The following is a 115,343-nucleotide window of genomic DNA, read 5'->3' on the forward strand; positions in this document are numbered from 1 at the left end:
GTTGTTGCTGTACGTGACAGCGGTGCCGGCCGTCGCGTGCAGCGCCGACAGTTGGCTCGACAGGCCGGTCATCACCGCGCCGAAATTGGTCGAGGTTGAAGCCGCCAGCGTGCTGTTCATCACGCCGGTCGGCGCGGCCAGTACGTTGTTGTGATTGGTGTTGACGTAGCTGCCCGCATGCGCGCCGCCGTTGAAGTTGACGCTGCTGGCGGTGCCCGCCACCCAGGCGTCGCCGTTAAAGCTGGAGCCGCTCGCGGAGCCGCCCACGTACGAGGAGCCAGTGTTGACGTTGATACCGTTGGCGTCGCCGCCGGTCACCAGGCCCAGGCCGTTCACATGGACGTTGCCACTGAGCGTGCCGCCCACGGTCAGGCCAGCATAGGCCGAAGCCGGCGTATCGCTGGCGTGCTGCACGTAATCGCCACCGTTGGCATTCAGGTCCACATAGGCGCGGCCGTCCACGTGCGAAGTCGAGGTCAGGTTGCCACTGACGACAAGGTTAAACTGCTGCAGCATCTGATTGGCGGTCAGCGGCGCCGCGCAAGCAGTTCCAGACAAAAGGGTTGCGGCGGCAATGGCGATGCAAGTGCGAGCGATCATGGAGCGGTCCTTGGGGGAGATATTAGAAGAATAATATATATTGTTTTTAGCATATCATTATTTCCTGTTGTCAGTGTTATGAAAATCACCAACGGCCGTATGAAATCCGCTAAGCTGGCAGGCCGTCTATCAACAGAAGAACCAGCATGCCCAGCTTTGAACCCTTCCAGTTGCAAACCACCCGCCTGACCCTGCGCTTCGTCGACCGTGGCGATGCCGACGCCATGTTCCGCCTGTTCTCCGATCCCGTCGCGTTGCGCTACTGGAGCAGCGGCCCGTGGCTGCACGCCGCCCAGGCCGTCGACAACATCGAACAAACCCTCAAGGGCTACCAGGACGGCAGCTCGCTGCGCCTGGCGGTGGTGCTGCCGGACGGCAAACTGATCGGCACCGCAACCCTGTATGCCTTCGACCGCCGCAACCATCGCTGCGACATCGGCTACATGCTGGCGCAGCCGCACTGGGGCAAGCGCTACATGCAGGAAGCGCTGGCCGCCCTGATCGCCCATGGCTTCGGCGCGTTGGAGCTGCACCGCATCGAAGCCGATATCCACCCCGACAACATTGCCTCCGGCCGCATCCTGGAAGGCCTGCACTTCCAGCGTGAAGGCTTGCTGCGCGAGCGCTGGTTCGTCAGCGGCGAGATCTCCGACAGCGTGATCTACGGCCTGCTGCGCAGCGACTGGGACGCTGCAACGGTCATTACACAGAAGCACTGATTTAGCCGCCGCTTATCCTCTGGAATAACCGGCCATCCCGCTCAAACCGCAGTTGATCGGAATCCGCCACAGCGCGCCTGAGGGCTTTGCTACAGTGATTCCATCGCAACGATTTTGATGGAGTACCAAATGAGTAAATTGAACAGCCAGGCCGTGATGGATCTGATGGAAGAAATCTTCCGCGCCTTCGCGCAGACCGTGCGCTACGGCGTGCGTCTGGTGCAGCGCATGTCGCCGCCGGCGCTGCTGGGCGCCGCGCTGATCCTGGCCTTCATCCTGACCATCCTGCCGCTGGCGATGGTGCTGTTCGCCTTCTTCCTGGTGCTGAAGATCGCCGTCGGCGCCTGCGTGGTCGGCGGCCGCCGCCAGCGTCGCCGCCAGGAGAACCAGCAATGAAAAAGCGCGGGCTGGCCAAGGCCGGCTACGACAACGCCAAAAGCCTGCTCGACATCATCCGCGAGATCGGCGAAACGGCCACCAGCATGTGGTGGCGTTTCTTCGACTGGCTGGCGCAGGTGGAATGGCGCAAGCTGATGATGGTGTGGCTGCTGTTGCTGCTGTTCGGCCTGACGCCGTTCGGCCTGCCCAAGCAGACCGTCGCCTTCATCGGACTGTCACTGGGCCTGAAGGTGCTGGCCGGCGGCAAGCGTAAGGCCGAGATCGAAGCGCGCGACGCCACCAGCCACGCCGACGAGGAAGGCATGGAGCGGCGCCTGGTCGAGGCGCGCATGGCGGCCTTGCAGGCGCAGGTCGAACCGCACTTCCTGTTCAACACCCTCGCGCTGATCGGCCAACTGATCGAGACCGATCCGCCGCAGGCCGCGCGCATCCACCAGAATCTGATCGACTACCTGCGCGCCACCTTGCCGCAGATGCGCGCCAAGGGCAGCGGCACGCTGGGCCGGCAGATCGAGATGTCGCGCGCCTACCTGGCCATCATGCAGGCCCGCATGGGGGCGCGGCTGGCGGTGTCGGTCGACGTGCCGCCGGAAATGCTGAGCGCCACCTTCCCCGTGATGATGCTGCAGATCCTGATCGAGAACGCCATCAAGCACGGCCTGGAGCCGAAGATCGAGGGCGGCCGCATCGACATCCGCGCCAGCGTCGACGGCGCCATGCTGCAGGTGGACGTGCTGGACGACGGCATCGGCTTCAACATCCACGCCGGCGACGGCATCGGCCTGGCCAATGTGCGCGAACGCTTGCGCATCCTGTACGGCAACCGCGCACAGCTGGTGATCGAAGCACCACTGACCGGCGGCACCCGCGCCAGCGTCCGCATACCGTATGCGCCGGATATTTTTGCCCGAGGTTCGAAATGAATATCGCCACACCGGGCGGCCAGCGCCGCGCCACCGCGCTGATCGCCGACGACGAGGAACCGATGCGCCGCCAGCTGCGCGCGCGCCTGCTGGAAGCGTGGCCGGGACTGGAGATCGTCGCCGAGGCGGCCAACGGCATCGAGGCCGTGGCGCTGGCCGGCCAGTACCAGCCGGACATCGTGTTCCTCGACATCCGCATGCCCGGCCTGTCCGGCATCGAGGCGGCGCGCATGCTGTTCAACCGCTGCCACCTGGTGTTCGTGACGGCCTACGATCAATACGCGATCGAAGCCTTCGAACAGGGCGCGCTCGATTATCTGTTGAAGCCGGCCGGCGGCGAACGCCTGAAGACCACCTGCGCGCGCCTGCAATCGCTGATCGGCCAGCAGCCGTCCAACATCGAGCGTCAGCTGAGCCAGTTGTTGTCCAGCCAGAGCAAGCCGAGCGCCAAACCGGACTACCTGCGCTGGATCCAGGCGGTGGTCGGCAGCAACCTGCGCATGATCAGCACGCGCGAAGTGCTGTTCTTCCGCGCCGACGAAAAATACACACGGGTGCAGACCGCGCAAGCGGAAGTGTTGATACGCAAGACACTGAAGGAGCTGGCCGACGAACTGGACCCGGACGAATTCTGGCGCATCCACCGCTCGACCTTGGTGCGGGTCGATGCCATCGAAGAAGTCACGCGCGACTTGCGCGGACGGCAGATGGTGAAGATCCGCAACTTCAACGAACAGCTGGAAGTCAGCCGCGGCAACGCGCATTTATTTCAGCAAATGTAATCTCCCTCTGATCGTTATCAATATATACTTTCCCGCATCGTTCGGCCACACCAGGCCGCCGAACGGATGGGGGCAAATATTGATCGAATCTGTTCCATACCACGACAGGGAGAAAACAATGTCCAGCATACCCAAGCAGACGCGCAGCAACGTCATTCCATGCCTGCGCTACCGCGACGCGCCAGCCGCCATCGACTGGCTGTGCACCACGTTCGGCTTTGAAGCGACGCTGGTGGTGCCGAACGAGGACGGCAGCATCGCCCACGCGCAGCTCAGTTTCGGCAACGGCATGATCATGCTCGGTTCGGTGTTCGACACCGAGTTCGGGCGTCTGATGAAACAGCCCGCCGAGATCGGCCAGTTCAACACGCAGAGTTCCTACCTGGTCGTCAACGACGCCGACAAGGTGTACGACAACGTCAGGCAGGCCGGCGGCGACATCCTGCTCGATATCAAGGACGAGGACTACGGCGGACGCGGCTTCACCTGCCGCGACCCCGAGGGCCACATCTGGAGCATCGGCACTTACGATCCGGCGGATTAAGGGGAACATCATGGGACGTCCAGTACATTTTGAAATCCAGGCCAGCCAACCGCAGGTGCTGATCGAGTTCTACAGCGAGCTGTTCGGCTGGAGTTTCAACAAGTGGGAAGGCGGCGAATACTGGCTGATCGACACTGGCGACAGCAGCAAGCCCGGCATCAACGGCGGCCTGCTGCCGCGCCGGGGGCCTGCGCCCGAGGCGATGCAGGGCGTGAACGCCTTCGTCTGCACCATCGATGCCGAACAGCTCGACAGCATGCTGGCGCGCGTGGGCTCGTTGAAGGCGGAGGTGGTGGTGCCAAAGATGGCCATCCCCGGCGTCGGCTGGCTGGCCTACGCCAAAGACCACGACGGCAACATCTTCGGCATGATGCAAGCCGATACGCAAGCTATCTGATCAGTAAAAGCAATAGTGCGCCTCCCCCAAAGGATGATGATGAGGGTCTATAATGCACATCAGATTGCCGACGTGAAAGCAGAATTACCGTGAAGTTGCATGACCAACTAGATATTGAAAACTCCCCAGCCCCGTCCCCATTTGGGGCGATGGGGGGAATACATCCCATACTAGAAACCCCATTGGGCAGACTCTACGAGACGGATTGTCTCAACATGTTAAAAGCGATGCCTGCGGAATGCGTAGATCTTGCATTTGCTGACCCTCCATTTAATCTAAATAAAGAATATTCCTCGAAAATTAACGATAAAATATCTGAAGTAGACTACTTGGAATGGTGTAAAAATTGGCTCGATGAGATGGTTCGGGTTTTGAAACCCGGTGGTGCACTATTCCTATGGAATTTACCAAAATGGAATATTCATTTAGGCGCTCACCTTAACCAACAATTGAATTTTCGGCACTGGATCTCGGTCGACATTAAATATTCGCTGCCGATCACAAACCGACTATATCCTTCGCATTACTCGCTGCTTTACTATATTAAAGGTGAAAAGCCAGCCATTTTCCATCCTGACCGCACCCCTATTAGCTGCTGCCGGCATTGTGGTGGCGAGATTCGCGACTATGGCGGCTATAAAAACAAGATGAACCCGAAAGGTGTGAACTTGGCCGACGTATGGACGGACATTCCACCAGTACGACACGCAAAATACAAGAAACGCTCAGCAAATGCACTGCCCTTAAAATTAATGGATCGCATAATCGCAATGTCAAGCGATGCCGGCTCTGTAGTCCTTGACCCATTCGGAGGTTCTGGGACGACTTTTGTGGCTGCCGAATTGACCGGGAGACATTGGATAGGTAGCGAACTAGATTGTTCCGCAATTGCCGAACGCTTTGCATCACTTCAAGGTGATAAGGAGCATCTGCTCGACATTCAAACCAACAAAAATATTTTGTTTAAGCAGGACGATCTCGCGCGACAAAAAAAATCTGGACGGAAGCTATCCAAGGACTATCGCCTTCAAATCAACGGTGATGATTGTCAATGCGATACCGACGAAATCGTACAGAGCTCACTCTTCGTTAACTCTTAGTTCTCCCCCTTGATTTTAGACTTGACCTTTGTCAAGGTTTTCGTTTTGCTCTTGGCGGCCTTGCGCTTTGCATGACCTGACATACCGTCACTTGCCGTCGGCAAATAAGGCAACGACGGATCGTTCGACAAAGCATCATGTTCAACTACAGAGATGGCGAGCAATCCTCGTCCATCTTTGGGACGTAGGCTTTCCCACATTTCCAGATATCCAGAAAGCTCGGCGATATTCCCAATACGGTCCGTCAATTGGGCGTACAAATCGCGGCTAGGCACAATTAATACCCCTATTTGGATAATCCCCGTTTTTAAGGCAATGGCTAATTTATTCATTGACCGATGAGACGAAGAGATATTTCCTGTCTCCCACTCAATTGCTACCTTGTGCCCATCCAGTGTCGATGTAAGAAAATCAAATCCACCAAAATTCGATACTATTGGCTCCTGATAAGCCTCGCCGGAGGGGTACAAAAAAATCACTGGCTGTTGGCGATTTTTCCCAAGATTAACATCCGCTTCTGACTTCCACCCCTCGATTTCCATCATATTGCGCAGAAAATGGCTACGCAAATAGCCGACGCCATTACGATCATAAACTTTACTATCGGGACGACGCGCCTTGTTTCGGATGGTCAGCGCACCACTTCCAATCGGATGAAAAATCTTCTCAATTGCGTCCTTATAACTTTGATGAACAGCTTTCCATCCTTCAGACGACATAATGTCACCCTCATTGAACAACACCAGCGTACGAAGCCATTTCATTGGACGTTTCCTATAATTCGATGAATCGACTATAGGGCATTATTTTCCCACTGACAAGTTAACGCAGAGACTAGATGTACCGCCCACAATCTGAGCAGGCCGAATACGAGTGATGTCGAGGTAGAGCGGCGGCACATGGCGCTGCCAATTCACTTGCCAGCATGCCCGGCAACACTAGCTGGCTCAGTTGGCAAAATTGAACACAGAGATAGTAGTGCCGAAGATGCCGCCCCTCCGGCATCGGCCGGCTAGCCCACGCCAAAGACCACGACGGCAACATCTTCGGCATGATGCAGGGCGACGCCGACGCGGCGTCGCTGGCAGCACAAGGCAAATGAGGCCGCTGTGCCGTTGTAGATGAACCTCCAACGGTTCAGCAGCTCTCTACAATCAATCACCGGGCCATCGCGGCTAATAGAAAAATTTAGGTTGGGGATTGGGAAAGCACATCGCTATTGATATAAACAACTTCCTCAACAGGCAGTATCTGCTACACCAAAAACGGTATCAACGCGAAGGCGTCATAGCCGGCCTTGATGGCTTCCTCGAAACTGCCATAGGTGCCAAGTATGTGTCTCCAGAAATAACAGCATACTTGCCTTCATCCGCCAGCATTGCGTCGAGGTTCTGAGCGAATACCTCGAATTCCTTTTGCAATGTAGACATTTCCAGTTCCTCCAACGGCTATCGATGGGAATGGATTTAACCTAGCACTATCTCCGTGCCAGGCCAAGCGTGCAAGACAAGCTTAGGCCAGCGCGGCGATCAGGTCCTGGTCAGCCACCTGGGTAGGCCGGATGCGGATGATATTGCGGTACAGCGGCGGCATAGTGGCGCACAGCGCTGCCAGTTCGGCTTCCGGCATGCCCGGCAGGACGTACTGGAACTGCGTCGGATTTTTCAGCGGCAGCGGGCCTTCCATCGTCGAGCCATAGGCGCCCAGGTTCATGAAGCTGATGGCGCCACTATCCGGCCCTTGGGCAAAGACGAAGGTGCCGTCCTTGGGATGTCCAAGATACTGGCGCACTTCGTCCTGTTGCGCCGGCGTGGCCCCGGCCATCAACTTGAAACGCAGCTGCGCGTAGGCGCGCGTGGTTTCCATGAAGGCGCTGCGGATGCCCGAGTACGACATCCGGCCCGGCATGCACAGCAGCAGATTGCCGAACGAATCCAGCAAGGCCACCGCATCCCCTGCCCCGCCATGTTCGCGGTCGCGCGCCATCGCTTGCAGCAGGAACGGCGCCAGGCCTGCGTCTGGATGCTGCGGCGTGCAGCGGTAGGCCAAGGCGTCCGGATACAGCTGTCGCAGCGCGCGCACGATGGCGTGGTGGGACGCCAGCGTCATCGGGCATTTCAATTGTTGTTGCGGCAGATCTGTGTTGAACAGTTCCGTCACTTCGCCGGCTGTGGCCTCGAACACCAATGAGCACAAGGCCTGCGTCGGTTCGGAGATGGTTTTGCCGATGAAGAAGGACTTCGGCGCGGCGCCAGAGCTGGCGCGCGTGTACAGCGACGAGCCGAGGATGGCCGGGTAGCTGAACGTCGCTTCGGCCTGTGGCCTCAATGCTTCCGGCAGCGCGCTGAAGGTGGCGCTGGCGTCGTAGTTGACGCCCGCGCTTTTGTCCGGCGCGGCCACCACCACATTGAAACCGCCAGCCAGGATCGCGCCACTGCACATGCAGCAGGGATCGAGCGAGGTGACGATGGTGATGTCTTGCGGTTCCGGCAGCTCGCGGCCCCTGGCGCGTTCAGCGTAGTACCAGTCAATCAACTGGCGCTCGCCGTGAGCGGTCGGATCGAAGATCAGCCCCTGCTTGATAACGTTGTTGTGCAGCGACTGCAGCACGTTGCCATGCTGGTCGAGCATCAAGCCGCCGACGCCAAAGGTGCCCTGCGTTTTGGCGGCAATAGCCTCCGCCGCCGCTATCGCGACGGCTGCCTGCACATCGATTGTCTTCTTGAAGGCCAAGTTTTACTTCTTCTTCAGGTCAGCGCCACCGAAGGCGTTCGGCAGCTGCTCGGCTGCCGTGGTTTCGTAGATGTCGCCTTTGAGGTTGGTCAGCAGAACCGGCAGTTCGTTGCCGCCCAACTCCAAGATCACCTGGCGGCAAGCGCCGCACGGTGCGATAGGTCCATCGGTCTCGCCGATGACGACCAGTTGCGAGAAGTCGCCCGGCTTGTAGCCTTGCGCGAAAGCGCTGAAGAAGGCGGTACGCTCGGCGCAGTTGCACAAGCCGTAGGATGCGTTTTCCACGTTACAGCCGTGGAAGACCTTGCCGTCGTTGGTCAGCAGCGCAGCGCCGACCTTGAAGTTGGAATACGGCGTGTAAGCCTTCAGGCGCGCGGCGGCGGCTTCGACGATCAGTTCTTGTTTGTTCATGTGCGGCTCTCTTAAGGACGGATCGTGCGGTAGATAACCGGGTTCGCTGTCGGCGCGGTACCGGCGATCTGGTAGGCCGCCTGGATTTCACGGATCGCCTGCTCGGCAGCTTCCTGCGTGCGCGCGTGCACCATCGCCAGCGGCTGGCCGGCTTCGATCTTGTCGCCCAGGCCAACCAGTTCGGTCAAACCGACAGCGTAGTCGATCGGATCGGCAGCACGGCGACGGCCACCGCCCAGGCTCACCACGGCCAGGCCGATGTCGCGGCAGTTGGCGGTAGCAGCATAGCCGGATACCAGCGCAGGCGCCGGCACGATGATCGGCGAACGCTCCAGGTACTTGTCCGGATTGTCCATCAAGTCGGCCGGTCCGCCCAGCGCCACCACCATGCGCGAGAAGCGCTCGGCGGCTTCGCCGCTGTCCAGCGACGCCTGCAGCTTGGCGCGCGCTTCCTCTTCGGTGGCGGCCAGTTTGCCCAGCACCAGCATCTCGGCGCACAGCGCCATCGTCACTTCGTGCAGGCGCGCAGGGCGCGATTTGCCGGTCAGGTAATCCATCGCGCCGCGTACTTCCAGCGCGTTGCCGGCGTATGGCGCCAGTGATTCGTTCATGTCGGTCAGGATGGCCGACGTCATCATGCCGGCGCCGTTGCCGACCTTGACGATGCTGTCCGCCAGTTCGACAGATTTGTCGTAAGTCGGCATGAAGGCGCCGCTGCCCACTTTGACGTCCATCGCCAGCGCGTCCAGGCCCGCCGACAGCTTCTTCGACAGGATGGAGCCGGTGATCATGGCGACCGATTCCACGGTGGCTGTCACGTCGCGCACGCCGTAGAAGATCTTGTCCGAAGGCGCCAGCGACGAAGTCTGGCCGATGATGGCGACGCCGACTTCCTTGACCACTTTGCGGAACAGCTCATTGGTCGGCACGGTGCTGTAGCCGGGGATGGAATCGAACTTGTCCAGCGTACCGCCGGTGTGGCCCAGGCCTCGGCCGGAGATCATCGGCACGAAGCCGCCGCAGGCCGCGACCATAGGGCCGAGCAGCAGCGAGACCACGTCGCCGACGCCGCCGGTCGAGTGCTTGTCGACCACCGGGCCTGGCAGGTCCAGCGAGCGCCAGTCCAGCACTTCGCCGGAATCGCGCATCGCCAGCGTGAAGGCGACGCGTTCGTCCATGGTCATGTCGTTGAAGTAGACCGCCATCGCCAGCGCGGCGATCTGGCCTTCGGTGACGCGGTTCGAGGTGATGCCGCCAACGAAGAACTGGATCTCTTCAGCGGACAGGACGCCGCCGTCACGCTTCTTGCGAATGATCTCTTGAGGTAAGAACATGGAATTCTCCGCTTAGGTAAATTGATAACGCCGCAGCGAAGTTCGCGGCACCCGCGAACCCCGCACTGCGGCGACGCTCGGGGTCGGACCCCGCACGGGGTCCGACCCCTTCTGTTTTGGGGTTAAACGCCGTATGGAATCCAGACGTTCTTGACTTGCGAGGCGTGCGCCAGTACCGCGCGGCCGCCGCTTTGAGCGGTGCTGTACCAGTCACGCCCTTTCGCGCCGCCGACCCAGGTGCGCTTGAGCGAAGCAGCCGACAGGCGCTCCACCTCAGCACAGCCTTCAGCCGAACCGTCATGACGCCATACTGCGTCGATGTCCGAGTGCGTCGCCAGCGTGCGCGCCAGTTCGTCGGCCGAACCGGTGACGATGTTGACCACGCCGTCCGGCAGGTCCGACGTATCGAACACCTGATACAGGTCGGTGGCCGACAGCGGATGCGCTTCCGACGGCACCACCACCACGCGGTTGCCCAGCGCGATAGCCGGCGCCACCAGCGAGATGAAGCCCAGCAGCGGCGACTCATTCGGGCAAACGATGCCGATCACGCCAACCGGCTCATTCAGCGCCACGGTGATGCCGTGCATCGGCGGCTGGTGCGCCAGGCCGTCGTACTTGTCGGCCCATGCGGCGTAGTAGAACAGGCGCTCGATCGAAGCCTGCACTTCTTTTTCCGCGTTCCTGGAACCGGTCATCGCGGCGATGCGGGCTGCGAATTCCTCGCCGCGCGCGGCCAGGTTCTCTGCGATGTAGTACAGCACCTGCGCACGGTTGTGCGACGTGGCTTTCGCCCAGCCGCCGGCCTTGTGCGCAGCTTCCACCGCGTTGCGGATGTCCTTGCGATTGCCTTCGCCGACTTCGCCGATGAAGGCGCCGTCTGCGCCGTGGATCGCACGGCTGTAGGCGCCGTCAGGGCGGGCCTGCTTGCCGCCGATGTACAGCTTGGCGGTGCGGTCGATGGCGAATGCGCCACCTGCCGCCGGTGCGGATGCCTTAGCTTTGGCCTTGGCTTCCACCACTGGCGTCGCTGGACGCGCATCTTCCGATTTGGCGGTCAGGTATTCGTACATGCCTTCGCGACCGCCTTCACGACCGAAGCCGGATTCGCGGTAGCCGCCGAAGCCGCAAGCGGCGTCGAACTGATTGGCGGTGTTAATCCACACCACGCCAGCCTTGATCTGCGGCGCGACGTCCAGCGCCAGCGAGATATTCTCGGTCCAGACGCAGGCCGCCAGGCCGTAGACGGTGTTGTTCGCCAGTTGCACGGCTTCCGGCGGAGTGCGGAAGCTCATCGCCACCAGCACAGGTCCGAAGATCTCGGCCTGCGCCACGGCGGCGGACGTCGATGCGCCGGTGATCAGCGTCGGCGGGAACCACGAGCCGTTGGCCGGGATTTCGCACTTGGGCTGATAAACCTCGCAACCTTCGGCGCGGGCCGATTCCACCAGGCCGGCGATGCGCTGCTGCTGCACCGGATCGACCAGGGCACCGATGTCCATCGACTTGTCCAGCGGCGAACCGAGGGTCAGCTTGTCCATGCGGGCGCGCAGCTTGGCCAGGAACTTGTCCTGCACCGATTCCTGCACCAGCAGGCGCGAACCTGCGCAGCATACCTGGCCCTGATTGAACCAGATCGAATCGACCAGGCCTTCAACGGCGGCATCCAGATCGGCATCGTCGAACACGATGAACGGCGACTTGCCGCCCAACTCCAGCGACAGCTTCTTGCCGCTGCCTGCGGTGGCGATGCGGATCAAGCGGCCTACTTCGGTCGAGCCGGTGAAGGCCAGCTTGTCGATGCCCGGATGGTTGACGATGGCTTCGCCCACGCGGCCATCGCCGGTGACGATGTTCACAACACCGGCAGGCACGCCGGCCTGCACGCAGATCTCGGCGAACAGCATCGCGGTCAGCGACGTGAATTCGGCCGGCTTGAAGACGATGGTGTTACCAGCGGCCATGGCCGGTGCGATTTTCCACGACAGCATCAGCAGCGGGAAATTCCACGGCACGATCTGGCCGACCACGCCGACGGCGCGGTAGTCCGCGAATTCTTCGGCTTGCAGTTGCGCCCAACCGGCGTGGTAGTAGAAGTGTCGCGCCACCAGCGGCAGGTCGACGTCGCGGGTTTCGCGGATGGTCTTGCCGTTGTCCAGCGTTTCCAGCACGGCGAACAGGCGCGCGTGCTTCTGCATCAGGCGGGCCAGCGAGTACATGACCTTGGCGCGGCCATGGCCGCCCAGTGCCTGCCAGCCCGGCTGCGCGGCGCGCGCGGCTGCCACGGCGCGATCGACGTCGCTGCCGGTGGCCTGGGTCAGGTCGGCCAGCTTGGCCGCATCGGCCGGATTGGTCGAGGCGAACAACTCGCCCGGCTCGCTCCACTGGTTGTCGATGAACAGGCCGAAGGCGCGGCCGTGCTGCTCCAGCCACGCTTGCGCTTCTTTCGTGCTTTCCGGTGCTGGGCCGTATTCCATGGTGTTCAAGATCTCTTTGATGGTTGGCATGACGTGTCCGTATTCTTTATGGTTGCGCGTGACGATGTGCGGCGGAGTAGTTGCCGGTCACATAGTGCTCAAGCTGGCGTTCGATGTCGGTCAGCAGGCTCGATGCGCCGATGCGGAACAGGTGTGGCTCCAGCCACTCGTTGCCCAGTTCTTCCTTCATCAGCGACAGGTACTGCAGCGCGGCCTTGGCCGTGCCCACGCCGCCGGCTGGCTTGTAGCCGATCTTGAAGCCGGTCTGCTCGTGGTAGTCGCGGATCGCGCGCACCATCGTCAGCGATACCGGGATCGTCGCGTTGACCGGTTCTTTGCCGGTCGAGGTCTTGATGAAGTCCGCACCAGCCATCATGCAGACCCACGAAGCCTTGGCCACGTTTTCCAGCGTGACCAGTTCACCGGTCGCCAGAATCGCCTTGACGTGCGCTTCGCCGCAAGCCTTGCGGTAAGCCAGCATCTCGTCGTACAGCGCTTGCCAGTTGCCCGTCAAAACGTGCTGGCGGGTGATGACGATATCGATCTCGGTCGCGCCTGCGGCCACCGACAGTTCGATCTCGCGCACCTTGGTTTCCATGCTGGTCAAGCCAGCCGGGAAACCGGTCGATACCGCGGCGATCGGCAGGCGGCCTTGCAGGACCTGGGTCGCCGGCTTGATCATCTCGTGGTACACGCAGACGGCGCCGGTGGTCAGCTTGTAGTCCTGCAGGCCCAGCGCCTCGACCAGGTCCGAACGCAGCGGACGCATGGCCTTCATGCACAGGCGCTCGACGCGGCCCGGCGTATCGTCGCCGGACAGCGTGGTCAGGTCGATCAGGCCGATGGCCTTGACCAGCCAGGCGGCCTGGTATTCCTTCTTCACCGTGCGGCGGTTCGCCAGACTGGCGGCGCGGCGGTCGGCAGCGCTCTTGTTGATGTGGATGTGGTTAATCCAGCCCAGGTCCAGTGGGACCGCTTCGTTACGTTTGAAGGTCATAACAGGTTGCTTCCGTGGGAAAGTGGTTTGACGCCAAGATGGTGGGCCAGCGTCTGGCCGATATCGGAGAAGGATTCGGAGATAGGCAGCTTCTGCGCCTTCACGCCCGGACCGAAGAAGATCATCGGGATATGTTCGCGGGTGTGGTCGGAGCCAGGCCAGGTCGGATCGCAGCCATGGTCGGCGGTGATCACCACCAGGTCGCCCTCTTTCAGCTTGGCGATGAACTCGGGCAGGCGCGCATCCATCTCGTGCAGCGCGTTCGAGTAGCCGGTCACGTCACGGCGATGACCGAAAGCCTGGTCGAAGTCGACGAAGTTCACGAAAGTCAGCGACTTGTCGCCGGCTTCTTCTTCCACCTTCATCAGCGCGTCGAACAACGCCATGTTGTCCTTGCCCTTGACCATGCGCGATACGCCCTGGGTCGCGAAGATGTCGCTGATCTTGCCGAGGGCGATGACTTCGCCGCCGTCGTTCTTCACGTGGTCCAGCAGCGTAGGCGCCGGCGGTGCGACCGCGTAGTCGTGGCGGTTGGTGGTGCGGGTGTAGTTGCCATCCGCGCCGGTGAACGGGCGCGCGATCACGCGGCCGATGTTGTACGGCTCGACCAGTTTGAAAGCGATCTCGCAGATTTCATACAGGCGCTCCAGGCCAAACGATTCTTCGTGCGCGGCGATTTGCAGCACCGAGTCGGCGGAGGTGTAGATGATAGGTTTGCCGCTGGCGACATGCTCGTCGCCGTGCTTGTTGATGATTTCCGTGCCCGATGCATGGCAGTCGCCCAGGAAGCCAGGTACGCCGGCCAGCTGTTGCAGCTTGGCGGTCAGCTCGGCCGGGAACGACGGCACGGTTTTCGGGAAGTAGCCCCAGTCGAATTCCACCGGCACGCCGGCGATTTCCCAGTGGCCGGACTGCGTGTCCTTGCCGGTCGAGCGTTCGCGCGCGGCGCCATAGGCGGCGGTGAAGCCTTCACGCTGTTCGAAGCCGGCGGCCCACTGGCCGCTGGCGGTATGGGCGGCCGCGGCCAGGCCCAGTTTTTCCATGGTCGGCAGCGACATCGGCTTGCCGCTCTTGGCGGCCCACTCGGCGATGTGGCCGAAGGTGTTGGCGCCGACGTCGTTGTACTTCGCGGCATCGGGCGTGGCGCCCAAACCAAACGAATCGAGCAAAAGGATAAATGCGCGTTTCATAATTTCGAACTCCTTAAAAGCAAAGGGGCGGACCAGCCGCCCCTCGGGGATCTTACGCCTGCGGCGTTTTGGCCACGTTGGCCAGGAAGCCCAGGATCACTTCAATCAGCGAGGTCGCCGCGACGGCCGCGTATTTCAGCGTCTGCTCGTGCGACAGCGGGAACGGCGACAGGCCTTCGGCCAGGTTGGTGATGGCCGATACACCGACCACTTTCAAACCGCAGTGACGAGCCGACACCACTTCCGGCACCACCGACATGCCGACCATGTCCGCACCCAGCGTCTTGAAGGCGCGGATTTCGGCAGGGGTCTCGAAGTTAGGACCAGCGTAGGCGATGTACACGCCGTCGTGCAGGGTGACGTTCTTCTCTTTGGCCGAGGTGTGCAGCAGCGCGCGCAGGTCGGCGTCGTAGGCGTTGGCCATGCTGAAGAAGCGCGGACCGAAACGCTCGTCGTTCGGGCCCATCATCGGCGTGCCTGGCAGGTAGTTGATATGGTCGGTCAGCGCCACCAGCGAGCCGGCGTCGACTTCGGTGCGCAGCGAACCTGCGGCGTTGGTCACGAACAGCATCTCGCAGCCCAGCAGCTTCATGGTGCGCACGGCGCTGGTCATCACGCCCAGGCCGTAGCCTTCGTAGACGTGGCCGCGGCCCTTCATGCACACCACCGACACGCCCGACAGGGTGCCGATCACCAGTTCGCCGGCGTGGCCGTGCACGGTGCTGATCGGGAAGCCTGGCAGTTCATTGAAACTGATGGTGACCGCGTCGGTCATTTGTTCCGCCAGCACGCCCAGGCCGGAACCCAGAATCATTGCGATGCGCGGCTTGAAGCCCGCAGGGACACGGGCGCGAATGATGTCAGCTGCCTGGAATGGGGAATTATTAGACATGGTTATCCTCTGTTTTTCTGTTGTGGCTGGGGAAGCTGACACTATGCATCATCGTCCATATGTATGGCAAATACCATTTTTCTTAAGCATTTATACTAAAGCGATATAAATCGGGGGTATTATAAATGAAGGCAAACTTAGCCGCAGTGCGTGATTGACTTGATTTGAACAAATGTTTACCATGATGGACAAATGTTTTAGCGAGTAAGCCGTGACCGATTCTTCCAAGAAGGACCAGCTCTACCAGCTGATCCGCGCCAATCCCTTCATTTCCCAGCAGGACCTGGCCGTGGAACTGCGCCTGTCGCGCTCCGCCGTGGCCGGTCATATTGCCGGTTTGATACGCGAACGGCGCCTGCTGGGCCGTGCCTACGTGCTGCCGGACAAGCGTCCGGTGATGTGCATAGGCGCCGCCAACCTGGACCGCAAGCTGCGCACCATCGCCGCCATGCAGCTGGGCACCTCCAATCCCGCCACCGCCGAGGAAGTCTATGGCGGCGTGGCCCGCAACATCGCCGAAAACCTGTCACGCCTGAACCTGCCGACCGCATTGCTGACCGCCCTGGGCGACGACGTGGCCGGCCGCAGCCTGCAAGACCACGCGGAAAACGCCGGCATCGACACGCGCGGCAGCCTGAAACTGCCGGACACGCCAACCGGCACCTACACCGCCATCCTCGACGATGCCGGCGAACTGGTGGTGGCGCTGGCCGACATGGCGCTGTACGACCGCATCACTCCTGAATATCTGGCCAGCCGCCAGCCGCAGCGTTCCGCCGCCGCGATGACGGTGGTCGACCTGAACCTGCCAGCCGACAGCATCGCCCTGCTGCTCGACAGCGCCCGGGCCGACAACGTGCCGCTGGTGATCGTGGCCGTATCGCAGCCGAAGATGGCGCGTCTGCCGGCCGACCTGAAAGGCCTGCGCCTGCTGATCCTCAACCGCGGCGAACTGGAAACCCGAGCCGGCCGCGCGCTGCCGACCGAAGCCGAGGTGCGCGCCGCCTGCCGCGACGTGCAGGCCCAGGGCGCGCAGGACGTCATCGTCACCTGCGGCAGCCAGGGCGTGTTCCACACCCGCGACGGCGAGCTGGTTTGGCTGGCCGCGCACCAGGTGGACGTGGTCGACGTCACCGGCGCCGGCGACGCCTTTTCGGCCGCCGTCTGCTGGTCGCTGTACCAGGGCAGCGCCGACCTGACGCTGGCCTGCCGCCGCGGCCTGAAGGTCGCCGCGATGACGCTCGAATCCCAGGAGACGGTGTCGCCGATGCTGGCCGCCGATGTCCTCGACGAGATCCACGACTTCGACCTGTCGGCGGAATACAACCCGCCGCTCTTCCCCAACAAGGCATAAGGAATCACACCATGCACCAATACCTTCTGTTTTCGCCCGAAGTGGCGGCAGCCCGTGCCGCCGGCAAGCCGATCGTCGCACTGGAATCGACCATCATCTCGCACGGCATGCCCTACCCGCAGAACGTGCAGATGGCGCGTGAAGTGGAGCAGATCATCCGCGACGGCGGCGCCGTGCCGGCCACCATCGCCATCATCGGCGGCAAGATCTGCATCGGCCTGTCGGAAGAACAGCTGGAACTGCTGGGCACCTCGCCCGACGCCATGAAGGTCAGCCGCCGCGACCTGCCCTACGTGCTGGCGCAATCGAAACTGGGCGCCACCACCGTGGCGGCGACGATGATCTGCGCCGAACTGGCCGGCATCCCGGTGTTCGTCACCGGCGGCATCGGCGGCGTGCATCGCGGCGCCGAGACCAGCTTCGACATCTCGGCCGATTTGCAGGAACTGGCGCAGACGTCGGTGGCGGTGGTGTGCGCCGGCGTCAAGTCCATCCTCGACATCGGCCTGACGCTGGAATACCTGGAGACCCACGGCGTGCCGGTGGTCAGCGTGGGCCAGCGCGGCTTCCCCGCCTTCTTCACGCGCGAGAGCGGCTTCAACGCCGACTTCCAGCTCGATACGCCGGCCGAACAGGCGGCCTTCATCCACTCCAAGTGGCAGCTGGGCCTCAAGGGCGGCGTGGTGGTCAGCAATCCGGTGCCGGCCGCCGATGCGATGCCGAAGGCGGAGATCGACGCCATCACCGCACAGGCCTTGCAGGAAGCCGATGCGCAAGGCGTGACCGGCAAGAACGTCACGCCCTTCCTGCTCAACCGCATCAAGCAGCTGACCGAGGGCCGCAGCCTGGCGACCAATATCGCGCTGGTGAAGAACAACGCCCGTTGCGGCGCGGCCCTCGCGGTGGCCATGCTGGCCCACTGATATCGAATCACATCGCCAAAAGAACGCCATGTCCATCGATCTGAAACAACTAAGATACTTCCTCGCCGTCGCAGAAGAAAAGAGTTTCAGCCGCGCCGCCGAGCGCCTGCACATTTCGCAGCCGCCTTTGAGCCAGCAGATCATGAAGCTGGAAAGTGAATTGGGCGTGAAGTTGTTCGCCCGCACCACCCGCACCTTCGAGCTGACGGTGGCGGGCAAGGCGCTGATGGGCGAGGCGTCCGACCTGCTGGGCAAGATGCGCATGACCATCGACACCATCCGCCAGATCGACCGTGGTGAAGTGGGCCGGCTGCGGGTGGGCATCGTCGGTTCGGCGATGTGGGGGCCGATACCGAGTTTGCTGGAAGAGTTCCAGACCAAGTTCCCGCGCGTGAGCTGGACCCTGCATGAACTGGGGCCTACGCTGCAGTACGAAGCGCTGCGCGCCAAGCAGATCGACGTCGGCTTCTGGCGCGAGCCCAAGCTGGACGAGGATGACCTGAAAAACGACAACCTGCGCCAGGAGCTGTGCTTCCGCGAAGACGTGTGCGTGGCCATCAACGAGCACCACCCGCTGGCCAAGCAGGAAGCGATCGAGCTGACCGACATCGCCGACGAGCCGATGCTGACGCTGGCGTTGGACAAGTCGTCCTTCCCGCGCTACCTGATTCAATGCTGTGTGAAGGCCGGCTTCCAGCCGACCATATTCCAGGAGGCGTCCGAGCCGCAGACGCTGCTGGCGATGGTGGGCGCGGGCCTGGGTGTGGCGCTGCTGCCGGAGACCACCAGCCGCATCGGCTGGCCGGGTGTGGTGTTCCTGCCGATTCGCACCAATCCGCCGTCGGCGAACCTGTACATCACCTACACCACGCTGGACGATGCGCCGGTGGTGCGGGCTTTCCTCAACATCCTGAACCCCGTAAAGCCGGGGGTCTGACCCCGTGCGGGGTCAGACCCCTTTCCGGTTGCGGGGTTAGTGCGTGACGCCGCCCGCCTCGCGCATGTCCACATCGTGGGCCATCGTGGTGCGGATGGCGATGCGCAGGCCTTCGACCATGTCTTCCAGCTTCATGCTGGCCGAACCCGGATGCGCGGCCGCCTGCTGCGGCAAATACGGAATGTGAATGAAACCGGCGCGCATGGTCGTGCCCCACTCGTGCGCCTGATGCATCAGGCTATAGAACACGTGGTTGCACACATACGTACCCGCCGTCTGCGATACCGACGACGGCAAGCCCGCCTCGCGCAGCGCATGCACGATCGCCTTGATCGGCAACGTGGCAAAGTAGGCCGCCGGGCCGTTGGTGACGATAGGCTGGTCGACGATCTGCCGCTTCTGGTTGTCGGCGATCGGCGCGTCGTCGATGTTGATGGCGATGCGCTCCACCGACAGGTCTACCCGGCCGCCCGCCTGCCCCACCGCGATCACGATGCTGGGCTGGAGCTCTTCCACCGCCTGGTGCAGCATCTTGCTGGCCTGCCCGAACACGCACGGCAGCTGGCGCGAATGAACCACGAAGTCGCCTTCGTGCCAGCCCTGAAGGGTGCGCACCGCTTCCCACGAGGGGTTGATGGTCTCCTTGTTAAACGGTTCGAACCCGGTCAACAATATTATCTTTTTCATCTACATGGACTCCGTTTGCCGCGCTGTTTGTGCGCTACTCTACTCCAACTCACGTGCACGTCACATGTTCATTAGAAAATAAAGAAGTGCAATATTAGCAAGCAATAGCGGCAACGCGGTGCCCACCTGGATCTTCACCACGGCGTTCTTGTCGGGCAGCTCCAGCAGCGCGGCGGGTACGATATTGAAGTTGGCGGCCATGGGTGTCATCAGCGTGCCACAGTAGGCGCTGAACATGCCGATCGCCGCCATCACCGCCGGATTGGCGTGGTACACGCCGACCAGCACCGGTATGCCGACGCCGCCCGCGATCACCGGAAACGCCGCGAAGCCGTTGCCCATGATGACGGTGAACAGCGCCATGCCGATGCAGTACACCGCCACCGCCACCAGCCGCACATCGAGGTTGATGTAGGATGTGACCACGTGCGCCACCGCCTTGCCCATGCCGGCCTCGGTGAACAGCAGGCCTAGCACCGCCAGCATGTGCGGCAGCACCACCGCCCAACCCAGGTGATCGATCAGGCGACGCGATTCGCGCATCGCCTGCATCGGCGTGGCGCGCGTCAGCCAGCACGCGGTGGCCACAGCGAACAGCGAACCGCAACCCAGGCTGACCAGGGTGGCGTTCTTCGGATCGAGCAGCAGCAGGCCGCCCAGGTGCACATCCTTGAGCAGGGTCGAACCGATCACCGTGGTCGCCGGGATGATCAGCGCCGGTATCAGCAAGCGATGGCCGAGCCGCTGCGCGCTGCTCTTGCGTTCCTCCTGCGTGCGCTCGCCGTAGCGGCCCAGCGCCACGCCGCCGAAGCCGGCGATCAGCGCCATCACCACCATCAGCACGCCCGCAGCCACCGGCGGCAACAGTTCGCCAGCCAGGTAGACCACGGCGTACAAGGCCCAGAACAAGGCGCTCGAATAGCGCTTGGGATTATGTTTGTCGGTGAGCGACATGTACGCGACCAGCAGTAGCATCGCGCCCAGCACATAGTAGAAGTAATCGAGCTTGAGTATCATGCCGGCTCCTTCACCGCCAGCATGGCGCGGGCGATGTGCGCGTCCAGCCGGTGCAGGCGATACGAGTGGATGAGGAAGGCAGTCACCGCGGTCGGTATGCCCCACAGCGCCATATGCAGCGGATCGACTTCCAGCCCCTCTGCGCGCAGGATGGTCTGCATCAGCAGGATGGCGCCGAAGGCCACGAACACGTCTTCGCCGAAGAACAGGCCGACGTTGTCGGTGGCGGCGGACATGGCGCGGATGCGGTGCCGCAGCTCCTCGGTCAGCGCCGGGTAGCGCACCTCGGCGGCGCCTTCCGCCATCGGCGCGATCAGCGGGCGCACCATGTTCGGATGGCCGCCGATGCTGGTCAGGCCGAAGGCGGCGCTGATCTCGCGGATCGCCAGGTAGACGATCAGCAGACGGCCGGTGGTGGCGGACTTGATGCGGGCAATCGACGCCTGCGCATGCTCCTTCAGCCCGAAGCGCTCCAGCAGGCCGATGGCGGCCAGCGGCAGCAGCAGGATCAGCGGCAGGTTGCGGGTCTTGATGAAGGCCGTGCCCAAGGTGGCGAGCAGGTGCTCGACCGGCATGGCGGCGGCGACGCCGGTGACGGCGCAGGCGGCGATCACCACCAGCACAGGATGGGCGCGCAGGGCGAAGCCCAGGATGATGACGGCCACGCCGAGCAGCGGCCACAGATTGACGACGGTATGATTCACGAATCAGGCTCCATCCATAAAAAAAATCCCCGCACATCTTACGATGCGCGGGGATTTTCAGATAGCGGTCAATTTAGAAGTTGACCTTGAAGGTGCCGCCCCAGGTGCGCGGCTCGTTCAACATACCGGTCAGGTTGTCGAAGTCGATGGCGCCGAGGATCACGCGCTTGTCGGTGATGTTGCGGCCGAACAGCGCCACTTCATACTTGCCGTTGCCCCACTTGTAACCGGTGCGCACGCCGCCTTCAACCAGCGACTTGGCCTTGTATTCAGGCGCTTCGTACAGGAAGAAGTTGTAGCTGCTGCGGTAGGTCCAGTCGGTGTAGGCATAGAACTCGCCGTTGCCGATGTCCTTGCTGTACTTCAGCGTGAAGTTCAGCTGGGTCTTCGGCGCGCGCGGCAGCGGGTTGCCATCGATCTTGGACGTGCCGGCGAACGGGCCCGCCGCATTGGTCGGGGTGCAACCGTAAGGGTTAGGCGCGGTGTTCGGCAGGTTGCCGCAGTATTGCACGAACAGGTTCTTGTCCTTGATCTCGGTATCGTTGTAGCTGCCGCCCAGGGTCATGCTGAACTCGTCGCTCAGATTGGCCTGGAAGTCCACTTCAACGCCCTGGCCGGTCACTTTTTCAGCGTTGATCAGCTGGTTCATGTTGATCGTGCCGCTACCGGCGGTCAGCTGCTTGTCCTTGACGCGGTACTGGAACACCGAGGCGCTCAAACGCGCGCGCTTGTCGAACAGGTCCTGCTTGATACCGGCCTCATACGACAACGCTTTTTCAGCGCCGGCGAACGATGGCTTGTCGCCCAGGCCGTTCAGGCGACCCTGCATCGACGGCGCGCGGTAGCCGGTGGCCACGCGGGCGAACAAGTTGGTGGTCTTGTTCAGCTCATAGGTGCCGCTCATGTCCCAGCTCATATTGTGCGAGGTGTTGTCGATCTCGAACGGGCCGGACATCTTCGGCGGTTCGTAGCGCACAGCCGAGAATTCCTTCTTGTCGGTGGTGTAGCGCAGGCCGCCGCGCAGCTTCAGCTTGTCGCTGACGGTGTAGTTCAGCGAGCCGAAGGCAGCCCACGACTTGGCATGCTGGAACTGCTGCGCGTAGGCGGCGTTCTGTGGATTGCCAGGAGCGAAGGTGTTAAAGCTGATCGAGTCGATCTGGATGTCTTCGTTGAAGAAGAACAGGCCGCCAATCCACTGCAACGGGCCCTTGTAGTTAGACTCGGCGCGGAACTCTTGCGAGAACTGCTTGTGGTTAGGCAGCAGGTCGGCCGTTTCAACCGCGAACGGGATGTAGCCGGGACCGTACGGCGGTGCGTACGACGCGCCGTAGCCGCCATCGACGTCGGCACGGCTGTTGAACTTCAGCGTTTCGTAGCCGGTGATCGAGTGCAGCGTGATGTCGTCCAGGTTGTACTTCAGGCGGACATTGCCGCCCTTGGTGGTCAGCTTCTGGTAGTTGATGCCGTCGCTCGGGTAGGAGCTGTAGTCGAAGCCGTCGACCAGGTCGTTGGTGCCCTTCTTGATGATGTTGGCGCGGAACAGCGTGGCGCTGCCGTGGTAGTCGCGCTCGTGGTAGTTGAACAGCGCGCTGAAGTCCTTGTTGGGCTTGACCAGCGCCTGCAGGCGGAAGGCGTTGTCGCCGTAGCCTTCGAAGTCCTGGGTGCCCTTGTTCGGGGTTGGATTGGTGTTGTGCACGCGGTCGCCGCGGTGCTGGCTGGTGCCCGAGAAGCGCAGCGCAACGGTATCGCTGACCGGGATGTTGAACATGCCTTCGGCGGTCTTGGACGAGTAGTTGCCCAGGCCCAGGGTCAGGTAACCCTCTTGCTTGAAGACCGGCTTGGCCGAGTCGAACTTGATCACGCCGGCCGGCGAGTTGCGGCCGAACAGCGTGCCTTGCGGGCCGCGCAGCACTTCAACCTGGTCCACGTCGAACACAGGGAAGCCCTTCAGCATGGCGTTTTCCTGCACGATGTCATCCATCACCAGGCCCACCGGCTGGGAAGCGTTCAGGTCGAAGTCGGTGTTGCCCAGGCCGCGAATGTAGAAACGCGGGAAGGTGCGGCCATAGTCCGATTCCACGTTGACCGACGGCGAACGGCCGGCCAGGAAACGGATGTCGGCGGCGCCCGAGGTCAGCACGTCGAGCTTGTCGCCCTTGAGCGTGGCGATCGACATCGGCACATCCTTGATGTTCTCCGCGCGGCGCTGCGCCGTCACGATCACGGTTTCCAGCTGGCCTTTGGTGGCCGCTTCCGGGGCATCGGCGGCTGCATCGGCGGCCATGGCCGCGTGCAGGGGGAATGCGCTTGCAACTGCCAACGCGATCAGCGATCGCGCTGCGTAACCACTACTTTTTTTGCTCATGAGTCCTGCTCCCTATTGTGTAGGCAAGGTTGAAATATCAATCCAGAATCTCGCCTTCGCCGTTGATGACAGCGGGCGATGTCTTTGTTTATATTGGTAAAAATGTATCGGAACTACGACGTTTCGCATAAAAATATGCAAACTACCAACCATGCTAGCATGGAAAAAAATGACAGAAACTCACTTTCTGAGTGATTCGATTCATATCAATTTTATATAAATAGCTAAATAAAATCGAATTTGTCGTACATATCGACGCTGATGCATAGTAGTGGACGGCCTCCAACCCAGGCCGCTCAGCACGGGAAAACCACCCTGCTTGCAGGTAAATAGTTGATTTGCAAGGCAAGACCGGATGCCCTGAAAGCCCCGGCCCATGCGGAATATTATTTATCCAACAAGCAGGAAATTTTTCCAATCGGACAAAAAAGCAACAGCACAAAAATATTAAATTCGGCACTAACTGTTGCGGCAGTGCGACATGATTCCCAGCACTGCGCACCAGGACACAATCTTGGACGGAAGATCTAGATGAATAACATGCTCGAACATAGCCGCCTGCGCGCGGTCGGCGATCTGGGACAACAAATCTGGCTCGACAACCTGAGCCGCAACCTGCTCGCCTCCGGCCAGCTGGCGGACCTGATCGCCGCCGACGGCATCCAGGGCCTGACGTCCAACCCGGCGATCTTCTACCACGCCATCCAGCACGACAGCGCCTATCAGGCCGCCCTGCCGCAGCTGCGCAGCGCGCTGGCGACGCCGGAAGCGCGCTTCGAGGCGCTGGTGCTGCCGGACGTGCAGCGCGCCTGCGACCTGTTCGCGCCGCTGTACCGCGAGTCCGATGGCCGCGCCGGCTTCGTCAGCTTCGAAGTGTCGCCGCGCCTGAGCCACGACGTTGAAGGCACCATCGCCGCCGCCAAGCGCCTGTGGGCCGCCATCGCCCGGCCCAATGTGATGATCAAGATCCCGGCCACGCCGGCCGGCATCGCCGCGCTGGAGGAAGTGATCTACGCCGGCATCAACGTCAACATGACGCTGATCTTCACCGCCAGCCAGATCCACGCAGTGCGCGCCGCCCACCGCCGCGGCCTGGCGCGCCGCCTGCAGGACACCGCCTCGGTGCAGCGCATCGCCAGCGTCGCCAGCGTCTTCATCAGCCGCATCGACGTCGCCGTCGACGCCCTGCTGGAAAACTCCGCCGACAGCGGCGCCGTCGCCCTGCGCGGCCGCGCCGCCATGACCGCCGCCCGCATCGCCTATCACGACTGGAAGAACGACGGCGGCTTCTCGGTGTTTGCCGCCTTCGGCGCCACGCCGCAATGGCTGCTGTGGGCCAGCACCGGCACCAAGCACCCGGAGCAGCGCGACGTGCGCTACGTCGAAGGCCTGATCGGCCCGCACACCATCAACACCGTGCCCGACGCCACCCTGGCCGCCTTCCGCGACCACGGCGAGGCGGCGGCCACGCTGCTGGACGCCGACATCGACGCCGACCGCGCCGTCATGGCGCAACTGGCGCGCCATGGCATCGACCTGGAAACGGTGGGCCAGCAGTTGCTGGCCGCCGGCTTGCTGCAATTTGAACAAGCTTTTGACAAACTACTGGCGCTGACGGCGTAAATCGCCGGCAAACCCCGAGGCAAACCTCTAAAAATCAGGGGTTTGCAGCGATAAACCGCCGCCAGATTACATGTTTCATCCAATAAAAATATACAATATCGATCTTCCAGGAGCCTATTCATGAAACTTTCACAACTTAGTTTGACGGTTGCAGCACTGTTTATCGCTGCCAGCGCGTCCGCGGCTGACCCAAAACTGGGCATCGTGTATGACGCAGGCGGCAAGTTCGACAAGTCGTTCAACCAGTCCGCTTTTGAAGGCGCCTCGCGCTTCAAGAAGGAAACCAACATCAATTTCATCGAGGTGCAAGCCTCCAGCGACACCCAGGCCGAACAGGTGCTGCGCGGCCTGGCCCGCAAGAACCTGGACCTGATCGCCTCGATCGGCTTCGCCCAGCAGGCAGCCGTGCAGAAGGTCGCCAAGGAATTCCCGAAAGTCCGCTTCGTGCTGATCGACGGCGTGGCGCAAGGCGCCAACGTCAACTCCATCACCTTCAAGGAAGAAGAAGGCTCCTACCTGGTGGGCGTGGCCGCAGCCATGGCGTCCAAGTCCAAGAAGCTGGGCTTCATCGGCGGCGTCGACATCCCGCTGATCCGCACCTTCGCCTGCGGCTACGCCCAGGGCGCCAAGTCGGTCAATCCGAAAATCGAAGTCAGCAACAACATGGTCGGCACCACCTCCGATTCGTGGAACAACCCGGCCAAGGGCGGCGAACTGGCGCGCTCGCAGTTCGACCGCGGCGTCGACGTGGTGTTCGCCGTGGCCGGCGGTTCGGGCCTGGGAACGCTGCAAACCGCCAAGGAAAAAGGCAAGCTGGCCATCGGCGTCGACTCCAACCAGAACAGCCTGTACCCGGGCACCATTCTGACCTCCATGGTCAAGCGCGTGGACAACGCCGTGTACGAATCCTTCATGCTGATGAAAAACGGCACCTGGAAGGCCGGCGTCACCGCCAAGGGCCTGAAGGAAAACGGCGTCGATTGGGCGCTGGACGAGAACAACCGCAAGCTGATCACGCCGGAAATCGAAAAGCGCGTCATTGGTGCCCGCAAGGACATCATCGACGGCAAAGTAAAAGTCATCGACATCCGTTCGGGCGCTGCCTGCCCGGCCTGACACCTGTTTGAACATTGAGCGCGCCGCCGGGGTTCTTTCCCCCGTGCGGCGCGTTTAATTTTCACTTAACTCCGCACCGAAAACGATCCTATGCAGCCAGCAGTAGAATTTCGCGGCATCTCCAAGCATTTTGGGGCCGTCAAAGCGAACACGGACGTCAACTTTACCATCGCCAAGGGTTCGATCCACGGCCTGGTGGGCGAGAACGGCGCCGGCAAATCGACCCTGATGAGCATCCTGTACGGATACTACCGCGCCGACGGCGGGGAGATCCTGCTCGATGGCCAGGCGCGCAACATCCGCAACAGCCAGGAAGCGATCACGCTGGGCATCGGCATGGTGCACCAGCACTTCATGCTGGTCGAGAACATGACCGTGCTCGATAACGTGATGCTGGGCAGCGAAGGCGGCTTCCAGCTCAAGTCCAAGCGCGCCGCCGTCGAGGCCCAGCTGCGCGAGATCTGCACCCGCTACCGCCTCGACGTCGATCCGCTGGCCACCATCCACGACCTGTCGGTGGGCGCGCAGCAGCGCGTGGAGATCCTCAAGCAGATCTACCGCAGCGCCAACATCCTGATCCTGGACGAGCCGACCGCCGTGCTGACCGCGCAGGAGACCGAGTCGCTGTTCGAGATCCTGCGTCTGTTCAAGGAACAGGGCAAGACCATCATCCTGATCACGCACAAGCTGCAGGAGATCCTCGACATCACCGACACCGTCACCGTGATGCGCGGCGGCCGCGTGATCGGCGCCGTGGCGACCGCCGGCACCACCAAGGAAGACCTGGCCAACATGATGGTCGGCCGCCCGATCGAGAACAACCTGCCGCGCAAACCGTACAATCCGGGCGCGCCGGTGCTGCACGTCGAGAACCTGCAGCTGCAGGACGAGCAGCAGGTCAAGCTGCTGGCCGATATCGGCCTCACGCTGCGCGCCGGCGAGATCGTCGCGATCGCCGGCGTGTCCGGCAACGGCCAGAGCGAATTGATGGAGATCCTGTCGGGCATGCGCCTGCCGACTTCCGGCAAGCTGGACTTCCTGGGCAAGGCGCTGCCGTTCGCCGGCCGCTCGGATGCCGACGGCCTGCCGCGCACCTTCCGCGACCTGGGCATCGCCCACATTCCGGAAGACCGTTTGCGCGACGGCGTGGTGAAGGCCTTCTCGGTCATGCACAACACCATCCTCGGCTACCAGGACAAATTGAAAAACCGCTGGGGCCTGTTCGACTTCAAGGCCATCGCCGCGCGCTGCGCGGAGCTGATGAAGAACTTCGACGTCCGCCCCAACAACCACGACCTGCGTATCGGCCTGCTCTCCGGCGGCAACCAGCAGAAGGTGGTGATCGCCCGCGAAGTGCTGGCGCAGCCGAAGCTGATGCTGGTCGGCCAGCCGACGCGCGGCGTCGACATCGGCACCATCGAAAGCATCCATACGCAGCTGCTCGCCTTGCGCGACTCCGGCGTGGCGATCCTGCTGGTGTCCGTGGAGCTGGAAGAAGTGCGCGCGCTGGCGGACCGTATTTTGGTCATGTGCGGCGGCCGCATCACCGGCGAACTGAAAATTGAGGAATTCGACACGACCCGTATCGGCTTGCTGATGGGCGGAATGCACAAGACATGAATAACCACGACCTGCCACGCTGGGCTACCGCGTTTGTAATGCCCGTCCTGAACCTGTTGTCGGCCCTGCTGGTGGCCGCGCTGGTGATCTACCTGCTGGGCGAAAGCCCGGTCGAATCGATGGGCATCCTGATCAACAGCGCCGTCATCAATCCCGAGGGCTTGAGCTACACGCTGTTCTACGCCTCGACCTTCATCTTCACCGGCCTGGCGGTTTCGATCGCCATGCAGGCCGGCCTGTTCAACATCGGCGCAGAAGGCCAGATGTACTTCGCTGGCTTGGGCCTGACGCTGGCCATGCTGACCTTCGACAGCTCGCTGCCGATCTGGGTGCTGATCCCGATCGGCATGCTGGGCGCGGCGCTGTTTGGCGCGCTGTGGGCCTTCCTGCCCGGCTACCTGCAAGCGAAGCGCGGCAGCCATGTGGTGGTGACCACCATCATGTTCAACTACATCGCCGGCGCGCTGATGAACACCGTCATCGTCAAATACCTGGTGCCGGTGGGCGAGCAGAATCCGGCCAGCCGTGCCTTCAGCGCCGCCGCCGAAATGCCGCGGCTGAACCAGTGGTTCCCGGTGCTGGGCGAGACGCCGCTCAACATCAGCTTCTTCCTGGCGATCATCGCGCTGGTGATCTACGGCGTGATGGTGTCGCGTTCCTCGTGGGGCTTCAAGCTGCGCGCCACTGGCCTGAACAAGCATGCGGCGCACTATGCGGGCGTCCGCATCAGCAAGATGATCATCACCGTGATGCTGATCTCGGGCGCGCTGGCCGGCCTGGGTTCGGTCAACTCCATCATGGGTTCGACCCACTACCTGTCGCTGAACTTTGTCGGCGGCGCGGGCTTCGTCGGCATCGCGATCGCGCTGATGGGACGGCAGCATCCGGTCGGCATCTTCCTGTCGGCCGTGCTGTTCGGCGCGCTGATCCAGGGCGGCTTCGACCTGTCGCTGGAAAAGCAGAACATTCCGCCTGAGACCTTCATCTTCATCCAGGGCCTGATCATCCTGTTCTGCGGCGCGATGGAGAACTTCTACGCCCCCGCCATCGCCGCCCTGATCAAACGGAAAAAGTGAGACTGTCATGACTTTTGAAGACCTCCAAATCGGCAGCATCCTGGTGTCCACCGTGCGCAATGCGCCGGTGCTGATTTTCGCCGGCATGGCCGGCCTGTTCGCCGAACGCTCGGGCGTGATCGACATCGGCCTCGAAGGCAAGATCCTGGCCTCGGCGTTTGTCTCGGCGGCCGTGGCCTTCGCCACGCAGAACCCGTGGTACGGCGTGGCCGCCGGCATGCTGGTGTCGATCCTGCTGGCGACGCTGCAAGCCTACGTCGCGATCACCCAAAAGGGCAACCAGCTGGTGGCCGGCATCGCGATCAACATCGCCATGAGCGGCCTGACCTTCGTGGTCGCGCAGTTCTTCTTCCAGCAGGGCGGACGCACGCCGGACCTGGGCCAGGCGCGTTTGTTCGACGTGGTGCTGCCCGGCAGCGCCGCCGTTGAAGGCATCCCGTTCATCGGCTGGCTGTACGCGTACCTGATCGGCGGCCATTCGGTGCTGGTGTACCTGGCGTTCGCGCTGGTGCCGCTGGTGCACTGGGTGCTGTACCACACGCGCTTCGGCCTACGCCTGCGCGCCTGCGGCGAGAACCCGCACGCGGCCGATGCGGCCGGCGTCAGCGTCGAGCGCCAGCGCTACATGGCGATGCTGATCGCTGGTGTCCTGTGCTCGTTCTCGGGTGCTTACCTGGCGATCGTGCAGAGCGGCTTCTTCCTGCGCGACATGTCGGCCGGTGCGGGCTACCTGGCGTTGACGGCGATGGTATTCGGTAACTGGCGTCCGGTGTACACCTTCCTCGGCTGCCTGATGTTCGGTTTCTTCGGCGCGGTGCAGATCCAGATCGAAGGCGTGGACCTGCCGCTGGTCGGCCGCCTGCCAGGCTCGCTGATCCAGATGGTGCCTTACGTGGTCACGGTAATCGTGCTGGCCGGTCTGATGGCCAAGTCGGTGGCGCCGAAAGCGCTGGGTACGCCGTTCGTCAAGTCTCGCTAACGCAGCGAGCGCATATAGGACAGCAGGTCGGCGACCTGCTGTTCATCCTTGATTCCCCAAAAACGCATGCTGGTCCCCGGCACCACGTCGTGCGGCGCACACAGGTATGCGGCCAGCGTTTTCTCATCCCACACCAGTCCCGACTTCTTCATCGCTTCCGAGTACTTGTAGTCCTTGGTCGACGCCGCGCGCCGGCCGATGATGCCGTTCAGCTGCGGCCCGAAACCGCCCTGCGCATACGGCCCGACCTGATGGCAGGAGGCGCAGCGCTTGAACAGCGCCTCGCCGACCCTGGCATCGCCCGCCGCCGAGACCTGCCCTGCCACCAGTAGAACCGCTAAAAAATATGCTCTCATGCGGAGATCTTATCGATTTTTAAAAACAGCGTAGCGGGCACGCCGAACAAGGCCGCCAGCTTCCCCGCCAACTCCACGTCGATCTTGCACTGCCCGGCTAGCACCGCATCCAGCTCCACCGGGTCCAGTATTCCCTGAAAATCATCCGCCGTCCGCTCGCCCTGCTCTATTAAAAACGCCAGCATTTCATGAGGCTCACTGTCTGTCATCGGGTAGCGCTTTTTTTCATATTCACTGATCATTTGCGCCAGCAGGTCAAAGAAACTTGATAGTGGATGCGAGGGTTTTTCGTAAACTGCATCCCAAATCGCATCCAATAATTTCAGCGCATCCCGATGATCCGCATCGGTGCGCAATGGCCGCAAGCCCGTTATCCGCTCAAAAGATATCCATGCAGCCTGCAGTTCAGCGACGTCGGGCGCGATAGAGCCTGGATCAGTCGGATTATTCATGATTTAATTTGTCCCTTGAGAAACTGGCGAGTCCATTTATCGTATTCGGAATGCGTCAACACCCAGCGGATCTGCACAGTGTCCGTACTATATTCAATTCTCGAAATGATTCGATATTTATTGCCACCGACATTGAATATCGTGAACGGCGCGGCGTAGTCCGCGTGACGAAACATTTGCCGAAGATGGACATAGTCTGGAAACGAGGTTCCTGACATTGCCTGCCGCCAATGAGCGACGGGCGCTCGCGCGTTCGGGTGAAGCGAGCAAAACTCATCGATCAGATTGGTGGCAATCAGGCGCATACGCCACTATATGACTGTAGTCCATTTGCCGATTGAGCGCACACAAAGAGTGCGGTTGGGACTGCGGATTTTTGCAGCCCAGCTCGGTTCAGGAAACGGGCAGCAGGTGCAGCGCGGCGTATTGGAGCAGCATGATGGTCTTGCCGTCGGCGATGCGGCCGTCGGCCATCATTTGCATCGCTTGCTCCATCGTTAGCTCCAGCACTTCGATGTCCTCGCCCTCCTCCTCGATGCCGCCGCCATCGCCGATGCGCGAGGCGGGATCGTATTCGGCGACGAAGAAGTACAACCGTTCCGTCACCGAACCGGGACTCATGAAGGCTTCGAACACCTTGCGCACCTCGCCCACGCGGTAGCCGGTTTCCTCCTCCACCTCGGCCTTGATGCGGTCCTCCGGGCTGGCCTGGTCCAGCAGTCCGGCGGCGGCTTCGATCAGGAAGCCGTCATGGCCGTTGCCGTAGGTCGGAAAGCGGAACTGCCGCACCAGCACCACCGTGCGACGTTCGCGGTTGTACAGCAGGATGGTGGCGCCATGGCCACGATCATAGGTCTCGCGCGTCTGGCGCTGCCAGCTGCCGTCGTTGCGACGGTAGTCGAAGGTGGTCTTTTGCAGCAGGAACCAGTCGTCGGACAAGGTTTCCACTTGGTGGATGCGGATGCGGTCTTCAGGCATGTCGATCTCCTTGATCAAGGTTGCGTTTTTTTACGATATCATGCAATATCGTGCAACATCAAGAAAATTCATGCATATGCTAACACGTCAAAGAAAAGAACTGCTGATCGCCCGCCTGAAACGGGACGGCCAGATCGTCGCCAAATCGCTCAGCGAGGAGCTGGGGCTATCCGAGGACACCATCCGCCGCGACCTGCGCGAGCTGGCGGCGGAAGGCTTGCTGCAACGGGTGCACGGCGGCGCGCTGCCGCTGGAGCTGCCCGCCTCGCCGGCGATGGCCAACTTCGCCCAGCGCCAGCAACTCTCCAGCGACGCCAAGCCCGCCATCGCGCGCGCTGCGGCGGCCATGATCGCGCCGGGACAAGTGGTGTTCATCGACGGCGGCACCACCGCCGTCCAGCTGGCGCGCGCGCTGCCGCCGACGCTGCGCTGCACCGTCGTCACGCACAGCCCCAGCATCGCGGTGGAGCTGGCCGAGCATCCCTTGATCGAAGTGATTTTGATCGGCGGCCGCCTGTTCAAGCACTCCATCGTGGCGATGGGGCCGTCGGCGCTGGAAGCCATTGCACAGATCCGCACCGACATCTTCTTCATGGGCGTGTGCAGCCTGCATCCGCTGCAAGGCATCAGCACCGGCGACTACGAGGAAGCCGGCATCAAGCGCGCCATCGCGGCGGCGTCGACGAAGACGGTGGTGCTGGCGTCGCCGGAAAAGCTCGACACCGCATCGCCGTTCCAGATCGCGCCGCTGGAGCGCATCGGCGCGATCGTGGTCAATGCCGGCGTGCCGGCGTCGCTGCTGGCGCCCTACCGCGCGCTGGGGATCGAAGTGGCGCTGGCGCCTTGATGCGCCTGCTGTTTCTCGATGCAGGCTGACAGCACTGAAAAACTTGGCGGCGCGCCATCGGCCATGGCACACTAACTGTTTTGCGGGGTGCAAGCGGTATGAAGCGGAACAAGAGCGATCGATTGCGCAGGCGATGGAGCACGCTGCTGCTGGCGGCCTGCGTGCTGGCGGCTCCGGCATGGGGCGCGACCCACCTCACCTATCCGCTCACCAGCGACGGCATCGACAGCCGCTACGACTACGACTGGGCGGTACTGCGGGCGGCGCTGGAAAAGACCACGCCGCGCTACGGCGTCTTCGAACAGCACCAATCGCGGGTGGCGATGTCGCCGCCGCGCGTGGTGCAGGAAATGTCGTCGCCGTCGGGACGCATCAACATCTTCGTGCGCGCCACCTCGCCCGACCTGGAGCGCCAGTTCCTGCCGGTGCGCCTGCCAGTCGACCGCGGCCTGCTGGGCTACCGGCTGCTGCTGATACGCGAGGCCGACCAGCAGCGCTTCGCCGGCATCAAGACCGTCGCCGAACTGCGCCAGCTGCGCGCTGGCCTGGGCCAGGGCTGGGCCGACATTCCCGTCTTCGAAAAAGCCGGCGTGCCGGTGGTGGAAGGCAGCAGCTACGACGGCTTGTTCGCCATGCTCGACGCCGACCGTTTCGATTTCTACCCGCGTTCCGTCGACGAGGCGATGCGCGAATTCCAGGAGCGCCGCGCGCAGCATCCCAATATGGCGGTGGAACAAACGCTGCTGCTGCACTACCCGCTGCCACGCTACTTCTTCCTGCGGCGCGACGCCGAGGGCCGGCTGCTGGCCAAACGCATCGAAACCGGCATGGAGTTGATGATCAAGGATGGATCGCTGAACGCCTTGTTCCAGCGTTACAAGGGCGACTTGATCAAGAACACGGCCATGCACAAGCGCCGCGTGATCAATCTCGCCAATCCCAAACTCACGCCGCAGACGCCACTAGCGCGCGGCGAGCTGTGGTTCAATCCCCTCACCGGCAAGTAACAGCCTTTACGGCCAGATCGCCTTGAGCACGGCGGCCAGGTTGTAGCCGCCCTGGATCAGCTGGGTCTTGGCGGCCGCGGAGCTGGGCACGGGATAATCGTCCGGCACCGTCAGCGCCCAGACGTTGAACACTTCCCCATTCTTGCCGGTCTGCTGGCCGACGGCGCCGGCCGACACGCCGCTGTGCGCCAGCTTGGCGACCGCCAGCGACTGGTCGGCCCAGGCATACGGCCAGGCGATCGGATCGCCGTCGTAGCTAATCACCGCAGGCTTGCCGGCGATGGCCAGCTGCGCAAACTCCTGCGGCGAGCGCGCGGCGACGCGGCGGAAGACATAACTCACCACCGTGGTGTCCCAATACGAATGGAACGGCCGCGTGGTCTGCGGTGCGCTCGGCGGCGCGGCCGGCGCAGCCGGAATCAGCCGCGCGCTGACGGCGCTTAACTTGACATCGTCCAGCAGCAGGTCGTTGCCGCCGCGCGCGTCGAACATATTGACCGCGTCGACTTGGGCCTGCGTCTGCGGCACCACGAAGGCGCCGTTCCTGTCCACGAACGCAGCGCCCACATGCAGCGGCTGCACCACGTCGCCGGCCAAATGGGTCAGGATCAGCAGCGCCTGGCGCGGCGTGAAGCCGTGCGGGTTGCTGACTTTGTCGCCCTTGCCCTGCAAGGTGGCGATGCACTGCTTCAGCGTCTGCACGATATCGTTGTTGGCGGTGCCGGCGTCGTGGTCGTGGTAGTGCTGGTTCTGGAACGGCACGTCGGTGTAGTGGTATTCGGCGTGCCGCGGATTGGCGGCCACGTAGGCCAGCATCTCCTCGTTCTGCGGGCCGCAATACGTGCCTTTGACGCAGTCAGCCCAGATGGCGACCTTCTCCAGGCTCTCGCCCGGCAGCAGCAAGGCCTTCACGCGCTGCTCGGCGTTGCTGCCCTGGATCAGCTGGTCGGCGATGGCGCCGACGGCGCGGTGGCCGTCATTGCCCCATGCGTGGGCGTTGAACGAGACGAAGGCGCCGCTCAGCGCCACGGTCAAAACAAGCTTCTTCATTCAGGGCTGCCCTTGGCCGGTTTAGGGTATTTTTTGTTGATGTCCAGCGCCTGCGCATACTGCGAGCTCCAGGTCTGCTCGTGCAGCGCGGCCAGGCGCTGCGCCATCTTCTCGTTGCGCATCACCACTTCCAGGTTGCGCGACAAATCGAAGTAGCCGCCGCTCCAGTTGCTGGTGCCGACCCAGGCCACCTGGTTGTCGATCACCATGGTCTTGCTGTGGATGACGCGCGCGAACGGAATGAAGCCGCTGCTGGCGGTCGGCAGCGTGACCACGCGGATCTCGACGTTGGGCAGCACCGCCAGGCTTTTCAGGTAGACCAGCGGCAGTTCTTCCAGGTTCCAGTTCGACACCATCAGCTTGATCTTGACGCCGCGGTTGGCGGCGGCGCGCACCGCGTTATCGATCACGGCGTAATAAGGACGCGTGCCTTTCGGGCCGTAGCTCAGCGGCGCGTAGTCCAGCAGCTGCACCCGCACCTCGCTCTTGGCTTCGGCCAGCAGCGCCGGCAGGCCCGCCTCGGAATCGCCGACGCCGGCCGGATTGAACTGGTTAGGGCTGGACAGCAGGAAGGCGCTTTGATGAATGTCCGGCGTGGTCGCCTTGACGTTCAGCGCCGGCGTCACCAGGCCCTGCGCGGCGATCGCCTGCGCGCGCCAGTCCTGGTTGAACACCGCCTGCACCTGGCCGACGATCTTCGCATCGGTGATGCGCAGGCCGGTCTCGTGGATATGCTCGAACGAGCGCCAGTCGAAGTTCTGGCTGCCGATGTAGGCGATGGCGCCATCGACCACCATGTACTTGGCGTGCAGGATGCCGTTGCCGGTCAGCTTGTTGAAGTCGATGATGCGCAGTTCCAGGTTGGGGATCGCCTTGAGCTGCTCGATGGTGGCCTTGTCCGACAGGCCCACGCCCTTCTGGTCCAGCAGGAAGCGGATCTTGACACCGCGCTTGCCGGCCGCCGCCAGGCGCTCCACCACTTTATTGAAGACGCTGCCCTCATGGCCGACCACGTAGAACTGGCCCAACACGATCTCGCTTTTGGCCCCGTCGAACAACTCGCTCCAGACGGTGGCAGGGTCGCGCAGGTCGCTGCTGTGGAGCGGCGTCTCCACCGGCGCGGTCTGCACCAGTTCAAAACCGGGGATGGAAAACTCGGCGCGCGCAGGGGCGGCCGACGCCAGCAGGGCTGGCAGTAAAACGGAAAGTAAAACGCGACGCATGGTGACTCCTAAGGTTGTTGCAGGCGCTTGATGCGGCCCTGTGTTTCGCTGCGGCCGGCCGGCTTGCCAAATTGCTCGCGCTGGGTCAGATAATCGGTCAGGGCGTCGATGTCGCGGATGTTGGTCTCGGCGCGGTTGCTGCCCAGGGTGAAGGCCGGGAAGGCGTCGCCGCCCTCGGCCAGGAAGTTGTTGACCACCACGCGGTAGGAGGTGCCGTTCTCGATCGGCACGCCGTGCAGCGTCAGGCTGTCGGGCAGCACTTTGCCGCCCTCGCCACGGCGCCGGTCCCAGACGTAGCTGAAGCCGTCGGACACTTGCAGCAGGCCGCGCGTGATATCGCGGCCGCCGTGCCATTGCTGCTCCAGCAGGTCGCGGATCTGCGCGCCGCGCAGGTTCATCACCACCAGCGAATTCGTGTACGGCAGCGCCGCCAGCAGCTGGCTGACGTTGACGCGGTTGCCGGCGCTGGTGTCGAGGTCATGTCGCAACGAGCCGTTGTTGACGAAGGCGATCTGCGCGCCGTAGGGACGGCCCGCCGCCAGCGTGGCGTCGGTGACCAGGTCGCCCAGCGCGGATTCGCCGTCGTCCTGCTTTTCGCGCGGCACGCTGGGCACCGCCAGCGCCGCCACCGGGCGCGCCAGCGCACTGGCGCTCAGGTCGCGGACTTTTTTCAGGTAGGCGTCCAGCGCCGGATTGGCCGGCCAGCTACCGGGGATCATCACTTCCTGCCTGGCGCTGACGTCGCGCAGCGTGTTGCTGGCGGTATCGACGGTAAGACGGATGCGCGACAGCACGTGGCCGCCCATGTCGGACTGCGTCACCAGGCGGCCATCCACGCGGCACAGGTAGCCGCGATGCGAATGGCCGCTGACCACCAGCCGGATCGCCGGATCGAGGCGCTTGACCACGTCGACGATCGGGCCGGTCAGATGGCTGCATTCCTGCTGGTCGAATTTGTCGATGGTGCGGCCGCCCTGGTGGATCAGCACCACGAACACGCCCACGCCCTGCTTGCGCAGTTCCGGCAGCTGACGGTTGATGGCGTCCGCCTCGTCGACGAAGTCCAGGCCGGCGATGCCGGAGGCAGGCGCCTTCTCGGTGGCTTCGCGCAGCACCGCGCCGATGAAGCCGATCTTGACGCCGTGCGCCTGCTCGATCTTGTAGGCCGGCAGCAGCGGCTTTTTGGTCACCATGTCGATGACGTTGGCGGCCAGGTACTGGAACTGCGCGCCGCCGTAGGGATTCTCGAATTTGCAGGCCTTGTCGGCGCGCGGCGACTTGCAGCCGCCGCGCTGCTGACGCAGCAGCTCGACGCGGCCGGCGTCGAACTCATGGTTGCCGACCGAGCTGGCGCGCAGCCCCAGCAAGTCCATCGCGCCGATGGTGGGCTCGTCGGCCCACATCGACGAGATCGCGGGACTGGCGCCAATCAGGTCGCCGGCGCCGACCAACAGCAGCTCGGGGTCCTGCTTGCGCCACGCCTGCAGCGCCGCGCCCAGCGTGTCGATGCCGCCGGCGACGATGGTGCGTTCGCCGGAAGCATGGGCGCTGTCGAGCACATATTTGCTTGCCTCGATATTGCCGTGGAAATCGTTCAGCGTGACCAGTTCGATCTCGGCCGTTCCAGGCTGCGGGCGGAGCCACGCACAGCCGGCCAGCGCGGCAGCCAGCACGACGCCAGCCGCGGGACTCAGGTATTTTTTCATTGCATGCTGCTCGGAAGGAAGTGGGTATCTTACAGGGCAAACGGCCGGTCGACGCCGCTCTCGGCTGGATGAAATAGTATGTTACACGTTCAAGAAAAAAAGACGGCTGATGTCGCCATCAGCCGTCTTTTTTTTAGCACTGTCGGCTATGTCGCGACGAGCTTAGAACTCGTACTTGACGGTAGCCTGGATGGCCCACTGGGACTCGCCTTTAACCTGGCGAACGTCCAGGGTTTCCACGGCGTCGCGGACTTTGTAGACGTACTTGCCGCTGGCGTCCAGGCCGACGTAGTCGACGAAGCTGCGAGCCTGTGCGCCCGAAGGCTGGAAGCCCACTTCATTGATACGGCCCCATTTCTTGTTCAGCAGATTGCCGAAGTTGAAGATGTCCAGGGTGAACGATGCCTTGTTGTTCTTGAACAGGCCTGGGATTTCCTGCGACAGACGGACGTCGAAGGTGTTGGTCCATGGCGAGAAGTCGGTGTTGCGACCGACAACGCCGCCAGCGGCTTGCTTCAGAATCTTGTTGCTGTTGACCACGGACCAGAACTTGTCTTCGTTGGCATGGTTGGTCGCGGTGTCGCCCGAGAACACCACCTGGCCCGAACCTGGCGCCGAAGGGATGAACATCAGGTCGTTGCCGGCCAGGCCGTCGCCGTTCAAGTCGTTGTTGATGGTCCAGCTGTATGGCTTACCGGCGCGGCCTTCATAGAACATGCCGACGGTGGTCTTGTACGAACCGAAGAAACGCTTCTGGAAGTTGATCAGCGCGTTAATACGGTCCTTCACCAGGTAGCTCGAGTTGGCGTTGACGTCTTCGTTCGGATTGAACACCGAACGGCCGCTGTAGTTCGAGCTCGAGGTCGACGAGGTCAGGCCCGACACTTCTTTTGCATCGGTGTAGGTGTAAGCCACCGACCACGACAGGCCGTTGGTCATCGGACGGCTCAGCGACAGGGTGGCCAGGCTGCTGCCGCCCTTGCCGGTGCCGGTCGCTACCAGCACGTTGGTGTAGGACGCGTTGCTCAGCGCTTTGGCGCGGTTGCCGGTACAGGTGCCACCGGTGGTCACCGCAGTGCCAGTAGCGGACCAGCAGGCAGCGTTGTAACCCTGGGACGTGTAGTACAGCTCACGACCATCGGTACCGATCTTGGTGGCTGCGCCCAAATTCTCGTTGCGGTAGTAAATCGCATCCTTGGCCGTGGTCCGCAGGTACTCCACGCCCATCACCAGGCCATACCATGGCAGTTCGGTATCGAAGGCGATGTTGCTCTTCCAGACCGATGGCTGCTTCAGGCCAGGCGCCAACACGTCAACCGCCGCAGCAGGCGCTGCGCCGGAGAAGTTGACCGGTTGCTTGTTGATGTCGGTGCTGAAGGTGCCGCCGGTGGTCGGGCACGCGCCAAACGACGAAGTGCCGCAACCGACGCTGCGGGTCAGCACGCCAGGATTGGAGAACGGGTTGGACAGCCACACGGTCGCTGCCGCGCCCTGGAACAGGCCCATGCCGCCGCGTACCTGCATCTGGCGCGGGCTGTCGAAGGTGTAGTTGAAGCCAACGCGCGGCTGCCATACATTCTGGCCGTCGAAGGTGTTGGTGTTGTCCAGACCGAAGCCGCCGGTCTGGCGTGCGCCGGTTACAGGGTTGCCTGCAACCATAGGCGCGGCCACCGCATCGTTGCGGGCAGGACGGTCGCTGACGCGGGTCGCGTCCATGCGCACGCCGTAGCTCACGGTCAGGCGAGGGTTCACGGTCCAGGTGTCCTGGACGAAGGCGCCGTAGTCTTTCATGCTGAACTGCGACACGGCTTGATCCAGCGTGTGGCCATCAAGCGCGACCTGGGTCGTGTACGACGACGGACGGCCGGTCTTGAAGTTTTCCAGCACGGCTTGTTCGATCTGGCCGGCGTTGGCCTTGCCGCAATCGAGGGACTTGCCGCCCAGGAAGGCATACGTCCAGTTGTTCTGGCACGAGAAGGTGTAGTTGCCCCAGACGTTTTGCAGGAAGGCGTTGTACACGTCGTTCTTGGTGTAGTCGCCGCCGAATTTGACTTCGTGGTCGCCCAGCGACCAGTTGGCGCCCAGGTAGGCGTCCTTGGTCTTGGTGCCCAGAATGTTGCGCTGGCGGCTGTTGTCGGTGCCGAAGTTCAGCGTGCGCGAGGTGGTCGGTACATTGGCCGGGGTGCCGTCCGGGGTCGGACCAGTGATGCTCAGGCCGATCAGCGGCAGTTGCGAATTGAGCTTGGGAATACTGTCGTAGTCGCGCGAGGAGACCTTGAACTCGGTCGAGAAGTTCGGGGTCCAGTCGGCGGTCCACTGGCCGACCAGGGTTTCGATGGTCTTGCCCTGCGAGAACCACTCGGAGTTGAGCGACAGGCCGGTAGCGCTCATGCCGGTGAATTGCGGCTCAGCTTGCTTGGTCTTGGAGTAGCGGAACATCGCGCGATGGTTGTCGTTGATGTTCCAATCGACCTTGACCAGGCTGTCGTCGACGGTCAGCTGCGAACCGGTGGCCTGGCTGAAGTCGCCGGTGTCGAAACCGTAGGTGTTCTTGGCGATGGCGGTGGCCGAAGCGATGGTCGACGGCGCGATGCCGACGTTGGTCGCAGGGCTGCCGATCGGACCGAACGCCGGCGCGGTACGGGTCGATTCCAGCTTCTCGTAGGCGGCGAAGATGAACAGCTTGTCTTTGATCAGCGGGCCACCGACGGTGGCGCCCTTGGTGGTTTCCTTGAACGGCGCCGGCGCGAAATAGGTGTCGGTGGCGTTGTTGTAGCGGTCGCCAACCAGGCGGTCGTTACGGAACACGTAGTAGACGCTGCCCTTGACGGTGTTGGTACCGGACTTGGTCACGGCGTTGATGTTGCCGCCGGTGTAGCCCTTCTGGGTGACGTCGTAGTTGGCGACGTTGACCTGCACCGACTGGATCGCTTCGATCGAGATCGGCTGCTTGGCGGTCGGGGAACCGTTCGATTCCAGGCCGAAAGTGTCGTTGACGGCCACGCCGTCGATGGTCAGCGAGTTGTAGCGCGAGTTCTGGCCGGCCACGGACATTTCGCCGCGTTCCTTGTCGGTCTGCGAAACGCGCGGATCGGAACGGGCGTAGTCTTGCAGGTTGCGGTTGATCGAACCCTGGATCGCCAGTTCGGTCGCGGTGATGCTGGTGCCGGCGCCCATGGTGGTCTTCGAGAATTTATCCGAACGGCCGCCGGCGGTGCCGGCGATGGTCACGGTTTGCATCTGCGCGCCCAGGGTGGCGTCCACGCTGGCGGTCTCGGCCAGCTGGATGTACACGCCTTCGCGTTTCTCGACGATGCCGTCTTTGGTGATGGTGATCGTGTACGGACCGCCGGTGCGCAGGCCGCGCTGAACATAACGGCCTTCCGCATCGGTGACTACGCTGCTCACGGTGCCCGACTCGACGTGCACGATGGACACGGTGGCGCCAGCGGCTGGCTTGCCGTCCGCTACCGAAATCCGGCCGCCGATGGCCGAAGTGGTGTTCTGTGCAAAGGCCGGTGCCGCCGCTAGCGCGATAGACAGGCTGAGCGCGATTTGCGTCAGCTTGAGCCGTTTATGATTGATCATTGTATAACCCCAAATTAGACTAATAGTTATTCGGAACCCTTGCTGGTGGCAGGTATTCCCTCTTTACGATTGCTGCAAACCGATTTATCCCCCAAAGCTCAGCGCGCCAAGGGCAGCGGGTGAGTGTAAGGGCGAAATATGTCAGGGCCATGACGTGCTTATGACAACTTGATGACATCCGCACGGGCGCGGTGAGCGCCCCGTCCGCCGGCTTTGCTACCTGATGGTTGAACTTTGAGAAAAGCAATAATCTTGCTTTTTTGGATCATTTCATCCAACTATGCATTAAGGAAAATTGTCTGACAAATACGATTTAATTTATGAATTTAGACGTTATATATATAAATAGGTGGAATCGTGTTTGACGTCAACGTTGCAGACGGTCAATAAAAGCGATAGGGCGGAATTATAAGTCAGCCCCCGTTGAATGAAATCTTTTCATTGCCAAAATGGCAGAAAGCCCGAGGACGCCCACTAATTTCTGTAGCTTGGTCGCCACATAATTGAGCGTCCGTGGAATTTATGACAAGGGACGAACGCCGCTGCCGGGGGAGGTTTTTTTTGTAACAAAGCCGGGCGCCTGTGGGCTCAACGCCACAAGCGCCCGGCGCGGGCACCGCTTAGCGCGCTGCGCCCGCCTGCGAGGCGGCGATGGCCGCTTCGAATTTAGCGAACTTGCCGTCCAATGCCTTCAATAAGCGTTGTTTATCGGCATCAGCCAGGAAGGAATAGCGGATGCTGTCGTAGGACAGTTTCTTGATCTCGGCATAACCCGGCTTGTAGCGGGCGGCGTACAGCACGTACTCGCCGGACAGGTTGTTGCGCGACACGCCGGCATCGTCGGTCGACAGCACGAACGGCACGCCGTATTTGCGGTACAGGGTGACCGGGTGGGCCTCGCCCTTGACGCCCAGGATGAACTGGTTGCTGGTCAGGTTGACCTCGACGGCGATCTGCTTGTCGTGCATTTTTTTCATGATCGCCAGCGAGTCGGTCTCGTGGGCGATGTCGATGCCGTGGCCGATGCGGCTGGCTCCGGCAACGTCAATGGCGTCCTTGATGTGGAAGGTCAGGCCTTCCGGCGGCACCACGCCCAGCGCCAATTCACCCGCATGCAGCGCCAGTTTTACGCCCGGATGTTTGGATTTCAGGAATTTATACATCTGCATGTGCAGCGCGTAGTCGTGCATCGAAACGTAGACGCTCTCCTGGCCGACGATGTTGACGCCGACGATCTTCGGATTCGACAAGGCCAGCTTGAAGCTCGACACCATTTGCGAAAACACCTGCGACGGCGTCAGGAAGCGCAGCGCGAACGGCTGGTAGCGCAGCGTGAAGTTGGCGTCGTCGATGCCGGCGCCGGCGGTGTCGATGTTTTTCAGGTAAGCGCTGATCCAGCCCTGGAACGCGCCGTTGGTGTCCAGCGTGGCGGCGTAGGCTGCCAGGTCGGCGTCGGTGATGGCGCCGGCGGCGGCTTTCTGGTCGAACGCGGCGTCCTGCGCCATCGGCGCGATTTCATAAATGGTCTCGATGTAGCCCAGGTTTTCCTGGATGGCGCGCTGTTTCAGGCGCAGCAGGCCGTCGGCCGCGTTGGTCGAGGCCACCGCGTTGAAGTAGCCGAAGGTGTCGAAGAACTGACGGTCCGGCGGCGACTGCAGCGCGCCGTGGTTATAGAAATCCTTGTCGGACCAGCGCTGCAACAGGTTGGCCAGCACGGTGTTATTGTTCATCACGTCCTGGCCGGACAGGCAGACGCGGTCGGCCAGCGGCTTGGCCTGTTCGGTGGTGGTGTCGGCCTTGTTGGTGTCGATCTGGTAGGTGACCTTGTTGACGCAGTAGCCTTCCTTGTCCACCCACTCCAGGTACTGCTCGGCGTAGATCGCGCCCGAGTAGTGATGGTGCAGGTCGCCCCCCTTGGGCATCATGGTCAGGAACATCGTCAGCTCGGCCGTCTTTGGCTCCGGGCCCGAGACCAGCGCGGCGAACTGGCGCTTGGTGATCTCTTCGTTGCTGGCCGCTTGCGCGCCGTGCGGCAAGGCGCAGAACAGGGCGGCGGCAAGGGCGGCGGCCTTCAGGCTGGCGATTTTATTTTGCATGTATCTTCCAATGTGAATTAAGTCATTACGCGGGCATGCACCTGACGGCCGGCCGCATAGGTCGCGGCCACCGCACGGTCGTCGCCCAGCAGGGCCAGCGCGAACAGCAGTTCTTCCAGGCTCTCGCCACGCGCGGTGCGCCGTTGCAGCAGCGGCGTGGCCTGCGGATCGAGCACGATGAAATCCGCCTCGGCGCCGGCGGCGAAATTGCCGATCGTGCCTTCGAGCTGCATGCTGCGGGCGGCGCCCAGGGTGGCCAGGTAGAACATCCGCAGGGCCGGCAGGTAACTGCCCTTCAGTCGCGCTACTTTATAGGCTTCATTCATCGTTTGCAACATCGAGAACGAAGTGCCGCCGCCCACATCGGTCGCCAGCGACAGCAGCACGCCCGCCTGGTCCGCGCGTTCGAAGTCGAACAGGCCGCTGCCGAGGAACAGGTTGGAGCTCGGGCAGATGGCGGCGGCCGACTGCGTTTGCGCCATGCGGACGCGGTCCTGTTCATTGAGCCAGATGCAGTGGCCGTACATGGCGCGCGGGCGCAGCATGCCGTAGCTGTCGTAGACGTCGATGTAGCTGCGCGAGGCCGGGAACAGCTCGCGCACCCACGCGCATTCGGCCTCGTTCTCGGAGACGTGGGTCTGGATATAGGTGTCGGGATAGGCGCGCGCCAGTTCGCCAGCCAGTCGCAGCTGTTCCCCGGTGGAGGTGGGCGCGAAGCGCGGCGTGATCGCGTACAGCGCGCGGCCGCGCTTGTGCCAGCGCCGGATCAGCGCCTCGGTGTCGCGGGCGCTCGATTCGGCGGTATCGCGCAGGAACTCGGGGCAGTTCCGGTCCATCATCACTTTCCCCGCCACCATGCGCAGGCCGCGCTGCTCGCTGGCGGCGAAGAAGGCGTCCACCGATTGCGGATGCACGGTGCAGTAGACCATGGCGGTGGTGGTGCCGCAACGTAGCAGCTCGTCGAGGAAAAAGTCGGCCACGCCGGCGGCGTGGGCCGGGTCTTCGAACTGGCGCTCGGTCGGGAAGGTGTAGGTTTCCAGCCAGGGCAGCAGGCCTTCCGACGGCGAGGCGATCATGTCGGTCTGCGGGTAGTGGACGTGGGTGTCGATAAAGCCGGGCAGCAGCAGCTTGCCGCTGTAGTCGTGCAGCTCGGCGCCGGGCGGCAGCGTGGCGCGCAGCGCGGCGTAGTCGCCGGCCGCCTGCACCTTGCCGCCGGCGACGATCAGCAGGCCGTCCTCATGCCACACGTGCGACTGCGCGCTGAACGCCGGATCGGCGACAAAGTGCAGCAAGCTGCCGCGGTAGGCTTGCAAGTTGTTAGGCATGGCGATGTCCCGAAGAGGAATGCTGATTCTAGCGCGAAGCGACCAGGCGCACCGGCGCGTTTGTGGTGACAGCCGCGGCGGCGTTTTCGAGGACGGCGATTTGCTGCGCCTCCCACACCATCAGCAATTGCGCGCAGACGGAGGCGGCGATCGCGGCGGGCAGCTTGTTGGTGATGCCGGCGATGCCGATCGGGCAGACCATGGCGGCGATGCGCTCTTCCGGCAGGCCGCGCGCGGCCATGCGGCGCTCGAACTGCACGCGCTTGGTCTTGGAGCCGATCAGGCCGAACCAGCCGACGTCGGCGCGGGCCAGGATCGCCTCGCTGAGGCGCTGGTCCAGCGCGTGGCTGTGGGTCATCACCAGATAGCTTGCGCCGGCGGGTGCGGCGGCCACCAGCGCTTCCGGCGCGTCGGTGGCTTCGACGGTGACGTTGGCCGGTATCGTTGACGGAAACATGTCCTCGCGCTCGTCGATCCAGCTGACGGTGCACGGCAGCTCGCCCAGCATGCGGACGATGGCCGCGCCGACGTGGCCGGCGCCGAACAGCAGCAGATGCGCGCGCGGAGCGAGGCAGGGATCTGCCAGCCAGCGGCGGCCTGCGGTGTCGCGCAGGATGTGGGTGCCGCGCTGGCGGTCGATGGCGGGGAACGCCGGACCGAAGGCGGCGGCGGAAACATCGCCCGCGCCGGCGACCACCGCGCCGTCCGCATCCAGCAGCAGCGAGACCGGCGTGCCGTCGATGGCGCTGAGGCGCCAACTGTCTTCGCGCCAGCGCTTGCGCAGGCTGGCCATGACGTCGGCCAGCGCGGTATCGATCAGTTCAAATGCGAGGTGCACGACGCCGCCGCAGCACTGGCCCAGTGTCGGGCCGAGCGCGTACCGCTCCAGCCGCGCGTGCACGCCCTCGCCTGTCGCGGCGGCGTTTTTCAACATGCTGCGGCCGACATCGACCGCGCACATCTCCAGGTGACCGCCGCCAATGGTGTCGACCTGGCCGCCAGCCGTGACCAGCATGCGGGCGCCGGGTTCGCGCGGGCCGGAGCCCTCGACGATCGCCACCGTCACCAGCACCGCCGGTTCCGCCATCACAGTTGCCAGCCACTCGTTCATGTCAATATCCTCAGGCCGCGAATTCGACCGCGGCCACGGCGCGCAGGATCTCCTCGCTGGTTGCCGGAGCGTTCAGCGGAGGATTGACGCGGTGTCCGCCGACTGCGGAAATCGCATCGCGGATCGCGAAGAACACCGAGAACGGCAGCAGCAACGGCGGCTCGCCGACAGCCTTGGAGCGGTGGATGCTGTCCTCGACGTTGCCGTTGTCGAACAGCCGCACGCGGAAGTCCTCCGGGCAGTCGGACACGCCGGGAATCTTGTACGTTGAAGGCGCGTGCGTCATCAGCTTGCCCGCCGGGTTCCACCACAGCTGCTCGGTGGTCAGCCAGCCCATGCCCTGGATGAAGGCGCCTTCCACCTGACCGAGGTCAATGGCGGGATTGAGCGAACGGCCGGCGTCGTACAAGGCGTCCGCGCGCAGCAGCTTCCATTCGCCGGTGAGCGTATCGACCACCACTTCGGAAACGGCGGCGCCGTAGGCGTAGTACGAGAACGGATGGCCGTTCATGGTCTTCGGGTCCCAGTGCAGGCCAGGCGTGGCGTAGAAGCCGTCGGACCACAGCTGGACCCGTGCCAGATAAGCCTTCTGCACCAGTTCAGCGAACGGCACCGCGTGGCCGTTCACATGCACCGCGTTGTTGAAGAACTGCACCGGCACGCCATCATCGTCGCCATACAGCTTGATGGCGAAGGCGGCAAGGCGCTCGCGGATCTGGCGCGCGGCGTCCTGCGCCGCCTTGCCGTTCAAGTCGGCACCGGTAGAGGCGGCCGTCGCCGAGGTGTTGGCGACCTTGCTGGTGTCGGTGGCGGTGGCGCGCACGTGATCCAGGTCGAGGCCCAGTTCATGCGCCACCACCTGCATCACCTTGGTGTTGATGCCCTGCCCCATCTCCGTGCCGCCATGATTGACCAGCACGGAGCCGTCCACATACACGTGCACCAGCGCGCCGGCCTGATTCAGGTGCGTGACATTGAAGGCGATGCCGAACTTCAGCGGCGTCAGCGCCAGCCCTTTCTTCAGCACCGGGCTGGTGGCGTTGTAGGCTTCGACAGCGGTGCGACGGGCGCGGTATTCGCTGGTTTGTTCCAGCTCCGCCGTCAGCGCCTCGATGACGTTGTCGACAACCTCCTGGCCGTAGGGCGTGACGTTGCGCTCGGTCTTGCCGTAGAAATTCAGGCGGCGGATATCCAGCGCGTCGCGTCCCAGGTTGCGGGCGATTTCGTCGACGATGTATTCGATGGCGATCGCGCCCTGCGGGCCGCCGAAGCCACGGAAGGCGGTGTTCGACTGCGTGTTGGTCTTGCCGCAGCCGGCGCGGATATCCACGTCCGACAGGTAGTAGGTGTTATCGAAGTGGCAGACCGCGCGCGTGGCCACGGGGCCGGACAAGTCCGCCGAGAAGCCGGAGCGCAAGGTCATGTCAACCTTGGCGGCGAGGATCTTGCCGCTGTCGTCGTAGCCGACTTCGTATTCGTAGAAGAAGCAATGGCGCTTGCCGGTGACGAGCATGTCGTCGTCACGGTCGGCGCGCAGCTTGACCGGGCGGCGCAGTTTGGCCGCCGCGATGCTGGCCGAAGCCGCCCACAAGGCCGATTGCGATTCCTTGCCGCCGAAACCGCCGCCCATGCGGCGGCACTCGACCAACACCTTGTGCGCATGCACGCCCAGCGCATGCGCCACCACGTGCTGCATCTCGCTCGGGTGCTGCGTGGAGCACTGCACCAGCATGCCGTGATCTTCCTTCGGGATCGCATAGGCGATCTGCCCTTCCAGGTAGAACTGCTCCTGGCCGCCGACAAACAGCTGGCCCTTGACGACATTGGGCGCCTGCTCGAACGCGGCCTGGTAATCGCCGCGCTTGAGCTGCATCGGCGGCAGCACATACGATTGCGCGGCCTTGGCTTGCTGCGGCGTGAAGATGGCCGGCAGTTCGTCGTAGCCGATCACGGCGCGGCGCGCGGCGCGGCGGGCGTTGTCGTGGGTATCGGCGACGACGATGAAGATCGGCTGGCCGACATACATCACCTCGCCCGCACTCAGGATAGGGTCGTCATGGATGATCGGACCACAATCGTTGGTGCCGACGATATCTTCAGCGGTGTAGACCGCCACCACGCCGGGCGAATTGCGCACCGGCGCCAGGTCCATCGCGTTGATGCGCGCATGGGCCTTGGACGACAGGCCCAGCGCCGCGTGCAGCGTGCCTTGCAGCTCGGGGATGTCGTCGGTGTAGGTGGCCTGGCCGAGCACATGCAGCTCGGCCGATTCGTGCGGACGGGCGACGCCGACCGCCTTCCACGCTTGCGCGGCGAGCAGCGAGGGAGCGACTGGTTGATTCATGATGGCTCCTTTCAGGCGCGGCAGGCGAAGGCGTTGACGGCATCGGCCGCCAAGGGCGCGTCGGCGCGGGTTTCGAACCAGAAGCGGCGCAACAGGTTTTGCGCCGTCTGCATGCGGTAGGTGCTGGAGGCGCGCATGTCCGACAGCGGCGCAAAGTCCTGCGCCAGCATGTCCATCGCCACGCGCAGGTTGGCTTCGCTCCAGCTCAGGCCCGTCAACGCAGCTTCGGCGCGGGCGGCGCGGCGCGGCGTGGCGGCCATGCCGCCGAAGGCGATGCGGGCCTCGACGATAAGGTCGCCATCGAGCTTGAACGCGAACGCGGCGCAGACGGCCGAGATATCCTGGTCGAAGCGCTTGGCCAGTTTGTAGGTGCGGAACTGCACGCCCGCGCGCGGCACGGGCACGCGCACGGCGGCCACGAATTCGTCGGGCCGCATGTCTTTTTTCTGATAGTCGAGATAGAACGCTTCCAGCGGCATCACGCGCTCGCCGGCCGGTCCGCGCAGCACCACGTCGCTGCCGACGGCTATCATCCACGGCATCGAATCGCCGATCGGCGAACCGTTGGCGACGTTGCCGCCGAGGGTGCCGGCGTTACGGATCGGCAGCGACGCGAAGCGCTGCCACATCTCGCCCAATTGTGACGGATACAGGCGGCACAAGGCCTCGTACGCGTCGTTGAGCGATACGCCGGCACCGATGTGCAGCATGCCGTCCGCCTCGCTGACGGTTTGCAGCGCGCTGACATGGCCGAGATAAATGATGTCGCCAAGTTCGCGCATCTGTTTGGTGACCCACAGGCCGACGTCGGTGGAACCCGACAGCAGCGTGGCTTTCGGATGCGCGGCGCGCAGAGCCACCAGTTCATCCAAAGTACGCGGCGCGTGGAAGGTCTGGCCGTGCGCACTGTAGCTGGCGCCGGCGTCGCGCTGCAGGGCGCGCAGCTGTTCGGTCAACGCCGCGCGGTCGAAGCCGACTTTCGGCAGTTCGGTCATGCGGTGCGCGGCTTCGATAATCGGACGGTAGCCGGTGCAACGGCACAGGTTACCGGACAGGCAATCGTCGATCTCCTTGCGCTGCGCGGGCTGGCCGTCCGGGTTGCTATCACGGCGGAGGTACATGCCCCACAGCGACATGACGAAGCCCGGCGTGCAGAAACCGCACTGCGAACCGTGGCATTCCACCATCGCCAGCTGCACCGGGTGCAGCGCGCCGTCCGGCTGCTGCAGGTCTTCCACGGTGAACAGCGCCTTGCCGTCGAGCGTGGGCGCGAACTGGATGCAGGAGTTCACGGCTTTCATTTCCAGCTGGCCTTCGGCATTCAGGCTGCCGACCACCACGGTGCAGGCGCCGCAATCGCCTTCGGCGCAGCCTTCCTTGGTGCCGGTGCAATGCAAGTCCTCGCGCAGATGCTGGAGCACGGTGCGCGTGGGTGCGGCGCCGGAGATTTCCTGGACTGCGCCGCGGTAGTAAAAACGTATCGGTTCTGACATCCTGGCCTCAAGCTGCGAATGGATGGGTTTTGCGCCAATGTTCGGCGATATCGATGCGACGGGTGATCCACACATTATCGTGCTTTTGCACGTAGTCGAGGAAGCGCGCCAACGCCGCGGCGCGCGCCGGGCGGCCGACGATGCGGCAGTGCAGGCCGATCGACAGCATCTTCGGCTGATTCAGGCCGTCCGGGTCGCCCTCGGCATACAGAACGTCGAAGGCGTCCTTCAGGTAGTCGAAGAACTGCGTGCCCGAGTTGAAGCCTTGCGCGGCGGCGAAGCGCATGTCGTTGGTGTCGAGCGTGTACGGCACGATCAGCTGCGGCGCGACGGCGGCCTTGCCCTCTGCATCAGTGTAGTCGACCTTTTGCCAGAATGGCAGGTCGTCGCTGTAGTTGTCGGCGTCGTAGCGGAAGCCGCCGTGCTCCACCACCAGGCGCTTGGTCTGCGGCGAATCGCGGCCGGTGTACCAGCCCTGCGGCGCGCTGCCGGTCAACTCGCGAATGATCTGCACCGCTTCCTTCATGTGGGCGCGCTCGGTGGCTTCGTCCATGTTTTGATAGGAGATCCAGCGCAGGCCGTGGCAGGCGATTTCGTGGCCCAGTTCCTGGAAGGCGGACACCGCTTCCGGGTGCCGCTTGAGCGCCATCGCCACGCCGAAGATCGTCAACGGCAGCTTGCGTTCCTCGAACATGCGCAGCAGGCGCCACAAGCCGGCGCGCGAGCCGTACTCGTAGATCGATTCCATGCTCAGGTGGCGGTTGCTGAAGGAGGCGGCGCCGATGATCTCGGACAGGAAGGTCTCCGATCCGGCATCGCCGTGCAGCACGTTGTTCTCGCCGCCCTCTTCGTAGTTGAGGACGAATTGCAGGGCGACGCGGGCCCGGTTGGGCCACTGGGCGTGAGGCGGTTTCGGGCCGTAGCCGATCAGGTCGCGCGGGTAGTTGTCGTAGGTGGTCATGGGCGCAGGCTAGTTAGTCTATGAGGAATATATCTGCAATCATATATGCGTAGAACGGCATCGGTATATGATTTGTCCAATAGATACTTATTACCTACCGATATAGGACTTACCATGGGCAAGCTTAGTACACACGTTCTCGATATCACCGTCGGCAAACCGGGCGTCGGCGTCAAGGTGGCCTTGTACGCCGTCACGGCGCAGGGCCGCGAGTTGCTGAAATCCGACGTCACCAACGCCGACGGCCGCTGCGCCGCGCCGCTGCTGGAAGGCGCCACCATGAAGCCGGGGAAGTATGAGCTGGTGTTCGGCGCCGGCGCCTACTTCGCGGCGCAGGGCGTGGACCTGCCGGAGCCGCGTTTTATCGACGAAGTGACGCTGGCCTTCGGCATCGCCAGCGCCGACCAGAACTACCACGTGCCGCTGGTCGTTTCGCCGTGGGCGTATTCGACTTATCGCGGCAGCTGATTACCTGGGTTTGCCGAGGTACTTGGCGAAGAAGGTTTCCATGCGCTGATAGACCTCGGCCTGGTTGGCGGTGTCGTAGAAGCCGTGGCCTTCGTAGTCCACGTAATACCATTCCGGCGGATGACCGACCTTCTCCAGCGCCTCCTTCATCATGAAGGCATGCTCCTTGGGTGCGGTCTTGTCCTTGCCGCCGTGGATCAGCAACACGCCGGCCTTGATGGCGGCGGCCTGGCGCGTGGGTGAAAACCTGGCCAGCTCCGCCGCCTCTTCGCCGACGTAACGCTTGTAGGTATTGGCGACCCGCTCAAGGAGTTTCGCGCGGTCCTCCTTGTGTATCAGCGGCAGCTCGTAAATGCCGGCGTAGCCTACGGCGCACTTGAACAGGTCGGGTTCGCGCGCGGCCAGCATCAGCGCCGCGTAGCCGCCGAAGCTGACGCCGTACGCGCACATGCGCGTCGCATCGACCTTGCCCTGGCCTACCGCCCACTGCACGCCATCCACCAGGTCATCCATGATCTTGCCTCCCCATTGGCGATAGCCGGCGATCCTGAACTTGTCGCCGCGTCCACCGGAGCCGCGATAGTTCACTTGCAGTACCGCATAGCCACGGCTAGCCAGGAACTGCGCATCGGTGTCGAAATACCAGCTATCGAATTCACCATGCGGGCCGCCATGCGGAAGCAGGATCAGTGGCGGCTTTTGGTCGCCTTGGGCTACCGGCATCGTCAGATAACCGTCAATCCGCAGGCCGTCGCGCGCCGTAAAGCTGATCGGCTGGCGCGCCGCCATGGCATCCGGATCGATCGCGGCTTTATAGGTCAGTAGCAGGTCGGCTTTATTTGTTTTGCGGTCATACAGATAGACCACGCCGGGATCGCGGTCGCTGCGCACCGTCGCCAGCAGCGTGTTGCCGTCGTCGGTGGCGCCGGCCAGCGTGACGGTCGCGTCCGGGAACTGGGCGCTCAGGTCCCGGTGCAGAACCGCATCCGGATGGGATGGATCGAGATAGATCATGCGCGGCCGGCCGGAACTGGTGAATACGCCTATCGGCAGCGCGCGGCTGGAACCATACATCAAGCCGCCCAGGCTACCTCGCGCATCCTCCGCGATAACCGTACGCTGGCCGGTGGCCACGTTCTGGCGCACCAGCTTCTCCTCCCCGCCATTCTCCGAATACCTTCCGATGAATTCTTTGTCGTCGGCGCTGAATGCCTTCGGGAATAGCTGCGTGCCTTTGGGCTGCGTCACGACAGTCCATTTTTGCGCGACATCGTCAAAGTGCCAGAGCTGCTGGTAGTCCTCCTTGTCCGTCCCGCGAGCGTAGGCTGGCTTTCCATCATTTCGTATGACAAAGCCTGCATTCTGCGATGGCAACTCGGTCACCAGCTTGCGGATCGCATTGCGGCTATCGAAATCGTAAAGCGCGCTGTATTCACGGTCCCACGGATAGCTGCCGATCTGCACATGACTATTGCGCACCGTCGGTAACTTGACCACCGTGGCATACGCCCAGTCGTTGCCATAACGCGCGTTCTGCTTGGACAGCGTCAGCATCTGGTAGCCGTGCATATAGATCTGGTGCGTGCCGTCATAATCCATCGCCACGATTTCGCCGGTCGCCTGTGGGCGCTCGCGGGTACCGACCTCCTCCCCCTCCTCCACGACCAGACGGCTGTTGCTGGACCAGTGATAGGCGAGCGGCACGATGAACAGCGGCATGCGCACCGTGCTTTCCGGCTGCATGCCCGGCAAGCTGTAGAACGACAGCATCGGCACCGTGCGCGCGCCGACCGGCACCCGCACGGTCACCGCCAGATGCTTGCCGTCGGGCGAGATTTGCGGGTTGTAGTACTGCTCTTCCTGCACGAAAGCCTGGATCGGGATCGGCGCGGGCCCAGCACCGTGCGCTAACAGCGGCAATACGGCGCATGTCGCGCTGGCCAGCATTGTTTTCATTTATTGCCCCGGTATCTTTTGATTTCCAAAAATACTACCATGCTTGACAAGCTTGTAAAAAAATAACAATTGGAGAGAATTCAGCCGCGCCAGTCGCGCATCGGCTAAGATGCCCGCACTATGACTGGAACTCATTCGGCGCTGACTGCGTCCTTTCTACAACAAGCCGTGGAACTGCATCAACAGGGCCAACTGCAGCCGGCGCAGGCGCTGTACCGCCAGGTGCTGGAACTCGACCCGCGCCAATTCGACGCGCTGCACCTGCTGGGCGTGATCGCCCGCCAGCAGGGCGACGCTCAGGCGGCCATCACGCTGATCTCGCACGCGATCGCGGTCGACGGCGCCCAGGCCAAGGCCCACTGCAATCTGGGCGTGGCGCTGCTCGATGCCGGCCGCGCCGACGAGGCGCTGGCCAGCCACGAGCGCGCCATCGCCCTGCAAGCCGACTACGCCATGGCCTGGAGCAATCGCGGCAACGCGCTGCGGCGGCTGGGGCGGCTCGATGATGCACTGCTGAGCTACCAGCGCGCGCTGGCGATCCAGCCCTCCTACGCCGAAGCCCATTGCAACCGCGCCATCGTGTTGCAGGACCAGGGCCGCTACCTCGACGCGCTGGGCGCGGCGGAAGACGCGCTGCATCTTAAAGACCGCAACGCCGACGCCTGGTTCGCGCGCGGCAACGCACTGCACTGCCTGCGCCTGCTGCCGGAGGCGGTGGAGAGCTTCGACCGCGCCATCCATCTGCGGCCGCAATGGGCCGAGGCCTACAACGGCCAAGGCGCGGCGCTGCAGCGGCTGGGCATCTTCGACGCCGCGCTGGACAGCTACGACCAGGCGCTGGCGCTCAAGCCGGACTACGCGCTGGCCCACTACGCGCGCGGCAACACGCTGCGCTCGATGCAGCGCAAGGACGAGGCCATCGCCGCCTACCGCGCCGCGCTGGCGCATGGCGACAATCCCGAAACCATCGCCTTCGCGCTGGCCTCGCTCGGCGTGGGCGACACGCCCGCCGTGCTGCCGGCCGACTACGTACGCTCGCTGTTCGACCAGTACGCCAACCACTTCGACCAGCATCTGGTGGAAGTGCTGGATTACCAGACGCCATCGTATCTGGATCGGCTGATCCGCCGCACCGTCGCTGCCGATCAATTGGACACGCTGGACCTGGGCTGCGGCACCGGCCTGTGCGGACCGTACCTGAAAGCCTACTCGCGCAGCCTGGCGGGCGTCGACCTGTCGCAGCAGATGCTGGACAAGGCCGCCGAGCGCCAGCTGTACGACAGCCTCGCGCGCGACGACCTGGTGAGCTATCTGGACGGCCAGCACGACGCCTGGGACCTGGCTGTGGCGGCCGACGTCTTCGTCTACATCGGCGACCTGGCGCCAGTCTTCACGGGCGTACACCGTGCCTTGCGCGCAGGCGGCCACTTCTGCTTCACGGTCGAAGCGGGCGACGGCGCCGACTTCGTGCTGCGCCCATCGAACCGCTACGCCCACACGCAGGCCTACATCGAACGCCTGGCCGCCGCGACCGGCTTCCAGCTCAAGGCCGCCGAAGCGCTGACGGCCCGCCAGGAAAACGGCGCCCCCACCGCCGCCCTGGCCATCATGTTGCAAAAACCCGGGGGTCAAGTCTGACATTCGGACACGCGCTCAGCCGTATGCGGCCGCAACGGTTGGGTTCGTGTCCGAATGTCAGACTTGACCCCCAGCTAAGATAGGCAAACTTGCATGCAAGCCGGGCTTGCCTTAGAATCCGAAGCTCTGTGGCCGCGTGTTGGGCCATGCCGTCTGGGCCGGTGCAGTGATCAGGCCGACCAGTTTCCCATGCATGATTCTTTACGGTGACCCTTGGATACCGTGCCGTTTTGGGCGCAACTGCTTGCGCTCGCCCTCCTGATACTGTGCTCGGCCTTCTTCGCCATGGCCGAAACCGCCCTGATGGCGGCCAACCGCTATCGCCTGCGCCATATGGCCAAGCGCGGCAGCCGCAGCGCCATCACCACCCTGTGGCTGCTCGACCGCACCGATAAGCTGCTGTCGCTGGTGCTGATCGCCAATACGCTGATCAACGCCATGGCCACCGCGCTGGTCACCGCCATCGCCATCCAGTCCTTCGGCCATGACGACAACGTCATCACCATCTCCACCGGCGTGGTGGCCTTCCTGCTGATCGTGTTCGCCGAGATTTCCCCCAAGGTCATCGGCGCCACCTTCCCGGAACGCATCGCCCTGCCCACCAGCATGGTGCTGAAACCGCTGATGACCCTGGCCAAGCCGGTGATCTGGTTCGTCAACCTGTTCGTCACGCTGGTGCTCAAGCTGTTCCGCATCAAGGCCGGCGCCCACGCGCACGAGGCGCGCCTGTCGCCGGAAGAGCTGCGCTCGATCGTGCTCGAAGGCGGCAACTTCATCCCGCAAAAGCACAAGAGCATCCTGCTCAACCTGTTCGACCTGGAGACCATCTCGGTCGAGGACATCATGACGCCGCGCTCGCAGATCGAGGCGCTGAACCTGGAATTGACGGTCGACGAGATCAAGCGCGAGCTGACCACCTGCTACCACAACAAGCTGCCCGTCTACGAAGGCGAGATCAACCGCATCATCGGCATCCTGCACGTGCGCAAGGCGGTGGCGCTGCTGAACCAGGAAGACGAGCTGACGGTCGAGCATTTCCGCGAGCTGCTGAGCACGCCCTACTTCATCCCGCAGGACACCGGCGTGTTCACCCAGCTGCAGTACTTCCAGGAGAACAAAGAACGGCTGGGCATCATCGTCGACGAGTACGGCGAGGTGCAGGGCCTGGTCACGCTGGACGATATCATCGAGGAAATGATCGGTGAATTTACGACATCGATGCCGGGCGCGGCCCGCGCCGACAGCTTCGGCTGGACCGAGCAGGGCGAGTGCCTGCTGGAGGGCGCGACCGCGCTGCGCGACATCAACAAGCGCCTCGGCCTGAACTTCCCGCTGGACGGCCCCAAGACCCTGAACGGCCTGATGCTGGAACTGTTGCAAGAAATTCCAGACGCGCCGATCAGCATCAAAGTGGCCAACTGCATCATCGAAGTGGTGCAGGTGCACGACCAGGCGATCAAAGTCGTCAAATTGATACGGCCCGCCGCCAAGCGGGCGCACTAATCCGCGCGCTCCTGCGGCAAACGCAACACTGCGGAGTACAATCGTTTCCTCGGGGCGACAAACGGCTTTACAAATATGATGCCTGAGAGCATCATTCCGTGATCCAGCCTCCTCCCTCTAGCAGACGCATCTATGGCAGCAGTCCTACCCAACGCCGCGCCAGGCGCCCCGATGCCGGGGCTGGCGCGGGCATTGATGCAAGCCGGGCGCCTCTCCGCGGCCCAGGCCGACATGCTGCAAAAAAAAGCCGTCGCCGACAAGCACGCCTTCATCGACGTGCTGCTGGCCAGCGGCGCCATCGACGCCCGCGCGCTGGCCATGTTCTGCTCCGAAACCTTCGCCTATCCGCTGATGGATGTGCAGGCGCTCAACCTCGACGCGCTGCCGGGCAAGATCATCGACAACAAGCTGATGCAGGCGCAGCGCGTGATCGCGCTGGCCAAGCGCGGCAACAAGATGTCGGTGGCGATCTCCGATCCGACCAATATCCAGGCGCTGGACCAGATCAAGTTCCAGACCGAGTCCACGGTCGAACCCATCATCGTGGCCCACGACGCGCTGCTGCAACTGCTGGCGCGCCTGAACAAGGACAGCGAACAGGCCATCAGCGACCTCGGCGGCGACGAGTCCGACATCCAGTTCGCCGAGGAAGAGGCGGCGGCCGCCGACACCGCCGCCGATGCCGGCGCCAACGATGTCGAGGACGCGCCGGTGGTGCGCTTCCTCAACAAGATGCTGCTCGACGCCGTCCACATGGGCGCCTCGGACTTGCACTTCGAACCGTTCGAAAAATTCTACCGCGTGCGCTTCCGCGTCGACGGCGTGCTGATGGAGCATGCCCAGCCGCCGATCTCGATCAAGGAAAAGCTGGTCTCGCGCATCAAGGTGCTGGCCAAGCTGGACATCTCGGAAAAGCGCATTCCGCAGGACGGCCGCATGCGCCTGATCGTGTCGCCGACCAAGACCATCGACCTGCGCATCTCGACCCTGCCGACCCTGTTCGGCGAGAAGACCGTGATGCGGATTTTGGACGCCACGCAGGCCCAGATGGGCATCGACGCGCTGGGCTACGACCCGGACCAGAAGGAACTGCTGCTCGACGCCATCCAACGCCCCTACGGCATGGTGCTGGTGACCGGGCCGACCGGCTCGGGCAAGACGGTGTCGCTGTACACCTGCCTGAACGTGATCAACAAGCCCGGCATCAACATCTCCACCGCCGAGGACCCGGCCGAGATCAACCTGCCCGGCGTGAACCAGGTCAACGTCAACGACAAGGCCGGTCTGACCTTCCCGGTGGCGCTCAAGTCCTTCCTGCGCCAGGACCCGGACATCATCATGGTCGGCGAGATCCGCGACCTGGAGACGGCCGACATCGCCATCAAGGCGGCGCAGACCGGCCACATGGTGTTCTCCACGCTGCACACCAACGACGCGCCGTCGACCTTGACGCGCCTGATGAACATGGGCGTGGCGCCGTTCAACATCGCCTCGTCGGTGATCCTGATTACCGCGCAGCGGCTGGCGCGCCGGCTGTGCACCTGCAAGCAGCCGGTGGACATTTCCAACGACCTGCTGCTCAAGGCCGGCTTCAAGCAGCATGAGCTGGACGGCAGCTGGAAGCCCTATGGCCCGGTCGGCTGCGAGCGCTGCAACGGCGGCGGCTACAAGGGCCGGGTCGGCATTTACCAGATCATGCCGATCACGCCCGCCATCGAAGCCATCATCCTGGCCAACGGCAACGCCATGCAGATCGCCGCCCAGTCGGAGGCGGAAGGCGTGAAGTCGCTGCGCGGCTCCGGCCTGGTCAAGGTCAGGAACGGCTTGACCAGCCTCGAAGAAGTGCTCGGCTGTACCAACGAATAGGACAAACTCCATGGCGACATCGGGCAACGCGGGCCACCAGGTCAAGGAATCGATCTTTTCCTGGGAAGGCAAGGACAAGAGCGGCAAGACCGTGCGCGGCGAGCTGCGCGCCGGCGGCGAGGCCGTGGTCAACGTCACCCTGCGCCGCCAGGGCATCATGGTCACCAAGGTCAAGAAGAAGGCCTACCGCAGCGGCAAGAAAATCACCGACAAGGACATCTCGCTGTTCACGCGCCAGCTGGCGACGATGATGAAGGCCGGCGTGCCGCTGCTGCAATCGTTCGACATCGTCGGCAAGGGCCACGCCAATCCATCGGTGTCCAAGCTGGTGATGGACTTGCGCGCCGATATCGAGACCGGCACCAGCCTGAACCAGGCGTTCCGCAAGTTCCCGCTGTACTTCGATCCGCTGTTCTGCAACCTGGTGGGCGCCGGCGAACAGGCCGGTATCCTGGAAGACCTGCTGACGCGGCTGGCGATCTACAAGGAAAAGACGCTGGCCATGAAGGCCAAGATCAAGTCGGCGCTGATGTATCCGGTGTCGATCCTGGCGATCGCCTTCATCGTCACGGCGGTGATCATGATCTGGGTGGTGCCGGCGTTCAAGGAAGTATTCGCGAGCTTCGGCGCCAACCTGCCGGCACCGACCTTGTTCGTGATGGCGATATCCGAATTCTTCGTGGCCTGGTGGTATCTGATTTTCGGCAGCATCTTCGGCGCCATCTACTTCTTCTTCCGAGCGTGGCAGCGCTCGCTGCAGATGCAGCGCTTCATGGACCGTCTGCTGCTGCGCCTGCCGGTGTTCGGCGACGTCATCCGCAAGGCCACCATCGCCCGCTGGACCCGCACCCTGGCCACCATGTTCGCCGCCGGCGTGCCGCTGGTGGAGTCACTCGATTCGGTGGGCGGCGCGGCCGGCAACGCCGTGTACCTGGACGCCACCCGCAAGATCCAGAACGAGGTCAGCACCGGCACCAGCCTGACGGTGGCGATGCAGAACGCCGACGTGTTCCCGAACATGGTGACGCAGATGGTCGCCATCGGCGAGGAGTCCGGCTCGCTGGACGCCATGCTGGGCAAGGTGGCCGACTTCTACGAGGAGGAAGTGGACGAGGCCGTCGCTGCGCTGTCGAGCCTGATGGAACCGGCCATCATGGTGATCCTGGGCGTGCTGATCGGCGGCCTGGTGGTGGCCATGTACCTGCCGATCTTCAAGCTCGGTTCGGTGGTCTGACGGTCCGGCCGCTCAGGCCGGGTCGTCCTGCAAACCGCCGTAAGGCCGGTAGCTGCTGCCGTTGAAGACCTGGATGGGCGCGTCCGGCGCGGGCGACGTGAACTCGTAGCGCGGCAGCCCTTCCGCCTGGATACCCATCCACTGCGCCGCGCCGCGGACGAAATTGACGCCGCTCATCGCCTTGTGCAGCGTGGTGTGCGCCGTGGCGTCGCTGGACAGGATGAAGAACGGCACCGCATAGTTTTGCCGGTAGCGGTCGTCGTGCACCAGCGATGCATCGGCCGTGCCCTGGTCCTTGTGGCGCAGGCCGTGGTCGCTCAGATAAATCATCGAGAACGGCTGTCCGGCCGCGCGCAGCGCCTGGTAGGCGTCGGCCAGCAGGCTGTCCGTGTGCCGGATCGAGCCCAGGTAGCAGCGCATGGCCGCGCTGGACGCGGTGAAATTCCGTTCCTCGCCCTGGACCCGGTCGCAGAAGGCCGGATGGGAACCCATCAAATGCAGCACAAACAAACGGGGGCCGCGCTGGCCGTCGCGCAGCCCGGCCACCAACGGCGCCAGCAGCACGCGGTCGTCGATATTCGTGGACAGGCTCGAACCGAGTTTGGTGAAATGGACCACGTCGGCACTGGCGGCCAGCCGCGACGACGGGCTGTCGTATTCGCCGACATAGCCCTGGTTCGACAGCCAGTAGGTGCGGAAGCCGGCCTGCCTGGCCAGCGCCACCACGTTCCTGCCATACGCCACTTCCGTATCGGACGCTTCGGCCAGCGTGCGCGGCACCGAGACAAAGGTGTTGGGCGCGGGCGAGACATAGCCGTCGATGAACACGCCGTTGGCCTGGTCGGCGAACGGCGTGGTCTTTTGCGGGTAGCCGTACAGCGACATATGGTCGCGCCGCACGCTCTCGCCGACCACGATCACATAGTTGCGGTACTGGCTGCCGAGGTGCCGGACCTGCCACTGGTTGGCCGCCTGGACGGCGAGGAAGCCCTGCTGTTCCTTGTGATATTGCTGCATGGCCTGGGCTACGCTGCGCGGCAAATCCAACGCCAGGATTTCCTTCTGGCCCTGCGCCGACTGCATCGACTTGGCGCACGCGGCCAGCGACAGCACGGCGATCAACACACCGGCCAGCCGCCGCTGCTTTTGCCAACCTTCCTGGTTCAGCCGGAACACAAAGACCCAGGCCGCAGCGGCGAAGGTCAGCGCCAGCAAGAAGTTCGCGACCGGCATCTGGCCAATGAACTCGATCGATTCGCTGCGGTTCGATTGCAGCAGCGAGGCGATGATCAGGAAATCAGGCTTGCCGTACACCATGCCGACCGGCATATAGATGGCGGCCGCCAGCAACAGGGCATAGGCCGCCATCCGCAACGCGCCCATCCCGCTGCCCAGCAACAGCAACAGCAAGCCGCAGATATTGAGGACGTTGTTCGCTTTGGCGTGATAGCCGAAGGCACGGATAAACAGGAAGGATAGTACCAGCGCAGCGGCATAGTACAGCGCGCTGCGCGCCAGGCGGGGAATCTGCATCAGCAATCGGAGAGGAAATGGTTAAGCCTGCTGTCGTCGCGGCAACCGGAAGGGGGCACTGCTACTGCGTGGGCGTCGGACCGTTATTATAATCGAACTGTTTCCATGGATTAACTTTTCCTCTCGGCAATTATTCGGAGGGCGTCAGCGCAGCGCCGCCATGCGGTTGCGCGCCTCGGCCAGCGCCTCGTCGGCCTGGTCGAGGATGGCGTCGATGGCGGCGCGCTCGGCGCTGCCCTCCGGCAGGCGATGCCCCACGCTCTGGAAGCGCAGGATCAGGCCCTGCATGGCCTGCAGCAGCGCATCCTGCACCGCGGCCGTGGCGCGTTCGCGCTCGGCCAGCCGGCGTCGGTGGCGGCGCACGGCGGCGCCCAGGCAGGCCAGCAGCACGCCCAACAGCAAAAGGATAAGCGGGAACAAAAGCGGACTCCACGATGCGTGGTGGCAGGCCCTCCACCTTGCCTGAATTCCAACTTCATTCCCATATCCCCAAGGAGGGGCTTGCGGCGGATGGCGCGCGCTGAAAAACCGTTCCGCAATGTTGCCGTAATGCTTTAATATGAGCCACTGTCCTTACCCACGCGGCCCGACCTATGCCTGAACCAACCTTGTTGTTCGCCCCCGCCGGCGAGTTCGCCATCAGCCTGATCGCCGGCCTGTTCGGCCTGCTGTTCGGCAGCTTCCTGAACGTGGTGATCCACCGCCTGCCGAAAATGATGCAGCGCGAATCGGACAACTACTGCGCCGTCGAGGCCGGCAAGGAAGAGCCGCACACCACACGCTACAACCTGATGGTGCCGCGCTCGGCCTGCCCGCACTGCCAGCACCAGATCACCGCGCTGGAGAATATCCCCGTGCTCAGCTACCTGGTCCTGCGCGGCAAATGCAGCAGCTGCAAGGCGCCGATTTCGGCGCGCTACCCGGCCATCGAAGCGTTGACCGGCGTGCTGTCGGCGCTGGTGGTGTGGCACTTCGGCAGCGGCTGGGCCGGCCTGTCCGGCCTGCTGTTCCTGTACCTGCTGATCGCCATGACCTTCATCGACTTCGACACCCAGCTGCTGCCGGACGACCTGACCTATCCGCTGATCTGGGCCGGCCTGCTGATGAACGTCAACGGCACCTTCGCCACGCTGCACGACGCCGTCATCGGCGCGGCGGCCGGCTATCTGGCGCTGTGGTCCGTCAATTGGGCGTATAAACTGGTGCGTCACCGCGACGGCATGGGCTACGGCGACTTCAAGCTGCTGGCCGCGCTGGGCGCGTGGATGGGCTGGGCGACGCTGCCGGCCATCGTGCTGATGTCGTCGCTGGTGGGCTCGGTGGTCGGCATCGCGCTGATGGCGATCAACCGCCGCGGCTTCGATCTGCAGATCCCGTTCGGCCCTTACCTGGCGGCGGCCGGCCTGATCGTCTTCCTGTACCAGGAGCCGATCATGGCGTTCACCCGCAGCTTCTATCCTTACCTGTAAGCGGACGATGAGCACACTGCCCTTCTCCATCGGCCTGACCGGCGGCATCGGCAGCGGCAAGAGCACGGTGGCCGACATGTTCGCCGCGCGCGGCGCCAGCGTGGTCGACACCGACCAGATCGCCCACAGCCTGACCGCGCCGGGCGGCGCGGCGATGCCGGCCATCGTCGCCGAGTTCGGCGCCGGGTTCGCCGACGCCAGCGGCGCGCTCGACCGCGCCCGCATGCGCAGCCTGGTGTTTGCCGACGCCGGCGCCAAGGCCCGCCTCGAAGCCATCCTGCATCCGCGCATCCGCGACGCCGCGCTGGCCGCCGCCGAGGCCGCCACCGGCGACTACGTGATCTTCGCCGTGCCGCTGCTGGTCGAATCGGGCACTTGGCGTGCGCGGGTGACGCGCGTACTCGCGGTAGACTGTCCGGAAGAAGTGCAAATTGCGCGCGTGATGGCGCGTAACAATCTGCCGGAAGCGCAGGTCCGCGCCATCATGGCGGCGCAGGCCAGCCGCCAGCAAAGACTGGACGCGGCGGACGACATTATTGAAAACGGCGGCGGAATCGAGGCTTTGACGCCCCAAATCGCGCGACTTCACGATTTATATCTGGCATTTTCGAAAAGAACGGCGACAATACCTTCGCAACGTTTGTAATTTTGCTTGGCTTGCTTCAAAATCACGGGAATTAATCGCAAGTCCAACTACTGAGGGATGTTATTTTGATTGTCTACGAATATCCTTTCAACGAGCGCATCCGCACGTTGTTGCGATTAGAGGATCTGTACGAGAAATTCAAGTTCTTTGTGCACCAAGAACACCCTATGCAGCACCACGTCGCGCTGGCGACCATCTTCGACATGCTGGAGGTGGCCGGCCGCGCCGACTTGAAATCCGACCTGTTGCAAGAACTGGAACGCCAGCGCCAATCGCTGCTGGGTTACCGCATGAACCCCAATGTGCAAGCGGAAACGCTGGACGCCATCCTGGCCGAGCTCGATGGCGTGAGCAGCGCGCTGGTCGCGGCCCAGGGCAAGACCGGCCAGAACGTGCGCGACAACGAATGGCTGATGAGCATCCGCGGCCGCACCATCATTCCCGGCGGCGCCTGCGAGTTCGACCTGCCGTCCTACTACGCCTGGCAAAAGCGTCCGGCCGAGCAGCGCTTCAACGACATCGCCACCTGGTTCGCGCCGCTGGCGCCGCTGTTCGACGCGCTGGGCCTGGTGCTGCGCCTGCTGCGCGATTCCGGCGGTCCGGTCAAGATGATCGCCGTGGCCGGCAGCTATCAGCAGATGTTGCAGGGTAAGGTCTACCAGATGCTGCGCCTGACCCTGGACGAATCGCTGGGCGCGATCCCGGAAATCTCGGCCAACAAATACATGCTGTGGGTGCGTTTCACCTCGCAGGGCGGCGACCTGAAACCCAAGCCGCTGGAAGATGATGTACCATTCGAGCTCACCCTCTGTAACTTTTAAAGAATGATCATGGCCACCGTAGTTGACTGCCCTACCTGCTCCGCCAAAGTGGAGTGGAAGGAAGAGAATAAATTCCGTCCGTTCTGCTCGAACCGCTGCAAACAAATCGATCTCGGCGCCTGGGCCGAGGAAAAATACGCCATCCCCGCCGCGCCGCCGGTCGATCCGAACGACGAAGAATAAGCCGGACTCACAGCAGGGAAGTAAAGAAGGCGATCAGGCTCATCAGCAGGAAAGCCTTCACTTCCAGATACACCAGCGCCACCCAGCGAACCGCCTGCACCAGCCAGCTCCCGCCATACATGCGGCGCAGCGCGACCATCATGTACACGGCCAGCACCGGCAAGGCGATCGGCGCGCCATACTCCGTCACCTCCGCCAGCAGCATCCAGGCCAGGAAGTCCAGCAGGGCGAAGGTCTGCAGGTGCATCGAAAAGACCAGGTGCTCGCCATAACGCCAGCCGGTTCCCGCGTTGAGCAGCTTGAGAAAGAGCGCAACGACTGGAATCAGGCACAGTATCAGCGTCGGCCCGAGCTTTAGCCAAGGCTCCCACAAGACGGCGGCCTTGGCTTCGTTGGGCAGCGCCTCGTACTTATCCAGATGTTCGCGAAATGTCGGGCTGAGGCGTTCAAACACGTCCACCATCAGTCGCGTGGTCAACGGCTTTTCCAGCGACTTCGCGTCCTGCGTTTGCACCGTGGCCGGCTTGCGCTCAGGCTGCTTGTTGTCGACCAGGTGGGTCTGCAGCTTCAGCGCGCCGAACACCAGCATCGACACCGTCAACAGCAGACGCAGCGGATCGATATGGCGCGTGCGGCGGCCGCAGATGAAGTCGACCGTCAGCTGGCCCGGACGTCCCAGCAGATCGCCGAAGGTGCGCCACAACTTGCCCTCCGCCGCCACGAAGTGACCGATGAAATGATGGATGAATTCGCCGGCCGAGGCCACGTGCACATGGCTGCTCTGGCCGCACTGGCTGCAATATTTGCCGTCCACCGGCGCGGCGCAATCGTGGCAGGAACCGGTGGACTTGGGACGCACATCATGGGCCCGTGGGCCGAGACTGACAAATTTCATTGACAAGGAAGTTTGTGGAAACAGGCGGCCATCATAGGCAGTGTCGAAAACTTAGTCAAACTGCAATGCTCGCAGATACAACACTCTGCCTGTCAGTGCGGTTTGACAGCCTGCCCGCTGTACAGTATCGGCCCGGCCGGTGCGGCCGAGCCGCTTTGCGGCTCCAGCGTGATCTCGAAGCTCGGCTCCGCGCTCAGCGGCGGCAGCTGGTCCAGCGACAGGTTCAGCTGGCGGTCCTGCTCCAGCACACCGAGCGACACCGGCGCGGTCCAGCCCGGTGCGGATATCCAGAGTTGCAGCGCCTTGCGGTTGGCGACGATGGTGTCGTGCAGCGGCGTCAGCGTCAGCTCACGGTTCACGCTCACCGAGGCGATCCAGCCGGCGTTGCGGTCCTGCGGCGCCGACAGCACCGCGACCCAGGCCGGCCCCGGCGGCGGCGGGCGCAGCACCAGCAACGCGCCCAGCGCCATGCAGGCCGCCAGCGCGATGCCGGCCAGCCCGCGCCAGACGCTCACACTATTCCACCAGCGCTCCATCACGATCCGTAGCGGACCATGTCCAGCCACTCCAGCAGCGGAATGGTGGCCGGCAGCAGCGGCTCGACGCCCACCGCGCCCTGCCAGGCGAAGGCCTGGCCCTCCAGACTTTGCGGCTCGCCGCTCCAGTCGCGGCTGATGAAGAAATGCAGCCGCACGTGCGCATGCTCGTACACGTGCTCGATGCCGCACCATTCCTCGGCGCTGTTGATGACCAGGCCCAGCTCCTCGACGAACTCGCGCTTCAACGCCTGCAGCACGGTCTCGCCCGGATCGACTTTACCGCCGGGGAATTCCCAGTAGCCTTCGTACGGCTTGCCGGTCGGGCGCTGGCCCAGCAGCACGTCGCCGTTGGGCTTCATCAGGATGCCGACGGCGACGTCCACAGGTCGGGCGCCGCTCATGCCAGCTTCCCGGCGTAGTCCTTGGCGAACTGCCAGGCCACGCGGCCCGAACGCGAGCCGCGCTGCAAGGCCCAGCGCAGGGCCTCGGCGCGCGAGGCTTCGATCTGCGCCTCGCTGCAACCCAGCGACGACAGCCAGTGGCCGACAATGGCCAGGTAGTCGTCCTGCTTGAACGGGTAAAACGTCAGCCACAGCCCGAAGCGTTCGGACAGCGAGATCTTCTCCTCCACCGTCTCGCCGGGATGCAGGTCGCCATCCTCGTCGTGCTTGTAGCTCATGTTGTCGGACATACGCTCCGGCATCAGGTGGCGGCGGTTCGACGTCGCGTAGATCAGCACATTGTCCGATTGCGCCGAGATGCTGCCGTCCAGCGCGACCTTCAGCGCCTTGTAGCCGCTCTCGCCTTCCTCGAACGACAGGTCGTCGCAGAAGACGATGAAGCGTTCCGGCCGGCCCGCCACGATGTCGACGATATCGGGCAGCTCGGCCAGGTCGGCCTTGTCCACCTCGATCAGGCGCAGGCCGTCCTTGCCGAACTGGTTCAGGCAGGCCTTGATCAGCGAAGACTTGCCGGTGCCGCGCGCGCCGGTCAGCAGCACGTTGTTGGCCGGCCTGCCCTGCACGAACTGGCGGGTGTTCTGCTCGATCTGCTCCTTCTGCGGGCCGATGTGCTGCAAGTCGTCCAGCGCGATCGGCGACACGTGGGCCACCGCTTGCAGGTAGCTGGCGCCGCCGCCGTTACGCTTGCGCCAGCGGAAAGCGAAACCCAGCTTCCAGTCCGGCTCGCGCGGCGCCTGCGGCAGCACCGCCTCCACGCGCGCCAGCAAGGCTTCGGCGCGCACCAGGAATTGTTCGAGAGGCGTCGCCATGTTAGGAACGGTAGTCGGCGTTGATGCTCACGTAGTCGTGCGACAGGTCGCAGGTGTAGACGGTGGCCGCAGCCGCGCCGCGCGCCAGCTTGACGCGCACCAGGATCTCGCTCTGCTTCATCACGCGCTGGCCGTCTTCTTCCTTGTAGTCCGGATTGCGGCCGCCGTTCTTGGCCACCCACACGTCGTCCAGGTACAGATTGAGCTTGCTGACATCGAGGTCGTCGACGCCGGCGTAGCCGATGGCGGCCAGGATGCGGCCCAGGTTAGGGTCGGAAGCGAAGAAGGCGGTCTTGACCAGCGGCGAGTGGCCGATCGAATAGGCGATCTTGCGGCACTCTTCGACGCTGGCGCCGTCTTCCACGGTGATGGTGATGAACTTGGTCGCGCCCTCGCCGTCGCGCACGATGGCCTGCGCCAGGAACAGCGACAGTTCGGTCACGGCGGCCGCCAGCTGGGCGTATTCAGGCGAGTCCACCGAATTGACTTCCAGCGTGCCGGCGCCGGTGGCGATCAGCATGAAGGAATCGTTGGTCGAGGTGTCGCCGTCGATGGTGATGCAATTGAACGACTGGTCGGCCACCTGCTTGACCAGCACGTCCAGCACCGGCTGCGCCACCTTGGCGTCCAGCGCCAGGTAGCCCAGCATGGTCGCCATGTTCGGCTTGATCATGCCGGCGCCCTTGCTGATGCCGCTCATGGTGACCGTGTGGCCGCCGATGGTGACGGTGCGCGAACCGGCTTTCGGCTGCGTGTCGGTGGTCATGATGGCTTCGGCGGCGTTGTACCAGTTGTCGGCCTTCAGGCCGGCGACCGCTTGCGGCAGGCCGGCGATCACCTTGGCGGCCGGCAGCGGCTCCAGGATCACGCCGGTGGAAAACGGCAGGATCTGCGACGCTTCGCAGCCCAGCTGCGCGGCCAGCGCGGCGCAGGTTTCATTGGCCAGCGCCAGACCCAGCTCGCCGGTGCCGGCGTTGGCGTTGCCGGTGTTGATCAGCAGCGCGGCGATCGGCTTGCCGCTTTCCTTGGCCGCCGCCAGGTGGGCCTTGGCGATCTGCACCGGCGCGGCGCAGAAGCGGTTCAGCGTGAACACGCCGGACACGGTGGCGGTAGGCGCCACTTTCATCACCAGCACGTCCTTGCGGTTCGGCTTCTTGATGCCGGCTTCGGCAAAACCGATTTCGATGCCGGCTACAGGCTTCAGTGCGGAGGCGACGGGCAGAGGGGAATTGACGGCCATAGGAGTGTTCTCGTGAGTGGAAAGTGGGAGCCGCTATTGTAATACCTGACGGCCAAATTGGCGCATCGCATCATTCCCTCCCCGTGATAACCATCAGTTACAAATTCGACGTAGTTGCCAAAAAGCATAACTTAAGCGCAAATTTGCTCAAAAAGCACTAGAAGGATGTCGTACAACCCCATGAATTCATTGAGGAAATCGTTGTTTTCCGCTCAAAAACTACAACATTTTAGTACGTACGTTCTAATTTGCAAGAAATGAATTCATGCCGTACGGAAATTAGTTTAAGGTTTAGCCCGAGTGCCCCATCCCCGCATGTCACGAGACAAACAAGGCGACACGATCGCCAATAGCAAGAAACAACTGACAACAAATCAAAGGAACCAGACCACATGAAAAAGCAACTTTTAGTAGCTGCCGTATTTGCCGCCACCGCCGCCATGCAGGCACAGGCCGGCACACTGGGTGACGACAACCTGACCATCAGCGGCTTCGGCACGCTGGGCGTGGCCAAGAGCAATACCGACCAGGCGCAATTTGCCCGCTACAACCAGGCCGAAGGCGTGGGCGACAAGGCCAAGATCGGCCTCGACACCAACCTGGGCCTGCAAGCGACCTACAAGATCAACGACTGGCTGTCCGGCACCGCGCAGATCCTGACCCGCAAGAACACCAGCCCGACCTTCACCACCGACCTGACCTGGGCCTTCCTGAAAGCCCGCATCAACGACGAAGTGAGCGTGCGCGTTGGCCGCGTCGTGCTGCCGACCTTCCTGATCTCGGACTACCAGAACGTCGGCTACGCCAACACCATGATGCGTCCTCCGATTGAAATGTACGGCCAGGCCCCGATCGAAAACGTCGACGGCGCGGACGTCAACTTCCAGCGCGCCTTCGGCGATTTCAACTTCACCACCCAGGCCTTCGCAGGCGTCAGCCGCGGCAAGCTGTTCGTGCCTACCGGCGCCGGCTCCGTCGCGACCTACCGCGCCCCTGCCGTCGGCATCAGTTTCACCGGCGAATACGGCCCCTTCCTGGTGCGCGTGGCCCACGCCCGCGCCGACATGAAGATCAACGACCTGGCCCCGATCAACACCCTGACCGGCACGCTGAACCAGTTCGGCTTCAAGCAGCTGGCCAGTGACCTCGGCCTGAGCGAAGGCAAGAAGATCGCCTTCACCTCGATCGGCGGCACCATGGACTGGCACAACATCGTGGTCCAGACCGAATACGCACAGCGTCGCGCCAAGGAAGCGGTCTACATCCCGGACACCAACGCCTGGTACACCATGGTCGGCTATCGCGTCGGCAAGGTCCTGCCTTACTACGCGCACGCTTCCTACAAGGATGCCGGCGCCTCGGTCACCCCGCCTGCGGCCCTGCCGAAGAACAGCCCGCTGGGCGCCGCCGTGTACGGCCTGCTGCCGTCGCCGGAACAGACCTCGGACCTGATCGGCGTGCGTTGGGACTTCGCCAAATCGCTGGCGTTGAAAGTGCAGGTCGACCGCGTCAAGCCTAAGACCAAGGCCGGCTCGCTGATCTTCGTCAAGCCTGGCTTCAACAACAACGTCACCGTCGTCGCCGCGGCGCTCGACTTCGTCTTCTAATCGGGAGTCCACAACATGAAAAAAATGATCATCGCCGCGTTGCTGTCGTCGTTCGCCGCAGCCGGCGCTTCGGCGGAAACCGTTGTCATCGTCAGCCAGAAGAACCCGGCGACCCGCATGTTCTCGGAACAGGCTTCGCAATTCTTCCTCGGCAAATCCAACCTGTTCACGCCGGTCGACCAGGCCGAAGGTTCACACATCCGCGCCGACTTCTACCAGAAGGTCGCGGAAAAGGACCCGGCGCAGGTCAAGGCCCTGTGGTCCAAGCTGGTGTTCACCGGCAAAGCCACGCCACCGAAGGAATACCCGAGCAACGCCGAGGTGAAGAAAGCAGTTGCTGCCGATCCCAAGGCGATCGGTTATATTGACAAGTCGGCAGTGGACGACACCGTCAAAGTGATCCTGACCCTGCCTTAACCTCCAGGTAGCCCTGGCCCCCTGCCGTCCCGCGTGGACGGCAGGGACATGCGCTCCTGGCAACGCCACAAGGAGTGCACGTTTTGAGTCTATCGCTGCGCGCGAAATTTCTGCTGCTGAGCGCCGTCATCCAGGCGCTGGTGGTTGGCCTGCTGATCTGGAACAGCCTGCGCCTGATGAACCAAGCCGTCAGCACCAACGCCGAACGCGTCGCCCGCGAGTACGCGGTCACGCTCAATCTCTCCCTCAGCCCCTACGCCACGCGCGGCCGCCTTCCCGAACTGACCAACTACCTGACCGAAATGCTGTCCGACCCGGACGACAGTTTTGTGCGCTACCTGGTCATCCTCGACGAAAACGAAAAACCCATCATCGAAGCCGGCAAGCGCAAAGGCCCCTTGCCGGAGCTGCTGCGACAAGGCGGCGGCACCAGCTTCAAAGGCGTGCGCACCCTGCTCGACGACACCATGCTGCACGCACGCTCGCCGCTGCTGTTGCGCGATAACCGCGTCGGTTCCATCAATTTCGGCCTCACCACCAAGGACCTGAAAAAGGCGCGCGACGAAGTGATGCTGCAAGGCGGCGTGATCTCGCTGGTCGGGCTGGCGCTGGGCGTGGTGCTGTTCTACGCCTTCACCCACGGCATCGGGCGCCGCCTGCACGCGCTGACCGACCAATCGCAGCAGATGGCGCTGGGCGACTACAACAAGGCGCTGCCGGTGGAAGGCGACGACGAAATCGCCGTCTTCACGCGCACGCTCAACGCCATGAGCGCGGCGCTGCGCGAGCGCATCGCGCAGCTGGAACAATCGCAGCTGCGGCTGTCGGAATCGGAGGCGCGCTTCAAGACGCTGTTCGACATGGCGCCGCTGCCGCTGACGGTGTCGGACCGCGACGGCCGCATCGTCGCCGCCAACCGCGCGGTCACGCACACCTTCGGCGCGGGCGCCGCCAACCTGATCGGCAAGCGCAGCGACGAGGTGCCGTTCTGGGCCAGCACGCTGGAGCGCGACCGCATCTGGAAAATGTACCAGACCGACGGCGCGGTGCACGGCGCCATCGCCGGCGTGCTGCTGCCCGACGGCAGCGTCGGCAGCGTGGCGATCTGGTCGTCCTCGCTGACCTTGGACGGCAACGACTCCATCATCTGGGCGCTGCTGGACCTGACCGAAGAACTCAACGCCAAACGCGAACTGAAGGACTTGAACGTATCGCTGGAGTCGCGCGTGCGCGAACGCTCGGCGGCGCTGGAGCGCGCCAACGCCGACCTGAGTGCGGCACTGGCGACTTTGCAGCATACGCAGGATGAACTGCTGGCGGCCGAGAAAATGGCCTCGCTTGGGTCGCTGGTGGCGGGCATCGCGCACGAGCTCAATACGCCGATCGGCAACAGCCTGCTGGCATCGACCGCGCTGCGCGACCGGGTGGTGGAGTTCGACCTGCACGTGGCGGCCGGCGCGCTGCGGCGTTCGGAGCTGACCTCGCACCTGGAGGAAGTACGCCTGGCCAGCCAGCTGATTTCCGGTTCGCTGCACAAGGCGGCGGAGCTGATCTCGTCGTTCAAGCAGATCGCCGTCGACCAGACCAACGACCAGCGCCGCAGGTTCGACCTGCTGTCGGCGGTGCACGACACCATGGCCACCTACATGCCGCGCCTGCGCCGCGCCGAATGCGAGGTGGTCCTGCAGATTCCGGAACGACTGAGCTTCGACTCCTATCCCGGCGCCTTGTACCAGGTGCTGAATAACCTCGTCAACAATGCGCTCAACCACGCCTTCGACCAGCGCAAGGGCGGCACCATCACGGTGCGCGCGGAAGCGGTGGACGACGACATCGTCGAGCTGATGTTCAGCGACGATGGTGTCGGCATGCCGGAAGATGTGCTGAAGCGCGTGTTCGATCCCTTCTTCACCACCAAGATGGGCCAGGGCGGGACCGGGTTGGGGATGAACATCGTCTACAACATCGTCACCGGCGTGCTGGGCGGCCGCATCACCATCGACTCGGCGCCCGACGTGGGCACGGCGGTGCGCATGCTGCTGCCCTACTCCGCGCCGCAGCGCGACGCTTCGCGCTAGCCTGCGGCAAGACGGGCGCGCGCCGCTTCCACATGGCGCTCGCTGACGGCCACCGTATCGCCGCAGCGCAGCGCCAGCAGGTAGCTGCCGTCGCCCACCACGGACATCGACGAGAACTGCACCGCAGCGACGATGGCGCGACGGTGCACGCGGACGAAACGCACCGGGTCCAGGTGTTCCTCCAAGCGGCTGAGCGGCATGCGGTACAACACGCAGCGCTTTTCCAGGTGCAGCTTGACGTAGTTGCCGTCCGCCTCCAGCCACTGCACGTCCTCAAGCCGTATGCACTCGATACGCCCGATCGACCGCACGCTGACCTGCTGCCAGTAGCCCGTCTGCGCGGCGACGTAGGCCCGCAAGGCCGGCGCGAAGCCCGCCTGCTGGCGCTGCGCCAGCATCGCCGCCGCGCGTTCCAGCGTCTGCGCCAGGCGGGCATCGTCGAAAGGCTTGAGCAGGTAGTCCATCGCGTGTACTTCGAAGGCCTCGATCGCGTAGACGTTGTAGGCGGTGACGAACACGATCAACGGCGGCTCCGCCATCGCGCTCAGGCTGCGCGCGAGGTCGATGCCCGATTCCTTCGGCATCTGCACGTCCAGGAACACCAGGTCCACCTCCTGCCGCGCCAGCAGCTCGCGGGCGGCGGAGGCGCTGGCGCACTCGCCGGCCACCTGCCACTGCGGATGCCGCGCCAGCGCGTAGCGCAAATTGATGCGCCCCGGTTCTTCGTCGTCGACCAGCAAGACACGCATCGCCGTCACTCCTTCGAATACAAAGGCATGCGGATCACCACTTCATAGCGACCGTCGCGCAAGGCGCTGTCGAGCGACGCCTCGCCGCCATAGGCCAGTTGCAAGCGCGCCCGCGTGTTGGCCAGTCCCATCCCGAGCCCCGGATTCGGCGACGCGTCCGCCGTGACAGGATTGCTGATGCGGATGTGCAGTTGCGCACCCTCGCACCGCATGTGGATGCGGATATCGCTGTCCCCCTCGTGGCAATCCAGATCGTGGCGCAAGGCGTTTTCAATCAGCGGTTGCAGCAGCAATGGCGGGCACTCTCCGCCATGAACGTCGCCGATATCCATCTGCACCTGCAGGCGCGCCCGGTAGCGCAACCGCTGCAAGGCGAGATAGTCGCCGACGAAGGCCAGTTCCTCGCCGACGCTAACCCAATCGCGGCCGCTGGCCGTCAGCGCGTAGCGCAGCAGGTCGCTCAGGCGGTTGATGCCGTTGAGCGCCAGGTCGCCGTCGCTGGTACGCACCAGCGCGCTGATCGCGTTCAGGGCATTGAAGATGAAATGCGGCTCCAGTTGCGCGCGCAGGGCCAGCATGCGCTGGCGTTCCAGTTCCAGGTTGAGATACAGGTTGTCGGTCAGCGCCTGCTGCCATGCCTTGTCGCGCGCCTGGCTACGGCGCCAGATGCAGATGGCGGTGACCGCCGTGTAGGTCCCGGTCGCCCAGGCGAATTCGAGGAACACGTTAAAACCGTGCGGCGACAGGAACAGTCGCCAGGCATGGGCCAGGTCCAGCACCCCATCGGCGCGCACCGCATCGAGCATCGCCATGTAGAGCAACTGCACCGGCAGGAAGATGAACACCACCACCGCGTAGCAACGCGCGATGGCGCGGGCGCTGGCGGTCAGCTCGGGCCAGCGCCGAAAGACCAGGTACTGGCCGAAGCTGAGCGTCATCATCAGCACGTGGTTCATATCCCAATTGAGCATCACGCGGCCGTAGCTGCGGTTGCCGCCTTCGCGCAGCACGTCACTGTAGACGCTGGCCGCGCCGACCGCGCATAGCAGGCCCCACACCAGCAGATTGACCAGCAAGGTGTTGCGCACTACGCGCCAGGTGAGTGAGGGTTGATCCATGATGGCGAGTATATCAGCGGCATGGACCGCCAAAATGCGCGGCGGCGCAACATCGTCACGGCAATCCGGGCGCTCGTCACAAAGGCGCTCCGGCGCGGCATGTCCGGCGCGATACTCCGCACCGGATTAACTTTCGCACAACTCATGAAACCTCTTTTACTGCTCTGCCTTGCGGCGGGCGCCAGCGCGCAGGATAGCGCCGACATGCAGCGGGTCGACATCACCGGTTCCGCCGCCCAGGCCTTGCGCCGCAACGACACGGCGGCCAAGATCGTGGTCGGCCGCGCCGACATCGAACTGTATGGCGACACCACGCTGTCCGCCCTGCTCAAGCGCCAGCCCGGCATCTCCGTGGCCGGTGGCGAGGTGCGCATGCGTGGCTTGGGCGCTGGCTATACGCAGTTGCTGATCAACGGCGAGCCCGCGCCGCAGGGCATGTCCATCGACGCCATCTCGCCCGAACTGATAGAGCGCGTCGAGATACTGCGCACCGCATCGGCCGAATACAGCGCACAGGCCATGGCGGGCAGCATCAACGTCATCCTGCGCAAAGGCAGCCGCGCGCAGCGCGACCTCAAACTGGGCATGGAAAACCTGCAAGGCGTGACCGGACCTTCCGCCACGATGCAGATTGCGGACCGCGAGGGCGCGCTATCGTACGGCCTGGCCGCCACGCTGAGCGACACCGGTTTCCGCAACACGCCTGGCAGCACGGAACGCGTGGAAGGACCGGCCGCGCTGCGCACCTTTGCAGAGTTGAACGCATCGCACCAGACCAAGCTGAATCTGGCGCCGCGCCTGAACTGGACGCTGGCAAACGGCGACACGCTGGCATGGCAAAACCTGCTGGACCTGTACCGCACCAGCAGCCACGGGGACTCCCGCGAAACCACCATCTACGGCGCATCGACCGCCTATCCTGACAGCGACTGGAACGCTGTGTCGCATACAGCCTTCCTGCGCAGCGGCGTGACATGGACGCACTTGGTCGGCGCGGGTGGCAAGCTAAGCGTCAAGCTCGGCTACGACTACAACCACCGCAACACCGACTACGCCTTCCACGGCGCCAGCGCGGGGGGCACGCCGCTGTTCACGCGCGCAGTCACATCGACCGCCGACGACGATAGCCTCACCACCAGCGGAAAATACCTGACCCGCCTGCGCGAAGCGCACAGCCTCGCCATCGGCTGGGACGGCGCCGACACGCGCCGCAGCGAGATGCGCCGCCAGGACGACAGCGCGGCCAGCGGCGCTGCGCTGGGCCAGCTGCTGCAGGAGTACGAAGCGCGCGTGCGCCGCATCGCCCTCTTCGCCCAGGACGAATGGGACGTGACGACGCGCTTGCAGGCCTATCTCGGCCTGCGCTGGGAAGGTCTGGACACCCGCACCTACGGCGCCCAGCTGGCGGCGGTGAAAAACCGCTCCAGCGTTTTCAGTCCGGTGGCACAGATGATGTGGAAGCTGCCGAACCAGGAGCGCGACCAGGTGCGGCTGGCGCTCGCCCGCACCTACAAGGCGCCGCCAACCCGCGACCTGCTGCCACGCCGCTACACCATCAACAACGACAACGGCCCAACGAATCCGGACGTGCAGGGCAATCCCGACCTGCGGCCGGAACTGGCGTGGGGCTTGGACGCGGCGTATGAATCGTACTTCTGCAAGGAGGGCTCGGTGAGCGTATCGGCCTACGCGCGGCGCATCCGCGACGTGACGGTGCAGCGCCTGTTCGAACAAAACGGTTCGTGGGTGACGACGCCGTTCAACGGCGGCAAAGCCAAGGTGGCCGGCATCGAGTTCGACGCCAAATTCCCGCTCAGCGCATGGCCGGTCGACGTGCGCGCCAACGCCTCGCGCAACTGGTCGCGGCTGGACGCGGTGCCGGGACCGGACAATCGCCTCAGCGCGCAAATTCCCTTCAGCGCCAACGTTGGATTGGATTACCGCCCCGCCGGAGCATTAACGCTGGGCTTCAACGCCGGCTTGCAGACTGGCGGCATGGTCAGGATCAGCGGCAACCTCGCCAGCTACACCGGTGTGACGCGCACCCTGGACGGCTACGCGCTCTGGAAGTTCGACAGCAAATCACGGCTGCGCATATCGCTGCTGAACGTCCTGCACCAGGACCAACTGTTGGGCAGCTTCTACGCCGACAGCGGCTACAGCAGCGCCCGCACCGCCAACACACCCACTCGCGCCGGTATCCGGGCCGTCTACGAGCAACAACTTTAGACGCACGGCACGGCACCATACAGAATTGACAAGCTAGTTAATCGGGTTTAGCATTGAGATACCACTCATCCCTTGTAGTGTCATTAAGTTGGCCCTCACTCGGGACGGAAGAGCCGCTCTTATGGGCGGCTTTTTCACATCCAAAGAGAGCAAGCTGGTGTTCACGAACAATGCGTCGAGCGGGAAGACTGTGGCCTACGTTGATGGCTACAACCTTTACTATGGGCGCTTACGGGGTACGCGATTCAAGTGGTTCGATATTGTGAAGTTCTTCGAAGCGTTACTGTTACGGCGAGACCAGAACGAAACCCTGGACAAGGTCATTTTTTTCACCGCCCCAGCATTAGCAACTTTCGCCACGCACGGAACGGCGTCCGTGGAAGCTCAGTCCGCGTACCATCGAGCATTAAAGGCGATTTATGGCGACCGGATTGAGATAGTCTTGGGTAGCCATGCGTATGACAAAGACGGTGCTTTACTGCCAGTATTTGTTGAGGGACAACCGTACGACCGAACTAAACGGGTTCGTGTATGGAAGCTGGAAGAGAAGAAAACGGATGTCAATCTTGCGATCCGCATGTACCGGGATGCTGCCAGACGACAGTGCGATCGTATGATTTTAATGTCGAATGACAGCGATGCTGAGCCTGCATTGTCGGCCATCAGAATGGACTTTGAAGAAATCATGATTGGTCTGGTGACGCCAGTCCACCCGCCCAACTCCGGGAAAAATATACGTAGGAGAACCAGCGGTTCGCTTTCAAAATATTCGCATTGGAATATCACGCATTTGACTGACGAACAGCTGGATGACGCACAACTGCCGCCCACCGTTCCAACCAAAAAGAAACCAATACGGAAGCCGTTGCATTGGTAGGCGCGCGAGCAAAGGAGCTCGCGCCACATAACATAAAAAAACCGGAGACTAGCTCCGGTTTTTTTGTTTATGCCAGCTTGCCGTGGCAGGCCTTGTACTTCTTGCCGCTGCCGCATGGGCATGGGTCGTTGCGTCCGACTTTCAGGCCCATCTCCATCAGCTGCTCGCCGCTCAGGCCTTGCAGCTCAGGCGGCAGGCCGCCGATCGCCGCTGGCGCCAGCAGTTCTTCCGGCGCGGCGTTCGGGTTGAAGTCGGCGTGCTGGTAGCTCACGTTTTCAACGTGCGACTGCTGCATGGCCGCTTCGGCCGCGTCGATCTCTTCGCGCGACTGGATACGCACCGTCATGATCAGCTTGACCACTTCGTTCTTGATCATATCCAGCATCTGGCCAAACAGTTCGAACGCTTCGCGCTTGTATTCCTGCTTGGGGTTCTTCTGCGCGTAACCGCGCAGGTGGATACCCTGGCGCAGGTGATCCAGCGCCGCCAGGTGTTCGCGCCAGTGGCTGTCCACGCTTTGCAGCATCACGTTGCGTTCGAAGCCGCCGAACGATTCCTTGCCGACGATGTCGATCTTCGACTGGTACAGCGCATCGGCCGCAGCGATCACGCGCTCCAGGATGTCGTCGTCGTTCAGGTTCTGTTCTTTTTCCAGCATGGCGCGCAACGGCAGGTCGATCTGCCATTCCGACGCCAGCGACGCTTCCAGGCCCTTGATGTTCCACTGCTCTTCCACCGATTCCGCCGGCACGTATTCGCGTACCAGGTCGGTGAAGGCGCCGTGGCGCAGCGACTGGATCAGTTCCGAGATGTCGGTCGCCTCCAGCAGCTCGTTACGCTGCTGGTAGATCACTTTGCGCTGGTCATTGGCGACGTCGTCGTATTCCAGCAGCTGCTTACGGATGTCGAAGTTGCGTGCCTCGACCTTGCGCTGTGCGGACTCGATCGAGCGCGAGACGATGCCCGCTTCGATAGGTTCGCCTTCCGGCATCTTCAGGCGGTCCATGATGGCGCGCACGCGGTCGCCCGCGAAGATGCGCAGCAGTTGGTCGTCCAGCGACAGGAAGAAACGCGACATGCCAGGGTCACCCTGACGTGCGGCGCGGCCGCGCAGCTGGTTGTCGACGCGGCGCGATTCGTGACGCTCGGTGCCGACGATATGCAGGCCGCCGGCAGCAACCACCTGCTCGTGCAATGCCTGCCAGCCGTCGCGCAGCGCCTTCGATTGCGCCGCCTTGTCGGCATCGCTCAATTCAGCGTTGGCTTCAACGAACTGGATCTGCTTCTCGACGTTACCGCCCAAAACGATGTCGGTACCGCGACCGGCCATGTTGGTGGCGATGGTGATCGCTTTCGGGCTACCTGCCTGGGCGATGATTTCCGCTTCACGGGCGTGCTGTTTCGCGTTCAGGACGTTGTGCGGCAGGCCGCCCTTGGTCAGGATGCCCGACAGCAGTTCCGAGTTTTCGATCGAGGTGGTACCGACCAATACTGGTTGGCCGCGGTCGTAGCATTCGCGGATTTCCAGCATCATGGCGTTGTACTTCTCGGCCGACGATTTGTAGACCTGGTCCTGACGGTCCTTGCGCTGCGAAGGACGGTTAGGCGGAATCACCACGGTTTCGAGGCCGTAGATTTCCTGGAATTCGTAGGCTTCCGTATCGGCGGTACCGGTCATGCCGGCCAGCTTGCCGTACATGCGGAAGTAGTTCTGGAAGGTGATCGAGGCCAGGGTCTGGTTCTCGTTCTGGATCTTCACGCCCTCTTTCGCTTCGACTGCCTGGTGCAAGCCGTCGGACCAGCGGCGGCCCGTCATCAGACGGCCGGTGAATTCATCGACGATCACCACTTCATTGTTCTGCACCACGTAGTGCTGATCCTTGAAGTACAGCGCGTGCGCGCGCAGCGCCGCGTACAGGTGGTGCACCAGCGTGATGTTGGCCGAGTCGTACAGCGAGGCGCCTTCCGGCAGCAGACCCATTTGGGTCAGGATCGCTTCGGCTTTTTCGTGACCGGCTTCGGTCAGCAGCACCTGGTGGGCTTTTTCGTCCTTGGTGTAGTCGCCCGGGACTTCAACCTTGCCCTTGCCGTCCGGCGTTTCTTCGCCGATCTGCAGGGTCAGCAGGCCTGGCAGCTCGTTGATCTTGTAGTACAGGTCGGTATGGTTCTCGGCCTGGCCGGAGATGATCAGCGGGGTGCGGGCTTCATCGATCAGGATCGAGTCGACTTCATCGACGATGCCGAAGTTCAGGACGCGCTGCACGCGGTCGCGGGCTTCGAACACCATGTTGTCGCGCAGGTAGTCGAAACCGAATTCGTTGTTGGTGCCGTAGGTGATGTCGGAGCCGTAGGCCGCCTGCTTGGTGGCGTGCTCCATCTGCGACAGGTTGATGCCGGTCGACAGGCCCAGCCAGCCGTACAGCTTGGCCATGGTTTCGGCGTCGCGCTGCGCCAGGTAATCATTGACGGTGACGATGTGGACGCCCTTGCCCGACAGCGCGTTCAGATAGGCCGGCAGGGTCGCGGTCAGGGTTTTGCCCTCGCCGGTGCCCATTTCGGCGATCTTGCCGTAGTGCAGAACCATGCCGCCGATCAGCTGCACGTCGAAGTGGCGCATCTTGAAGACGCGCTTGCTTGCTTCGCGGCAGACGGCAAACGCCTCGGGCAGGATCGCATCGAGCGATTCGCCATTGGCGATGCGTTCCTTGAATGCAGGTGTCTTCGCTTGCAGCTCGGCGTCGGTCAGTTTTTCCATCGCCGGCTCGAGCGCATTGATCTCGCGTACCGTTTTTTGGTATTGCTTGAGCAGCCGCTGGTTGCGGCTACCGAAAATCTGGGTCAGTAATGACATGCTTGAATTCTTGAAAAAACGCCGTTAAAAAAAGCTCTGTAGGGGAAAAACGCCTTACCGCACGGAGTTCGACTATGGCAAAAGACGGTGATTTTATCATGCGTCCGCGCCTACATTGGGTTATTGACCGGTTTAACAATAGCCCAAGAGTGAACAATGTCACAAAATTAAGCTATTTTAACCGGTGGTGACGTTTTTTTGCCGCTGTGATATGTTGCTGCGCATGCGATTCAACTCTTCCAACCTGTCCATCAAACGCCGCACCGCCGTCGAGGCGACCGATTTCCTGCGCCGCGACGACAAAATGGCGGCCCTGCTGCCCGCCATCGAGCGCATGGCCTCGCTGCAAAAAGACTGCGCGGCGGCGCTGCCGGCCATGTTCCAGTACGCCGAAATCCTGGCGTTCGAGGATGGGCAGCTGACCTTGTCGCTGCCGAACGCCTCGCTGGCGGCCAAGCTCAAGCAACAGCTGCCCAAGCTGCAGGACACGCTGGCGCGGCGCGGCTGGCAGGTGCACGGCGTGAAATTGAAGGTGCTGATGACCAAACCGGCCGAGATCAAGGAGCAGATGCGCTCGCTGTGGCTGACGGAAGCGGCCGTGGCGGCCTTCGACGAGCTCGGCGATATGCTGGAGGCCACCCCGCAGAACGCCACGCTGATCGCGGCCCTGAAGGCGATGGTGGCCCGTCGGCGGCAAACCTAGGCTAAGTTAGCGCCCACTCACGTTCCATCTGACGCAGATACGACGGCGGCGCGACTTCATTGGTCGCGAACGAGACGATCTCATAGGCATCCGGGTGCTTGAGCAGTTCCAGCAGCAGCTGGTTGTTCAACGCGTGGCCGGACTTGTGCGCCTCGTAGCTGGCCAGCAGCGGATGGCCGACCAGGTACAGGTCGCCGATCGCGTCCAGGATCTTGTGGCGCACGAACTCGTCGTCGTAGCGCAGGCCGTCCGAGTTGAGGATGCGGTACTCGTCCATCACGATCGCGTTTTCCAGCGATCCGCCACGCGCCAGGCCTATGCCGCGCAGCATTTCCACATCCTGCATGAAGCCGAAGGTGCGGGCGCGGGCCACGTCGTGCACATAGGAGACGTCGCCGAAATCCACATGGGCGCGCTGCTGGGTGCCATCTACCGCCGGGTGGTTGAATTCGATGAAAAAGTCCAGCTTGAAGCCGTTGTACGGCGTCAGGCGGGCCCATTTTTCCTTGTCGCCCGTGCCTTCGCGGATTTCCACCGGCTTCAGCACGCGGATGAATTTCTTCGCCACCGGCTGCTCCTGCACGCCGGCTTGTTGCAATAAATACACGAACGACGAGGCCGAACCATCCATGATGGGGATTTCTTCGGCGCTCACTTCGATGTACAGGTTATCCAGGCCGAGGCCGGCGCAGGCAGACATCAGGTGCTCGACGGTCGACACGCGGGCGCCGTCCTTGACCAGCACGGAAGCCATGCGGGTGTCGCCCACCGCCATCGCGCTGGCGGGGAACTCCACCACCGGGCTCAGGTCGACGCGGCGGAACACGATGCCGGTGTCCGGCGCGGCCGGGCGCAAGGTCAGTTCGACCTTGGTGCCGGAGTGCAGTCCGACACCTGTGGTGCGGACCAGTTCTTTGATGGTGCGTTGTTTTAACATCCGACGATTATAGCGAAGTTGGGTCCGCCGCGCTGTCGGCGGAGTTTCCTTCAATCAAGGATGTTCGGCTTCCGCGTGCACCGACTCGCGCCGCACCAGGTAGATGCCGCTGGCGATGATGATGCCGGCGCCGAGCAGCGTATAGCCGTCGGGCAGCGTGTGCCACAGCAGCCAGTCGATCGCCACGCCCCAGGCCAGCGCCGAGTACTCGAACGGCGCCACCACCGAGGCCTTGCCGGAGCTGAAGGCGCGCGTGATCGCCAGCTGGCCGAGGAAGCCGCTCAGCGCCAGCGCCAGCAGCACCCAGCCGTCCTCGGCGCGCACCGGCACCCAGTGGCTGGCCGACATCGCCAGGCCGCCGGCCGCCATCATCAGCAGATACCAGAACATCATCGACTCGTTGCTGTCGGTGCGGGCCAGCACGCGGCTGGTGATCGCGGCCATCGCGTAGCAGGCGGCCGAGCCCAGCAAGGCCAAGCCGCCCAAGGTCAGGAAGCCCGCACCTTCGGGCCGCAGCACCACCAGCACGCCGAGCAGGCCGACCACGATGGCGACCCACTGGCCGGCGCCGACCTTCTCCTTGAGCACGAACACCGACAGCGCCGTGATCAGCGACGGCGCGATGAAGAAGATCGAATACGCCTCGGCCAGCGACAGCGCCTTGAGGCCGTAGGCGAACGAAGTCAGCATCGCGATGCCGAGCACGCTGCGGAAGATGTGCATGCCCCAGCGCACCTGGAAGATGCCGCGGAAGGCGCCGCGATACAACATGTAGCCGCACAGCAGCGGCAGCGAACTGAGCGCGCGCATGGCGGTCACTTGCGTGGCGGGATAGTGGGAAGACAGCACCTTCATGGTGGTGTCCATGAACGAAAACATGGCGACCGCAGCCAGCATCGCGTAGATGCTGCGCAGGTTTTCCGAGCGGGTGGCGGTGGACAGGAGAAGCTCCTTGCGGCAGGTCCGTGTGGACCACTGGGAACGTCATCATGGCGACGTTGGGAGCCAGGATCGGGCAGAGCCCGGTCGCCCCGATTATAGCAAGGCGATGTTTTCCTTGCAGAATGCTGCGCCGGCTCAACGTATGCCGTCGGTGACGCCGTCCTTGAAGAGTCCGTAAGCTTCCGGCATGTAGATCGACTGTGCCAGCCACCTGGTTTTCTTCAACTCCTGGCGGAACTGTATCTCCGCGCCGAACAGGTCGACGTAATTGTCGTTGAAGGCGGTCCTGGTCACGCGCAGCGGCCGGTCGCCATCGAAGGGGGAAAGCAGCAGCAGGGGAAATTTGTACAGCCGCGCGGAGGCGCCCGGATCGTCCTGCAACGCCGCCGCGCGCACGGCAATCCATGCTGCGCGCAAGCTGTCCGGCGTGGGCGCCTGGCAGGCCAGGGCCGAGCCCGACAAGGCAGTCAGCAACAGTGCGATGAGAGATGGCATCATCACGCAATGCTAAGGTGTCGCAGCTACCGCGCGTTTCGGTTCCCACAGTTCGATCTTGTTCGCCTCCGGATCGAGTATCCATGCGAAGCGGCCGTTCGGGTCGTCGTCGGTGCGCTTCAGGATGGCGACGCCTTTCGCCTCCAGCCGCGCGATCAAGGCGTCCATGTCGTCGACCGCGTAGTTGATCATGAACTCGCTGGTCGATGGCGCGAAGTATTTCGTCGCGGCCGGGAACGCGCTCCAGATCAGCGCCGGCGGATGTTGGGGCGCGTCGTAGCGCAGTTTCGCGCCGCCCCACACTTCCAGCGGCATGCCCAACACATCGCGATACCAGGCCGCCAGCGCCTTCGGGTCCTTGGCCTTGAAGAACACGCCGCCCACGCCGGTGATGTGTCCCGCCGGCTCGGCGGCGGCGACTCCGCCCTGAGCAGCCATCATCAGAACTCCCATGCCAAGTACCGCTAACATTCGCATCACCATTCCCGCGCTCCCCTCAGTAAAATTCAAGACAGTTCATTGATGGCGTACAGTCTGAACTGTGGAAGTTCAGGGTCCTCGTATTGGCGCACGCCGGCGTGGCCGATGCGGGCGAAGGCCTGGCGCCAGAAGGCGTCAGCGCGGGTATCTTCGCGATAGACCGCCACCATCCAAGGTCCTTTGAATTCCCCTGCCAGCGCGCTGACCGATGCCATCGCCAGCCCCTGACGCCGGTACCGTTTCAAGATAAACAGATCGGCCAGTTCTTGCGCAATCGTGCCGTCCGGTAGCGTGACCGGCTCGGTCACCACAAAACCAGCGAGACCGCCGTCCTTCCTGATCCAGTAGGCGCCCTTGTCGGCGGCGTCGATATAGTCGGCGATGGACGCTGCACAGGCGTCGAACAAGCCATCCTCGCCAATGTCTTCTGCTGCCCAATCCGAGTTCTCGTAGTAGTACAGCTGGAAGAACTGGAATAGCGCCGCCGCCTGATCGTGCGCGACCGTCTGCAATCCGTAGATAGGCGGGTTCATGCCGGGTGTCATCAGGCCCCAACGGGCCAGCCGATACGCGCAGCGCGGCGCAGGCTGGCTTTGACGACCATGCGGTGAAAGGGGGCAATGCAAAATATGTAAACCCGCCCCAGCCGATTATGGCAATGGACCACCGTCGAGAGGGTCAATGCGCGTCCACTGTCGGGCTCAGGCCCTGCGCTGCACAGGATCGACAAGCGGAAATCAAGATGCGTGTCGTCCTCCCCCACCACCACCTCGGTTTCGCTGGTGCTGTAGACCTTGAAGATGCCAAGCCGCTCGGCCTTTGCGACATGGGCCAAGGTCGCCAGATGCCTGGCAGTCTTCAAACCAAAGCGGGCAACGATCACATCGCGAAGACTGGTCAGTTTGCCGATCCACGCAGGCTGGTTCGCAAAGATGAACCGGGCCAGCAGATCCGGATCATCGGAGGCGCCGGACGGCAACCCGATGGCAAATGCGTCGGCCAGGTTGACCGACGGGTAGAGGCGGGTGATGCCGGACTGCGCGGGAAGCGCAACCGGTGTTGCGAAGCTGAGTTCGATCGGCACGTGAGCATTTCCAAAAAATGATGTTTGAACTATAACATCAAAAGCGGGGAGCGTTGCGTGGTCCACGCTTGAGGCCAACCACTCATCATACGATTCCTACCATTCATCCCGACCCAGGCCAGGTTCGTCGGCCGGACCTCGCGAAGCGCGCCCGGGGTCCCTAGAATAGCTGGCTGATCACGCCAACACAGAATAGCGCTTGCAACAGAAAGACTAACTTTTTGAATGATTGGAGACCCCGATGTTGCGATACCTTTCCCTGCCTTTCCTGCTGCTGATACATTGCGGCGTCCATGCACAAGCCTTGGATGCGGTGACCGCCGCCATCGATGCGGGGCAATTCAAACAGATCACCAGCGTTGTCGTGTCCCAGCATGGCAAGCTGATTTATGAACACTACTTCGACAAGGAGGGCGCCCAGGGTTTGCGCAACACGCGCTCGGTCACCAAAACCGTTACCGGCATGCTGGTTGGCGTGGCGGTCGAACGCAAGCTGCTGCGCGTGGAGTCGAAAGTACTGCCCTACTTCCCGGAGTTGCAGCCCTTGGCCTTCCCCGACCCGCGCAAGGACAACATCACCGTCGAAGATTTCTTGACCATGAGTTCGCTGCTTGAATGCGACGACGACAATCAGCATTCGCGTGGCAACGAGGAACGCATGTACCTGATCGAAGACTGGAGTCGCTTTACCGCCGACCTGCCGATACGGGGATTCCCGGATTGGCAGCCACGGCCCGAAAAATCGCCCTACGGTCGCGCCTTCAGTTACTGCACCGCGGGCGTCACCCTGCTGGGGCCTTTGCTTGAACGTGCCAGCGGGCAGAGCGTGCCAGACTTCGCCGCCGCCAATCTGTTCAAGCCGCTTGGCATCGACCAGGTGAAATGGCAATTCCAGCCCAAGGGATCGGCCATGACCGGCGGCGGCCTGCAACTGCGCAGTGTGGACTTGGCCAAGCTCGGCCAGCTCTACCTCAATGGCGGCCGGTGGGACGGCAAACAAGTCATTGCATCCGAGTGGGTGCGCCGCTCGATCGCACCGCATGCAAACGCCCGTGACGGCTACGACTACGGCTACCTGTGGTGGCTGCAGACGTTCAAGCTTGACGGCCGCACCGTGCCGGCTTTCGGCATGTCGGGATCAGGTGGCAACAAGGTTTTCGTGCTGCCGGAACAGGACGCGGTGGTCGTCATCACCACGACCAACTTCCATGTGGGCGGCGCTCATCCGCTGAGCGAGAAACTGTTGACCAGCTTGATCTTGCCCACCTTGCTGCGGCCTTGATCAAGTCGGCGGCAGCAGCATCACCAGCTTCAGGTCGTGGCGCTTGGCCAGATGCAGCGTCACCTGGTTAAGGTCCAGATCCCCTTGCAGCGGATGGCGGAAACGGCGCAGCCCGCCTTCCCTGCCAACCACGTCCTGCAAGGTCCACAGCTCGGCGAAGCTCGCGCTGGCGGCGGACAGCTCGGCGATCAGGCCGGCCAGCGCTTGCTCGCTGGCGTGGCGGCCGATGTCGGCGCGGAACTCGGCCACCAGCCGCCGGGCACGCTCCGGCCAGTCGACGATCAGCTCGCGCGCCGCCGGGTTGAGGAACATGTAGCGCAGCAGGTTCGGCCGCTCACGCGATTGCGGACGCGGCGGCAGCCAGCCGGCGAACAGTTGCGCCGCCTGCGGGTTCCAGGCCACCGCATCCCATTGCCGGTCGAGTATGTAAGCGGGGGCCGCGATGGCCGCGACGATCGCGTCCAGCGCCTGTTCCGCGTTGCCGCCGTCGTCGTCGTGATGCGGATCGAGCCGGTCGGCCAGGCCGAACAGGTAGGCCCGTTCGGCGGCCGACAGACGCAGCACCTCCGCCAGCCGCGCCAGCATCTTGCCCGACGCCTGCACCTCCCTGCCCTGCTCCAGCCACGTCAGCCAGGTCGGGCTGACGTCGCACAGTTGCGCCAGTTCTTCGCGCCGCAGGCCGGGCGTGCGGCGCCGTCCGCCGCCGGGCAGGCCGACGCTGGCGGGCGGGGTGCGCTCGCGATGGGCGCGGATGAATTCGCCGAGTTTGTTTTGCATGGTAGTTTTTATACCAGGATAAGTACTTGTCTTGTTACAGGATAAAAACACGCCTATTCTGCCCTGACTCGCCCACCTTTGGAGAAAAACATGAAACAGCAAGCCGTCGTCGCCCAGCAGTTCGGCAATACCGCCAGCGCCTACCTGACCAGCACGGTCCACTCGCAGGGCGCCGATCTGGCGGCCCTGCGCGAGATCGCCCGCCTGCTGGGACCGCATCCGACGGTGCTGGACCTGGGTTGCGGCGCCGGCCACGCCAGCTTCGCCGTGGCGCCGGTGGCCAAGTCGGTGACGGCGTTCGACCTGTCGACGGAAATGCTGGCCGTGGTGGCCGGCGCCGCCAGTGAACGGGGGCTGGACAACGTCATCACGCAGCAGGGCAACGTAGCCAGCCTGCCGTTTGCGGACGCCTCGTTCTGCATGGTGGTCACGCGCTTCTCGGCACATCATTGGCTGGACGTGCCGGCAGCGCTGCGCGAAGTGAAGCGGGTGTTGAAGAAAGGCGGCGTGCTGGTCGTCATCGACATCACCGCGCCGGAAAGCCCGCTGCACGACACCACCTTGCAGGCGGTCGAACTGCTGCGCGACGGCTCGCATGTGCGCGACTACCGGCCGTCCGAATGGCGCACCATGCTCGAAGGCGCGGGCTTCGCCTGCGAGCGCGTCAGCGACTGGAAGCTGGAGATGAAGTTCGACGAATGGACCGCCCGCATGCGCACGCCGGCCGAGCGCGTGACGGCCATCCGCAGCCTGTTCGCGAGCGCGCCGGAAGAGGCGCTGCAATACTTCGCCGTGCAGGCCGACTGCTCGTTTTCGATCGACTCGACCTTGTTCAAGGCCAAGCACGATTTCGGCGATATCTACTGACGTCCCTCTCGGCAGCGCGCGGGCGAACCGGGATATACTTTGCGCACGTCCAGGGAGAATGCAATGCCGCGCGATGTGCCATCGGAACCGCGCAGCTGGCTGTTGGAGCGCCGCTGCACACTGACCCAGCGCCAGTTGGCGCTGGTGTTCGTGACGCTGTGCGTGCCATCGGCGCTGGTGGCGCTGGCTTTCCTGTGGCAAGGCTATTGGTATGTGCTGGTCTACGCCACGCTGGAGCAGGCGGCGCTGGCGGCCTGCCTGCGCTACTGCGCGCGCCATCGCGACGACTATGATCGTATCGATATTTCGCCCGGCGTCATCGTGGTGGAGCAACGCCGGGGCCGCCAGCGCAGCAAGCTTCGGCTACATCCACGCACCACCCGCCTGCTGCCGCCACGGCGCGACAGCGATCCGATCCAACTGGAAGACCGTGGCGAGCAGATCGAAGTCGGCCGCTTCCTGGACGCCGCCCAGCGGCGCCGGCTGGCCGATGAACTGGCTGTCTGCTTGCGCGTGCAGGGTTACTGATCGGCCTTCAAAGCCAGCAAGGCCGCGCGCAGCATGCCGCAGATTTGCGGATCGGCGCGCATCGCTTCTTCACTCAAATTAGCTCCCAGCAGTGGCAAGGTGATCGACGCCGCCTCCACCACGCGGGCCGACATCACACTGATGGTTTCGCGCAGCGAGGCATACGCATGGGTGGCGCGCGGCGAGGCGTTCAGCAGCGCCACCGGCTTATTGATGAAGGACTCGTTGCCCACCATCCAATCGAGGCCGTTCTTGATCGCGCCGGTCACGCCGTGCGCATATTCGGGGCTGGCAATCACCACCGCATCGGCGGCCAGCAAGGCCTCGCGCAGCGCGGCTACCACCGCTGGCGGCTCGGCGACATCCGGGTTAAACAGCGGCAGTTGTCCCAGCCCGTCGTACAGCCGCACCTCGATACCGGGCGGGGCCACATCAGCCATTACGCGCAGCAGCATCGAGTTGATAGAGGCCGCGCGCAGGCTGCCAGAAATAGCCAGAACTCGCATCATCCACCCGGTAGAACAAAACGTGCTTCTAACTTGTAGAGCAAGTCGAAGGTATTCATCCATGCGACACCAAAGGCATCGCACACATTTGGAATTAGGAATTTCTTGACGACGTCGGCGTGGTGACGTTCATGAGTTACCACAGTGGCGCTTGTCGCCATAGCTTGGGCTATCAGCCATGGGTCCGCTCCGGAAAGGAAATCTTCGACAGCACCAACCTTCATCCGATGCGCTTCTGAGGCGACAAACTCGACAATGTTGACGAAGCAGGCTTGAGTGCTCTCATCGTCAACAGCCTCAAACAACCCCGGATGACTTCTAACCCAAGAGGCGAGCTCATCGTCACCTCGCTTTAATTCATCGGCTATCATCGAGATGCTTGCCACATCGTTGGAGCCGTACTTTTGTAGTATCCATTCCCAATACGCCGGACAGACCGTCATGTTGTAGTAACGATTTTTAGCTTCCACGAACGTATTGGCGTCGAGCAGATACCTCATTCGTCCGTCTTTTCAGCATAGGTACGGACTTTGGCCGGCTGGACACCCAGCAGTTTCCCGGCTTCGCGCAGCAACAAGCGTCCACTCAGTACTTCCGACAAGACCGCCCGGCTGAATCGCTTGCTATTCTTGCCCTCCGCGCTTTGGTAAAAGTTCCCGCCACCGCCCTTCTGGTCCCGATATGCCTTTAATTCCGCCAGATAGAATGCAACATAGGCGTCGCGGGAAATGAAGCCTAAATCACAAGCTCTGCGAGCGATGACCAGCTTGCTGACATGGAAGCTAGCAGCCAACTCCGTCAACTGCATTATCCAATTAACCGCATGCTTCCAACGCTCACGGAATAGCAACTCCGGAACCAGAAACTCACCCGCCACGGCATTGCAGAAGGTCTCTGTTTTCCGGCTGTCCGCTGGCGACGCACTGGAAATCCCGCTACGTCCAATCCAGATATGCGCCAGTTCATGGATCAATGTGAATAGCCTCGCCACCGGGGCATCGGCGATGTTAATGAAAACGACAGGAGCGTACTTATCGCTGACGGCAAAGCCCCGGAACTCGCCGACATCCAGCTTTCGATGGGTATTCGAACCCACAATTCCACTGCGCATTACGAGTATGCCGGCAGCCTCGGCACCGGCCACCAATTGCCGCATATATTCATCTCCGCCTTTTTTTAACGGAGCCTGAACACCCAGCACCCGACGGATGTCTGCCACGACATCGCCGATCGCATCAGCGCTACTAAACCTGCCGACAAAAGGAAGCGCTTCACGCTCCTGCTCGGCCAGATAATCGAGATACCACGCTTGCTTGCGCAGCACCTCGCGTATCGTATCGAGCAAATCGATACTTGGACCTTCCGGTGTATCGCTACCGAGCGTTCTCAAGTCGGGAAGGGGCAACGCCTCCTGCGGCGGCACTTTCAGGAACAGAAAGCCGAAAGGAATATGAGCACGGTCAGCCCATTGTTGCGCTTGGCGGAATGTGGGCCTGCTTTCGCCCGTTTCCCAAGCCAGCACCTTTTCCTCTTTGACGGGAATGCTTTCAGCGAGTTCAGCTTGAGTTAGCCCGGCCCTGCGGCGGGACCATGTCATCAAAGCTGGATTGATCAAGGCTTGAGTCATATTGTGAGATTAATACAAAAACGGCGCCTCGGCGCCGTTTTTTTACTGCATCCAGCCAGTCCGGCGATTACGCCTGGGCCAGCAGAGTCTCGGCGTTCGACACTTCGAACTTGCCGCCCTGTTCGATGTTGAGTTGGGTCACAACACCGTTCTCAACCAGCATCGAGTAGCGCTGCGAGCGGGTGCCCATGCCGAACTTGCTGAAGTCGGCGTCCAGGCCCAGGGCCTTGGAGTAGGCGGCGTTGCCGTCGGCCATCATGCGAACGGTGCCGGTGGCTTTCTGGTCGCGGCCCCACGCGCCCATGACGAAGGCGTCATTGACCGAGATGCACCAGATTTCGTCGACGCCCTTGGCTTTCAGGTCGGCGGCGTGCTTGACGTAGCCTGGCACATGCTGTGCCGAGCAGGTCGGGGTGTAGGCGCCTGGCAGGCCGAAGATCGCGATCTTCTTGCCCTTGACCAGGTCTTGTACGTTGAACGTGTTCGGGCCCAGCGAGCAACCTTCGGTTTCGGTTTCGATGAATTCGGACAGGGTGCCTTCTGGCAGGGTGTCGCCAATCTTGATGGTCATGAGTGACTCCTTTTATAAAATGTTTAACGTAAAAAAGCCGCGCCCAGGCGCGGCTTTCACCGGCTTAGAGCGAGCAGTATGCCTTAATCCGCCTGCTTGCGCAGGAAGGCAGGAATGTCGTAGGTTTCCATGCCGTTCTTTTCCATCGCGCGCACCTGCTCGGAAGCCGATTCGCGACGCCATACGGCCGGCGCCTTCATGCCGTCGAAGGCCGGCGATGCGCCGCCGCCCATGCCGCTGGTCGCGCCCATCGAGACCGACGACGAAGCGGCGCCGCCGCCCAGCGCAGCCGATGGCATCATCGGGCTGTTGTGGGTGCCGGTGCGCAGCATTTGCTGGGGAACCAGCTGCACGTGCTTCTTGGCCTTGCCCAGGCCGGTGGCGACCACGGTGACGCGGATGTCGTCGCCCATGTTGTCGTCGTAGGCGATGCCCTGGGCGATCGACGCGTCCGGCGCGGCGAAGGCGCGCACGGCGGCCATGACTTCCTTGATCTCCTTACCCTTCAGGCCACGCGACGCGGTCACGTTGACCAGCACGCCACGGGCGCCCGACAGGTCGACGCCGTCCAGCAGCGGCGACGCCACGGCCTGCTCGGCGGCGATGCGCGCGCGGTCGACGCCGGACGCGGTCGCGGTGCCCATCATGGCCTTGCCCTGCTCGCCCATGATGGTCTTGACGTCGTTGAAGTCGACGTTGATGTGGCCCGGCACGTTGATGATCTCGGCGATACCGGCAACGGCGTTGTTGAGCACATCGTCGGCGTGCTGCAGCCAGTCGATCAGCGATTCATCTTCGTAGATCTCTTCGAGCTTCTCGTTCAGGATCACGATCAGCGAGTCGACGTGGGCCGACAGCTGCTCCAGGCCTTCGTCGGCGATGTCCATGCACTTCTGGCCTTCGTGCGAGAACGGCTTGGACACCACGGCCACGGTCAGCGCGCCGAGCGACTTGGCGATTTCCGCCACGATCGGTGCGGCGCCGGTGCCGGTGCCGCCGCCCATGCCGGCGGCGATGAACACCATGTGCGCGCCGCGCAGCGCGTCTTCGATGCGCGAACGCGATTCCTCGGCCAGCTTGCGGCCGACGTCAGGCTTCATGCCGGCGCCCAGGCCGGTCTCGCCGATCTGGATCACGTTGTCGGCCTTGGAGGTCGACAGCGCCTGCGCATCGGTATTGGCGGCGATGAACTCGACGCCCGACATACCCTTGTTGATCATGTGTTGAACTGCATTGCCACCCGCGCCGCCGACTCCGACGACCTTGATGACGGTGCCCAAAGCTGCGTTATCGACCATATCAAACTCCATGATGTGACTCCTATCAGAATGCGGTTTTCAAGCGCCAGTCCTCATATCGTTAGAAGAACTGGGGATTGAAAACTGCGGTTTTAATATAAAAAGTTTAGCTAATTTTTACTGCAAAGTGCTTTAGAAATTACCCAAGAACCATTCTTTCATGCGCTGCCATACTGCCTTCACCGAACCATCCTGACGCGTAACGATATGGCCACGCAGGTACTGCTTTTTCGCTTCCAACAACAGGCCCAGCACGGTCGCGTAGCGCGGGCTGCGCACCACGTCGGCCAGCTGGCCACGGTAGTCCGGCGTGCCGAGGCGCGCCGGTTTGAGGAATATGTCTTCCGCCATCTCGACCATGCCAGGCATGATCGCGGTGCCGCCGGTGAGCACGATGCCCGACGACAGCACGCCTTCGTAGCCGGACTCGCGCACCACCTGGTGCACCATGGCGAACAGCTCTTCGACGCGCGGCTCGATCACGGCGGCCAGCGCCTGGCGCGACAGGTTGCGCGGACCGCGGTCGCCCAGGCCCGGCACTTCCAGCGATTCGCCCGGATCGGCCAGCACCTGCTTGGCCACGCCGTAGCGGATCTTGATCTCTTCCGCTTCCGAGGTCGGGGTGCGCAGCGCCATCGCGATGTCGTTGGTGATCTGGTCGCCGGCGATCGGGATCACGGCGGTGTGGCGGATCGCGCCGTCCGAGAACACGGCGACGTCGGTGGTGCCGCCGCCGATGTCGATCAGCACCACGCCCAGCTCCTTCTCGTCCGGCGTCAGCACCGCGTCGGCCGAAGCCATCGGCTGCAGGATCAGGTCCGACACTTCGAGGCCGCAACGGCGCACGCACTTGACGATGTTCTGCACCGCCGACACGGCGCCGGTGACGATGTGGACTTTGACTTCCAGGCGGATGCCGCTCATGCCGATCGGTTCGCGCACATCTTCCTGGCTGTCGACGATGAACTCTTGCGGTACCGTGTGCAGCAGCTGCTGGTCGGTCGGAATGTTAACCGCCTTTGCCGTTTCGATGACGCGCGCCACGTCGGTGGCCGTCACTTCCTTGTCCTTGATGGCCACCATGCCGCTGGAATTGAAGCTGCGGATATGGCTGCCCGCGATGCCGGCGTAGACATTGCGGATCTTGCAGTCGGCCATCAGCTCCGCTTCTTCCAGCGCGCGCTGGATCGATTCGACGGTCGCTTCGATGTTGACCACCACGCCCTTCTTCAGGCCTTTCGATTCGTGCTGGCCCAGCCCGATCACCTCGTGGCGTCCATCGCCCATCACCTCGGCCACCACGGCCACCACTTTCGAGGTGCCGATGTCGAGGCCAACGATCAGGTTTTTAGCGTCTTTAGTCATTTATCTCTGCCTACTGTATTTTTTTCTTCACGATCGGTTTTGGCTTGGCTCCCTCGGCCGGAATCTTCAATCCCGTCGCACTCAGTGCCAGCCCATTCTGGTAACGCATATCGATGGTCTCGATGTTCTGCAAGTGCTCCACCAGCTGCGGATAAATTCCCATCAGGCGGTCCACCCTTTCCTTCAATGTGGTGCTGGTCTGTTCCCGCCCCAGCGCCACGCTCATGCCGTTATTCAGCTTCACCGTCCATGCATAGCGCCCCGACAGCGACAACGACTCCGGCACCAGCTTGAGCGGCGCGAACCAGGTGCGCAGCTCGTCGTAACGCGACAGCACTTCCTTCTCGCTGCCTTCCGGTCCGTCGAACTCCGGCAGCACATGGTCCTCTTCCGCCTCGGCCAGGTTGGCGGTGAACGACTCGCCCTTGGTCGACAACAGCTTGCCGTCCTCGCCCCACGTGCCCAGCGCCTCATGCTCTTCCAGCGCCACGATCAGCTGGTCCGGCCATTCGCGGCGCACCGTCGCGCGGCGCACCCAGGGCACCGATTCAAACGCCTGGCGCACCGCATCCAGATTCGTCGTGAAGAAGTTACCCTTGATGCGGCCCAACGCGTTGCTGCGCAGCGTCAGGTGATTCACATGCCTTAACTCGTCCTGCCCGATCGTCTCGATACGGATGGTGCGCAGCGTGAACATCGGCCGCTGCGCCACCCACCACACGCCTGCCGCGATGCATGCCAACAGCGTCAGGACGAAAATGCCACTGGCGGTTGCATTCAAAGCTTTAGCGTCTTGCCACATCCTGATACTCAGCCCTTCATCTTCAAGCGCGCCGTGCGCAGGATTTCCACGCACAAGTCTTCATAGCTGATGCCTTCCGCGCGCGCCGCCATCGGCACCAGCGAGTGGCCGGTCATGCCCGGCGACGTGTTCACTTCCAGCAGGAAGGGCTTCTGGTCGCTTTCGCGTAGCAGGAAGTCGACCCGTCCCCAGCCCTCGCAGCCGATGGCGCGGTAGGCCAGCACGGCCAGGCGCTGCATCTCCTGCGTCAGCGCTTCCGGCAGCACGGCCGGGCAGAAATACTGGGTGTCGTCGGTGAAGTACTTGTTCTGGTAATCGTAATTGCCTTGCGGGGCCACGATCTCCACCACCGGCAGCGGACGCGCGGTAGCGCCGGAACCCAGCATGGCGACCGTGAACTCGCGGCCGGTGACGAATTCCTCGGCCAGCACCGAGTCGTCCAGCGCGGCGGCGATGTCGAAGGCGGCCTTGAATTCATTGGCGGCGCTGACCTTGGTGATGCCGATGGTCGAACCCTCATGCGGCGGCTTGACGATCAGCGGCAGGCCCAGGTCGGCGCACACGGCGGCCAGGTCCGAGCCAGCATTGAGCACCGCGTAGCGCGGCGTCGGCAGGCCGGCGGCCAGCCAGACGATCTTGGTGGTGATCTTGTCCATGCCCACCGAGCTGGCCATCACGCCGCTGCCGGTGTAGGGAATGCCCAGCAGTTCCAGCGCGCCTTGCAGGCTGCCGTCTTCGCCGAAGCGGCCGTGCAGCGCGATGAACACGCGGTCGAATTTTTCGGCGGCCAGTTCGGCCAGCGTGCGCACGCCGGTGTCGAACAGGTGGGCGTCGATGCCCTTGCTTTGCAGGGCCGCCAGCACGCCGTTGCCGGACATGATGGAGACGTCGCGCTCGGCGGAACGGCCGCCGTACAGCACACCGACCTTGCCGTAAGCTTTTGCGTCAACAGGAGTAAGGTGATTCACTTTCAGACCTTTGGATAGTTAGTCAGTTTGGCAGGGACGCCGCTGATCGAGCCTGCGCCCATGGTCATGACGACGTCGCCGTCGCGTACCACGCCCATGATGGTTTCCGGCATATCGCCGATCGCCTCTACAAATATCGGTTCGGTCTTGCCGCGTGCGCGCAGCGCATGCGCCAGCGCACGGCCGTCGGCGGCGACGATCGGCGCTTCGCCGGCGGCGTAGACTTCGGCCAGCACCAGCACGTCGACGGTGCCCAGCACCTTGACGAAATCCTCGAACAGGTCGCGCGTGCGGCTGTAGCGGTGCGGCTGGAAGGCCAGCACCAGGCGGCGGCCAGGATAGGCGGCGCGCGCGGCGGCGGTGGTCACGTCCATTTCCAGCGGGTGGTGGCCGAAGTCGTCCACCAGCGTAAAGGTTCCACCGCCGGGAATGGCGACATCGCCGTATTTGGTGAAGCGGCGGCCGACGCCGGCGAAGGCGGCCAGGCCGGCCTGGGTGTCCTTGTCTTCGATGCCGATTTCGCGCGCGATGGCGATGGCCGAGCAGGCGTTCTGCACGTTGTGCAGGCCGGGCTGGTTCAGCACCACGTCCAGGTCTGGATAGCCTTCCTGGATCACGGTGAAGTGCATCTCGACGCCAACCGCGCGGGCGTTCACGGCGCGTACTTCGGCGTCCTCGTGGAAGCCGTAGGTGGTCACAGGCTTGGTCACCTGCGGCAGGATGGCCCGTACATGCTGGTCGTCGATGCACAGCATGGCGCGGCCGTAGAACGGCAGACGGTGCGTGAAGCTGACGAAGGCCTGCTTGAGCTTTTCGAAATCGTGCTCGTAGGTTTCCATGTGGTCGGCGTCGATGTTCGTGATGACTTCGATCATCGGCGTCAGGTTCAGGAACGATGCATCCGATTCGTCGGCTTCGGCCACCAGGTAGTCGCCGGTGCCCAGCTTGGCGTTGGCGCCGGCGGCGGTCAGGCGGCCGCCGATGACGAAGGTCGGATCGAGGCCACCCTGCGCCAGCACCGATGCGACCAGGCTGGTGGTGGTGGTCTTGCCGTGCGTTCCGGCGATGGCGATGCCGCGCTTGAGGCGCATCAACTCGCCCAGCATCACGGCGCGCGGAACGATGGGGATCTTACGGCTGCGCGCAGCCACCACTTCCGGGTTGTCGTGCTGGACGGCGGTCGAGGTGACGACGGCGTCGGCGTCGCCGATGTTCGCGGCGGCGTGGCCCTGGAACACCGTGGCGCCCATGCCGGCCAGGCGTTGCGTGACGGCGTTGCTGCCCAGGTCCGAGCCGGACACGGTGTAGCCGAGCGTGAGCAGCACTTCGGCGATGCCGCTCATGCCGCTGCCGCCGATGCCGACGAAGTGAATATTCTGTACTTTGTGCTTCATATTAGTTGTTCCAATACCTGTGCGATAGCGTCGTTCGCATCGCGTTTGCCGACACTGCGCGCCGCCATTGCCATGGTCTGGCAGGCGCCGCGGGTCAGCGTTTCCAACAGCGTCGCTACACTCTGCGCGCTCATTTCCGATTGCGGCATGTGTATTGCCGCGTTTTGTTTCGCCATCCACTGCGCGTTGTCGCGCTGGTGGCTGGTGGTCGATGCGACCAGCGGAACCAGCACGCTGGCAACGCCGGCGGCGGTCAGTTCCGAGAGCGTGATCGCGCCGGCGCGGCAGATCACCAGGTCGGCGTGGTTGTAGGCGGCGGCCATGTCGTCGATGAAGTCGACCACGTTCGCTTCCACGCCCGCCTGCGCGTACGCGGCGCGCAGCGCATCGATGTTCTTCTTGCCCGACTGGTGCGTCACCTGCGGACGCTGCGCGGCCGGGATCAGCGCCAGCGCGGCCGGCAGGTTGTCGTTCAGCGCCTTGGCGCCCAGGCTGCCGCCCACCACGAGGATGCGCAGCGGACCTTCGCGGCCGAAGAAACGCAGGTCCGGCGTGGGCATGTCCAGGATCTCCTTGCGCACCGGGTTGCCGGTGACGACGGCCTTGCTGGCTGCCTTGCCGAAGTTGGCCGGGAAGCCGAAGCACACGCGCTCGGCGAACGGCACCAGCGTTTTATTCGACAGCAGCAGCGCGGCATCGGCATTGACCAGCACCAGCGGCACGCCGCGCAGGCGCGCCATCAGGCCGCCCGGCACGGTGACGTAGCCGCCCATGCCCAGCACCACGTCCGGCTTGCGGCTGCCGATGTAGCCGAAGCAGGAGGCGAAGGCCTTGACCATCTTCAGCGCGCCGGCCAGCGAGTGCTTCAAGCCCTTGCCGCGCATGCCGGTGAAGTCGATGCTGTCCATCGCGATGCCGTGCTTGGGCACCAGCTCCTGTTCCATGCCGGCGGCGGTGCCCAGCCAGGTCACTTCCCAGCCGCGTGCGCGCAGCGTCTGCGCGATCGCCAGGCCGGGGAAAATGTGACCGCCGGTGCCGGCCGCCATGATCATCAATCGTTTCATAGTCTGCCACCACGCATCAGGACCCGGTTCTCGTAGTCGATCCGGAGCAGGATCGCGAGTCCGATGCAGTTAATTACCACCCCCGTGCCGCCATAGCTCATCAGCGGCAAGGTCAAGCCCTTGGTCGGCAGCAGACCAAGGTTGACACCCATATTGATAAACGTCTGCACACCGATCCAGATGCCGATGCCCTTGGCCGTCAGGCCGGCAAAGGTCTGGTCGATGGCGATGGCCTGGCGGCCGATGTCGAAGGCGCGCTTGATCAGCCAGTAGAACATCGCGATCACCACCAGCACGCCGGCCAGGCCGAGTTCCTCACCGATCACCGCCAGCAGGAAGTCGGTATGCGCTTCCGGCAGGTAGTGCAGCTTTTCCACGCTGCCGCCCAGGCCAACGCCAAAAATCTCGCCGCGCCCGAAAGCGATCAGCGAGTGGGTCAGTTGGTAGGCCTTGTTCAGTGCATTGTCTTCTTCCCACGGATTGAGGTAGGCGAAGTAGCGCTCGCGCCGGAATTTCGACAGCGCGATGATGGAGCCGAAGATCACCACCAGCACGGCGCCGATGCCGCCGAACCAGATGGCGTTGATCCCGCCCAGGAACAGGATGCCCATGGCGATGCAGACGATCACGCCGAACGCGCCCAGGTCGGGTTCGAGCAGCAGCAGCAAGCCGACGAAGCCCACCGCCGCCGCCATCGGCAGGAAGCCCTTGGTCAGCTTGTGCATGTATTCCTGCTTGCGCACGGTGTAGTCGGCGGCGTACAGCACGGCGACCACCTTCATCAGCTCCGACGGCTGCACGTTGATGACCTTGAGCGACAACCAGCGGCGGCCACCGTTGACCACCACGCCGAGGCCGGGGATCAGCACCATCACCAGCAGCACCAGGGTGCCGATGAACAGATAGGGCGCGGCCTTCTGCAGGTCGCAGATGCGGATGCGGAACACGAACAGGCCGGCCAGCAGCGAGACGACGATGAACATCGCCTGCCGTTGCAGGAAGTAGGTATTCTGCCAGCGCACGTAGTTGGCGAACTTGGGCGAATCGGGCAGCGAGATCGAGGCCGAGTACACCATCACCATCCCGAGCAGCATCAACAGCAGCGTGACCCAGACCAGCGGCTGGTCGTACTCCATCATCTTCGATTGCCGCGCGCGGCTGTCCATCGACGGCGACGTCGACTTGTCAGCAAAGCGGAACGGCATCTGGAAGGCCATCAGAGCTCCTGTCCTGCATCGAGGGCGATCTCGCGCACGGTGTCGATGAACACCTGGGCGCGATGCGCATAGTTCTTGAACATGTCCATGCTGGCGCAGGCCGGCGACAGCAGCACGGCGTCGCCGGCTTGCGCCAGTTCGCTGGCGCGCTTGACGGCTTGCGGCAGGTCGGTGCCGCAGTCTTCGATTTCATAGCCCAGGTCCGCCGAGGCTTCCAGCGCGGCGCGGATCTGCGGCGCGTCGCGGCCGATCAGCAGCACGGCGCGCACGTAGCGCGAGACCGGTTCGGCCAGCGGCGCGAAGTCCTGGCCCTTGCCGTCGCCGCCCATGATGACCACCAGGCGCTGGTTGGCGCAGGTGAAGGCTTTGCCCAAGCCGTTCAAGGCGGCCACGGTGGCGCCGACGTTGGTGCCTTTGCTGTCGTCGTAGTATTCGACCTCGTTGATGGCGCTGACCAGTTCCACGCGGTGCGGCTGGCCGCGATACTCGCGCAGGCCGTGCAGCAGCGGCGCCAATGGCAGGTCGATGGCGCGGCACAGGGCCAGCGCGGCCAGCGCGTTGGCGGCGTTGTGCACGCCACGGATTTGCAGCGCGTCGGCCGGCATCAGGTTCTTGACCATGCACTCGACCGGCGGTGGCGGCGGATCGTTCTTCTTGCGCTTCTTCGGTTCGCCCTCTTCTTCCGACGGCACGGCGGTGGCGAGCCACAGCACGCCGCGCTCGCTGTTCAGGCCAAGGTCGTCGCGCAAGGTCGGCGCGTCGGTGCCGAAGCTGACGTTGGCGCCGGTGGCGCTGGCCATGCGCATCACGGTGGCGTCGTCGCGGTTCAACACGCGCACGGTGTCGGCCGCGAAGATGCGGTGCTTGGCGGCGGCGTAGGACGGCATGTCGCCATGCCAGTCCAGGTGGTCCTGGGTCACGTTCAACACGGTGGCGGCATCCGCCTCCAGCGTGAAGGTGGTTTGCAGCTGGAAGGACGACAGCTCCAGCACCCACACTTCCGGCAGCGCGCTGGTACCCGACGCGGCATCCATCACTTCGCGCAGCACGTCCAGCGCGGCGGGGCTGATGTTGCCGGCCACGCGCACGGTCTTGCCGGCGCGTTCGCACAGCTGGCCGACCAGGGTGGTGACGGTGGTCTTGCCGTTGGTGCCGGTGATGGCGATGATCTTGGGCGTGTAGCCGCGTTCATGTTCCAGCGACTCTAGCGCCTGGGCGAACAGCTCGATCTCGCCCCATACCGGCACGCCGGCGGCGGTGGCGGCGGGCGCGATCTCGGCCAGCTCGCGGTACGGCGCCAGGCCGGGGCTGACGGCGACAAAGTCCACGCCCGCCAGCAACGACGCGCCGAACGGACCGGCGACGAAGTCCACTTCCGGCACGGCCGCGCGCAGCGCGGGCAGGCGCTCGGGCGCTTCGCGGGTGTCGGCCACGCGCACGCGCGCGCCGCTGCGGGCGAGCCACAGCGCCATCGCCAGACCGGATTCACCCAGTCCCAGTACCAGTGCGTTTTTGCCGTCGTAGATCATCAGCGCAGTTTCAAAGTAGAGAGACCGATCAGCACCAGCATCATCGTGATAATCCAGAAGCGCACGACGACCTGGGTCTCTTTCCAGCCTTTTTGTTCAAAGTGGTGGTGCAGCGGCGCCATCAGGAACACGCGGCGGCCGACGCCGAAGCGCTTCTTGGTGATCTTGAACCAGCCCACCTGGATAATCACCGACACCGTCTCGGCGACGAAGATGCCGCCCATGATGAACAGGACGATTTCCTGGCGCACGATGACGGCGATGGTGCCCAGCGCGCCGCCCAGCGCCAGTGCGCCGACGTCGCCCATGAACACCTGGGCCGGATGGGTGTTAAACCACAGGAAGGCCAGGCCGGCGCCGGCCAGCGCGCCGCAGAAGATGATCAGTTCGCCCGCGCCGGGAATGTGCGGGATGAACAGGTACTTCGAATAGGTGGCGCTACCGGTCAGGTAGGCGAACAGACCGAGCGCCGAACCGACCATAATCGTCGGCATGATCGCCAGGCCATCGAGGCCGTCGGTGAAGTTGACGGCGTTGCTGGTGCCGACGATGACGCAGTAGGTCAGCGCGATGAAGCCCCACACGCCCAGCGGGTAGCTGATGGTCTTGAAGAACGGGACGATCAGGTCGGCCTTGGGCGGCAGGTCCATCTCAAAACCGGACTGCACCCAGGCGAAGAACAGCTCGAACACCTTGCCGGCGTTGGGCGCGGACACCGAGAACGCCAGGTACAGCGCGGCGCCGATGCCGACCAGCGACTGCCAGAAGTACTTTTCCGCCGAACGCATGCCCTCAGGGTCCTGGCGCACCACCTTGCGGTAGTCGTCGACCCAGCCGACCGCGCCGAAGCCCAGCGTGACGATCAGCACCGGCCAGATCAGGCGGTTCGACAGGTCGCACCACAGCAGCGTCGAGACGCCGATGGAGATCAGGAGCAGCACGCCGCCCATGGTCGGGGTGCCGTGTTTTTTCAGGTGGGTCTGCGGACCGTCGGTGCGCACGGCCTGGCCGTACTTCATGGCGGTCAGCTTGCGGATCACGGCCGGACCGGCCGACAGGCCAATCAGCAGCGCCGTCGCGGTGGCGAACACCGCGCGGAAGGTGATGAAGTTGAAGACCCGGAGTGGTCCAAGGTCCTGCTGGAAAAATTGTGCGAGCCAGAGCAGCATGATTAGTGACTTTCCTTGTTAGCTTGTTGCGATCCAATCAAATGCTGCACGACCCGTTCCATTTTCATGAAGCGGGAGCCCTTGATTAATACGGTTGCATCCGGCGTGACGGCTGCGTCGACAGCAGCCAGCAATTCGCCGAAGTTTTCAAAATGACGGATGGTCGCGCCTTGCATCGCATTTGCCATGCATGCGGCCAGCTCGCCCGTTACCAGCACCTGTTCGATGCCTTTGCTCCGCGCATAAGCGCCGATTTCTTCGTGAAACTCGCGGCCCCGGGTGCCGACTTCGCCCATATCGCCCAGCACCAGCACGCGCGGGGCGGCGGCCTTGGACAGCACGTCGATGGCGGCGCGCACCGAGTCCGGGTTGGCGTTGTAGCTGTCGTCGATGACGACGGCGCCGTTGGCCGCTGTCTTCTTCTGCAGACGGCCGCTGACCGGTGCGAAGGTGTCCATGCCCAGTTTGATCTTGTCCAGCGCGATGCCGGCGGCATACGCGCAGGCCACGGCGGCCAGCGCGTTGCGCACGTTATGCTCGCCCGCCGCTTGCAGGTTGACGAAGAACTGTTCCGGTTCGCCCTCACCTGCGCGGATGGTGACGAACATCTCGCTGCCGAAATCATTGGCGCGGAAGGTGCAACTCACCTCGGCATCCTTGGTCAGGCCGAAGCGCAGCACGCGGCGGCCGGCGGACAGCTCTTCCCAGATCGGTGTGAACTCGTCGCCATGCGGGAACACGGCCACGCCGTCGGCCGGCAGGCCGGCCAGCACGGCGCCGTTTTCGCGCGCCACCGCTTCCACGGTGTGCATGAATTCCTGGTGTTCGCGCTGGGCGTTGTTGACCATGGCGATGGTCGGCGCGGCGATGGCGCTCAGGCGGCCGATCTCGCCGGGGTGGTTCATGCCCAGTTCGATCACGGCCGACTGCTGCTGCGCTTCCATGCGGAACAGCGTCAGCGGCACGCCGATTTCGTTATTCAGGTTGCCGCGCGTGGCCAGGCGGCCTGCTTCGCCGTGGGCGGCGGCCAGGATGGCGGCGATCATTTCCTTGACCGTGGTCTTGCCGTTGCTGCCGGTGACGCCGATGACGGGCATGGCGAACTGGCGGCGCCAGTGGTGGGCGATCTGGCCCAATGCCACCAGCGTGTCCGGCACGACGATGGCCGCGACCTTGGCCGCATCCCAGCCCTCCGGCAGTTCTTCCACCACGACCGCGGCGGCGCCCTTCTCCGCGACCTGCGCGAGGAAGTCGTGGGCGTCGAACACCTCGCCGCGCAGGGCGACGAACAGCGAACCTGCAAAGACGTTGCGGCTGTCGGTGGAGACGCCGCCAAATACAACTTCACCGGAGCCAATCAGCTTGGCGCCGGTCACAGAAGGCAGAATCTGTGCGAGTGCTGCACGCATCAATTCGTCCTCATCATGGTTAAGCGGGCCGACAGCGCCAGCTGCGCGTGGTCGGTGTCGGAGAATGGCAGTTTCTTGCCCTTGATTTCCTGGTACGGCTCGTGGCCTTTACCGGCCAGCAGGATCACGTCCGGCTTGGCGGCATGCTTGATCGCCGACAGGATGGCGGCGGCGCGGTCGTCCAGCGTCTGCACGGTCGATGCCGGGTTGTTGCGGTCCATGCCGGCGACGATCTGCTCGATGATGGCGTGCGGATCTTCGCTGCGCGGGTTGTCGCTGGTGACCAGCACGTGGTCGGCCATCTGCGCGATCTTGCCCATCTGCGGGCGCTTGCCCGGATCGCGGTCGCCGCCGCAGCCGAACACGCACCACAGCTGGCCGCCGCGGTCGGTGGCCACAGGGCGCAGCGCGGCCAGGGTTTTTTCCAGCGCGTCCGGCGTATGCGCATAGTCGATGACGATCATCGGCGTGTCCTGGCCGCCGACCTGCTGCATGCGGCCCGGCGCCGGCAGCAGCGCTTCGACCGCTTCGATGGCGGCGCGCAGGCCCAGGCCCTTGGCCAGCATCGCGCCCATCACGCCGAGCGCGTTGCTGATGTTGAAGTTGCCGACCAAATGGGTCTTGACCAGCGCCACGCCCAGCGGGCACTCCAGGTGGAATTCGGTGCCGGCGTTGCGGCTGCTGCGGAACTGGCTGGCGCGCAGCATCAGCACGCCGGGCATGTCCGGGCGCGCGGTGGCGTCGTGCAGCGTGTAGCCGATCAGCGGAATATCGCCCGACGGCGCGGCGGCCGGCGCTTTCGCCTGCAGATGCGCGATCAGGCGCAGGCCCATTGGGTCGTCCAGGTTGACCACCGCCGTTTTCAGGCCGGGCCAGTCGAACAGCCTGGTCTTGGCGGCCTCGTAGGCCTCCATGGTGCCGTGGTAATCCAGGTGGTCGCGGGTCAGGTTGGTGAACAGCGCGACGTCGAAGTGCATGCCGGCCACGCGGCCTTGTTCCAGGCCGATCGACGACACTTCGATCGCCAGCGAGGCCGCGCCCTGCGTGCGCAGCCCGGCCAGCGTGCGCGCCAGCAGCACCGCGTCCGGCGTGGTGTAGCCGGTAACGTCGTATTCGACTTCGCCGCGCGCGCGGAACAGGCCCACGCCCAGCGTGCCGATGACGGCGGCCGGCTCGGCGCCGCGCGACAGCGCGTGGCCCAGCCACACGGCGCTGGAGGTCTTGCCGTTGGTGCCGGTGACGCCGACGGTGAACATCGCCGCATCCGGCTGTGCATAGAAGGCGTGGGCGATCGCGCCGGCGTGCTGCTTGAGCTTTTCAACGGTGATGTACGGCACCGCCCAGCTGTCGTTCCAGGTAAAACCGGCCGGGTCGAGCACCACCAGCGCGGCGCCCTGCTCGACGGCGCTGGCGATGAAGCTGCGGCCGTCGCCGGCGTCGCCCGCGTCAGCCGCAAACGCAAAAAACACATCGCCCAGCTTGATGCGACGCGAATCCGAAGCCAGCTGCGCGGACGGCGCAAGCTTGCGGATGGCGGCGGCGATTGCCAGCGGGTCGAAGTCAGAAGTCGTCACATGTTCTCCTGTGATGCATTATCAGGAATGATGATATGGGTAAGAGTTGAATCGGGCGTGATGTTCTTGGCGCGCAGCGCGTTGGCGGCCAGCGCCGAGAACACCGGGCCGGCGACGTCGCCGCCGACGTGCACCGGGCCGCCCGGTTCGTCGATCATGACGGCGATGATGAAGCGCGGGTTCGACATCGGCGCCATGCCGACGAAGTTGCCGATGTATTTGGTTTGCGAGTAGTGGCCGTTGATGAACTTCTGCGCGGTGCCGGTCTTGCCGCCCACGCGGTAGCCGGGCACCTGGGCCTTGACGGCCGAGCCGCCAGGCTGCGTGACCATCTCCAGCATCTCGCGCATTTCGGCGGCGGTCTTGGCGCTGACCACCTGGGTGCCGTGCGGCGCTTCCGCCACTTTCTGGAACGACAGCGGGATGATGTCGCCGTCGCGGGCGTAGATCATGTAGGCGCGCGCCAGCTGGATCAGCGACACCGAGATGCCCTGGCCGAAGCTCATATTGGCCTGCTCGATCGGCCGCCAAGATTTATACGGACGCACGCGGCCGGCCACGGCGCCGGGGAAGCCCCACTTGGGCTGCTGGCCGAAGCCGACCTTGGTGAACATCTCCCACATCTCCTGCGGCGGCATGCCCAGCGCGATCTTGGAGGTGCCGATGTTGGACGACTTCTGGATGATGGTCTGGACGTCGATCAGGTAGTGCGGGTGGGTGTCGTGGATCACGTGGTCGGCGATCACCATCGAACCGGCGCCGGTGTCGAACATGGTGTGCGGGGTGATGCGCTTTTCGTCCAGCGCCAGGCCGACCGTGAACGGCTTGAGCGAGGAACCCGGCTCGAAGGTGTCGGTCATCACGCGGTTGCGCAGCTGCTCGCCGGTCAGCTTGGTGCGGTCGTTGGGGTTGTAGGTCGGCCAGTTGGCCAGCGCCAGCACTTCGCCGGTGTGCACGTCCAGCACCACGGCGGCGCCGGCCTTGGCGTGGAACTTCTCCACCGATTCCTTGACCTGCATGAAGGCGATGTACTGGATCTTGCTGTCAATCGACAAGGTCAGGTCCTTGCCGTCGTGCGGCTCGCGCACCGACTCGATGTCCTCGACGATGCGGCCCAGGCGGTCCTTGATGACGCGGCGGCTGCCCGGCTGGCCGACCAGCGTCTTCTGCTGCGCCAGCTCCATCGATTCCTGGCCGGCGTCTTCGACGTTGGTGAAGCCCACCACGTGGGTCGTCACTTCGCCCTGCGGGTAGAAGCGTTTGTATTCCTTGCGGGTCTGGATGCCGTCGATACCGAGCTTGGTGATCTGGTCGGCCACGTCCTGCTCGACCTGGCGCTTCAGGTAGACGAAGCCGCGGTCGGAGTCGAGCTTCTTTTGCAGGTCGGCGTTGCTCATGTCGAGCAGCTTGGCCAGCTCTTTGAGCTTGGCCGGCGGCGCTTCCTGGACGTCGTCCGGGATCGCCCAGATGGCCTTGACCGGCACCGAGGAGGCCAGCACCTGGCCATCGCGGTCGGTGATCTTGCCACGCGTGGCCGGCAGGTCGAGGGTGCGGGCGTAGCGGATCTCGCCCTGCTTCTGCAGGAACTGAGTCGACAGGCCTTGCAGCCACAGGGCGCGCGCGGCCAGGCCGGCGAAGGCGGCAAACAATACGAACAAGACCACGCGCGAACGCCAGACCGGCAGGCGCACCGCCAGTACCGGGTTCTTGGAGAACGGCACGCCCTTGGAGCGGGCCACGCGCGAGGTGTTCACATTGCTGCCGCGGCTCATTTCGATCCTTCCGGCGTCAGGTACTGCGTGCGCGCCGCGGTCAGCGGCGTCATGTTCAGGTCGCGGCGCGCGATTTCCTCGATGCGGGCGTGCTTGCCCAGGGTCGACTGGTCCAGCTGCAGCTGCGCCCATTCGATGTCGAGCTGGCGCGCCTGCGACTGCGTGCGTTCCAGCTCGATGAACAGATGGCGCGCCTGGTACTGGGCGTTCACCAGCGACAGCCCGCAGGCCACCAGCAGCGCCGCCAGCACCAGGTTGATCTTGCCGCTCATGGCGCGCCCTTCGCCGTGGCGGGGTAAGGCAGGCGGCGGGCGACGCGCATCACGGCCGAACGGGCGCGCGGGTTGGCGGCGATCTCGGCGTCGGATGGCTTGAACTTGGCCAGCAGCTTCAGTTCCGGCTGCGGCAGGTCGACCGCGCGGATCGGCAGGCGCCGGTCCGGTTGCTCGACGTTGGCCTTGGACGCGAAGAAGCGCTTGACCATGCGGTCTTCCAGCGAGTGGAAGCTGATGATGGCCATGATGCCGCCCGGCGCCAGGCTGTTCCAGGCCTGGGTCAGACCGATCTCGAGGTCTTCAAGCTCTTTATTGATGAAAATCCGGATAGCCTGAAAGGTACGGGTGGCCGGGTCCTTGCCCTTTTCCCGAGTCTTGACCGCGCCTGCCACGATGCTGGCAAGCTGTCGTGTGGTTGAAATTGGTTCGACTGCCCGGCGAGCAACAATCGCCTTTGCAATCTGAAAAGCAAACCGTTCTTCCCCATATTCTTTGATCACCTTTTCCAGTGTCTGTTCGGTTTCTATGGCAAGCCACTCCGCCGCCGACATGCCGCGCGTGGTGTCCATGCGCATGTCGAGCGGGCCGTCGTTACGGAAGCTGAAGCCGCGCGCGGCGTCGTCCACCTGCGGCGACGAGATGCCCAGGTCGAGCAGGATGCCGTCGGCCTGCCCCACGCCGCGCTCGGCCAGCGCCGCGTGCATGGTGGCGAAGCTGTCGTGGACGATGGTGAAGCGCGGGTCTTTAATTTGTTCTGCGGTGGCGATCGCCTGCAGGTCTTTGTCGAAGGCGATCAGGCGCGCCTTGGCGCCCAGTTTGGACAGGATCAGGCGCGAGTGGCCGCCGCGGCCGAACGTGCCGTCGACGTAGACGCCGTCGGCGCGCGCGCCGTCCAGCGCCAGCGCGTCGACCGCTTCGTCTAGCAGCACCGTCCGATGCTGAAATTCCGGCACCGATGTCATTGTCATCACGGAGCCTTAGAAGGAGAAATTGGCGAGTACATCGGGGGTGCCGGCTTCGATCGCCTGCTGCTCTTTTTCCGCCATCTTGGCGGCATCCCAGATTTCAAAATGTGAACCCATGCCCGTCATCATGACTTCGCGCTCGAGGCCGACGGCGTTGCGCAGCTCGGGCGAGATCAGGATGCGGCCGGCCGTGTCCATCTCGACGTCGGTGGCGTAGCCGAGGAAGATGCGCTGCCAGGCGCGGGCCTGCATCGGCCATTGGGCGATCTGTTGTCGGTGTTGTTCCCACACGGGGCGGGGAAACAGCATGACGCAGCCATCGGGATGGCGGGTCAGCGTGAGGCGGCCTTCGCACTGGATCGAGAGCGCGTCACGGTGCTTGGCGGGGATAGACATCCTGCCTTTGGCATCGAGATTGATTGCGGACGCGCCTTGAAACACGGGATTACCTTTACACCTCAGTAGGGTTAGCGGAGCATGATCGGCGTTTTCCGGTTTTCACTTCCCCCGCCGCTAAGTCGGGTGAAATTTCCCACAAAAAGACACTTTTTCACACAGATGCCCACTTTAGAGGAAGCAAGAATAGTGGTCAAGCGCTTTCAGGCAAACGAAACAGCGATTTTAGTAATGAAATGAAGGACTTAGCGCGATTCCTTGAAGCCGGGTAGAAATAAAATAGTCAGGCAAATTAAGTACTTATGACAAACAGTGAATGTGCTACCTCATCTATGCACATGTGTTTAGACGCACTAAAACGGTGAAAACGGCAAAATAAAATAATTGAATTAAATGCATATAGTTGCAAAGCGCCAACATTGCGGTAGCAAATAGACAAGGAGTGGCCGGGACGGGGAATGTGCGGACGGAGGGGATTTCTTGCGGCATGTCGCGCCGGGGGCGCAATTAAGCGGATGGGGAAACCTGAGTGCGTTGTTGGACATTACCACGGCCCGGCTCAACTTGTATAGACAAGTCACGCCTGCGCCGCCAACCGGTATTATACGAAATCCGTCGCCACAAAACAGAAACGGCAGCCGTGCGGCTGCCGTTTTAAGTGCTTCTTAATCAAGTATTAGTCGTAAGTCGCGTACACCGTCACGCCGCTGTAACTGGTCTTGGCCTTCAGCATGATGTAGTACCAGTGGCCGGCCACCGGGTTGGGCAGGTACAGGTTTTCCGCGTTGCCGGCGCTGGCCGACACCATGTCGTACGAGGCCACGCTCGGATAGCGGTCCAGCGCCAGGTACAGGTCGACGTCGCCGCTGCCGCCGCGGCTGTACACTTTGACGTTCTTGGCGCCGGCCGGCACCATCAGGAACAGATAACCCTGGCTGCTCGAGGCCTGGCCGGTGATGCCGCAGTTCTTGCCCAGGTAGGTCAGCGAGGAGCAGCGCGGCAGTTGCGGTTCCGGCAGCGGCGGCTGGCCGGCGGTGGTGGCGTTGTTCACCCAGTCGGCGAACTCGGCGTCGTAGCTGGTGCCGATGCGGCCCATGAAGTCCTGGTAGGTGCTGTAGGCGCCGACGCGGAAATCACCCAGCACGGCGTCGACGTCGGCGCGGTGCCGCTCGATCATGAAGCGGGTCGCCATGTAACCCCAGCGATAGGCCCGGTTCACATAGTCGTTCATGCCGTAGGTGTTGCCGAAGATCTGGCTCAGGCGGTAAGTACCGGTCTTCGCCATGTCGATCGCCACCTGGTTGTTATTCTTCAGCGACATGTACTCGGCGATGCCCTCGATCCACCACACGGTCGGCACCGAGGTGCCCATGTTGAAATCACCTACCATGTCGAAACGGCCGTCCAGGTAGTGGACGAACTCGTGCTCCAGGTTCCACACCTGGAACGTCGGCCGCAGCCACGAGGCTTCGTGGGCGATGAAGCGCGCCTGGTTGCCGGGCTGGTCAGGCTCGCCTTCCAGGTACATGCCGCCGTTGTTGGTGTCGATGCCGTAGATGATGGAGGCGTACTTGCTGTAGTTGGTGTAGTCGTCGAACACCACCAGTTCCAGCGAGCTGTTGTTGTCGTTGGCCACCGGCGTGCGGTTGGTCTTCAACATCTCGTGCACATAGCCCTCTTCCACCGCCAGCTTGTCGCAGCTGTCCTGCATCTGCGCCGGCGTCATGTCCTGGGCGCGGATGTGCAGCGTCGGGCTGCAATCCTTGCTGTACTTGAGCACGGCGTTGGCCAGCTTGGTGACGTAGTCGCAAGTGCCGTAGTCGGCGCAATTGCTGTTGTCGTAGTACTTGACGGCGGTGGCGGCGGCCAGCCACAGCTCGCTGTCGGTGCCGGTCATGCTGGAGCTCGACAACATGGCTTGCACCATCGGCTTGATGCCGGCCTTTAGCGCCGGATACTGCATGAAGCGGAATGCCTCATTGGTGGCGTCGTTGAGCTGGTAGCCGTAGTAGTCGCCCAGCAGCGCCGCCTTGTTGGCGGTGACGAAGGCGTTCAGCGCGGTCGCATACGACAGGTCGTTTTGCAGCAGCGGCGTGCCTTCCGCACGGAAGTGGGAGTAGAACATCACCGTCAGCGCGGACGTGAAGCCGCCGCTGGCGCTGGCGTTGCGCAGCCCGGCGACCGCGTTCGGGTTGCTCGCGCTGTTGGTGTAGCGCTGCACCAGCGCCTTCACGCTGGACAGGTAGAACGGCTCGTCATGCATATTGGTGATCAGGCGCAGCACCTCGCCGGCGGTGCTGGTGGCCACCGGGTTGGGCGCATACAGCGCCGTGCCGTCGGCCAGCTGCTTGATCGGCGTGCGCAGCGCGGTCTTCAGCGACTGGGCCGGCTGGGCGATGGTGCCGCCCTCGGCCAGGTAGTAGCCGGCGCGCAGATACAGCGTCAGGTTGACCAGCGCCATATTGCTGGCGTTGTAGCTGCCCGCTTCCTGCGTCAGGCGGCTGGCGATGGCGTTGAAGTTGGCGGCCGAGTAGACCGTCGCGCCCTGCGCCGGCGTCAGCGAGAACAGGCCGTAGGTGCATTCGTAGTCCGGCAGGTTGACCAGGTAGTCGGCCAGCGCGGCGCCGCTGTAGGTGGCCAGCTTGCCCATGTCCTTGCATTCCGGCGTGGCGCTCAGCGGCGTCAGGCTGTTGCGCTGCTGGCGCGGCAACAGGTCGTAGCGTGGCTTGGTGGTCGGCGCCAGCCGGTACTTCGACTGCTCCAGCGACGGCGGCAAACTCTGGCGCTCGTGCGGCATGGGCGCCTGCTTCAGGCGGCCGTGCTGGTCCGCGGCCGGATTGGCGCTTTGCTCGGCATGGGCGGTGATGGTCAGGCTGGCCACGCATAGGCCGCCCAGATACAGGATGTTCCTCGATAACGACATGTCTGCCTCTTTTCTTCAAGAATAGTTATTGGTCTGTGCCGCGCTGGTTGGGCGGCAAGGAAATACTAGCTTGACAAGATTGCAGGGCATTGCGCGCACCGGAGGCGCGCGGGCGGTTCGGTCTATTTAGACAGCCGGGGGTGCGGGAACGGCACAGCGCTGCCGCCGAAAAACCACACTCTGCGTGCGCGGACGGGCTTCAGGCGCCCAGTTCCTGCCACAAGGAGACGGCCGGCGCCGCCTGCGCGCGCGCGCCGTGGTGTTGGGCGCGGTACTGCACCGGCGTCATGCCGGTCAGCGCCTTGAACTGGCGGCTGAAGGCGCTGTGGTCGGAATAGCCGCAATCGTTGGCGATGTCGGCGATGCTGCGGTGCTGGTCGGCTTCGATCAGCGCCAGCGCGCCGTTGAGCCGCGATTGCAGCAGCAGCTGGCGCGGGCTGTAGTGGAACACGCGCTGGAACAGCCGCTCCACCCGCGCCAGCGGCAGGCCGGCTTCCTGCGCCAGCTGGTTCAGGCACAGGGGTTCCTTGTAGTTGTCGCGGATGTGCTGGGCGATGCTGGCGATCTGGCGGTACACCGGGTGGTGGTCGTCGGCCAGCCCGAGGTCGTGCGAGGTGCCGACCAGGCCGACGATGGCGCCGGCGTCGTCGCGCAGCGGGGTCTTGTGGGTCAGGCACCAGCCGTGGCGGCGGTTGGGATAGAGGTGCAGTTCCAGGTGCTTGCTGATGGTGTGGCCGGCCTCGATCACTTCGCGGTCCTGCGCCATGTAGTTCTGCGCCAGGTGGCGCGGATGCACTTCCAGCACGGTCTTGCCGACGATTTCCTGCTTGGTGCGCAGGCCGCAGCGGCGCACCAGCGTGCGGTTGGCGGCCAGGTAGCGGCCGTCGCGGTCCTTGACGAAAAAGGCGACATCGCTCAGTTCATCGAACAGGATTTCAATCGCATTCAGCTCGACGTTTTGCATCGCTCCTCCAGTTGCCTAGGTGATAAGATAAACAATATTACCTTATCCTTGCCCGCACCGGAACCTTGCCGTGAGAATACACACACCGGGTGTACCCCCGCTCTCCTTCTAGCAAACCTGCTGAATTTTTTACTGAATCCTACTGAATCGGGCTTCCACGGGCTGTCGCTGTCCAACTCAGTAAATCCAAGCAGAACTCAGTAGATTTCAGTAAGCAGAGCAGCATGGTTGCTAGAAGGAGCGTGCTGCCCCTCCCGTAGCCAGCCGGTTAGCGCGCCGCCTCCCAGCCGCGCGAGCGCTCGACCGCGCGCCCCCACTGCGCCAGCAACTCGGCGCGGCGCTCGGCCGACATGGCCGGCTCGAAACGGCGTTCGCACGACCATTGCGCGGCGATTTCTTCCTGCGTCTCCCAGAAGCCCACCGCCAGCCCGGCCAAATAGGCCGCGCCCAGCGCCGTGGTCTCGGTCACAGTCGGCCGCACCACCGGCACGCCCAGCAGGTCGGCCTGGAACTGCATCAGCAGATCGTTGCGGGCCGCGCCGCCGTCGGCGCGCACCTCGGCCAAGGGAATGGCCGCATCTTTCTGCATGGCCGCCATCAGCTCCGCGCTTTGATAGGCGATCGCCTCCAGCGCCGCGCGGGCGATGTGGCCGCGGTGGCTGCCCCGGCTCAGGCCGACCAGCGCGCCGCGCGCATACGGGTCCCAGTGCGGCGCGCCCAGCCCGACAAAGGCCGGCACCATGAACACGCCGCCGCTATCGGGCACGCTGGCGGCCAGCGCCTCGACCTCGCTGGACTGCTGGATGATGCCCAGCCCGTCGCGCAGCCACTGCACCGTGGCGCCGCCCATGAACACGCTGCCCTCCAGCAGATAGTCGGTGGCGCCGTCGACCCGCCAGCCGACCGTGGTCAGCAGCCGGTTGTGCGAGGCCACCGCATGCCGGCCCAGGTGCATCAGCATGAAGCAGCCGGTGCCGTAAGTATTCTTGACCATGCCCGGCTTGTGGCAAGCCTGGCCGAAGGTGGCGGCCTGCTGGTCGCCGGCGATGCCGGCCACCGGGATCTCGGCGCCGAACAGCGCCGCCTTGGTGTGGCCGACCTCCTCGCTGGAGGACACCACCTGCGGCAGCATCTCTTCCGGAATATCGAACAGGTGCAGCAGGTCGTGGTCCCAGCGCATCAGGTGTATGTTGAACAGCATGGTGCGCGAGGCGTTGCTGACGTCCGTCACATGGCGCCCGGTCAGCTTGTAGACCAGCCAGCTGTCGATGGTGCCGAAGGCCAGCGCGCCGTGGCGCGCCCGCTCGCGCGCGCCCGGCACGTGGTCGAGCAGCCATTTGAGCTTGGTGGCGGAAAAATAGGCGTCCAGCTCGAGGCCGGTGATGGCGGTGATCTTTTGGGCCTTGCCGTCGGCGCGCAGCGCCTCGCAGTAGTCGGCCGTGCGGCGGTCCTGCCAGACGATGGCCGGCGCGATCGGCTCGCCGCTCTTGCGGTCCCACACCACGGTGGTCTCGCGCTGGTTGGCGATGCCGATCGCCAGGATCTGGCTGCCGTCGACATGGTTGTCGTGCAGGACCTTGCGCGCCACGGTGAGCTGGCTGTTCCAGATCTCGTTGGGATCGTGCTCGACCCAGCCCGGCTGCGGGAAGTGTTGTGGAAATTCCTGCGCCGCGCTGCCGCAGATGTGGCCCTGATGGTCGAACAGGATGGCGCGCGAGCTGGTGGTGCCTTGATCCAAGGCCAGTATGTATTTTTTCATCGGCAAAGTCCCCGGGAGCGCCGCGGCGTGCGCGTCGGTCCCGCGGCAGCCGCGAACATCGTTATTAGTTGAAGCAAGCCGATAGGCCGGATTTTGTTACGGCGCAGGCGAACCTGCGCTATGACAGCCATTCCTCTAGGCGCTGGATTACTCCAGCGCTCAAGCTTCCTACCCGCACGCTCCGCGAGCAGCATCATCGCGTGCCTATTTGGAATTGCACCAGGTGGAGGTTACCGCGTTTCACCGTAACTTAATACGCTCGTCTCTGTGGCCCTATTCCTCGCCTTATACCTTGGGCTTGCGCTTGCGGCTTTCAGCGGACGGCCGTTAACCGTCACCCCGCTCTATGGAGTCCGGACCTTCCTCCCGCCAGGCATTACGCACTGGCCAGCGGCTGTCTGGCTTGCTTCAATCGCTATTGTACCAGCCCACCCCTCTAATTCTGAAATTTGGTGTCGCCATTTGAAAAGCCGCCGCCTTTTCCCGGCCGTAGAATGCAGGACACCGCACCTCTACCTAGACCCCGATAAGGCCAGACATGACGCAACCATCCCGCACCGGCGGCCAGATCCTGGTCGACGCCCTGAAGATCCACGGCGTCGACACCGCTTTCGGCGTACCCGGCGAAAGCTACCTGGACGTGCTCGACGCGCTGCACGACTCCGACATCCGCTTCATCATCAACCGCCAGGAAGGCGGCGCCGCCTTCATGGCCGACGCCTACGGCAAGATGACCGGCAAGCCCGGCATCTGCTTCGTCACCCGCGGGCCGGGCGCCACCAACGCCTCGATCGGCGTGCACACGGCGTTCCAGGATTCGACCCCGATGATCTTGTTCATCGGCCAGGTCGGCAACGACTTCGTCGACCGCGAAGCCTTCCAGGAGATCGACTACCGCCGCATGTACGGCCAGATGGCCAAGTGGGTGGCGCAGATCGACCGCGCCGACCGCGTGCCGGAATACATCGCCCGCGCCTTCCAGATCGCCACCAGCGGCCGTCCCGGCCCGGTGGTGCTGGCGCTGCCGGAAGACATGTTGACCGCCGTCGCGGCCGTGGCCGACACCCGCCGCTACCAGCCGGTGCAGGCGTCGCCGTCGGCCGCGCAGATCGAGCAAGTGCGCGCGCTGCTGGCCGGCGCCAAGAAACCCCTGGTGCTGCTGGGCGGCGGCGGCTGGAACGCGCAAGCCTGCGCCGACCTGCAGGCGTTCGCCGAAGCGAACCACCTGCCGGTGTCGTGCGCGTTCCGTTTCCAGGACCTGCTCGACAACGCCCACCCTAACTATGTCGGCGACGTCGGCATCGGCATCAATCCCAAGCTGGCCGCGCGCGTGCGCGAGGCCGACGTGATCCTGGCCATCGGCCCGCGCTTGGGCGAGATGACCACCGGCGGCTACGCGCTGATCGCCGCGCCGGTGCCGGCCCAGCGCCTGATCCACGTGCACGCCGACGCCGAGGAACTGGGCAGCGTCTACCAGGCTGAACTGATGATCAACAGCGGCATGCCGCAAATGACGGCGATGCTGGCGGCGATGGCGCCGGTCGATGCTTCCGCCTGGCAAGGCACGGTGGCCGAAGCGAAGGCCGACCTGGCCGCGTGGCAGCGCCAGCCGACTATCTTCCAGGACGGCACTGCGCCGCTGGACCTGTGGCAGGTGGTGCAGCAGATCGACCAGATCGCCCCGCACGACACCATCATCACCAACGGCGCCGGCAACTACGCCACCTGGGCGCACCGCTTCCACAGCTACGGCGGCATGCGCACGCAGCTGGCGCCGACCAGCGGCGCCATGGGCTACAGCGTGCCGGCCGGCGTGGCGGCCAAGATCATCGCTCCACAGCGCACCGTGATCACCTTCGCCGGCGACGGCGAATACATGATGAACGGCCAGGAGCTGGCCACCGCGGTGCAGTATCGTGCGGGCGTGGTCATCATCGTGTTCAACAACGGCATGTTCGGCACCATCCGCATGCACCAGGAGCTGCACTACCCTGGCCGCGTGTCCGGCACCACGCTGCACAACCCGGACTTCGCCGCGCTGGCGGCGGCCTACGGCGGCCACGGCGAGGTGGTCGAAG

103 protein-coding genes and 1 other RNA gene (2 of these 104 running past the window's edge) are annotated in these 115,343 nt (G+C 63.4%); 36 read left to right on the forward strand and 68 right to left on the reverse strand.

Features of this window, described 5'->3' with window-relative positions; all coding sequences use genetic code 11:
* A protein-coding gene (locus tag KVP70_RS14770; protein ID WP_229224835.1) for an FxDxF family PEP-CTERM protein crosses the window boundary here: on the reverse strand, positions 1–600 show its 5' portion. Its footprint begins 486 nt before the window's first position; the window shows 600 of its 1,086 coding nt (coding positions 1–600); the start codon lies at positions 598–600; the stop codon falls past the left edge of the window.
* Positions 601–746: 146 nt separating this feature from the next.
* On the opposite strand from KVP70_RS14770, the gene KVP70_RS14775 reads away from it, so the two are divergent.
* The 7 genes from KVP70_RS14775 to KVP70_RS14805 all read left to right on the forward strand — a co-directional run bounded on the left by KVP70_RS14775 (position 747) and on the right by KVP70_RS14805 (position 5,464).
* Positions 747–1,319 (forward strand): GNAT family N-acetyltransferase, encoded by a 573-nt coding sequence (locus KVP70_RS14775; protein WP_217942990.1) that lies wholly within the window; start codon positions 747–749, stop codon positions 1,317–1,319.
* Between the two features lie 129 nt (positions 1,320–1,448).
* Entirely contained in the window at positions 1,449–1,715 is a 267-nt protein-coding gene (locus tag KVP70_RS14780; protein ID WP_217942991.1) for a hypothetical protein, read from the forward strand.
* A complete protein-coding gene (locus KVP70_RS14785) occupies positions 1,712–2,641 on the forward strand; it encodes a sensor histidine kinase (protein ID WP_217942992.1) in 930 nt (309 codons plus the stop codon). Before KVP70_RS14780 ends, KVP70_RS14785 begins: the two co-directional genes overlap by 4 nt.
* A complete protein-coding gene (locus KVP70_RS14790; RefSeq protein ID WP_217942993.1) occupies positions 2,638–3,423 on the forward strand; it encodes a LytR/AlgR family response regulator transcription factor in 786 nt (261 codons plus the stop codon). The genes KVP70_RS14785 and KVP70_RS14790 overlap by 4 nt, the downstream gene beginning before the upstream one ends.
* Before the next feature lie 118 nt (positions 3,424–3,541).
* A complete protein-coding gene (locus tag KVP70_RS14795) occupies positions 3,542–3,967 on the forward strand; it encodes a VOC family protein (protein ID WP_217942994.1) in 426 nt (141 codons plus the stop codon).
* A gap of 10 nt (positions 3,968–3,977) precedes the next feature.
* Positions 3,978–4,364, forward strand: coding sequence for a VOC family protein (locus tag KVP70_RS14800; protein WP_217942995.1), 387 nt, complete (start codon positions 3,978–3,980; stop codon positions 4,362–4,364).
* Between the two features lie 215 nt (positions 4,365–4,579).
* Positions 4,580–5,464 carry a DNA-methyltransferase gene (locus KVP70_RS14805; RefSeq protein ID WP_217942996.1) on the forward strand — a complete coding sequence of 295 codons (885 nt, stop codon included), beginning with the start codon at positions 4,580–4,582 and terminating at the stop codon, positions 5,462–5,464.
* Here KVP70_RS14805 and KVP70_RS14810 read toward each other — a convergent pair.
* The 8 genes from KVP70_RS14810 to xapA form a co-directional block, all read right to left on the reverse strand.
* The gene (locus KVP70_RS14810) at positions 5,461–6,228 is read right to left on the reverse strand and encodes a BglII/BstYI family type II restriction endonuclease (RefSeq protein WP_217942997.1); all 768 of its coding nucleotides are present in this window, start codon (positions 6,226–6,228) and stop codon (positions 5,461–5,463) included. The two genes, KVP70_RS14805 and KVP70_RS14810, sit on opposite strands and share 4 nt — an antisense overlap.
* Before the next feature lie 748 nt (positions 6,229–6,976).
* The gene (locus KVP70_RS14815; protein ID WP_217942998.1) at positions 6,977–8,197 is read right to left on the reverse strand and encodes a nucleoside deaminase; all 1,221 of its coding nucleotides are present in this window, start codon (positions 8,195–8,197) and stop codon (positions 6,977–6,979) included.
* Positions 8,198–8,200: 3 nt separating this feature from the next.
* The gene (locus KVP70_RS14820) at positions 8,201–8,608 is read right to left on the reverse strand and encodes a cytidine deaminase (protein WP_070267263.1); all 408 of its coding nucleotides are present in this window, start codon (positions 8,606–8,608) and stop codon (positions 8,201–8,203) included.
* An 11-nt stretch (positions 8,609–8,619) separates the two neighbouring features.
* Positions 8,620–9,942, reverse strand: a complete 1,323-nt coding sequence (gene deoA, locus KVP70_RS14825) for a thymidine phosphorylase (RefSeq protein WP_217942999.1) — start codon at positions 9,940–9,942, stop codon at positions 8,620–8,622.
* Positions 9,943–10,064: 122 nt separating this feature from the next.
* Positions 10,065–12,449: an aldehyde dehydrogenase family protein gene (locus tag KVP70_RS14830; RefSeq protein ID WP_369698888.1), complete on the reverse strand. Its 2,385-nt coding sequence runs from the start codon at positions 12,447–12,449 to the stop codon at positions 10,065–10,067.
* Between the two features lie 16 nt (positions 12,450–12,465).
* Complete coding sequence (gene deoC / locus KVP70_RS14835) at positions 12,466–13,416, reverse strand: deoxyribose-phosphate aldolase (RefSeq protein WP_116992524.1); 951 nt, start codon at positions 13,414–13,416, stop codon at positions 12,466–12,468.
* Positions 13,413–14,606, reverse strand: coding sequence for a phosphopentomutase (locus tag KVP70_RS14840; protein WP_217943000.1), 1,194 nt, complete (start codon positions 14,604–14,606; stop codon positions 13,413–13,415). Before KVP70_RS14840 ends, deoC begins: the two co-directional genes overlap by 4 nt.
* Positions 14,607–14,658: 52 nt before the next feature.
* Positions 14,659–15,498 (reverse strand): xanthosine phosphorylase, encoded by an 840-nt coding sequence (xapA, locus tag KVP70_RS14845; RefSeq protein WP_026335059.1) that lies wholly within the window; start codon positions 15,496–15,498, stop codon positions 14,659–14,661.
* Positions 15,499–15,709: 211 nt separating this feature from the next.
* Between xapA and KVP70_RS14850 the strand changes: the two genes are divergently transcribed.
* The 3 genes from KVP70_RS14850 to KVP70_RS14860 are packed head-to-tail and all read left to right on the forward strand — an operon-like array spanning position 15,710 to position 18,712.
* Complete coding sequence (locus tag KVP70_RS14850) at positions 15,710–16,852, forward strand: carbohydrate kinase (protein WP_217943001.1); 1,143 nt, start codon at positions 15,710–15,712, stop codon at positions 16,850–16,852.
* 11 nt (positions 16,853–16,863) lie between these two features.
* Positions 16,864–17,775: a pseudouridine-5'-phosphate glycosidase gene (locus KVP70_RS14855; protein WP_217943002.1), complete on the forward strand. Its 912-nt coding sequence runs from the start codon at positions 16,864–16,866 to the stop codon at positions 17,773–17,775.
* Positions 17,776–17,803: 28 nt separating this feature from the next.
* Positions 17,804–18,712, forward strand: coding sequence for a LysR family transcriptional regulator (locus tag KVP70_RS14860; RefSeq protein WP_217943003.1), 909 nt, complete (start codon positions 17,804–17,806; stop codon positions 18,710–18,712).
* A 36-nt stretch (positions 18,713–18,748) separates the two neighbouring features.
* On the opposite strand, the gene pcp is transcribed toward KVP70_RS14860, so the two are convergent.
* The 4 genes from pcp to KVP70_RS14880 all read right to left on the reverse strand — a co-directional run bounded on the left by pcp (position 18,749) and on the right by KVP70_RS14880 (position 23,485).
* Positions 18,749–19,399 (reverse strand): pyroglutamyl-peptidase I, encoded by a 651-nt coding sequence (gene pcp / locus KVP70_RS14865; protein WP_026335056.1) that lies wholly within the window; start codon positions 19,397–19,399, stop codon positions 18,749–18,751.
* A 60-nt stretch (positions 19,400–19,459) separates the two neighbouring features.
* Entirely contained in the window at positions 19,460–20,416 is a 957-nt protein-coding gene (locus KVP70_RS14870) for a DUF979 domain-containing protein (RefSeq protein ID WP_217943004.1), read from the reverse strand.
* A complete protein-coding gene (locus KVP70_RS14875; protein WP_217943005.1) occupies positions 20,413–21,120 on the reverse strand; it encodes a DUF969 domain-containing protein in 708 nt (235 codons plus the stop codon). Before KVP70_RS14875 ends, KVP70_RS14870 begins: the two co-directional genes overlap by 4 nt.
* A gap of 73 nt (positions 21,121–21,193) precedes the next feature.
* The gene (locus KVP70_RS14880; protein ID WP_217943006.1) at positions 21,194–23,485 is read right to left on the reverse strand and encodes a TonB-dependent receptor; all 2,292 of its coding nucleotides are present in this window, start codon (positions 23,483–23,485) and stop codon (positions 21,194–21,196) included.
* 531 nt (positions 23,486–24,016) lie between these two features.
* Here KVP70_RS14880 and tal point away from each other — a divergent pair.
* From tal to KVP70_RS14905, 5 genes are all read left to right on the forward strand, one after another.
* Positions 24,017–25,108: a transaldolase gene (tal, locus tag KVP70_RS14885; RefSeq protein ID WP_217943007.1), complete on the forward strand. Its 1,092-nt coding sequence runs from the start codon at positions 24,017–24,019 to the stop codon at positions 25,106–25,108.
* Positions 25,109–25,228: 120 nt separating this feature from the next.
* Entirely contained in the window at positions 25,229–26,224 is a 996-nt protein-coding gene (locus KVP70_RS14890; RefSeq protein ID WP_217943008.1) for a BMP family lipoprotein, read from the forward strand.
* A 90-nt stretch (positions 26,225–26,314) separates the two neighbouring features.
* On the forward strand, positions 26,315–27,844 hold the full coding sequence (locus tag KVP70_RS14895) for an ABC transporter ATP-binding protein (RefSeq protein WP_217943009.1): 1,530 nt from the start codon (positions 26,315–26,317) through the stop codon (positions 27,842–27,844).
* Positions 27,841–28,920 (forward strand): ABC transporter permease, encoded by a 1,080-nt coding sequence (locus KVP70_RS14900; RefSeq protein ID WP_217943010.1) that lies wholly within the window; start codon positions 27,841–27,843, stop codon positions 28,918–28,920. Before KVP70_RS14895 ends, KVP70_RS14900 begins: the two co-directional genes overlap by 4 nt.
* 7 nt (positions 28,921–28,927) lie before the next feature.
* Complete coding sequence (locus KVP70_RS14905; protein WP_217943011.1) at positions 28,928–29,899, forward strand: ABC transporter permease; 972 nt, start codon at positions 28,928–28,930, stop codon at positions 29,897–29,899.
* Here the strand turns inward: KVP70_RS14905 and KVP70_RS14910 are convergent.
* The 4 genes from KVP70_RS14910 to KVP70_RS14925 all read right to left on the reverse strand — a co-directional run bounded on the left by KVP70_RS14910 (position 29,896) and on the right by KVP70_RS14925 (position 31,685).
* Complete coding sequence (locus tag KVP70_RS14910; protein ID WP_217943012.1) at positions 29,896–30,255, reverse strand: c-type cytochrome; 360 nt, start codon at positions 30,253–30,255, stop codon at positions 29,896–29,898. The genes KVP70_RS14905 and KVP70_RS14910 overlap by 4 nt on opposite strands.
* Positions 30,252–30,707 (reverse strand): helix-turn-helix domain-containing protein, encoded by a 456-nt coding sequence (locus KVP70_RS14915; RefSeq protein ID WP_217943013.1) that lies wholly within the window; start codon positions 30,705–30,707, stop codon positions 30,252–30,254. Before KVP70_RS14915 ends, KVP70_RS14910 begins: the two co-directional genes overlap by 4 nt.
* The gene (locus KVP70_RS14920; RefSeq protein WP_217943014.1) at positions 30,704–31,012 is read right to left on the reverse strand and encodes a type II toxin-antitoxin system HigB family toxin; all 309 of its coding nucleotides are present in this window, start codon (positions 31,010–31,012) and stop codon (positions 30,704–30,706) included. The genes KVP70_RS14915 and KVP70_RS14920 overlap by 4 nt, the downstream gene beginning before the upstream one ends.
* An 88-nt stretch (positions 31,013–31,100) precedes the next feature.
* Entirely contained in the window at positions 31,101–31,685 is a 585-nt protein-coding gene (locus KVP70_RS14925; RefSeq protein WP_217943015.1) for an NUDIX domain-containing protein, read from the reverse strand.
* A 76-nt stretch (positions 31,686–31,761) separates the two neighbouring features.
* On the opposite strand from KVP70_RS14925, the gene KVP70_RS14930 reads away from it, so the two are divergent.
* Together KVP70_RS14930 and KVP70_RS14935 are read left to right on the forward strand one after the other, a co-directional pair.
* Positions 31,762–32,532: a DeoR/GlpR family DNA-binding transcription regulator gene (locus KVP70_RS14930; RefSeq protein WP_217943184.1), complete on the forward strand. Its 771-nt coding sequence runs from the start codon at positions 31,762–31,764 to the stop codon at positions 32,530–32,532.
* A 98-nt stretch (positions 32,533–32,630) separates the two neighbouring features.
* Complete coding sequence (locus KVP70_RS14935; RefSeq protein WP_229224836.1) at positions 32,631–33,539, forward strand: transporter substrate-binding domain-containing protein; 909 nt, start codon at positions 32,631–32,633, stop codon at positions 33,537–33,539.
* A gap of 6 nt (positions 33,540–33,545) precedes the next feature.
* Here KVP70_RS14935 and KVP70_RS14940 read toward each other — a convergent pair whose 3' ends face one another.
* The 10 genes from KVP70_RS14940 to puuE all read right to left on the reverse strand — a co-directional run bounded on the left by KVP70_RS14940 (position 33,546) and on the right by puuE (position 50,436).
* Positions 33,546–34,589, reverse strand: a complete 1,044-nt coding sequence (locus tag KVP70_RS14940) for a S1/P1 nuclease (RefSeq protein WP_217943016.1) — start codon at positions 34,587–34,589, stop codon at positions 33,546–33,548.
* Entirely contained in the window at positions 34,586–35,812 is a 1,227-nt protein-coding gene (locus tag KVP70_RS14945; protein WP_217943017.1) for a phospholipase D-like domain-containing protein, read from the reverse strand. Before KVP70_RS14945 ends, KVP70_RS14940 begins: the two co-directional genes overlap by 4 nt.
* An 8-nt stretch (positions 35,813–35,820) precedes the next feature.
* A complete protein-coding gene (locus KVP70_RS14950) occupies positions 35,821–37,518 on the reverse strand; it encodes a bifunctional metallophosphatase/5'-nucleotidase (protein ID WP_217943018.1) in 1,698 nt (565 codons plus the stop codon).
* 162 nt (positions 37,519–37,680) lie between these two features.
* Complete coding sequence (locus KVP70_RS14955) at positions 37,681–41,106, reverse strand: TonB-dependent receptor (RefSeq protein ID WP_217943019.1); 3,426 nt, start codon at positions 41,104–41,106, stop codon at positions 37,681–37,683.
* A gap of 620 nt (positions 41,107–41,726) precedes the next feature.
* Positions 41,727–43,202, reverse strand: a complete 1,476-nt coding sequence (locus tag KVP70_RS14960) for an adenosine deaminase family protein (RefSeq protein ID WP_217943020.1) — start codon at positions 43,200–43,202, stop codon at positions 41,727–41,729.
* A gap of 17 nt (positions 43,203–43,219) precedes the next feature.
* On the reverse strand, positions 43,220–44,527 hold the full coding sequence (guaD, locus tag KVP70_RS14965; RefSeq protein ID WP_217943021.1) for a guanine deaminase: 1,308 nt from the start codon (positions 44,525–44,527) through the stop codon (positions 43,220–43,222).
* A 28-nt stretch (positions 44,528–44,555) separates the two neighbouring features.
* Positions 44,556–45,638, reverse strand: coding sequence for a xanthine dehydrogenase accessory protein XdhC (xdhC, locus tag KVP70_RS14970; protein WP_217943022.1), 1,083 nt, complete (start codon positions 45,636–45,638; stop codon positions 44,556–44,558).
* A 10-nt stretch (positions 45,639–45,648) separates the two neighbouring features.
* Entirely contained in the window at positions 45,649–47,982 is a 2,334-nt protein-coding gene (gene xdhB, locus KVP70_RS14975) for a xanthine dehydrogenase molybdopterin binding subunit (protein WP_217943023.1), read from the reverse strand.
* A gap of 11 nt (positions 47,983–47,993) precedes the next feature.
* On the reverse strand, positions 47,994–49,475 hold the full coding sequence (gene xdhA / locus KVP70_RS14980) for a xanthine dehydrogenase small subunit (protein ID WP_217943024.1): 1,482 nt from the start codon (positions 49,473–49,475) through the stop codon (positions 47,994–47,996).
* A 7-nt stretch (positions 49,476–49,482) separates the two neighbouring features.
* Positions 49,483–50,436, reverse strand: coding sequence for an allantoinase PuuE (gene puuE, locus KVP70_RS14985; RefSeq protein WP_217943025.1), 954 nt, complete (start codon positions 50,434–50,436; stop codon positions 49,483–49,485).
* A 114-nt stretch (positions 50,437–50,550) separates the two neighbouring features.
* On the opposite strand from puuE, the gene uraH reads away from it, so the two are divergent.
* A complete protein-coding gene (gene uraH, locus KVP70_RS14990; protein WP_217943026.1) occupies positions 50,551–50,904 on the forward strand; it encodes a hydroxyisourate hydrolase in 354 nt (117 codons plus the stop codon).
* Here uraH and KVP70_RS14995 read toward each other — a convergent pair whose 3' ends face one another.
* On the reverse strand, positions 50,905–52,860 hold the full coding sequence (locus KVP70_RS14995; protein WP_217943027.1) for an alpha/beta hydrolase family protein: 1,956 nt from the start codon (positions 52,858–52,860) through the stop codon (positions 50,905–50,907).
* A gap of 168 nt (positions 52,861–53,028) precedes the next feature.
* Between KVP70_RS14995 and KVP70_RS15000 the strand changes: the two genes are divergently transcribed.
* The 4 genes from KVP70_RS15000 (at position 53,029) to KVP70_RS15015 (ending at position 59,101) form a co-directional block, all read left to right on the forward strand.
* The gene (locus tag KVP70_RS15000) at positions 53,029–54,498 is read left to right on the forward strand and encodes a tetratricopeptide repeat protein (protein ID WP_262311780.1); all 1,470 of its coding nucleotides are present in this window, start codon (positions 53,029–53,031) and stop codon (positions 54,496–54,498) included.
* A gap of 213 nt (positions 54,499–54,711) precedes the next feature.
* Positions 54,712–56,001 carry an HlyC/CorC family transporter gene (locus tag KVP70_RS15005; RefSeq protein WP_217943029.1) on the forward strand — a complete coding sequence of 430 codons (1,290 nt, stop codon included), beginning with the start codon at positions 54,712–54,714 and terminating at the stop codon, positions 55,999–56,001.
* A gap of 132 nt (positions 56,002–56,133) precedes the next feature.
* Entirely contained in the window at positions 56,134–57,867 is a 1,734-nt protein-coding gene (gene pilB / locus KVP70_RS15010) for a type IV-A pilus assembly ATPase PilB (protein ID WP_217943030.1), read from the forward strand.
* Between the two features lie 10 nt (positions 57,868–57,877).
* A complete protein-coding gene (locus tag KVP70_RS15015; protein WP_217943031.1) occupies positions 57,878–59,101 on the forward strand; it encodes a type II secretion system F family protein in 1,224 nt (407 codons plus the stop codon).
* A gap of 12 nt (positions 59,102–59,113) precedes the next feature.
* Here KVP70_RS15015 and KVP70_RS15020 read toward each other — a convergent pair whose 3' ends face one another.
* Together KVP70_RS15020 and KVP70_RS15025 are read right to left on the reverse strand one after the other, a co-directional pair.
* A complete protein-coding gene (locus KVP70_RS15020; RefSeq protein ID WP_217943032.1) occupies positions 59,114–60,634 on the reverse strand; it encodes a phosphoethanolamine transferase in 1,521 nt (506 codons plus the stop codon).
* A gap of 144 nt (positions 60,635–60,778) precedes the next feature.
* Positions 60,779–61,054, reverse strand: a complete 276-nt coding sequence (locus tag KVP70_RS15025; protein WP_217943033.1) for a hypothetical protein — start codon at positions 61,052–61,054, stop codon at positions 60,779–60,781.
* Positions 61,055–61,227: 173 nt separating this feature from the next.
* Here KVP70_RS15025 and KVP70_RS15030 point away from each other — a divergent pair, with 173 nt between their 5' ends.
* From KVP70_RS15030 to yacG, 4 genes are all read left to right on the forward strand, one after another.
* Positions 61,228–62,103, forward strand: a complete 876-nt coding sequence (locus KVP70_RS15030; RefSeq protein ID WP_229224837.1) for a prepilin peptidase — start codon at positions 61,228–61,230, stop codon at positions 62,101–62,103.
* A 7-nt stretch (positions 62,104–62,110) separates the two neighbouring features.
* Positions 62,111–62,749: a dephospho-CoA kinase gene (coaE, locus tag KVP70_RS15035; RefSeq protein ID WP_217943034.1), complete on the forward strand. Its 639-nt coding sequence runs from the start codon at positions 62,111–62,113 to the stop codon at positions 62,747–62,749.
* Positions 62,750–62,814: 65 nt separating this feature from the next.
* On the forward strand, positions 62,815–63,570 hold the full coding sequence (gene zapD / locus KVP70_RS15040; protein ID WP_008445477.1) for a cell division protein ZapD: 756 nt from the start codon (positions 62,815–62,817) through the stop codon (positions 63,568–63,570).
* A 9-nt stretch (positions 63,571–63,579) separates the two neighbouring features.
* Positions 63,580–63,753 (forward strand): DNA gyrase inhibitor YacG, encoded by a 174-nt coding sequence (gene yacG / locus KVP70_RS15045; protein ID WP_217943035.1) that lies wholly within the window; start codon positions 63,580–63,582, stop codon positions 63,751–63,753.
* A gap of 7 nt (positions 63,754–63,760) precedes the next feature.
* On the opposite strand, the gene KVP70_RS15050 is transcribed toward yacG, so the two are convergent.
* The 5 genes from KVP70_RS15050 to argJ form a co-directional block, all read right to left on the reverse strand.
* On the reverse strand, positions 63,761–64,648 hold the full coding sequence (locus KVP70_RS15050) for a DUF3667 domain-containing protein (RefSeq protein ID WP_217943036.1): 888 nt from the start codon (positions 64,646–64,648) through the stop codon (positions 63,761–63,763).
* Positions 64,649–64,740: 92 nt separating this feature from the next.
* Complete coding sequence (locus KVP70_RS15055; protein WP_332844098.1) at positions 64,741–65,163, reverse strand: anti-sigma factor; 423 nt, start codon at positions 65,161–65,163, stop codon at positions 64,741–64,743.
* Between the two features lie 20 nt (positions 65,164–65,183).
* A complete protein-coding gene (locus KVP70_RS15060) occupies positions 65,184–65,588 on the reverse strand; it encodes an NUDIX domain-containing protein (RefSeq protein ID WP_217943037.1) in 405 nt (134 codons plus the stop codon).
* Complete coding sequence (locus tag KVP70_RS15065) at positions 65,585–66,457, reverse strand: ATP-binding protein (protein ID WP_217943038.1); 873 nt, start codon at positions 66,455–66,457, stop codon at positions 65,585–65,587. The genes KVP70_RS15060 and KVP70_RS15065 overlap by 4 nt, the downstream gene beginning before the upstream one ends.
* A 1-nt stretch (position 66,458) precedes the next feature.
* A complete protein-coding gene (gene argJ, locus KVP70_RS15070) occupies positions 66,459–67,697 on the reverse strand; it encodes a bifunctional glutamate N-acetyltransferase/amino-acid acetyltransferase ArgJ (RefSeq protein ID WP_217943039.1) in 1,239 nt (412 codons plus the stop codon).
* A 392-nt stretch (positions 67,698–68,089) separates the two neighbouring features.
* Between argJ and KVP70_RS15075 the strand changes: the two genes are divergently transcribed.
* The 3 genes from KVP70_RS15075 to KVP70_RS15085 all read left to right on the forward strand — a co-directional run bounded on the left by KVP70_RS15075 (position 68,090) and on the right by KVP70_RS15085 (position 71,799).
* The gene (locus KVP70_RS15075) at positions 68,090–69,304 is read left to right on the forward strand and encodes a porin (protein WP_217943040.1); all 1,215 of its coding nucleotides are present in this window, start codon (positions 68,090–68,092) and stop codon (positions 69,302–69,304) included.
* A gap of 15 nt (positions 69,305–69,319) precedes the next feature.
* Positions 69,320–69,721, forward strand: coding sequence for a type 2 periplasmic-binding domain-containing protein (locus KVP70_RS15080; RefSeq protein WP_217943041.1), 402 nt, complete (start codon positions 69,320–69,322; stop codon positions 69,719–69,721).
* 74 nt (positions 69,722–69,795) lie between these two features.
* On the forward strand, positions 69,796–71,799 hold the full coding sequence (locus tag KVP70_RS15085) for an ATP-binding protein (RefSeq protein WP_262311781.1): 2,004 nt from the start codon (positions 69,796–69,798) through the stop codon (positions 71,797–71,799).
* Here KVP70_RS15085 and KVP70_RS15090 read toward each other — a convergent pair.
* Together KVP70_RS15090 and KVP70_RS15095 are read right to left on the reverse strand one after the other, a co-directional pair.
* Complete coding sequence (locus KVP70_RS15090) at positions 71,796–72,548, reverse strand: LytR/AlgR family response regulator transcription factor (protein WP_217943043.1); 753 nt, start codon at positions 72,546–72,548, stop codon at positions 71,796–71,798. The two genes, KVP70_RS15085 and KVP70_RS15090, sit on opposite strands and share 4 nt — an antisense overlap.
* A 5-nt stretch (positions 72,549–72,553) precedes the next feature.
* The gene (locus KVP70_RS15095) at positions 72,554–73,666 is read right to left on the reverse strand and encodes a sensor histidine kinase (protein ID WP_217943044.1); all 1,113 of its coding nucleotides are present in this window, start codon (positions 73,664–73,666) and stop codon (positions 72,554–72,556) included.
* A 144-nt stretch (positions 73,667–73,810) separates the two neighbouring features.
* Here KVP70_RS15095 and KVP70_RS15100 point away from each other — a divergent pair, with 144 nt between their 5' ends.
* Positions 73,811–75,895 (forward strand): TonB-dependent receptor plug domain-containing protein, encoded by a 2,085-nt coding sequence (locus tag KVP70_RS15100; protein ID WP_229224838.1) that lies wholly within the window; start codon positions 73,811–73,813, stop codon positions 75,893–75,895.
* Positions 75,896–76,016: 121 nt separating this feature from the next.
* A complete protein-coding gene (locus tag KVP70_RS15105) occupies positions 76,017–76,772 on the forward strand; it encodes an NYN domain-containing protein (protein WP_217943045.1) in 756 nt (251 codons plus the stop codon).
* Positions 76,773–76,839: 67 nt separating this feature from the next.
* On the opposite strand, the gene secA is transcribed toward KVP70_RS15105, so the two are convergent.
* Complete coding sequence (gene secA, locus KVP70_RS15110) at positions 76,840–79,623, reverse strand: preprotein translocase subunit SecA (protein WP_217943046.1); 2,784 nt, start codon at positions 79,621–79,623, stop codon at positions 76,840–76,842.
* 223 nt (positions 79,624–79,846) lie between these two features.
* On the opposite strand from secA, the gene KVP70_RS15115 reads away from it, so the two are divergent.
* Positions 79,847–80,326 carry a hypothetical protein gene (locus KVP70_RS15115; protein ID WP_229224839.1) on the forward strand — a complete coding sequence of 160 codons (480 nt, stop codon included), beginning with the start codon at positions 79,847–79,849 and terminating at the stop codon, positions 80,324–80,326.
* Position 80,327: 1 nt separating this feature from the next.
* Here the strand turns inward: KVP70_RS15115 and lpxC are convergent, their stop codons facing one another.
* The 6 genes from lpxC to KVP70_RS15145 all read right to left on the reverse strand — a co-directional run bounded on the left by lpxC (position 80,328) and on the right by KVP70_RS15145 (position 84,264).
* The gene (lpxC, locus tag KVP70_RS15120; RefSeq protein WP_217943048.1) at positions 80,328–81,263 is read right to left on the reverse strand and encodes a UDP-3-O-acyl-N-acetylglucosamine deacetylase; all 936 of its coding nucleotides are present in this window, start codon (positions 81,261–81,263) and stop codon (positions 80,328–80,330) included.
* A gap of 54 nt (positions 81,264–81,317) precedes the next feature.
* Positions 81,318–82,160 (reverse strand): DMT family transporter, encoded by an 843-nt coding sequence (locus tag KVP70_RS15125; RefSeq protein WP_217943049.1) that lies wholly within the window; start codon positions 82,158–82,160, stop codon positions 81,318–81,320.
* A gap of 180 nt (positions 82,161–82,340) precedes the next feature.
* Positions 82,341–82,703: a hypothetical protein gene (locus KVP70_RS15130; RefSeq protein WP_217943050.1), complete on the reverse strand. Its 363-nt coding sequence runs from the start codon at positions 82,701–82,703 to the stop codon at positions 82,341–82,343.
* 9 nt (positions 82,704–82,712) lie between these two features.
* Entirely contained in the window at positions 82,713–83,141 is a 429-nt protein-coding gene (locus KVP70_RS15135; protein WP_217943051.1) for a VOC family protein, read from the reverse strand.
* A gap of 65 nt (positions 83,142–83,206) precedes the next feature.
* Positions 83,207–83,713 (reverse strand): GNAT family N-acetyltransferase, encoded by a 507-nt coding sequence (locus KVP70_RS15140; RefSeq protein ID WP_217943052.1) that lies wholly within the window; start codon positions 83,711–83,713, stop codon positions 83,207–83,209.
* A gap of 11 nt (positions 83,714–83,724) precedes the next feature.
* Positions 83,725–84,264 carry a DUF2867 domain-containing protein gene (locus KVP70_RS15145; protein ID WP_217943053.1) on the reverse strand — a complete coding sequence of 180 codons (540 nt, stop codon included), beginning with the start codon at positions 84,262–84,264 and terminating at the stop codon, positions 83,725–83,727.
* A 241-nt stretch (positions 84,265–84,505) separates the two neighbouring features.
* On the opposite strand from KVP70_RS15145, the gene KVP70_RS15150 reads away from it, so the two are divergent.
* The gene (locus KVP70_RS15150; protein WP_217943054.1) at positions 84,506–85,546 is read left to right on the forward strand and encodes a serine hydrolase domain-containing protein; all 1,041 of its coding nucleotides are present in this window, start codon (positions 84,506–84,508) and stop codon (positions 85,544–85,546) included.
* Here the strand turns inward: KVP70_RS15150 and KVP70_RS15155 are convergent, their stop codons facing one another.
* Entirely contained in the window at positions 85,547–86,323 is a 777-nt protein-coding gene (locus tag KVP70_RS15155; protein WP_217943055.1) for a helix-turn-helix transcriptional regulator, read from the reverse strand. It lies immediately after the preceding gene.
* A 90-nt stretch (positions 86,324–86,413) separates the two neighbouring features.
* Between KVP70_RS15155 and KVP70_RS15160 the strand changes: the two genes are divergently transcribed.
* Positions 86,414–87,190 carry a class I SAM-dependent methyltransferase gene (locus KVP70_RS15160; RefSeq protein ID WP_217943056.1) on the forward strand — a complete coding sequence of 259 codons (777 nt, stop codon included), beginning with the start codon at positions 86,414–86,416 and terminating at the stop codon, positions 87,188–87,190.
* Positions 87,191–87,253: 63 nt separating this feature from the next.
* Positions 87,254–87,718 carry a DUF2244 domain-containing protein gene (locus KVP70_RS15165; RefSeq protein WP_217943057.1) on the forward strand — a complete coding sequence of 155 codons (465 nt, stop codon included), beginning with the start codon at positions 87,254–87,256 and terminating at the stop codon, positions 87,716–87,718.
* Here the strand turns inward: KVP70_RS15165 and KVP70_RS15170 are convergent.
* The 23 genes from KVP70_RS15170 to rnpB form a co-directional block, all read right to left on the reverse strand.
* Positions 87,712–88,227, reverse strand: a complete 516-nt coding sequence (locus KVP70_RS15170; protein ID WP_217943058.1) for an NADPH-dependent FMN reductase — start codon at positions 88,225–88,227, stop codon at positions 87,712–87,714. The two genes, KVP70_RS15165 and KVP70_RS15170, sit on opposite strands and share 7 nt — an antisense overlap.
* Positions 88,224–88,724 carry a DUF4411 family protein gene (locus KVP70_RS15175; protein WP_217943059.1) on the reverse strand — a complete coding sequence of 167 codons (501 nt, stop codon included), beginning with the start codon at positions 88,722–88,724 and terminating at the stop codon, positions 88,224–88,226. Before KVP70_RS15175 ends, KVP70_RS15170 begins: the two co-directional genes overlap by 4 nt.
* Positions 88,721–89,839: an XRE family transcriptional regulator gene (locus KVP70_RS15180; protein WP_229224841.1), complete on the reverse strand. Its 1,119-nt coding sequence runs from the start codon at positions 89,837–89,839 to the stop codon at positions 88,721–88,723. The genes KVP70_RS15175 and KVP70_RS15180 overlap by 4 nt, the downstream gene beginning before the upstream one ends.
* Before the next feature lie 79 nt (positions 89,840–89,918).
* Complete coding sequence (locus tag KVP70_RS15185) at positions 89,919–90,422, reverse strand: peroxiredoxin (RefSeq protein WP_117013038.1); 504 nt, start codon at positions 90,420–90,422, stop codon at positions 89,919–89,921.
* A gap of 83 nt (positions 90,423–90,505) precedes the next feature.
* Complete coding sequence (gene ftsZ, locus KVP70_RS15190) at positions 90,506–91,732, reverse strand: cell division protein FtsZ (RefSeq protein ID WP_020705071.1); 1,227 nt, start codon at positions 91,730–91,732, stop codon at positions 90,506–90,508.
* 120 nt (positions 91,733–91,852) lie between these two features.
* On the reverse strand, positions 91,853–93,085 hold the full coding sequence (ftsA, locus tag KVP70_RS15195; protein WP_020705070.1) for a cell division protein FtsA: 1,233 nt from the start codon (positions 93,083–93,085) through the stop codon (positions 91,853–91,855).
* Between the two features lie 10 nt (positions 93,086–93,095).
* A complete protein-coding gene (locus KVP70_RS15200) occupies positions 93,096–93,887 on the reverse strand; it encodes a cell division protein FtsQ/DivIB (RefSeq protein ID WP_217943060.1) in 792 nt (263 codons plus the stop codon).
* An 8-nt stretch (positions 93,888–93,895) separates the two neighbouring features.
* Positions 93,896–94,855 (reverse strand): D-alanine--D-alanine ligase, encoded by a 960-nt coding sequence (locus KVP70_RS15205; RefSeq protein ID WP_217943061.1) that lies wholly within the window; start codon positions 94,853–94,855, stop codon positions 93,896–93,898.
* A 2-nt stretch (positions 94,856–94,857) separates the two neighbouring features.
* Positions 94,858–96,249: a UDP-N-acetylmuramate--L-alanine ligase gene (gene murC, locus KVP70_RS15210; RefSeq protein WP_217943062.1), complete on the reverse strand. Its 1,392-nt coding sequence runs from the start codon at positions 96,247–96,249 to the stop codon at positions 94,858–94,860.
* On the reverse strand, positions 96,246–97,313 hold the full coding sequence (murG, locus tag KVP70_RS15215) for an undecaprenyldiphospho-muramoylpentapeptide beta-N-acetylglucosaminyltransferase (protein WP_217943063.1): 1,068 nt from the start codon (positions 97,311–97,313) through the stop codon (positions 96,246–96,248). Before murG ends, murC begins: the two co-directional genes overlap by 4 nt.
* Positions 97,310–98,530: a putative lipid II flippase FtsW gene (gene ftsW / locus KVP70_RS15220; protein ID WP_217943064.1), complete on the reverse strand. Its 1,221-nt coding sequence runs from the start codon at positions 98,528–98,530 to the stop codon at positions 97,310–97,312. The genes murG and ftsW overlap by 4 nt, the downstream gene beginning before the upstream one ends.
* A complete protein-coding gene (gene murD, locus KVP70_RS15225; RefSeq protein WP_217943065.1) occupies positions 98,530–100,059 on the reverse strand; it encodes a UDP-N-acetylmuramoyl-L-alanine--D-glutamate ligase in 1,530 nt (509 codons plus the stop codon). Before murD ends, ftsW begins: the two co-directional genes overlap by 1 nt.
* On the reverse strand, positions 100,059–101,228 hold the full coding sequence (gene mraY / locus KVP70_RS15230; protein WP_217943066.1) for a phospho-N-acetylmuramoyl-pentapeptide-transferase: 1,170 nt from the start codon (positions 101,226–101,228) through the stop codon (positions 100,059–100,061). Before mraY ends, murD begins: the two co-directional genes overlap by 1 nt.
* Before the next feature lie 2 nt (positions 101,229–101,230).
* The gene (locus KVP70_RS15235) at positions 101,231–102,637 is read right to left on the reverse strand and encodes a UDP-N-acetylmuramoyl-tripeptide--D-alanyl-D-alanine ligase (RefSeq protein ID WP_217943067.1); all 1,407 of its coding nucleotides are present in this window, start codon (positions 102,635–102,637) and stop codon (positions 101,231–101,233) included.
* The gene (locus tag KVP70_RS15240; protein ID WP_217943068.1) at positions 102,637–104,211 is read right to left on the reverse strand and encodes a UDP-N-acetylmuramoyl-L-alanyl-D-glutamate--2,6-diaminopimelate ligase; all 1,575 of its coding nucleotides are present in this window, start codon (positions 104,209–104,211) and stop codon (positions 102,637–102,639) included. The genes KVP70_RS15235 and KVP70_RS15240 overlap by 1 nt, the downstream gene beginning before the upstream one ends.
* Positions 104,208–105,983: a peptidoglycan D,D-transpeptidase FtsI family protein gene (locus KVP70_RS15245; protein ID WP_217943069.1), complete on the reverse strand. Its 1,776-nt coding sequence runs from the start codon at positions 105,981–105,983 to the stop codon at positions 104,208–104,210. Before KVP70_RS15245 ends, KVP70_RS15240 begins: the two co-directional genes overlap by 4 nt.
* Positions 105,980–106,255 carry a cell division protein FtsL gene (gene ftsL / locus KVP70_RS15250; RefSeq protein WP_020705059.1) on the reverse strand — a complete coding sequence of 92 codons (276 nt, stop codon included), beginning with the start codon at positions 106,253–106,255 and terminating at the stop codon, positions 105,980–105,982. The genes KVP70_RS15245 and ftsL overlap by 4 nt, the downstream gene beginning before the upstream one ends.
* Positions 106,252–107,226: a 16S rRNA (cytosine(1402)-N(4))-methyltransferase RsmH gene (rsmH, locus tag KVP70_RS15255; RefSeq protein WP_217943070.1), complete on the reverse strand. Its 975-nt coding sequence runs from the start codon at positions 107,224–107,226 to the stop codon at positions 106,252–106,254. Before rsmH ends, ftsL begins: the two co-directional genes overlap by 4 nt.
* Positions 107,227–107,235: 9 nt before the next feature.
* Positions 107,236–107,664 carry a division/cell wall cluster transcriptional repressor MraZ gene (mraZ, locus tag KVP70_RS15260; RefSeq protein WP_026335030.1) on the reverse strand — a complete coding sequence of 143 codons (429 nt, stop codon included), beginning with the start codon at positions 107,662–107,664 and terminating at the stop codon, positions 107,236–107,238.
* 631 nt (positions 107,665–108,295) lie between these two features.
* A complete protein-coding gene (locus KVP70_RS15265; protein WP_217943071.1) occupies positions 108,296–110,542 on the reverse strand; it encodes a M9 family metallopeptidase in 2,247 nt (748 codons plus the stop codon).
* A gap of 199 nt (positions 110,543–110,741) precedes the next feature.
* Entirely contained in the window at positions 110,742–111,506 is a 765-nt protein-coding gene (locus KVP70_RS15270) for an AraC family transcriptional regulator (protein WP_217943072.1), read from the reverse strand.
* A gap of 268 nt (positions 111,507–111,774) precedes the next feature.
* Positions 111,775–113,265: a glycerol kinase GlpK gene (gene glpK / locus KVP70_RS15275; protein ID WP_217943073.1), complete on the reverse strand. Its 1,491-nt coding sequence runs from the start codon at positions 113,263–113,265 to the stop codon at positions 111,775–111,777.
* A 66-nt stretch (positions 113,266–113,331) separates the two neighbouring features.
* Positions 113,332–113,675, reverse strand: an RNA gene (gene rnpB / locus KVP70_RS15280) — RNase P RNA component class A.
* A 128-nt stretch (positions 113,676–113,803) separates the two neighbouring features.
* On the opposite strand from rnpB, the gene KVP70_RS15285 reads away from it, so the two are divergent.
* A protein-coding gene (locus tag KVP70_RS15285) for a thiamine pyrophosphate-binding protein (protein WP_217943074.1) crosses the window boundary here: on the forward strand, positions 113,804–115,343 show its 5' portion. 155 nt of this gene lie beyond the right edge of the window; 1,540 of the gene's 1,695 nt are visible here — the first part of the coding sequence; its start codon is at positions 113,804–113,806; the stop codon falls past the right edge of the window.

The organism is Duganella violaceipulchra (assembly GCF_019166075.1).
In the GTDB taxonomy this organism is placed as follows: Bacteria; Pseudomonadota; Gammaproteobacteria; order Burkholderiales; family Burkholderiaceae_D; genus Rugamonas; species Rugamonas violaceipulchra.

Coding starts and splice junctions, on each gene's coding strand:
- KVP70_RS14930 (WP_217943184.1), top strand. CDS start 31,762: ATGCTAACACGTCAAAGAAAAGAACTGCTGATCGCCCGCCTGAAACGG.
- KVP70_RS14810 (WP_217942997.1), bottom strand. CDS start 6,228: ATGAAATGGCTTCGTACGCTGGTGTTGTTCAATGAGGGTGACATTATG.
- deoC (WP_116992524.1), bottom strand. CDS start 13,416: ATGACCTTCAAACGTAACGAAGCGGTCCCACTGGACCTGGGCTGGATT.
- KVP70_RS15105 (WP_217943045.1), top strand. CDS start 76,017: ATGGGCGGCTTTTTCACATCCAAAGAGAGCAAGCTGGTGTTCACGAAC.
- KVP70_RS14900 (WP_217943010.1), top strand. CDS start 27,841: ATGAATAACCACGACCTGCCACGCTGGGCTACCGCGTTTGTAATGCCC.
- KVP70_RS14915 (WP_217943013.1), bottom strand. CDS start 30,707: ATGAATAATCCGACTGATCCAGGCTCTATCGCGCCCGACGTCGCTGAA.
- KVP70_RS15080 (WP_217943041.1), top strand. CDS start 69,320: ATGAAAAAAATGATCATCGCCGCGTTGCTGTCGTCGTTCGCCGCAGCC.
- xapA (WP_026335059.1), bottom strand. CDS start 15,498: ATGTCTAATAATTCCCCATTCCAGGCAGCTGACATCATTCGCGCCCGT.
- KVP70_RS14860 (WP_217943003.1), top strand. CDS start 17,804: ATGTCCATCGATCTGAAACAACTAAGATACTTCCTCGCCGTCGCAGAA.
- KVP70_RS15090 (WP_217943043.1), bottom strand. CDS start 72,548: ATGCGTGTCTTGCTGGTCGACGACGAAGAACCGGGGCGCATCAATTTG.
- KVP70_RS14830 (WP_369698888.1), bottom strand. CDS start 12,449: ATGCCAACCATCAAAGAGATCTTGAACACCATGGAATACGGCCCAGCA.
- KVP70_RS14870 (WP_217943004.1), bottom strand. CDS start 20,416: ATGATACTCAAGCTCGATTACTTCTACTATGTGCTGGGCGCGATGCTA.
- KVP70_RS15095 (WP_217943044.1), bottom strand. CDS start 73,666: ATGGATCAACCCTCACTCACCTGGCGCGTAGTGCGCAACACCTTGCTG.
- KVP70_RS14905 (WP_217943011.1), top strand. CDS start 28,928: ATGACTTTTGAAGACCTCCAAATCGGCAGCATCCTGGTGTCCACCGTG.
- pilB (WP_217943030.1), top strand. CDS start 56,134: ATGGCAGCAGTCCTACCCAACGCCGCGCCAGGCGCCCCGATGCCGGGG.
- KVP70_RS14840 (WP_217943000.1), bottom strand. CDS start 14,606: ATGAAACGCGCATTTATCCTTTTGCTCGATTCGTTTGGTTTGGGCGCC.
- puuE (WP_217943025.1), bottom strand. CDS start 50,436: ATGACCACCTACGACAACTACCCGCGCGACCTGATCGGCTACGGCCCG.
- coaE (WP_217943034.1), top strand. CDS start 62,111: ATGAGCACACTGCCCTTCTCCATCGGCCTGACCGGCGGCATCGGCAGC.
- deoA (WP_217942999.1), bottom strand. CDS start 9,942: ATGTTCTTACCTCAAGAGATCATTCGCAAGAAGCGTGACGGCGGCGTC.
- KVP70_RS14790 (WP_217942993.1), top strand. CDS start 2,638: ATGAATATCGCCACACCGGGCGGCCAGCGCCGCGCCACCGCGCTGATC.
- murD (WP_217943065.1), bottom strand. CDS start 100,059: ATGATCTACGACGGCAAAAACGCACTGGTACTGGGACTGGGTGAATCC.
- mraY (WP_217943066.1), bottom strand. CDS start 101,228: ATGCTGCTCTGGCTCGCACAATTTTTCCAGCAGGACCTTGGACCACTC.
- murG (WP_217943063.1), bottom strand. CDS start 97,313: ATGAAACGATTGATGATCATGGCGGCCGGCACCGGCGGTCACATTTTC.
- KVP70_RS14945 (WP_217943017.1), bottom strand. CDS start 35,812: ATGCGTCGCGTTTTACTTTCCGTTTTACTGCCAGCCCTGCTGGCGTCG.
- KVP70_RS14855 (WP_217943002.1), top strand. CDS start 16,864: ATGCACCAATACCTTCTGTTTTCGCCCGAAGTGGCGGCAGCCCGTGCC.
- xdhB (WP_217943023.1), bottom strand. CDS start 47,982: ATGAATCAACCAGTCGCTCCCTCGCTGCTCGCCGCGCAAGCGTGGAAG.
- KVP70_RS15270 (WP_217943072.1), bottom strand. CDS start 111,506: ATGCAAAACGTCGAGCTGAATGCGATTGAAATCCTGTTCGATGAACTG.
- KVP70_RS15265 (WP_217943071.1), bottom strand. CDS start 110,542: ATGTCGTTATCGAGGAACATCCTGTATCTGGGCGGCCTATGCGTGGCC.
- tal (WP_217943007.1), top strand. CDS start 24,017: ATGAATAACATGCTCGAACATAGCCGCCTGCGCGCGGTCGGCGATCTG.
- argJ (WP_217943039.1), bottom strand. CDS start 67,697: ATGGCCGTCAATTCCCCTCTGCCCGTCGCCTCCGCACTGAAGCCTGTA.
- ftsZ (WP_020705071.1), bottom strand. CDS start 91,732: ATGGAGTTTGATATGGTCGATAACGCAGCTTTGGGCACCGTCATCAAG.
- lpxC (WP_217943048.1), bottom strand. CDS start 81,263: ATGTTAAAACAACGCACCATCAAAGAACTGGTCCGCACCACAGGTGTC.
- KVP70_RS15130 (WP_217943050.1), bottom strand. CDS start 82,703: ATGATGCCATCTCTCATCGCACTGTTGCTGACTGCCTTGTCGGGCTCG.
- KVP70_RS14950 (WP_217943018.1), bottom strand. CDS start 37,518: ATGAAAAAATACCTGAGTCCCGCGGCTGGCGTCGTGCTGGCTGCCGCG.
- KVP70_RS15050 (WP_217943036.1), bottom strand. CDS start 64,648: ATGAAATTTGTCAGTCTCGGCCCACGGGCCCATGATGTGCGTCCCAAG.
- KVP70_RS15185 (WP_117013038.1), bottom strand. CDS start 90,422: ATGACCATCAAGATTGGCGACACCCTGCCAGAAGGCACCCTGTCCGAA.
- ftsW (WP_217943064.1), bottom strand. CDS start 98,530: ATGGCCTTCCAGATGCCGTTCCGCTTTGCTGACAAGTCGACGTCGCCG.
- KVP70_RS15150 (WP_217943054.1), top strand. CDS start 84,506: ATGTTGCGATACCTTTCCCTGCCTTTCCTGCTGCTGATACATTGCGGC.
- KVP70_RS15125 (WP_217943049.1), bottom strand. CDS start 82,160: ATGCTGGCTGCGGTCGCCATGTTTTCGTTCATGGACACCACCATGAAG.
- KVP70_RS15065 (WP_217943038.1), bottom strand. CDS start 66,457: ATGGCGACGCCTCTCGAACAATTCCTGGTGCGCGCCGAAGCCTTGCTG.
- KVP70_RS14955 (WP_217943019.1), bottom strand. CDS start 41,106: ATGATCAATCATAAACGGCTCAAGCTGACGCAAATCGCGCTCAGCCTG.
- KVP70_RS14995 (WP_217943027.1), bottom strand. CDS start 52,860: ATGAAAACAATGCTGGCCAGCGCGACATGCGCCGTATTGCCGCTGTTA.
- uraH (WP_217943026.1), top strand. CDS start 50,551: ATGGGCAAGCTTAGTACACACGTTCTCGATATCACCGTCGGCAAACCG.
- KVP70_RS15135 (WP_217943051.1), bottom strand. CDS start 83,141: ATGATGGCTGCTCAGGGCGGAGTCGCCGCCGCCGAGCCGGCGGGACAC.
- KVP70_RS14780 (WP_217942991.1), top strand. CDS start 1,449: ATGAGTAAATTGAACAGCCAGGCCGTGATGGATCTGATGGAAGAAATC.
- guaD (WP_217943021.1), bottom strand. CDS start 44,527: ATGCCTAACAACTTGCAAGCCTACCGCGGCAGCTTGCTGCACTTTGTC.
- KVP70_RS14935 (WP_229224836.1), top strand. CDS start 32,631: ATGAAGCGGAACAAGAGCGATCGATTGCGCAGGCGATGGAGCACGCTG.
- ftsA (WP_020705070.1), bottom strand. CDS start 93,085: ATGACTAAAGACGCTAAAAACCTGATCGTTGGCCTCGACATCGGCACC.
- KVP70_RS15165 (WP_217943057.1), top strand. CDS start 87,254: ATGCCGCGCGATGTGCCATCGGAACCGCGCAGCTGGCTGTTGGAGCGC.
- xdhC (WP_217943022.1), bottom strand. CDS start 45,638: ATGAACGAGTGGCTGGCAACTGTGATGGCGGAACCGGCGGTGCTGGTG.
- KVP70_RS14820 (WP_070267263.1), bottom strand. CDS start 8,608: ATGAACAAACAAGAACTGATCGTCGAAGCCGCCGCCGCGCGCCTGAAG.
- KVP70_RS14800 (WP_217942995.1), top strand. CDS start 3,978: ATGGGACGTCCAGTACATTTTGAAATCCAGGCCAGCCAACCGCAGGTG.
- glpK (WP_217943073.1), bottom strand. CDS start 113,265: ATGAAAAAATACATACTGGCCTTGGATCAAGGCACCACCAGCTCGCGC.
- KVP70_RS14895 (WP_217943009.1), top strand. CDS start 26,315: ATGCAGCCAGCAGTAGAATTTCGCGGCATCTCCAAGCATTTTGGGGCC.
- KVP70_RS14775 (WP_217942990.1), top strand. CDS start 747: ATGCCCAGCTTTGAACCCTTCCAGTTGCAAACCACCCGCCTGACCCTG.
- KVP70_RS14795 (WP_217942994.1), top strand. CDS start 3,542: ATGTCCAGCATACCCAAGCAGACGCGCAGCAACGTCATTCCATGCCTG.
- ftsL (WP_020705059.1), bottom strand. CDS start 106,255: ATGAGCGGCAAGATCAACCTGGTGCTGGCGGCGCTGCTGGTGGCCTGC.
- KVP70_RS14785 (WP_217942992.1), top strand. CDS start 1,712: ATGAAAAAGCGCGGGCTGGCCAAGGCCGGCTACGACAACGCCAAAAGC.
- KVP70_RS14920 (WP_217943014.1), bottom strand. CDS start 31,012: ATGCGCCTGATTGCCACCAATCTGATCGATGAGTTTTGCTCGCTTCAC.
- yacG (WP_217943035.1), top strand. CDS start 63,580: ATGGCCACCGTAGTTGACTGCCCTACCTGCTCCGCCAAAGTGGAGTGG.
- xdhA (WP_217943024.1), bottom strand. CDS start 49,475: ATGTCAGAACCGATACGTTTTTACTACCGCGGCGCAGTCCAGGAAATC.
- KVP70_RS14960 (WP_217943020.1), bottom strand. CDS start 43,202: ATGCAAAATAAAATCGCCAGCCTGAAGGCCGCCGCCCTTGCCGCCGCC.
- KVP70_RS15175 (WP_217943059.1), bottom strand. CDS start 88,724: ATGAGGTATCTGCTCGACGCCAATACGTTCGTGGAAGCTAAAAATCGT.
- KVP70_RS15170 (WP_217943058.1), bottom strand. CDS start 88,227: ATGATGCGAGTTCTGGCTATTTCTGGCAGCCTGCGCGCGGCCTCTATC.
- KVP70_RS15155 (WP_217943055.1), bottom strand. CDS start 86,323: ATGCAAAACAAACTCGGCGAATTCATCCGCGCCCATCGCGAGCGCACC.
- KVP70_RS15075 (WP_217943040.1), top strand. CDS start 68,090: ATGAAAAAGCAACTTTTAGTAGCTGCCGTATTTGCCGCCACCGCCGCC.
- KVP70_RS14890 (WP_217943008.1), top strand. CDS start 25,229: ATGAAACTTTCACAACTTAGTTTGACGGTTGCAGCACTGTTTATCGCT.
- KVP70_RS15060 (WP_217943037.1), bottom strand. CDS start 65,588: ATGAGCGGCGCCCGACCTGTGGACGTCGCCGTCGGCATCCTGATGAAG.
- KVP70_RS14925 (WP_217943015.1), bottom strand. CDS start 31,685: ATGCCTGAAGACCGCATCCGCATCCACCAAGTGGAAACCTTGTCCGAC.
- KVP70_RS15100 (WP_229224838.1), top strand. CDS start 73,811: ATGAAACCTCTTTTACTGCTCTGCCTTGCGGCGGGCGCCAGCGCGCAG.
- KVP70_RS14940 (WP_217943016.1), bottom strand. CDS start 34,589: ATGAAGAAGCTTGTTTTGACCGTGGCGCTGAGCGGCGCCTTCGTCTCG.
- KVP70_RS15160 (WP_217943056.1), top strand. CDS start 86,414: ATGAAACAGCAAGCCGTCGTCGCCCAGCAGTTCGGCAATACCGCCAGC.
- KVP70_RS15020 (WP_217943032.1), bottom strand. CDS start 60,634: ATGCAGATTCCCCGCCTGGCGCGCAGCGCGCTGTACTATGCCGCTGCG.
- KVP70_RS15245 (WP_217943069.1), bottom strand. CDS start 105,983: ATGAGCCGCGGCAGCAATGTGAACACCTCGCGCGTGGCCCGCTCCAAG.
- rsmH (WP_217943070.1), bottom strand. CDS start 107,226: ATGACAATGACATCGGTGCCGGAATTTCAGCATCGGACGGTGCTGCTA.
- secA (WP_217943046.1), bottom strand. CDS start 79,623: ATGTCATTACTGACCCAGATTTTCGGTAGCCGCAACCAGCGGCTGCTC.
- KVP70_RS14910 (WP_217943012.1), bottom strand. CDS start 30,255: ATGAGAGCATATTTTTTAGCGGTTCTACTGGTGGCAGGGCAGGTCTCG.
- pcp (WP_026335056.1), bottom strand. CDS start 19,399: ATGAAAAAGATAATATTGTTGACCGGGTTCGAACCGTTTAACAAGGAG.
- KVP70_RS15140 (WP_217943052.1), bottom strand. CDS start 83,713: ATGAACCCGCCTATCTACGGATTGCAGACGGTCGCGCACGATCAGGCG.
- KVP70_RS14805 (WP_217942996.1), top strand. CDS start 4,580: ATGTTAAAAGCGATGCCTGCGGAATGCGTAGATCTTGCATTTGCTGAC.
- KVP70_RS15015 (WP_217943031.1), top strand. CDS start 57,878: ATGGCGACATCGGGCAACGCGGGCCACCAGGTCAAGGAATCGATCTTT.
- KVP70_RS15200 (WP_217943060.1), bottom strand. CDS start 93,887: ATGTGGCAAGACGCTAAAGCTTTGAATGCAACCGCCAGTGGCATTTTC.
- KVP70_RS15030 (WP_229224837.1), top strand. CDS start 61,228: ATGCCTGAACCAACCTTGTTGTTCGCCCCCGCCGGCGAGTTCGCCATC.
- KVP70_RS14880 (WP_217943006.1), bottom strand. CDS start 23,485: ATGAGCAAAAAAAGTAGTGGTTACGCAGCGCGATCGCTGATCGCGTTG.
- murC (WP_217943062.1), bottom strand. CDS start 96,249: ATGAAGCACAAAGTACAGAATATTCACTTCGTCGGCATCGGCGGCAGC.
- KVP70_RS15235 (WP_217943067.1), bottom strand. CDS start 102,637: ATGCGTGCAGCACTCGCACAGATTCTGCCTTCTGTGACCGGCGCCAAG.
- KVP70_RS15115 (WP_229224839.1), top strand. CDS start 79,847: ATGCGATTCAACTCTTCCAACCTGTCCATCAAACGCCGCACCGCCGTC.